General features: G+C 33.4%; 97 protein-coding genes and 2 tRNA genes (2 of these 99 running past the window's edge). 58 read left to right on the forward strand and 41 right to left on the reverse strand.

The features are described 5' to 3' along the window. From ACYX4H_RS07745 to ACYX4H_RS07770, 6 genes are all read right to left on the reverse strand, one after another. Positions 1-283: the 5' end (the start) of a T9SS type A sorting domain-containing protein gene (locus tag ACYX4H_RS07745; RefSeq protein WP_476238610.1), read on the reverse strand. It extends 2489 nt beyond the left edge of the window; only the first 283 of its 2772 coding nucleotides appear in the window; it begins with the start codon at positions 281-283; the stop codon falls past the left edge of the window. A gap of 20 nt (positions 284-303) precedes the next feature. Beyond that, the gene (locus tag ACYX4H_RS07750; protein ID WP_476238642.1) at positions 304-1128 is read right to left on the reverse strand and encodes a thymidylate synthase; all 825 of its coding nucleotides are present in this window, start codon (positions 1126-1128) and stop codon (positions 304-306) included. 216 nt (positions 1129-1344) lie between these two features. Next, the gene (locus ACYX4H_RS07755) at positions 1345-2844 is read right to left on the reverse strand and encodes a NupC/NupG family nucleoside CNT transporter (RefSeq protein WP_476238611.1); all 1500 of its coding nucleotides are present in this window, start codon (positions 2842-2844) and stop codon (positions 1345-1347) included. Positions 2845-2850: 6 nt separating this feature from the next. Then, positions 2851-3483 (reverse strand): bifunctional nuclease family protein, encoded by a 633-nt coding sequence (locus tag ACYX4H_RS07760; RefSeq protein ID WP_476238613.1) that lies wholly within the window; start codon positions 3481-3483, stop codon positions 2851-2853. Positions 3484-3602: 119 nt separating this feature from the next. Then, a complete protein-coding gene (locus ACYX4H_RS07765; protein WP_476238614.1) occupies positions 3603-4562 on the reverse strand; it encodes an electron transfer flavoprotein subunit alpha/FixB family protein in 960 nt (319 codons plus the stop codon). Between the two features lie 94 nt (positions 4563-4656). Next, complete coding sequence (locus ACYX4H_RS07770) at positions 4657-5403, reverse strand: electron transfer flavoprotein subunit beta/FixA family protein (RefSeq protein ID WP_476238615.1); 747 nt, start codon at positions 5401-5403, stop codon at positions 4657-4659. A 327-nt stretch (positions 5404-5730) separates the two neighbouring features. Here ACYX4H_RS07770 and ACYX4H_RS07775 point away from each other — a divergent pair, with 327 nt between their 5' ends. Next, the gene (locus tag ACYX4H_RS07775) at positions 5731-6708 is read left to right on the forward strand and encodes a pyruvate dehydrogenase complex E1 component subunit beta (RefSeq protein WP_476238616.1); all 978 of its coding nucleotides are present in this window, start codon (positions 5731-5733) and stop codon (positions 6706-6708) included. A 63-nt stretch (positions 6709-6771) separates the two neighbouring features. Next, on the forward strand, positions 6772-9273 hold the full coding sequence (locus ACYX4H_RS07780) for a DUF5686 and carboxypeptidase-like regulatory domain-containing protein (RefSeq protein ID WP_476238617.1): 2502 nt from the start codon (positions 6772-6774) through the stop codon (positions 9271-9273). Positions 9274-9275: 2 nt separating this feature from the next. On the opposite strand, the gene ACYX4H_RS07785 is transcribed toward ACYX4H_RS07780, so the two are convergent. The 5 genes from ACYX4H_RS07785 to ACYX4H_RS07805 all read right to left on the reverse strand — a co-directional run bounded on the left by ACYX4H_RS07785 (position 9276) and on the right by ACYX4H_RS07805 (position 14543). Beyond that, a complete protein-coding gene (locus ACYX4H_RS07785; protein WP_476235702.1) occupies positions 9276-9899 on the reverse strand; it encodes a YiiX/YebB-like N1pC/P60 family cysteine hydrolase in 624 nt (207 codons plus the stop codon). A 108-nt stretch (positions 9900-10007) separates the two neighbouring features. Beyond that, the gene (locus ACYX4H_RS07790; protein WP_476235703.1) at positions 10008-10589 is read right to left on the reverse strand and encodes a DUF1287 domain-containing protein; all 582 of its coding nucleotides are present in this window, start codon (positions 10587-10589) and stop codon (positions 10008-10010) included. A gap of 190 nt (positions 10590-10779) precedes the next feature. Then, entirely contained in the window at positions 10780-11091 is a 312-nt protein-coding gene (locus ACYX4H_RS07795; protein ID WP_476235704.1) for a hypothetical protein, read from the reverse strand. A gap of 32 nt (positions 11092-11123) precedes the next feature. Next, complete coding sequence (locus ACYX4H_RS07800; RefSeq protein ID WP_476235705.1) at positions 11124-12293, reverse strand: cytochrome-c peroxidase; 1170 nt, start codon at positions 12291-12293, stop codon at positions 11124-11126. A 15-nt stretch (positions 12294-12308) separates the two neighbouring features. Continuing rightward, entirely contained in the window at positions 12309-14543 is a 2235-nt protein-coding gene (locus ACYX4H_RS07805; protein WP_476235706.1) for a M1 family metallopeptidase, read from the reverse strand. 186 nt (positions 14544-14729) lie between these two features. Between ACYX4H_RS07805 and ACYX4H_RS07810 the strand changes: the two genes are divergently transcribed. After that, positions 14730-15257 (forward strand): inorganic diphosphatase, encoded by a 528-nt coding sequence (locus tag ACYX4H_RS07810; RefSeq protein ID WP_147137876.1) that lies wholly within the window; start codon positions 14730-14732, stop codon positions 15255-15257. Positions 15258-15538: 281 nt separating this feature from the next. Next, positions 15539-17878: a sodium-translocating pyrophosphatase gene (locus ACYX4H_RS07815; protein ID WP_476235707.1), complete on the forward strand. Its 2340-nt coding sequence runs from the start codon at positions 15539-15541 to the stop codon at positions 17876-17878. A 76-nt stretch (positions 17879-17954) separates the two neighbouring features. Here ACYX4H_RS07815 and ACYX4H_RS07820 read toward each other — a convergent pair whose 3' ends face one another. Both ACYX4H_RS07820 and ACYX4H_RS07825 read right to left on the reverse strand, forming a co-directional pair. Continuing rightward, positions 17955-18569, reverse strand: a complete 615-nt coding sequence (locus ACYX4H_RS07820) for a deoxynucleoside kinase (RefSeq protein ID WP_475294605.1) — start codon at positions 18567-18569, stop codon at positions 17955-17957. A gap of 4 nt (positions 18570-18573) precedes the next feature. Further along, on the reverse strand, positions 18574-19353 hold the full coding sequence (locus tag ACYX4H_RS07825; protein ID WP_476235708.1) for a hypothetical protein: 780 nt from the start codon (positions 19351-19353) through the stop codon (positions 18574-18576). Positions 19354-19531: 178 nt separating this feature from the next. Between ACYX4H_RS07825 and ACYX4H_RS07830 the strand changes: the two genes are divergently transcribed. Next, positions 19532-20377, forward strand: a complete 846-nt coding sequence (locus ACYX4H_RS07830) for a GLPGLI family protein (protein WP_476235709.1) — start codon at positions 19532-19534, stop codon at positions 20375-20377. Positions 20378-20409: 32 nt separating this feature from the next. Next, complete coding sequence (locus ACYX4H_RS07835; RefSeq protein ID WP_476235710.1) at positions 20410-23121, forward strand: carboxypeptidase regulatory-like domain-containing protein; 2712 nt, start codon at positions 20410-20412, stop codon at positions 23119-23121. 29 nt (positions 23122-23150) lie between these two features. Here ACYX4H_RS07835 and ACYX4H_RS07840 read toward each other — a convergent pair whose 3' ends face one another. Next, positions 23151-23768, reverse strand: a complete 618-nt coding sequence (locus tag ACYX4H_RS07840; protein ID WP_476235711.1) for a PAS domain-containing protein — start codon at positions 23766-23768, stop codon at positions 23151-23153. Between the two features lie 211 nt (positions 23769-23979). Between ACYX4H_RS07840 and ACYX4H_RS07845 the strand changes: the two genes are divergently transcribed. Next, positions 23980-24062: transfer RNA gene (locus ACYX4H_RS07845), tRNA-Tyr, on the forward strand. Between the two features lie 69 nt (positions 24063-24131). On the opposite strand, the gene ACYX4H_RS07850 is transcribed toward ACYX4H_RS07845, so the two are convergent. The 3 genes from ACYX4H_RS07850 to metK form a co-directional block, all read right to left on the reverse strand. Next, positions 24132-26084, reverse strand: coding sequence for a GNAT family N-acetyltransferase (locus ACYX4H_RS07850; protein ID WP_476235712.1), 1953 nt, complete (start codon positions 26082-26084; stop codon positions 24132-24134). A 156-nt stretch (positions 26085-26240) separates the two neighbouring features. After that, on the reverse strand, positions 26241-26825 hold the full coding sequence (locus ACYX4H_RS07855; RefSeq protein WP_147137845.1) for an HPP family protein: 585 nt from the start codon (positions 26823-26825) through the stop codon (positions 26241-26243). A gap of 39 nt (positions 26826-26864) precedes the next feature. Continuing rightward, positions 26865-28118, reverse strand: coding sequence for a methionine adenosyltransferase (gene metK, locus ACYX4H_RS07860; protein ID WP_476235713.1), 1254 nt, complete (start codon positions 28116-28118; stop codon positions 26865-26867). A gap of 605 nt (positions 28119-28723) precedes the next feature. Between metK and ilvD the strand changes: the two genes are divergently transcribed. The 10 genes from ilvD to ACYX4H_RS07910 all read left to right on the forward strand — a co-directional run bounded on the left by ilvD (position 28724) and on the right by ACYX4H_RS07910 (position 40950). Beyond that, positions 28724-30406 (forward strand): dihydroxy-acid dehydratase, encoded by a 1683-nt coding sequence (gene ilvD, locus ACYX4H_RS07865; RefSeq protein WP_476235714.1) that lies wholly within the window; start codon positions 28724-28726, stop codon positions 30404-30406. Between the two features lie 46 nt (positions 30407-30452). Then, positions 30453-32189 carry a biosynthetic-type acetolactate synthase large subunit gene (gene ilvB, locus ACYX4H_RS07870; protein ID WP_475294595.1) on the forward strand — a complete coding sequence of 579 codons (1737 nt, stop codon included), beginning with the start codon at positions 30453-30455 and terminating at the stop codon, positions 32187-32189. 104 nt (positions 32190-32293) lie between these two features. Continuing rightward, complete coding sequence (gene ilvN / locus ACYX4H_RS07875) at positions 32294-32830, forward strand: acetolactate synthase small subunit (protein ID WP_476235715.1); 537 nt, start codon at positions 32294-32296, stop codon at positions 32828-32830. Between the two features lie 60 nt (positions 32831-32890). Further along, entirely contained in the window at positions 32891-34366 is a 1476-nt protein-coding gene (ilvC, locus tag ACYX4H_RS07880; protein WP_475294593.1) for a ketol-acid reductoisomerase, read from the forward strand. 15 nt (positions 34367-34381) lie between these two features. Continuing rightward, entirely contained in the window at positions 34382-35647 is a 1266-nt protein-coding gene (gene ilvA / locus ACYX4H_RS07885) for a threonine ammonia-lyase IlvA (protein ID WP_476235716.1), read from the forward strand. Positions 35648-35789: 142 nt separating this feature from the next. Further along, on the forward strand, positions 35790-36308 hold the full coding sequence (locus ACYX4H_RS07890) for a plastocyanin/azurin family copper-binding protein (RefSeq protein ID WP_476235717.1): 519 nt from the start codon (positions 35790-35792) through the stop codon (positions 36306-36308). 158 nt (positions 36309-36466) lie between these two features. Then, positions 36467-38086 (forward strand): DUF7133 domain-containing protein, encoded by a 1620-nt coding sequence (locus ACYX4H_RS07895; RefSeq protein WP_476235718.1) that lies wholly within the window; start codon positions 36467-36469, stop codon positions 38084-38086. A 145-nt stretch (positions 38087-38231) separates the two neighbouring features. After that, positions 38232-39077, forward strand: a complete 846-nt coding sequence (locus tag ACYX4H_RS07900) for a sugar phosphate isomerase/epimerase family protein (protein ID WP_476235719.1) — start codon at positions 38232-38234, stop codon at positions 39075-39077. A gap of 89 nt (positions 39078-39166) precedes the next feature. Next, entirely contained in the window at positions 39167-40183 is a 1017-nt protein-coding gene (locus tag ACYX4H_RS07905) for an AraC family transcriptional regulator (protein ID WP_476235720.1), read from the forward strand. A gap of 11 nt (positions 40184-40194) precedes the next feature. Beyond that, positions 40195-40950 (forward strand): ThuA domain-containing protein, encoded by a 756-nt coding sequence (locus ACYX4H_RS07910; RefSeq protein ID WP_476235721.1) that lies wholly within the window; start codon positions 40195-40197, stop codon positions 40948-40950. Positions 40951-41014: 64 nt separating this feature from the next. Here ACYX4H_RS07910 and ACYX4H_RS07915 read toward each other — a convergent pair whose 3' ends face one another. The 7 genes from ACYX4H_RS07915 to ACYX4H_RS07945 form a co-directional block, all read right to left on the reverse strand. Then, entirely contained in the window at positions 41015-42970 is a 1956-nt protein-coding gene (locus tag ACYX4H_RS07915; protein WP_476235722.1) for a plastocyanin/azurin family copper-binding protein, read from the reverse strand. Positions 42971-42988: 18 nt separating this feature from the next. Next, positions 42989-44893, reverse strand: a complete 1905-nt coding sequence (locus tag ACYX4H_RS07920; protein WP_476235723.1) for a 3-keto-alpha-glucoside-1,2-lyase-like domain-containing protein — start codon at positions 44891-44893, stop codon at positions 42989-42991. Between the two features lie 28 nt (positions 44894-44921). Next, a complete protein-coding gene (locus tag ACYX4H_RS07925) occupies positions 44922-47735 on the reverse strand; it encodes a TonB-dependent receptor domain-containing protein (protein WP_476235724.1) in 2814 nt (937 codons plus the stop codon). A gap of 105 nt (positions 47736-47840) precedes the next feature. Beyond that, positions 47841-48209 (reverse strand): transmembrane 220 family protein, encoded by a 369-nt coding sequence (locus ACYX4H_RS07930; RefSeq protein WP_476235725.1) that lies wholly within the window; start codon positions 48207-48209, stop codon positions 47841-47843. Positions 48210-48281: 72 nt separating this feature from the next. Then, the gene (locus tag ACYX4H_RS07935; protein WP_476235726.1) at positions 48282-49091 is read right to left on the reverse strand and encodes a 3-keto-disaccharide hydrolase; all 810 of its coding nucleotides are present in this window, start codon (positions 49089-49091) and stop codon (positions 48282-48284) included. 4 nt (positions 49092-49095) lie between these two features. Beyond that, complete coding sequence (locus ACYX4H_RS07940) at positions 49096-49698, reverse strand: gluconate 2-dehydrogenase subunit 3 family protein (protein ID WP_476235727.1); 603 nt, start codon at positions 49696-49698, stop codon at positions 49096-49098. Next, entirely contained in the window at positions 49695-51398 is a 1704-nt protein-coding gene (locus ACYX4H_RS07945) for a GMC oxidoreductase (protein ID WP_476235728.1), read from the reverse strand. The genes ACYX4H_RS07940 and ACYX4H_RS07945 overlap by 4 nt, the downstream gene beginning before the upstream one ends. A gap of 127 nt (positions 51399-51525) precedes the next feature. On the opposite strand from ACYX4H_RS07945, the gene ACYX4H_RS07950 reads away from it, so the two are divergent. From ACYX4H_RS07950 to ACYX4H_RS08035, 18 genes are all read left to right on the forward strand, one after another. Further along, positions 51526-52569, forward strand: a complete 1044-nt coding sequence (locus ACYX4H_RS07950) for a helix-turn-helix transcriptional regulator (protein ID WP_476235729.1) — start codon at positions 51526-51528, stop codon at positions 52567-52569. A 103-nt stretch (positions 52570-52672) separates the two neighbouring features. After that, positions 52673-53650, forward strand: a complete 978-nt coding sequence (locus ACYX4H_RS07955; protein WP_476235730.1) for a sugar phosphate isomerase/epimerase family protein — start codon at positions 52673-52675, stop codon at positions 53648-53650. Positions 53651-53681: 31 nt separating this feature from the next. Further along, positions 53682-54854: an MFS transporter gene (locus ACYX4H_RS07960; protein WP_476235731.1), complete on the forward strand. Its 1173-nt coding sequence runs from the start codon at positions 53682-53684 to the stop codon at positions 54852-54854. A gap of 8 nt (positions 54855-54862) precedes the next feature. Continuing rightward, positions 54863-56011 carry a Gfo/Idh/MocA family protein gene (locus ACYX4H_RS07965; protein WP_476235732.1) on the forward strand — a complete coding sequence of 383 codons (1149 nt, stop codon included), beginning with the start codon at positions 54863-54865 and terminating at the stop codon, positions 56009-56011. Positions 56012-56240: 229 nt separating this feature from the next. Next, entirely contained in the window at positions 56241-57296 is a 1056-nt protein-coding gene (locus ACYX4H_RS07970; RefSeq protein WP_476235733.1) for a sugar phosphate isomerase/epimerase family protein, read from the forward strand. A 2-nt stretch (positions 57297-57298) separates the two neighbouring features. After that, on the forward strand, positions 57299-58036 hold the full coding sequence (locus ACYX4H_RS07975; RefSeq protein WP_476235734.1) for a 3-keto-disaccharide hydrolase: 738 nt from the start codon (positions 57299-57301) through the stop codon (positions 58034-58036). Between the two features lie 464 nt (positions 58037-58500). Then, on the forward strand, positions 58501-59091 hold the full coding sequence (locus ACYX4H_RS07980) for a GNAT family N-acetyltransferase (RefSeq protein ID WP_476235735.1): 591 nt from the start codon (positions 58501-58503) through the stop codon (positions 59089-59091). A gap of 50 nt (positions 59092-59141) precedes the next feature. Beyond that, entirely contained in the window at positions 59142-60317 is a 1176-nt protein-coding gene (locus tag ACYX4H_RS07985) for an argininosuccinate synthase (protein ID WP_476235736.1), read from the forward strand. Between the two features lie 53 nt (positions 60318-60370). Then, complete coding sequence (argC, locus tag ACYX4H_RS07990) at positions 60371-61354, forward strand: N-acetyl-gamma-glutamyl-phosphate reductase (protein ID WP_476235737.1); 984 nt, start codon at positions 60371-60373, stop codon at positions 61352-61354. Positions 61355-61445: 91 nt separating this feature from the next. Further along, positions 61446-62240, forward strand: coding sequence for a pyrroline-5-carboxylate reductase (gene proC / locus ACYX4H_RS07995; protein WP_476235738.1), 795 nt, complete (start codon positions 61446-61448; stop codon positions 62238-62240). A gap of 2 nt (positions 62241-62242) precedes the next feature. Beyond that, positions 62243-63367 (forward strand): aspartate aminotransferase family protein, encoded by a 1125-nt coding sequence (locus ACYX4H_RS08000; RefSeq protein WP_476235739.1) that lies wholly within the window; start codon positions 62243-62245, stop codon positions 63365-63367. A gap of 84 nt (positions 63368-63451) precedes the next feature. Then, complete coding sequence (locus ACYX4H_RS08005; RefSeq protein WP_476235740.1) at positions 63452-64645, forward strand: glutamate-5-semialdehyde dehydrogenase; 1194 nt, start codon at positions 63452-63454, stop codon at positions 64643-64645. 24 nt (positions 64646-64669) lie between these two features. Next, entirely contained in the window at positions 64670-65431 is a 762-nt protein-coding gene (gene proB, locus ACYX4H_RS08010; protein ID WP_476235741.1) for a glutamate 5-kinase, read from the forward strand. A 104-nt stretch (positions 65432-65535) separates the two neighbouring features. Further along, positions 65536-66474, forward strand: a complete 939-nt coding sequence (locus ACYX4H_RS08015; RefSeq protein ID WP_476235742.1) for an N-acetylornithine carbamoyltransferase — start codon at positions 65536-65538, stop codon at positions 66472-66474. Positions 66475-66537: 63 nt separating this feature from the next. Next, the gene (gene argB / locus ACYX4H_RS08020) at positions 66538-67314 is read left to right on the forward strand and encodes an acetylglutamate kinase (RefSeq protein ID WP_476235743.1); all 777 of its coding nucleotides are present in this window, start codon (positions 66538-66540) and stop codon (positions 67312-67314) included. Positions 67315-67316: 2 nt separating this feature from the next. Then, positions 67317-68387: a M20 family metallo-hydrolase gene (locus ACYX4H_RS08025; protein WP_476235744.1), complete on the forward strand. Its 1071-nt coding sequence runs from the start codon at positions 67317-67319 to the stop codon at positions 68385-68387. Positions 68388-68587: 200 nt separating this feature from the next. Beyond that, positions 68588-69865 carry an argininosuccinate lyase gene (argH, locus tag ACYX4H_RS08030; protein ID WP_476235745.1) on the forward strand — a complete coding sequence of 426 codons (1278 nt, stop codon included), beginning with the start codon at positions 68588-68590 and terminating at the stop codon, positions 69863-69865. A gap of 79 nt (positions 69866-69944) precedes the next feature. Next, the gene (locus ACYX4H_RS08035; RefSeq protein ID WP_476235746.1) at positions 69945-72572 is read left to right on the forward strand and encodes an ATP-binding response regulator; all 2628 of its coding nucleotides are present in this window, start codon (positions 69945-69947) and stop codon (positions 72570-72572) included. On the opposite strand, the gene ACYX4H_RS08040 is transcribed toward ACYX4H_RS08035, so the two are convergent. Continuing rightward, on the reverse strand, positions 72556-73239 hold the full coding sequence (locus ACYX4H_RS08040) for a LytR/AlgR family response regulator transcription factor (protein WP_476235747.1): 684 nt from the start codon (positions 73237-73239) through the stop codon (positions 72556-72558). The two genes, ACYX4H_RS08035 and ACYX4H_RS08040, sit on opposite strands and share 17 nt — an antisense overlap. A gap of 114 nt (positions 73240-73353) precedes the next feature. On the opposite strand from ACYX4H_RS08040, the gene ACYX4H_RS08045 reads away from it, so the two are divergent. Next, positions 73354-74850, forward strand: coding sequence for a vanadium-dependent haloperoxidase (locus tag ACYX4H_RS08045; protein ID WP_476235748.1), 1497 nt, complete (start codon positions 73354-73356; stop codon positions 74848-74850). 22 nt (positions 74851-74872) lie between these two features. Then, positions 74873-75310: a doxx family protein gene (locus ACYX4H_RS08050; protein WP_476235749.1), complete on the forward strand. Its 438-nt coding sequence runs from the start codon at positions 74873-74875 to the stop codon at positions 75308-75310. Positions 75311-75406: 96 nt separating this feature from the next. Here the strand turns inward: ACYX4H_RS08050 and ACYX4H_RS08055 are convergent, their stop codons facing one another. The 4 genes from ACYX4H_RS08055 to ACYX4H_RS08070 form a co-directional block, all read right to left on the reverse strand. Then, positions 75407-76894 carry a cellulose synthase family protein gene (locus ACYX4H_RS08055; RefSeq protein WP_476235750.1) on the reverse strand — a complete coding sequence of 496 codons (1488 nt, stop codon included), beginning with the start codon at positions 76892-76894 and terminating at the stop codon, positions 75407-75409. Beyond that, the gene (locus ACYX4H_RS08060; protein WP_476235751.1) at positions 76894-77583 is read right to left on the reverse strand and encodes a glycosyltransferase family 2 protein; all 690 of its coding nucleotides are present in this window, start codon (positions 77581-77583) and stop codon (positions 76894-76896) included. The genes ACYX4H_RS08055 and ACYX4H_RS08060 overlap by 1 nt, the downstream gene beginning before the upstream one ends. A gap of 91 nt (positions 77584-77674) precedes the next feature. Further along, positions 77675-79267 (reverse strand): 4Fe-4S binding protein, encoded by a 1593-nt coding sequence (locus ACYX4H_RS08065; RefSeq protein ID WP_476235752.1) that lies wholly within the window; start codon positions 79265-79267, stop codon positions 77675-77677. A gap of 2 nt (positions 79268-79269) precedes the next feature. Further along, entirely contained in the window at positions 79270-80577 is a 1308-nt protein-coding gene (locus ACYX4H_RS08070) for an NAD(P)/FAD-dependent oxidoreductase (RefSeq protein WP_476235753.1), read from the reverse strand. 203 nt (positions 80578-80780) lie between these two features. Between ACYX4H_RS08070 and ACYX4H_RS08075 the strand changes: the two genes are divergently transcribed. The 7 genes from ACYX4H_RS08075 (at position 80781) to ACYX4H_RS08105 (ending at position 86661) form a co-directional block, all read left to right on the forward strand. Next, positions 80781-81491 (forward strand): DUF547 domain-containing protein, encoded by a 711-nt coding sequence (locus tag ACYX4H_RS08075; RefSeq protein WP_476235754.1) that lies wholly within the window; start codon positions 80781-80783, stop codon positions 81489-81491. 26 nt (positions 81492-81517) lie between these two features. After that, a complete protein-coding gene (locus tag ACYX4H_RS08080; protein ID WP_476235755.1) occupies positions 81518-82432 on the forward strand; it encodes a hypothetical protein in 915 nt (304 codons plus the stop codon). Between the two features lie 40 nt (positions 82433-82472). Further along, positions 82473-83474 carry a glycoside hydrolase family 113 gene (locus ACYX4H_RS08085; RefSeq protein WP_476235756.1) on the forward strand — a complete coding sequence of 334 codons (1002 nt, stop codon included), beginning with the start codon at positions 82473-82475 and terminating at the stop codon, positions 83472-83474. Beyond that, positions 83471-84205 (forward strand): hypothetical protein, encoded by a 735-nt coding sequence (locus ACYX4H_RS08090; protein WP_476235757.1) that lies wholly within the window; start codon positions 83471-83473, stop codon positions 84203-84205. The genes ACYX4H_RS08085 and ACYX4H_RS08090 overlap by 4 nt, the downstream gene beginning before the upstream one ends. Next, a complete protein-coding gene (locus ACYX4H_RS08095; RefSeq protein WP_476235758.1) occupies positions 84205-85461 on the forward strand; it encodes a POTRA domain-containing protein in 1257 nt (418 codons plus the stop codon). Before ACYX4H_RS08090 ends, ACYX4H_RS08095 begins: the two co-directional genes overlap by 1 nt. A gap of 70 nt (positions 85462-85531) precedes the next feature. Beyond that, positions 85532-86263 carry a metallophosphoesterase family protein gene (locus tag ACYX4H_RS08100; RefSeq protein ID WP_475294548.1) on the forward strand — a complete coding sequence of 244 codons (732 nt, stop codon included), beginning with the start codon at positions 85532-85534 and terminating at the stop codon, positions 86261-86263. Between the two features lie 149 nt (positions 86264-86412). Further along, the gene (locus ACYX4H_RS08105) at positions 86413-86661 is read left to right on the forward strand and encodes a DUF1456 family protein (RefSeq protein ID WP_476235759.1); all 249 of its coding nucleotides are present in this window, start codon (positions 86413-86415) and stop codon (positions 86659-86661) included. A gap of 50 nt (positions 86662-86711) precedes the next feature. Here ACYX4H_RS08105 and ACYX4H_RS08110 read toward each other — a convergent pair whose 3' ends face one another. The 10 genes from ACYX4H_RS08110 to ACYX4H_RS08155 all read right to left on the reverse strand — a co-directional run bounded on the left by ACYX4H_RS08110 (position 86712) and on the right by ACYX4H_RS08155 (position 95724). Beyond that, on the reverse strand, positions 86712-88235 hold the full coding sequence (locus ACYX4H_RS08110) for a carboxypeptidase-like regulatory domain-containing protein (protein WP_476235760.1): 1524 nt from the start codon (positions 88233-88235) through the stop codon (positions 86712-86714). A 78-nt stretch (positions 88236-88313) separates the two neighbouring features. Next, positions 88314-89033 carry a TIGR04283 family arsenosugar biosynthesis glycosyltransferase gene (locus ACYX4H_RS08115; protein WP_476235761.1) on the reverse strand — a complete coding sequence of 240 codons (720 nt, stop codon included), beginning with the start codon at positions 89031-89033 and terminating at the stop codon, positions 88314-88316. Further along, positions 89026-89880, reverse strand: coding sequence for a DUF547 domain-containing protein (locus tag ACYX4H_RS08120; RefSeq protein WP_476235762.1), 855 nt, complete (start codon positions 89878-89880; stop codon positions 89026-89028). The genes ACYX4H_RS08115 and ACYX4H_RS08120 overlap by 8 nt, the downstream gene beginning before the upstream one ends. 10 nt (positions 89881-89890) lie before the next feature. Then, positions 89891-90859: an arsenosugar biosynthesis arsenite methyltransferase ArsM gene (arsM, locus tag ACYX4H_RS08125; protein ID WP_476235763.1), complete on the reverse strand. Its 969-nt coding sequence runs from the start codon at positions 90857-90859 to the stop codon at positions 89891-89893. A gap of 68 nt (positions 90860-90927) precedes the next feature. Next, positions 90928-91740, reverse strand: a complete 813-nt coding sequence (locus ACYX4H_RS08130; RefSeq protein ID WP_475294542.1) for a purine-nucleoside phosphorylase — start codon at positions 91738-91740, stop codon at positions 90928-90930. Beyond that, complete coding sequence (locus tag ACYX4H_RS08135; RefSeq protein WP_476235764.1) at positions 91734-92363, reverse strand: TIGR04282 family arsenosugar biosynthesis glycosyltransferase; 630 nt, start codon at positions 92361-92363, stop codon at positions 91734-91736. The genes ACYX4H_RS08130 and ACYX4H_RS08135 overlap by 7 nt, the downstream gene beginning before the upstream one ends. After that, entirely contained in the window at positions 92356-92847 is a 492-nt protein-coding gene (locus tag ACYX4H_RS08140) for a rhodanese-like domain-containing protein (protein ID WP_476235765.1), read from the reverse strand. Before ACYX4H_RS08140 ends, ACYX4H_RS08135 begins: the two co-directional genes overlap by 8 nt. A gap of 10 nt (positions 92848-92857) precedes the next feature. Then, positions 92858-93913, reverse strand: coding sequence for an arsenosugar biosynthesis radical SAM (seleno)protein ArsS (arsS, locus tag ACYX4H_RS08145; protein ID WP_476235766.1), 1056 nt, complete (start codon positions 93911-93913; stop codon positions 92858-92860). Positions 93914-94005: 92 nt separating this feature from the next. Then, positions 94006-94341, reverse strand: a complete 336-nt coding sequence (locus ACYX4H_RS08150; RefSeq protein ID WP_475294538.1) for an arsenosugar biosynthesis-associated peroxidase-like protein — start codon at positions 94339-94341, stop codon at positions 94006-94008. Between the two features lie 240 nt (positions 94342-94581). Beyond that, entirely contained in the window at positions 94582-95724 is a 1143-nt protein-coding gene (locus ACYX4H_RS08155) for an acyl-CoA dehydrogenase (RefSeq protein WP_476235767.1), read from the reverse strand. A gap of 88 nt (positions 95725-95812) precedes the next feature. On the opposite strand from ACYX4H_RS08155, the gene ACYX4H_RS08160 reads away from it, so the two are divergent. From ACYX4H_RS08160 to ACYX4H_RS08200, 9 genes are all read left to right on the forward strand, one after another. Beyond that, a complete protein-coding gene (locus ACYX4H_RS08160; protein WP_476235768.1) occupies positions 95813-96877 on the forward strand; it encodes an anhydro-N-acetylmuramic acid kinase in 1065 nt (354 codons plus the stop codon). Positions 96878-97032: 155 nt separating this feature from the next. Then, positions 97033-98259: a Glu/Leu/Phe/Val dehydrogenase dimerization domain-containing protein gene (locus tag ACYX4H_RS08165; protein WP_476235769.1), complete on the forward strand. Its 1227-nt coding sequence runs from the start codon at positions 97033-97035 to the stop codon at positions 98257-98259. 12 nt (positions 98260-98271) lie between these two features. Beyond that, positions 98272-99747, forward strand: a complete 1476-nt coding sequence (gene nhaB / locus ACYX4H_RS08170) for a sodium/proton antiporter NhaB (RefSeq protein WP_476235770.1) — start codon at positions 98272-98274, stop codon at positions 99745-99747. Positions 99748-99798: 51 nt separating this feature from the next. Further along, positions 99799-100485: a MotA/TolQ/ExbB proton channel family protein gene (locus ACYX4H_RS08175; RefSeq protein ID WP_475295236.1), complete on the forward strand. Its 687-nt coding sequence runs from the start codon at positions 99799-99801 to the stop codon at positions 100483-100485. 1 nt (position 100486) lies between these two features. Further along, positions 100487-100879 (forward strand): ExbD/TolR family protein, encoded by a 393-nt coding sequence (locus tag ACYX4H_RS08180; RefSeq protein ID WP_147137684.1) that lies wholly within the window; start codon positions 100487-100489, stop codon positions 100877-100879. A gap of 7 nt (positions 100880-100886) precedes the next feature. Continuing rightward, positions 100887-101735 (forward strand): energy transducer TonB, encoded by an 849-nt coding sequence (locus ACYX4H_RS08185; RefSeq protein WP_476235771.1) that lies wholly within the window; start codon positions 100887-100889, stop codon positions 101733-101735. A 3-nt stretch (positions 101736-101738) separates the two neighbouring features. Next, positions 101739-102956: a bifunctional folylpolyglutamate synthase/dihydrofolate synthase gene (locus ACYX4H_RS08190; RefSeq protein ID WP_476235772.1), complete on the forward strand. Its 1218-nt coding sequence runs from the start codon at positions 101739-101741 to the stop codon at positions 102954-102956. 84 nt (positions 102957-103040) lie between these two features. Continuing rightward, positions 103041-103115: transfer RNA gene (locus ACYX4H_RS08195), tRNA-Val, on the forward strand. Between the two features lie 112 nt (positions 103116-103227). After that, the gene (locus ACYX4H_RS08200; protein ID WP_476235773.1) at positions 103228-104001 is read left to right on the forward strand and encodes a LuxR C-terminal-related transcriptional regulator; all 774 of its coding nucleotides are present in this window, start codon (positions 103228-103230) and stop codon (positions 103999-104001) included. A gap of 138 nt (positions 104002-104139) precedes the next feature. Here the strand turns inward: ACYX4H_RS08200 and ACYX4H_RS08205 are convergent, their stop codons facing one another. Further along, positions 104140-105414 carry a UDP-N-acetylmuramoyl-tripeptide--D-alanyl-D-alanine ligase gene (locus tag ACYX4H_RS08205; RefSeq protein ID WP_476235774.1) on the reverse strand — a complete coding sequence of 425 codons (1275 nt, stop codon included), beginning with the start codon at positions 105412-105414 and terminating at the stop codon, positions 104140-104142. 91 nt (positions 105415-105505) lie between these two features. Further along, positions 105506-107200 (reverse strand): gliding motility lipoprotein GldJ, encoded by a 1695-nt coding sequence (gene gldJ, locus ACYX4H_RS08210; RefSeq protein WP_475294529.1) that lies wholly within the window; start codon positions 107198-107200, stop codon positions 105506-105508. A gap of 264 nt (positions 107201-107464) precedes the next feature. Here gldJ and porU point away from each other — a divergent pair, with 264 nt between their 5' ends. The 5 genes from porU to ACYX4H_RS08235 form a co-directional block, all read left to right on the forward strand. Next, positions 107465-111349 carry a type IX secretion system sortase PorU gene (gene porU, locus ACYX4H_RS08215; RefSeq protein ID WP_476235775.1) on the forward strand — a complete coding sequence of 1295 codons (3885 nt, stop codon included), beginning with the start codon at positions 107465-107467 and terminating at the stop codon, positions 111347-111349. A 34-nt stretch (positions 111350-111383) separates the two neighbouring features. Further along, the gene (porV, locus tag ACYX4H_RS08220) at positions 111384-112589 is read left to right on the forward strand and encodes a type IX secretion system outer membrane channel protein PorV (RefSeq protein WP_476235776.1); all 1206 of its coding nucleotides are present in this window, start codon (positions 111384-111386) and stop codon (positions 112587-112589) included. Positions 112590-112658: 69 nt separating this feature from the next. Continuing rightward, positions 112659-113141, forward strand: a complete 483-nt coding sequence (cdd, locus tag ACYX4H_RS08225) for a cytidine deaminase (protein ID WP_476238643.1) — start codon at positions 112659-112661, stop codon at positions 113139-113141. A 201-nt stretch (positions 113142-113342) separates the two neighbouring features. Then, entirely contained in the window at positions 113343-114341 is a 999-nt protein-coding gene (pdhA, locus tag ACYX4H_RS08230; protein ID WP_475294525.1) for a pyruvate dehydrogenase (acetyl-transferring) E1 component subunit alpha, read from the forward strand. Between the two features lie 3 nt (positions 114342-114344). Next, a protein-coding gene (locus ACYX4H_RS08235) for a pyruvate dehydrogenase complex dihydrolipoamide acetyltransferase (RefSeq protein WP_476235777.1) crosses the window boundary here: on the forward strand, positions 114345-115343 show its 5' portion. It continues 615 nt past the right edge of the window; only the first 999 of its 1614 coding nucleotides appear in the window; it begins with the start codon at positions 114345-114347; its stop codon lies off the right edge, out of view.

Here is a 115343-nt window from a genome sequence, read left to right on the forward strand (position 1 = left end):
CTCTAAGTTTAGCACTTTTAGCTTGTTTAAATTCACGCTTTTTATCATTTTTTGATATTACGCCTGTATTAGGGTTTACCTGTCTGTAGTATTCGTATAAACTTCTGGCTTCATTATATAAGGCACGCTCTTCGGGTGTTTTTTTCTTTCCTTTTTTAGTGGGATTGATATTCTTTCTTTCAACTTTTGCCGTTTTGTTAGAATCATTTTTAGGAATGCTAACAATACAAAAAGCAATAATTGCAAAAAGCGCTAAAGAAGCTAAAAATAATTTTTTTTTCATAATAAAAACAGGGTTTTGGTTTACACAGCCACGGTACCTTTTATATGCGGATGCGGATCATAATTTAATAGCGTAAAATCTTCAAATTTAAAATTGAATATATCTTTAATATCTGGATTTAAAACCATTTTAGGCAGTGGTTTTGGGTCTCTTGATAATTGAAGTTCTAATTGCTCCATGTGGTTGCTGTAAATATGCGCATCGCCAAAAGTGTGTATAAAATCACCCGGTTGGTAGCCGCAAACCTGTGCCATCATCATAGTAAATAAAGCGTAAGATGCTATGTTGAACGGAACTCCCAAGAAAATATCGGCACTTCGTTGGTAAAGTTGACATGATAATTTGCCATTGGCTACATAAAACTGAAAAAAAGCATGGCATGGTGGTAAGGCTGCTTTGCCGTTGGCCACATTATCAGAAAAAGATTTTGAAGTATCAGGTAACACCGATGGATTCCAAGCAGAAACTAACATTCTTCTGCTGTTAGGGTTATTTTTTAGTGTTTCAATAACGTCTTTAATTTGGTCTATTTCATCATTATTCCAATTGCGCCATTGGTGGCCGTATACAGGTCCTAAATCGCCATTTTCATCAGCCCATTCATTCCAAATTCTAACACCGTTATCTGTTAAATATTTAATGTTAGTATCACCTTTTAAAAACCAAAGTAATTCATAAATTATAGATTTTAAATGTAGTTTTTTAGTAGTAACCATAGGGAAACCTTCACTTAAATCAAACCGCATTTGATAGCCAAAAACACTTTTAGTGCCAGTGCCTGTGCGATCTCCTTTTTCATTTCCGTGTTCTAAAACGTGCTTAACTAAGTCGTGATATTGCTTCATCCCTTCTTCCGTCTTCCCCAAGGGAAGAAACTATTTTTGTTAGTGAATTATTTTTTTGAAAATAAAAATAAAGATATGTAATGAATCTTTAAGATTCCAGAGCAATTTTATATTAAAAGTTATTAACTTACCTAAAAGAGTGAGATTAAAGCAGCTAGAGGGAATTAATTGTTCTTTGCTTTGTCATTCTGAGATTCCTGCTTTCGCAAGAATTTATTAACCAATAATCATACCAGCAATTGTAGCCGAAACTAAAGAGGCTAGAGTACCGCCAATTAAGGCTTTTATGCCAAATTGCGATAATACTTTGCGTTGTCCAGGTGCCAATGAACCAATGCCGCCAATTTGGATGCCAATAGATGCAAAATTTGCAAAACCACAAAGCATGTAAGTAGCCATAATTATTGATTTCTCGTAATTAAGGTGAATGGCGTTTGATGCATTTTTTAAGTCGGATAATTGAATATAGCCAATAAATTCGCTGGCGGCTAATTTTATGCCTAATAATTGCCCCATAAGTGCCATGTCTTCGCTAGCTACACCAATTAACCACATTAAGGGCGCAAAGGCATAACCAAGAATTAATTCAAGCGAAAGACTTTGATAAGCTGTGTTTTTAGCAATCCAAGTATTAATGTTAGAAACATCGCCAACCCATCCTAAAATACCATTAAACATGGCAATAAAAGCAACAAAAACCAAAAGCATTGCACCAACGTTTACGGCTAGTTTTAAGCCTTCGGTAGTACCATTTGCAATGGCATCTAAAAAATTAGCACCTATTTTTTCTTGAGAAACTTTTACATCGGTGTTAATATCTTCGGTTTGCGGAAAAAGTATTTTTGAAATAACAATAGCGCCGGGTGCCGCCATTACTGATGCTGCTAATAAGTGTTTTGCATAAAATAATCGAAGTTCAGGGTCATCACCACCCAAAAAACCAATGTAAGCCGCTAATACAGCGCCTGCAACGGTTGCCATACCACCAATCATAACTAAAAGCATTTCAGATTTGTTCATTTTTTCTAAATATGCTTTTATTAAAAGTGGAGCTTCGGTTTGACCCAAAAATATGTTACCTGCAACACTTAAACTTTCTGCTCCAGAAATTTTTAATGCTTTTGAAAGTAACCAAGCCATACCTTTAACAACTTTTTGGATGATACCCAAATAAAATAGTACAGATGTTAATGCTGAAAAGAAAATGATGGTTGGCAATACTTGAAATGCGAAAATAAAACCAAACGTATCCATGTCTACCACCAAACCTTCAAACAAAAACTTACTGCCAGCACGTGTAAAATCTAGTACACTAACAAAGAGGCTTCCAATAAATTCAAAAATGGCTTTTACAAACGTTATTTTTAAAACACCTATGGCAATAATTAGTTGAAAAGCTAAACCAATACCTACAATTTTCCAATCTATAGCTTTACGGTTACTGCTAAAAAGAAATGCTATAAAAACAAGTGAAACCATACCTAAAGCACCACGCCAAAGGCTGTTTAACGAAAAGCCTTGGCTTGCTATTATTGTGTTTTCTGGTTCAATGGCATTGTTTACTAATGTTGTACTAATTGAAGTATCATTATTAGCATTTAATTGTAATGTTTCGGTGTTACTTTCTGAAAGTATTTCTTTTTCTGTGTTTTGGGCAAAAGTTGTAGTAGAAAAAGCCAACAAAACGGCTGTGAAAAACAGAAAAAGTTGTTTCATAATTAATTATTTTCGTTTTGAAATTTCGTCTCTAATATGTGCGGCTTTTTCATAATCTTCATTTGAAACAGCTTCATCTAAAAGGTTTTGAAGTTCTTGTATTGTTTTGTTTGCGTAGTTTTGTTTTGATGGCGCGTTGGTAGTTTCTAACTCTTCAGCAACAAAATCATCACCTAAAATATCTTCAACATTATTGTTGTCTTCTTCAGTTTCTTTTTCAGGGTTTACTTTTAAATAAATACCAGCTTTATCTAAAATGTTTTTATAGGTAAAAATAGGAGCCTCAAAACGTAACGCTAAAGCAATAGCATCACTAGTTCTGGCATCAATAATTTCTTCAATTTTATCGCGTTCACAAATTAAACTTGAATAAAAAACGCCATCAACTAGTTTGTGTATAATAACTTGCTTAACTACAATGTCAAACCTGTCGGCAAAATTTTTAAATAAATCGTGGGTTAAAGGTCTTGGAGGCCTAATTTCTTTTTCTAGAGCAATGGCAATAGATTGGGCTTCAAAGGCACCAATAACTATAGGCAGTTTTCGTTCACCATCAACTTCATTCAATATAAGTGCATAAGCACCATTTTGGGTTTGACTATAAGAAATTCCCTTAATGTTTAATCTTACTAGGCTCATAATTTATAAAAACGCAAAGAACTGTTTAAATTTGGAATTTACCAACTGCCAAGGCAGATTATTGGAAATAATGCCGAATTTAAACAGTTCTTTTAAGCTACAATTTATAAAAAAATAATTTATTGTTGAGCCTTAAAAGCTTTTAATTTTTCAATGAGCTGAGGTACTACTGTAAAGGCATCTCCAACAACGCCATAGTCTGCTGCTTTAAAGAAAGGAGCTTCGGCATCGGTGTTAATAACTACTTTTACTTTTGAAGCGTTAACTCCAGCTAAATGTTGAATAGCACCAGAAATACCAATAGCAATGTAAAGGTTAGATGCTACGGGTTTACCTGTTTGCCCAACGTGCTCACTGTGAGGTCTCCAGCCTAAATCTGATACTGGTTTAGAACAAGCGGTGGCAGCGCCTAATACATCGGCTAATTCTTCAATCATGCCCCAGTTTTCAGGACCTTTTAAACCGCGTCCGCCAGAAACAACAACATCAGCATCTGCAATGGTTACTTTATCGGTAGCTTTATCAACAGATTCAACGGTTACTGTTGAGGGTTCAATTGCTGGCGAAAAATCTTCGGTAGTAGCGCTTGCGCTATTTTCAACTAAACCAAAAGCATTATTTGACACTCCTACAATTTTAACATTGGTGTTAATTTGAGTTACTTCAAACGCTTTATTAGTAAATGCATTTCTTTTTACGGTAAATGGTGCGGTATTACTTGGAGCTTCAATAACATTTGATGCGTAACCAGCATTTAAATTTACTGCTAATAGTGGTGCTAAGTATTTGCTATCAGCACTAGAACTAACAATAATTACTTGTGCGCTTTCTTTTTCGGCAGCTTGTTTTAATACGTTAGCGTAAACTTTAGCGCTAAAATTGTTTAAATCACTGTTGCTTACATTTAAAACTTTATCTACACCGTAATTACCAAGTTGGTCTGTATTACTTGCGTTAATGGCTAAAGCTGTAACTGTTGTGCCTAATTGGTTTGCTACTGCTTTGGCATATGAGGCTACTTCAAAAGCGCCTTTTTTTAAGTTTCCTTGATCTGATTCTGTATATACTAAAACTGACATATTTTTTTGTTTTTCATCTTTCAAAAGCCTATCTTAAAGAAAGGGCTTAAAAAGAGTTATTAAAATTTTCTCCGTAATGCGGTTAGAGGAAGATTTAAATCACTTTAGCTTCGTTATGAAGTAAGCTAATTAGTTCGTCTAAATTATCTTCTGCTACCAATTTTACAGCACCTTTTGGTGCAGGTTTTTCAAAGGACACAGAAGCTGTTTCGCCCGTGGTGTCTATGCCATCAACAACGGTTAATGGTTTTTGGCGCGCCATCATAATACCTCGCATGTTTGGTATACGTAAATCACTTTCTTCAACCAAACCTTTTTGGCCGCCAACTACTAAAGGTAAAGTTGTTGCAACGCTTTCTTTACCACCATCAATTTCTCTGGTAGCTTTTGCGGTAGTGCCGTCAACCTCTAAACCAATACAATTGTTTACAAAGTTAGCACCTAATAAAGCGGCTAACATACCAGGTACCATACCACCGTTATAATCAATAGATTCTCTTCCAGCAATAATTAGGTCGTAACCACCATCGGTAGCTACTTTAGTTAGTTGTTTGGCAACAGAAAAGCCATCGGTAGCGGCAGCGTTTACTCTAATGGCAGCATCGGCGCCAATAGCTAAAGCTTTTCTTAAGGTTGGCTCGGTTTCGGGACCACCTACATTAACAACTGTTACTTTTGCACCTTGTTTTTCTTTAAACCACATGGCTCTTGTAAGGCCAAATTCATCATTCGGATTTATAACAAATTGCACACCATTGGTGTCAAATTTTGTGTTGTCATCACTAAAGTTTATTTTTGAAGTCGTGTCTGGAACATGACTTATACACACTAAAATATTCATATAATTATAGTTTATAAAAGATATTTTTAACGGTTACGAATTTAGGTATTTATTTTCAAAAATACTATGCACGCATAATAAATTTTAGTAAAAATTGATGAAAAGCTTATAAAAACAGCTGTTTGTTTGTGAATTTACAACATAATTATACCTTATTTTAAAAATGAATAAAAAAAATAAACTATAAAAATGATAGTGATTTTGAATTATAATTACCCTTTTAATGTAAAATTATTAATTTTTAAAAGCTAGTGATTTTAGTATTGATTTTTATAGGAAATTGTTAGCAATAATTCCTATTTTTGCTTTTTGAATAAAACAATTTAAATGAAGACAATTCAATTTAGAGAGGCTGTTTGTGAAGCCATGAGTGAAGAAATGCGCAGAGACGAAAGCGTATACTTAATGGGTGAAGAAGTAGCTGAGTATAATGGAGCATACAAAGCTTCAAAAGGTATGTTAGATGAATTTGGGCCAAAACGTGTTATAGACACGCCAATTGCAGAGCTTGGTTTTGCTGGTATTGCAGTAGGTTCAACTATGACAGGTAACAGGCCAATTGTTGAGTACATGACTTTTAACTTTTCTCTTGTTGGTATTGACCAAATTATAAATAATGCCGCTAAAATTAGGCAAATGTCTGGTGGGCAATTTAAGTGTCCTATTGTATTTAGAGGGCCAACAGCTTCTGCGGGTCAATTAGGTGCTACGCACTCGCAAGCTTTTGAAAACTGGTTTGCTAATACACCAGGTTTAAAGGTTGTGGTGCCATCAAACCCTGCCGATGCTAAAGGTTTATTAAAATCGGCAATTCGTGATGATGACCCAGTTATTTTCATGGAAAGTGAACAAATGTATGGAGATAAAGGTGAAGTGCCAGAAGGTGAATACCTTATACCAATTGGTGTAGCAGATATTAAAAGAAAAGGAGATGATGTAACTATTGTGTCTTTTGGAAAAATTATAAAAGAAGCTTACAAAGCAGCCGATGAATTAGAAAAAGAAGGTATTTCTTGTGAAATTATAGATTTACGCACTGTGCGTCCTATGGATAGAAAAGCCATTATTGAATCGGTTAAAAAAACAAACCGTTTAGTAGTTTTAGAAGAAGCATGGCCATTTGGAAGTGTTGCTACCGAAATTACATATACAGTACAAGCTGAAGCTTTTGATTATTTAGATGCGCCAGTTGTAAAATTAAACACAGCCGATACACCTGCACCATATTCACCAGTTTTATTAGCAGAATGGTTACCAAACCATGAAGATGTTATTAAAGCTGTAAAAAAGGTGCTTTACAAATAAAATAAAACTTTTTACGTTATATAAACTTCATTAGCATGATTGTTGATGAAGTTTTTTTGTATTATGAATATAAGAACTTTTGCCCTTTTTCTATTTATAGCACTTACAAATGTTGTGTTATCTCAAACAAAAGTAAGTGGTTATGTGTTTGATGAAAACAACGAACCCGTACCATTTGCCAATGTTATATTTCAAGGATCTACCCAAGGAACCATTACTAACGAAGATGGTAAATTTTATTTAGAATCTGATGAAACTTGGCAGCAATTAACCATATCTTTTATTGGTTATGAAACATTGGTTGTAGCGCTTCCTAAAAAAGTAAATTACAATTTAGAATTTGTTTTAAAAGAAGAAGCTGCACAGTTAGATGCAGTTGTTTTAACCACCGGAAAACAATCTAAAAAAAATAATCCGGCTATTGATATACTTCGAAAAATTTGGAGTCACAAGCGTAAAAATGGCCTAAAACAATTCAACCAATACGAATTTGATAAATACGAAAAAGTAGAATTTGATATAAATACCATAGACAGTGCCTTAATTAAAAGTCGCTTGTTTAAAGGTATGGAGTTTGTTTTCGATAAGGTTGATACCTCAAATGTAACAGGTAAAACCTATTTGCCAATGTTTATAAACGAGGCAGCATCGCGCGTGTATGGTGATAATACCATTAACAAAGAAAAAGCTGTTTTAAAAGGTAATAAAAACTCAGGATTCAGCAATAATCAAATAATAATTGATTTTATTGATGATTTGTATTCAGATTTTAACGTGTATGACAACTACCTAAAGTTTTTTGATAAAAGCTTTGTAAGTCCGCTATCAAAAACCGGCATTAACACCTATAATTATGTATTGGCCGATACCGCTTATATTGATAATAAAATGTGTTTCAATATAATTTATTATCCGCGCCGAAAAAATGAGTTAACCTTTAAAGGTGATTTTTGGGTGGCAGACACCACCTATGCCATTAAAGAAATTAACTTACAAGCATCAAAAAGTGCCAATATAAACTGGGTAAAAGAAATTTATATTGAACAAGAGTTTGAAGTACTAAACGATTCACTATTTCTTGTGAAGCGCGATTATATGATGTCTGATTTCGCCTTCAATAAAAAAGAAAAATCACGAGGCGTTTACGGTAAACGTACCACGCTTTATGATAATTATAAATTTGATATACCGAAGGATAAAAAATTCTATGAAGCCGAAGTTTACAATTATAATGAAGATGTTTACAACCGCGATGATGCCTTTTGGGAACAAAACAGACTGGAAGATTTAAACAAAGATGAAAAGGGCGTTTATAAAATGTTAGATACTCTAAAAACTGTAAAAAAGTTTAAACAGCTGTACAATTTAGGTAGTATTTTATCATCTGGTTATATAGAATTTAATACGTTACCGCTAGATTATGGTCCTATTTTTTCAACCTTTGGGTTTAACGAAGTTGAAGGTTTGCGCCTGCGTACCGGTGCGCGAACATATTTTGGAAGGAATGATTTATGGCGTTTAGAAGGCTTTTTGGCTTATGGTTTTAAAGACGATAAATTTAAATACGGTATTTCGGGTAAATGGTTGTTAGATAAAAAAAGCCGATTAATAATTTCTGGTGGAAATAGGCGTGATGTTGAACAAATAGGTGCTAGTTTAACCACAAGTACCGATGTTTTAGGCAGAAGTTTAGCCTCATCGGCAGTTGTTGGCACAGGCTCAAATGATAAATTAACATCCATTAATTTAACAAGTTTTGCCATAGAAGCTGAACCCTTGCGTAATCTCATTTTCAGAGTTGGCGCTAACTACAGAACGTTAGAGTCTGCATCACCAACATTTAGTTTAGATTATAACACACCTAACGGCATTGCTTCTGAAATTAAACAATTTGAAACATCGGCTTCATTATTTTATTTCCCTGGCAGAAAAACAACAGGTTTTGGTGTTGAAAGACGTGATGCTAATGATGATTACTCGCGTATTTTTGCTCAAGTTAGCCGTGGCGATAAAACTATTTTTGATAGTGATTTTGATTATACTAAAGTACAATTTTCTTATGTGCAACCATGGCAGTTAGGAGGTTTTGGAAGGTTAACAACCTCTATTGAAGCAGGAAAAACTTTTGGCGAAGTGCCACTTGGCTTGTTAAGTGTTATTCCTGGTAACCAATCGTATTTTTCAATTTACAATACCTTTTCTCAATTAGATTTTTATGAGTTTGTGTCTGATACCTATTCATCATTTCATGTTGAGCATAATTTTAACGGACGTTTGTTCTCTAGAATTCCGTTTTTACGTAAGCTAAATTTACGAGAAATTATAAGTGTACGTGGCGTTTGGGGTGAACTGTCTGATGAAAACAAAGCGCTTAGTAATGTACCAAGTAATCCTGCAAATTTACAGCTGGTTGCACCTACAGATAAGTTATATTATGAATATGGCTTTGGGGTGGGCAATATATTTAAAGTATTCCGTGTAGATTTTAATTTTAGAGGAAATTATCTTGATAACCCAGATGCTAGAAAATTTGGGGTAACAGGTACATTTGGGTTCTACTTTTAAATTTATTGTAAATTTTTAATAAACTCCAACGCTTCTGTATTAGCCATTCCGTTTGGGTTGCAGCCTAATTTACCTTCAGGAATTTCAATGCCTAAAGCATTATAATGTTTTACCCAACCGTTATGAAATGTGTTTGTTTTTGGGTTTTTAAAGGTCATTGGTTCTAGTTTAAAAACACTATCGGTTTTAAATATTTCATAAATATATTCTGAACAATAAAAACCTTCATCTTCTAAAATATATGTGGTGTTATAAGGTTTGCCAATTAATTTTTTGGCGTATTCTAAAGTGCGTTTTATTTGCGGTTTCGTTAAGTTTTTAATGCGGTAAACATCAACGTTATAATTTTTATTTTCAGTTTTAATAAAGTTTACAAGCGGTTCTTTAATTACACCTTTTTTACTATCGGCATGGTAAACATATACTGTGTTATTTTCAATTTTACATACGCCCATATGGGTATAATTGCTTTTTTTTGTTGTTTGCGTAACCTCATTTATTGCTTCAGATAAAGTGCTATTACTAGCACTTCTAAAAACAATGTCGCCATTTTTTATGTTTGAAGAATTACAGCAATAAAATAAGGTAATTGTAAATAAAAAGGCTAAAAATTTTATATGTTTCACTTTAAATGTGTTTTTAATTTTAGTGTTTAAACTACGTTTAGTTTTTGTGTAATGTGTTGCTTTAACGGTACTTTATATAATGTATAGCGAATTGTTTATACAGGTATTTTAAATGCCATACCTATAGTGCCCTATTATTTTAAAGTCAAATAAACAATCTTCTAAAACTTGTCCACTACCAATATTGTGAACTATTAAATACCGTTTTCCGTCTTTTGATTTTTTGTTTACAACAATTCCAATATGAGTTATGGCACCACCTAAATTCCAGCAAACAATATCTCCAGGCTTATAATCAGCTGCCTGTTTAGATATAGATTTTTCAGCACCTTTACGTTTGAAAAAAGTCATTAAATTAGGCACTCTTCGGTGGTCAATATTTTTATCAGTTGATTGAAGTCCCCAAATTTTAGGATAATTACTAAAGTTAGCTTTCATATCTTCATGAACTTCTTTTTGCAAATCAATTCCAATTTTTCGGTAAGCACGAATCACAACATCAGTACAAACACCTTTGTTTTTTGGAACATCTCCATTTGGATAATCTATAGAAAAGTAACTTGGGTCATAGCTTACCTTTTGTTTTGTTAATTCAAGAGCACTTTTAGATAAATCAATTTGTTCAACTGCTGTTTGGGTAAAGCAAAGGTTAAAACTTAAATATAATATTATTAGAAGTAATTTTTTCATGTGTGTTAACGGTCTCGTATAACCGTCAGTTACGGATAAATATACGAAGTTTTTCGGTTTAGCACAGACGTTAGCAATTCTGAGTGGATTCGGACGTAGTCGAATCCGCCGTAATTGCTGTTTTACATTGTTGTAACACGTTTTTTTATTTCCACTTTCATTATTTAAATCCGATATTTTCTGTTCTTAATTAAGTCAAAATCGCACTCAATATTCCGATAATAGCTGTTATTAGTAACATAATTCCTGAAAATCGCCTCAACTTATTTGATTTCCGTTTTAGTTTTTCATTTTCGCCCTCAACTTTCCATTTCAGTTTGAACATGGAATTAAGCATCAATTCATATGATGAAAAAGAAAAAGGATTTAAAATCGGAAATAATGGGTATTTATTTTGGTCGGCAGAGTAATAAATCCAAAGATTCATAGAAATCGCAATTCCAAACGAAAAGAAACTCAAAGCAAATCCAATAAAAATTATTCCGAAAGCAATGTCATTCATAAGTGTTTGAGTGTTTTTCAAATGTGTTACAACTAATTAATATTCCCACCAACCGGTAATCTGCTAGGGACTTTTTTGGGTGTAGTTTTGTCAAATTCTTCATCATTTAAAGTATTTAAAAAAGATATAATAAGCGGCATATCTTTCATTCTAATAGTTAACTTTTGAGCTAAAGTATCAATTTGATTAACGCCTATGTGCGGGTTTCTAGATTTTTTAAAAGTAAGATCTTCATAAAATTCTAAAACCTTTTCTAAAGTTAATAAAGTACCATTATGCATATAAGGAGCGGTATGTCTTAAATTTCTGAGTGTGGGTGTTCTAAAAGCAAACTGTTTGTTAAAACCAGTGTCTGTTGCATCTAGTTTTTCATTTTCAGGAACACTTAAAACATGCATTTTAAAATCTGAAAACATGGGCCCGTTGTGGCAATTAATACAACCTACTTTTTTAAAAAGTTTGAAGCCTTCTTTTTCGGCTAGTGATATGGCTGTAGAATCTCCACGCATATACTTATCAAAAGGAGTGTTGTTTGTAATTAAAGTTCTTTCAAAGGCAGCTATAGCTTTACTAATATTTATAGCATTTATTGGGTTTTCTTCTGAAAAGACAGAGGCGAATAGTGTTTGGTATTCTGGTATTTCTTTTAACCTTTTAACAACTTCACTAAGAATTTCTTTTTCCGAAAAATTAGTGCCGCGCATTTCCTCTAAAGCTTTTATTGGCTCTAAAGCTTGATGTTCTAGACTTTGCACTCTGTTATCCCAAAACATAGGAGCTTTTTCGGGTATATAATGGTTTTGCATAGTAATGCCATTGAAAGCAGTGTTTAAAATGGTGTGCGCATTACGTTTTACAAATGGTATATTGTTAGGTGTGTTAAAAGTGCGTTTGATGCCAAAACCTTTGCCGTTTACACCTATTGAAATATCTTTAAACTCAGCATATCCATTAGACGGATGGTGGCATGTAGCGCAAGCAACATCTTTATTGCCCGATAAAATAGGGTCAAAAAAAAGTAAGCGCCCAAGATTTACCTTTTCTTTGGAAAACAGATTGTTTTTTGGCCATTTTACATCTAAAGGTAATGCGCTAACAGTGTTTTGTTGTATAGGAATAAGGTTTTCTTCTTTAGAATTTTTGCAGCTAAAGAAGAAAACCAATACTGTTAAAATATGCAATATTTTTGCTGTGTGAAGCAATTTATATAGTGTTTACTAGTTTTTAGATTGTGTTTTTTTAAAACTATCAAATTCAGAATCTGTTTTAACCTTTGGGAAACTGTTGTTTGTTGTATTGGTATCGGCAAATTCAAAATTAGGGTCTAAATTAACTTTAGCAACTTCTTTACTTTTAACAAAAGTATGCTGAATTTTGTATTCGTTACGCCTCCAAACTTGTGCTGGTAATTGATCTATTTCTCTTGTGCCATCAGTAAAAACCCATTCAATGGTAACAGGCATTACAAGACCACCAATGTTTTTAATGGTAACTTCGTATAAATTTTTGCCAGATAGTTGTTTTCTAATATCTGTTTCATTTAACCTTGATAAAAAACCACCATAATCTTTATCAGGTGTTTCAATCATGTTAATAAATTCTGGTCCGTTTGAAAAATCATTGGCTGTAGTGTTGCTGTTGTTTCCGTTGCTTGCAATTTTTGTTTGGTTAGTTTTTTGTTGATCTTCAATATTTTTATTTTCTTCAAAAACTTTAAACCATTTTACGTTACTAAGTTCCATGTCTAAATGGTCTGTGGTAAAAAACCAGCCACGGTAAAACCAATCTAAATCTACAGCGCTAGCATCTTCTAAAGTTCTAAATAAATCGGCCGGATTTGGGTGTTTGTATTTCCAACGGTTGGCGTATTCTTTAAAAGCTTCATCAAATAATTCTTTACCCATAATGGAGTTTCTAAGCATTTGCAAACCAACGGTGGGTTTAACGTAAAAATTCATGCCAAATTGCGAAAATAATTCGTTATCAGAGTTTGTCATAATGGGGCGTAATATGTTTTTATCGCCGCTCATAAACGGTACAATAGTTGCTGGTGTTACGCTGTTAAAATCTGGATATCTTTCAGCAACAGTGCGTTGGTGTAAAAAGGTGTTTAAGCCTTCATCCATCCACATCCATTTGCGTTCATCAGAGCTTACAATCATAGGAAACCAGTTGTGGCCAACTTCGTGTATAATGGTGCCAATCATTCTAGATTTAGCGTTTTTAGTCATTTCGCCATTTTTTGGTCTTCCGCCATTAAAACTTATCATAGGGAATTCCATTCCAATATTTGATGTGTTTACTGAAATACAAACAGGGTACGGATAATCAAAAGTGGCTTCAGAATATACTTCTAACGCATGCATAATGGCTTTTGTAGATTCTTCTTTCCAAACAGGCAGCCCTTCTTTGGGGTAAAAAGACATAGCCATTACGTTGTTTGTTGGAAGTTTAACGTTTTGGGCATCCCATAAAAATTTTCTAGATGAAGCAAAAGCGAAATCACGAACGTTTTCGGCTTTAAATTTCCATGTTTTTTGCTTTTTACTTTTTGTTTTTTCGTTAGTAATAGCTTCTTCTTTAGTAATAATCATTACAGGTTTTTCAAAAGATTTTGAAGCAGTTTTTAGGCGTTTGCGTTGTTTTTTAGTAAGCACATTTTCGCTGTTTTGCAATGCACCGGTAGCAGCCACAATATGGTCTGCAGGTACAGTTATTTCAACGTTATAATCACCAAATTCTAAAGCAAACTCACCAAGTTTTTGAAACTGTTGGTTTTGCCAGCCTTCGGTATCACTGTACACAGCCATTCTAGGAAACCAGTGTGCTAATAAATACACGGTGTTGTTATCTTCTGGGAAATATTCATAACCTTCTCTAGAGAGTAAAAACATACTGCGGTCTGTAATGTGGTAAGACCACCCAATGTTTATAACTGTAGATTCGCCAGATTTTAAAGGTGTATTAAGTTTAACCTTCATCATGGTGTTATTAACCAGTGTTTTTATATCCTTGCCGGCGCCATCTTTAACATATTTTATAGTGTAACCCGCAGGAAAATCAATAGATCTGGTTAAAAACTGCATTTTTCTAGAAGTAATGCTGTCTTTTAAATTGTTATTTATGCCCCCAAAATCTTCATTACCTTTTTTGTTAACGTTTTGTTCTAACATTACCCAAACATACGTTAGGTTGTCTGGTGAATTATTGAAATATGTAATGGTTTCTTCTCCAGTAAGGGTGTTGTTGGTTTCGTTTAAATGGGCTTTAATATTATAATTAGCACGTTGTTGCCAATAATCTTTACCAGGTGCGCCACTTGCAGAACGATAACTGTTTGGTGGTGCAATTAAGTTATCTATGGTTTCAAATTTACCTTGCCAAGGTTTGTTTTGTGCGCTTAAAAATAGGCTAAAAAAGAAAGCGCTTAATAGTGTTAAGGATAGTCGCATATATAAATGAGTTAGTCACAATTAAGAAATTAGCACAATATAGCAAATATTGAAAGTACATTTTGCCAAATCAACGTTTAAATTACCACAAGATTAAGGTTTTGTAAAAATTTCAAACACCATAAATTAATTGTTGTTAAAGCTAAGGTTGTTATGTACCTTTGTTAACCAAATTATGAAGCAAACATGAGTAAGAAAAAAGAATTAACATTTGATGTTTTAATAGAAATACCAAAAGGAAGTAGAAATAAGTACGAATACGATTTTACATTAAACAAAATACGTTTTGATAGAACATTATTTTCGTCAATGATGTATCCTGGAGATTACGGGTTTGTGCCAGAAACTTTGGCTTTAGATCAAGATCCTCTAGATGTATTAGTGCTTTCAACAGAGCCTTCATACCCAATGGTAGTAATGGAGGTAAGACCTATTGGTGTTTTTCATATGACCGATGAAAAAGGACCTGACGAAAAGATAATTTGTGTGCCAGTATCAGACCCTGTTTGGAGCCATAGAAGTGATTTAATAGATTTAAATCCGCATAGATTAAAAGAAATTGAACACTTTTTTCAAGTTTATAAAGATTTAGAAAAGAAAAAAGTAGATGTAGGTGGTTGGGGTAATGCAGAAGAAGCTGTGAAAATTTATCACGAATGTGTTAAACGTTACGATGAAAGTGAACATAAAAAGAAACGCACTTACACTATTTAATAATATTTAAAAAATAGAATTTTCAAGCCACCTTTTTATTAGGTGGCTTTTTTATTTCAGGTACTTCAGCATTAGTTTTAATTATAAAACAGTTGTTAGCCATACAAAAATTCAATTGTTTTGAGTGTGTTTTACTAACAAATATCATATAAATAATAATATTATAATTTAAGGGAGGGTTTAGGTGAATAATCTTTAATTAAATCATGCTTTTTTTATCACTTTTATTTTCCTACTTTTATTCGCATTAATTTTTTAACTTAATAACTAACATAAAAAATATGGAATTAATAGTAGACTTCTTACCGCTTTTTGGCGTGTTAGCGTTAGCATTCGTTTTTATTAAAAGTGCATGGGTATCAAAACAAGATCAAGGAACAGATACCATGAAAGAAATAGCCAAAAATATTGCAGATGGCGCTATGTCTTTCTTAAAAGCAGAGTATAAAATTTTATCAATATTTGTAGCAGCAGTAGCTGTACTATTATATTTTAAAGGCACAAATGAAGCTGGCTCAAATGGTATGGTTGCCGTATCATTTATAGTTGGAGCTATTTGTTCTGCTTTAGCCGGTTTTATTGGTATGAAAGTAGCAACAAAAGCCAACGTACGTACTACAAGCGCCGCTAGAACTTCTTTAGGTAAAGCTTTAGAAGTAGCATTTGCAGGTGGCGCTGTTATGGGCTTGGGTGTAGTAGGTTTAGGCGTTTTGGGCTTAAGCGGTTTGTTTATGATTTATAGCGGACAAGGCTGGGAAATCACTGAAGTTTTAAATGTACTTTCTGGTTTTTCTCTTGGAGCTTCATCTATAGCGTTGTTTGCGCGTGTGGGTGGTGGCATTTATACCAAAGCTGCCGATGTTGGTGCAGATTTAGTAGGTAAAGTTGAAGCAGGTATCCCTGAAGATCACCCGTTAAACCCTGCAACTATTGCAGATAATGTTGGAGACAACGTAGGAGATGTTGCTGGTATGGGTGCCGATTTATTTGAATCTTACGTGGGTTCTATTATAGGAACAATGGTACTTGGCGCTTTAATAGTTACACCAGGTTTTGATGGTTTAGGAGCTGTGTATTTACCATTAGCCTTGGCAGCAGTAGGTATTGTAATGTCAATAATAGGAACATTCTTTGTTAAAGTAAAAGAAGGCGGTTCGCCACATGCAGCTTTAAATATAGGTGAATTTGGTTCTGCAGGTTTAATGCTTATAGCATCATATTTTTTAATAACTAATTTTATTCCTGCTGAAGTAGATGGTTTACCATTTGGAGCAATGGGTGTGTTTTACGCAACAATTGCTGGTTTAGTAGCAGGTTTAGCTGTTGGAAAGGTAACCGAGTATTATACAGGTACTGGAACCAAACCTGTAAACAATATTGTTAGGCAGTCTGAAACAGGTGCAGCTACAAATATTATTTCTGGTTTGGGTGTAGGTATGATGTCTACTATGTTCCCAATACTTTTAATTGCAGCGGCTATTTTAGTATCACATCATTTTGCTGGTCTTTATGGTATTGCAATTGCAGCGGTTGGTATGTTAGCTAACACAGGTATACAATTGGCAGTTGATGCTTACGGACCAATTTCTGATAATGCAGGTGGTATTGCTGAAATGGCTGAGTTAGATCCTGAAGTTAGAGAGCGTACCGATAAATTAGATGCGGTTGGTAATACAACAGCCGCTATTGGTAAAGGTTTCGCAATCGCATCGGCGGCATTAACAGCATTGGCTTTGTTTGCTGCGTTTATGAAAACAGCAGGTGTAGCGTCTATTGATGTGTCTAGACCAGATATTATGGCGGGTTTATTAATAGGAGGCATGTTACCATTTGTGTTTTCTGCATTATCAATGAATGCTGTTGGTAGAGCTGCCATGGCTATGATTGAAGAGGTTCGTCGTCAGTTTAGAGACATACCAGCGTTAAAAGCAGCGCTAGATGTTATGCGTAAGTATGATTCTGATATGAGTAAAGCTTCAGAAGCAGATAGAAAGATCTTTGATGCTGCTAATGGTGTTGCAGAATATGATAAATGTGTTGATATTTCTACTAAAGCGTCTATTAAAGAAATGGTATTACCAGGTTTATTAGCTATAGCAGTACCTGTAGCGGTTGGTTTTATTGGTGGCGCCGAAATGCTTGGTGGTTTACTAGCAGGTGTAACCACATGTGGTGTGCTTATGGCAATTTTTCAATCTAATGCCGGAGGCGCTTGGGATAATGCTAAAAAAACAATTGAAGAACAAGGAAAAAAAGGAACAGATGCACACAAAGCAGCTGTTGTAGGTGATACTGTTGGTGACCCTTTTAAAGATACCTCAGGCCCTTCATTAAACATTTTATTAAAGCTTATGAGTGTTGTTGCATTGGTAATTGCGCCAAGTTTAGTTACTGATGAAGCGGTGCAAGCTTATAATGATACAACTAATGATACCGTTGAAATGGTTGAAGTAACAAAAGAAGTAAAGGTTGATATGACTAATTTTGATGATGGTACAGCAAAAGCTATTGTTACAGTTGTTACTACACAAAATGGAGAAGCGTCTACAACATACAAAACTTTTAAAGGCACTGAACAAGAAGTAAAAGCGCATGTTGAAGCGCTTAAAAATAACGGATAGCCACTTTTACAAACTAAACTAAATTTTACCACAAAAAAACCACGCTGTAAGGCGTGGTTTTTTATTATATTAAAGTTTAAAACAACCCATGTATTTCGGCATCAATTGTGTTAATTACAGCGCCTAAATCTTCGGGTTTATCAACAAAATCTAAATTGTCAACATCAATGATAACTAGTTTTCCATTTTTGTAGCCATGAATCCAAGCTTCGTAGCGTTCGTTTAATCTACTTAAATAATCAATACTAATAGAGTTTTCGTAATCGCGTCCACGCTTGTGTATTTGCTTTACCAAATTGGGTATAGAGCTTCGTAAATAAATTAATAAATCTGGTCCTTGCACTAAAGATTCCATCAATTCAAACAACGATTTATAATTTTCAAAATCTCTGTTCGTCATTAATCCCATAGCATGAAGGTTGGGAGCAAAAATGTGTGCGTCTTCATAAATGGTTCTATCTTGTATTATTTTTTTACCGCTTTCTCTAATTTGTAATACTTGTCTAAATCTGCTATTTAAAAAATATACTTGCAAGTTAAAACTCCAACGTTCCATTTGGTTGTAAAAATCATCTAAATATGGGTTGTCAACAACATCTTCAAGCTGTGGTTCCCATTTGTAATGTTTTGCAAGTAATTTGGTAAGAGTTGTTTTACCTGCCCCTATATTTCCGGCAATAGCTATATGCATGGTATTAATTAATTTTTAATTGAAACTGTTGTAGCGTTTGGTGGTGGTAAATATACAAGGTTTCGTTGGTTACAAAAAACTGTTTTATTAATAAATTAGGGAGTATAATAGGTGCTATTGTATTAGTGTTTTCTTTTAAAAAAAATAGATTGTTATCTCTTTTTAAAATAATGTTTTCATTGCTTTCGGCCAGTGCTTGGTAGCCATTATTTTCAGTTTTAGATATTAGATTTCCAAAATAATTATACCGGTAAATATAATTTTGTGTAAGTAACCAAGCGTTGTTGTAGTTGCTGGTTAAACCTAAAACAGGACTTTTTATAGGTAATGATCTGGCTTTTGTTGTGTTGTTTTTATAGTTGTACAGTTCTAGTTGTAAATTATCTAAATTAAAAAGCCACAGGGCATTATCAAAACTACTAGAAATATGAGAAACATTTTTGTAAGGGGCAATATTATTGAAGTCTATTTTAAAAACTTCGGCCAACCTATTATCAAGAACTATAGCCGTATTAAAATCAGAGTAAAAAAGGTTTATTTTTAAAGGGTTAAATGTATTGGCGGTTTGTAAGTGGCCTAATTGTAAGTTGTTATAGCTAGTAATAGCCTTATCCGTTTTTTTATAAAAGGTGTTGTTTTTTATGTAGTAAACAGTTCCGAAATTATCAACCGAAACGATAACATCAGCATCAATGTTTGTGCTTTTAATAAAAGTAGTTTCAATGCTATTTTGTGAAAATGAAGCATTTTGAAAACATATAAAAATAAAAACTAGGTATTTCATACAAAGTTTGAAATTACAAAAAATAGCTGTGTTAAAATAAACTTTTAGTATTTATGGTAATACAAAATTTCAAAATTAAACTTTAAGAATCATTTAACAGTTTTCATTTAAACCTTTATGTAATCTTGTTGTCTTACAACCATAATTTAAAATAAATATTTCACTCAAATTATAAAAAATGAAAACTATAACAGCTACAATTTTATTTGCTTTAACCTTTGTTTTTACGGGTTTAATGCAGGGGCAAGAATTTCAAGGTAAAGCCTATTACATGTCTAAAACAACCATAGATATGGATAATTTTGGAAGACCAGGCATGGATGAAAACATGAAAAAAAGAATAGCTGACAGACTTAAAAATGCCTTAGAGAAAACATATATTCTTACTTTTAATAGAGAAGAGTCTGTTTACAAAGAAGAAGAAAAACTTGATGCTCCAGGTAGTGGAGGTAGTGGTTTTGGGCGTATGATGATGGGTAATTTTGTTGCAGGCAACCAATATAAAAACATTAAAACAAATGCTTTTTTGCAAGAGCGAGAGGTGTTTGGTAAAAAGTTTTTAATTAAGGATTCTGTGCCATCATTTGAGTGGACTATGACAGGCGAAAGCAAAAAAATAGGTCAGTATACAGCCTTTAAAGCAACAGGTAAAAAAATAAAATATGGTTTAGATGTAAACTTTAGAAGACCAAAACCAGGAGAAGAAGACAAAAAAGAAACACCAGCCCCAGAAAAAGAAGAAATAGAAGTAGTTGTTTGGTACACACCGCAAATTCCTGTAAGCCAAGGGCCATCAGATTATTGGGGATTACCAGGTTTAATTTTAGAAGTAAATGAAGGGCGCACAACCATACTTTGTTCAAAAATAATAATGAATCCTGATGATAAAGAAGTTATAAAAGTACCTTCAAAAGGAAAAGAAGTTTCTAGGGCAGAGTTTGATGAAATTTCAAAAAAGAAAATGGACGAAATGCGCCAAAATTTTAGACGCGGTGGCGGCAGACCAGGAGGCAGAAGAGGGTAAAACATTATCAACAAAACAAAAAATACCAACCAATGAAATACAAAATATTAGTACTGCTTTTATTAGCGGTTTGGGTAACACATGGCCAAGTGAAAATTGAAGGCGTAGTAAAAGATAGCATAGGTACGCCTTTAGAGCTGGCAAATATTATAGCTATAAATCAGGCTACACAAAAGTTAGATGCCTATGGTATTACTAATGAAAACGGGCAGTACAAATTATCAGTAGAAAAAAATGCAACATATAACGTTCAAGTAAGTTATGTTGGCATGCAAACAGCTCAGGCTGTGGTTAAGGTAACTAATGAAGCTGTAATTCAAAATTTTACACTACAAAATGATAATACACTTGATGCTGTAGAGTTGGTTTATGAAATGCCCGTAACCGTTAAAGGCGATACAATTACATACAATGCCGATTCTTTCCGGTCTGGAACCGAGCGTAAATTAGGCGATGTGCTTAAAAAGTTACCTGGTGTAGAGCTTAATGATGATGGCGAAATTGAGGTTGAAGGTAAAACCGTTGGAAAGGTGATGGTTGAAGGAAAAGATTTTTTTGATGGAGACTCGAAACTTGCTGTAGAAAACATTCCAGCAAATGCCATTGATAAGGTAGAAGTATTAAAAAATTACGCCGAAATTGGGCAACTTCGTGGTGTTACAAATAACCAAGATAACATAGCCATAAACATTAAGCTAAAAGAAGGTAAAAAGAAATTTTGGTTTGGTACAGTAACAGGTGGTTTAGGAGATTCGCCTGATGAAACACTGTATTTGGCACAGCCTAAACTGTTTTTTTACAGTCCAGAATATAGCATAAACCTAATTGGCGATTTAAATAATATTGGCGAAGTGGCATTTACAAGACGCGACTATTTTAAATTCTCAGGCGGTTTTAGGTCTCCTAGCCGTAGCAGTGGTACCAATATAAATTTAGGTAGCAATGATATTGGCTTTTTAACCATGCAAAATAACCGTGCTAAAAGTATTGAAACCAAATTTGGAGCCGCAAACTTTAGTTACGCGCCATCAAAAACTCTAGATTTAAGCGGATTTGCCATTTTTTCAAACAGTAAAAATGAATTAGAAGAAAACAGATCAGTGGTTTATACAGATCCTGATTTAAACATTCCAGATGAAGTTACAGAGAGTAATACCACCCAGCGTAGTGATTTAGGTATGCTGAAGTTAAGCGCTACATATAAGCCAAATGCTAACAATCAATTAGATTATGATATTTTAGGAAGAGTTTCAAAAGAAACTCAAGATCAAAATTACTTTTCCACAGTTATTGGTAATATAGAGCAACCCGAAGAAACATCGCCCTACAGTATTAATCAAAATTTAAATTATTACTACACCTTAAACGATAAAAATATTTTTGCTTTTGAAGTTCAGCATTTATTACAAGACGAAGATCCGTTTTATAACGCCATTTTATCTGATAAAGAAAATTATGAAGAAACGGCAAATAATTTAGGTTTAGATAACAACCAAATAAACTATAATATTGCACAAGAAAAGCGTGTAAAATCTAATCAGTTAGATGCTAAATTAGATTATTGGAATGTACTAAATAATAAAAGTGATATAAATTTCACACTTGGTACAATTTACAGTAAACAAGATTTTAGTTCAGAAATTTTCCAATATTTAGATGATAAATCAATTTTTAATCCAACAACAACAATTAATGATGGGTTGAATTTTAATGACATAGCGTATACGTTTTCTGATGTGTATTTAGGGGCGCATTATCGTTTAAAATCTGGTATTTTTACTTTTACACCAGGTGTTTCGGCACATGCTTACAGTGCAAAAAACAATCAGTTTAATGTAAGTTACACAGATAATTTTTTTAGGCTTTTGCCAGATTTTAACACCCGCATTCAGTTAAAAAATAGTGAGCAAATTATTTTTAATTATAGCATGCAAACTAATTTTACGGATGTAAACCAACTTGCAAGAGGCTTGGTGTTAAACAATTATAATTCACTTTTTTCTGGTAATCAAGAGTTAGAAAGTGCCTTGTCTCACAATTTAAATCTTTCATATTTTAGTTTCAATATGTTTAATTATACAAACGTAATGGCTAGGTTAAACTACTCTAAAACTGTTGATAGAATTAGAACCACTTCTGCCTTTGAACCCGGTAGTGTAATACGAGTAAGTACACCTTTTAATTCTAATTTTGCCGATGAAAGTGCTAGCGCTAATGGGCGTGTAGAGAAAACCTTTGGTAAATTTAAAGCGCGTGTTAATGGTAATGTTAGTTATAATAAATTTAATCAGGTAATTAATAATTTGCCCTCGGTTAACGAAAATTATTCATATACCTACAGAACCAGTTTAAGTACAAATTTTAGAGAAGCACCAAATTTTGAAATTGGGTACCGGCATACAACACAAGATAATAATCAAGGAGATAGAAAAACAACGTTTTATACCAAATCGCCATCAGTTGAATTTGATGCTTTAATTTTTAAGAAGTTTACTTTTAAAACAGATTATACCTATAATAATTTTAGTGATGAAGACCGCACTATCAATGATTTTGAGTTTTGGAATGCATCATTATCTTATAGAAATAATCAGGATAGTAAATGGGAGTTTGAAATAAAAGCAACCAATTTATTAGATACTAGAGTGCAAAACCAAAGTAGTACAGGTAACGTATCAGTTAGTGTGGTTGATTATTATATACAGCCCAGATTTGTAACTTTTAGGTTGCGATATGAATTATAAATTGTGTAGTGATAAAGCATAGTTTTAAACTATGCTTTATTGTTTATTTTGTTTACTGTATGGTTTATGTTTTTTGATGCTTGTTCAATAGAATTTACATAATACTGTGCTTTTTCATCAAAACTTAAAAAAGGCGCTTTGTTAAGTTGGCTTACAGCTGTATTAATATTGTTTAGTGCTTTTGAGAATTTATTAGTAATAATATTAGCAACTCTTTGGTAAGTAAGATTTCTTGTTTGTAATTCTTTTAATTCTGTAATATCCCTCAAACATGAGTTGCTGTAAATAATTTTATTATTGTTGTCTTTAATAGAGTTTACTTTCAATAAAACATAAATTTTAGAACCAGTTTTTGTTTTAAGTATTAATTCAGTATTATCAATTCTTCCTGTTTCTAAAAATGTATTATAAGCAGTTTCTACATGTTCTATGCATGTTGGGTGATATATAAAGAAGATAGATTTACCTATAATTTCGGCTTTAGAATACCCCATTTTATTTGCAAACGTTTCATTGCATTCGGCTATTTTAGAGTTTTCGGGGTTAACCGATAAAAGCATGTCTGGAGAGTTTTCGTATAAACACTTATATCTATTGTGAGAAGTGTTTAATTGCTGCTTAAGCAAGTTTATTTCTTGTAGTTCCATGAGAGTAGATTAATTAGATTGGTAGCAATTTTTAGTTAAAAATAGTTAAAAAAATTAACATTTAAAAATTAAATGTTGATTTTCAGCAATTTAAAGGTGCTGTTTTTTTATGAAAAAGATAGTTTAAGAATGAATTTTAATACTCAACTAAATTTTATGAAAATATTGCTTTGTATATTGTTGTAAGTGCGGTATATTTGCGCTCGGTTTTGGGAAGATACTCAAGCGGCCAACGAGGACAGACTGTAAATCTGTTGGTTTTTACCTTCGCAGGTTCGAATCCTGCTCTTCCCACAAAAAATAAAAAAGCAAGCTAAACAGCTTGCTTTTTTGTTTTCAATATGTCGTGTTAAAAAAATATATTTACTCTGTTAATTTTATTTTTTGTACGTTTTTTGCAATGTTTATACGGTTAATTATAGAGTCAATTATTGTGTCATATAGTGTGTCGCCTAAAACACTATCTTCTACACCGGCATCAATATTGGGGTTATCATTAACTTCAACAATATAAACGTCATTGTTCACAATTTTTAAATCTACACCATATAAGCCATCTCCAATTAAAGCTGCTGCTTTTTGGGCTACTTTTAGCACTTTTTCGGGTACTTCATTTATTGCTAGTGTTACGTAATCGCCTGACGGGTCATCACTTTCACTATTCCAATCATAAATTTGCCAATGGTTTTCTTTCATAAAATATTTACAAGCAAAAAGCGGTTTGTTATCTAAAATTCCTATCCTCCAGTCAAATTCTGAATATAAGAATTCTTGACAAATAACCATGTCTGATTTTTTAAATAGCTTAAGTAATTCAATTTTAGCTTCTTCTTTATTATTCACTTTAATAACACCTAATGAAAACGCACTATCTGGTTGTTTTAAAACCACTGGATAGGTTAAAGCGTCTAACTGTTTTAAGTTAGAAATATTGTTGGCCAGTACTATAGTTTGTGGCGTTTTTATTTTGTGCTTTTTAAACAATTCATTTTGATAAATTTTGTTGGAGCACCTAAGTATAGACCAAGGGTCATCAATAACCACCATGCCTTCGGCGTAAGCCAACCTAGAAAACTCATAGGTATAGTGGTTTACATTGGTGGTTTCTCTAATAAAAAGTGCGTCAAATTCATTAATTTTATCAACGTCTGCCTTTGTTATTAGCTCTAAATACACGCCTTTTTTATTAGCTGCTATTTTAAGTTTTTCTAAGCCTAAAGCGTTTGATGGCGGTGTTTCTTCTTTTGGGTTTACAAGTACGGCTAAATCGTATTTGTAATTGGCTAATTTTGGGTAATTGTGTCTTTTTTTATTGAAAAAATTTACTGCAAAACTGTACATTAAATCTTTTTCAGTATCATTTTCAATATCCTGAAAAGTAAAAACTTTAATGTCTTTTATAAGCCATTTTTCATTTTTAATAAAGTTCACCTTAAAAAAAGGGGCTTCAAATATTTGATATAGTTTTGATGCTAATGTTCTGTAACTTTTGTTGGGTGTTTGCCCAAAATAAATGTTTAAAGAAAAGGCAGTGTTTGAAATTTTTAGTAATGTTTTGTTTATAAGCGCATCTAAATCAAAAGCAATAGATTGAATAACATTTTTTATTCTGAAATCTCTAATAACCGTAATGCTAGGTATAACTCTTTGTCCGCGTGCCGATGCTAACAAAGAAACATAATAGCCATAACTTTGGTATTTGTATGAGCTACAAAGGTTAAAAATTCTGTAGTCGGGGTTATTGTGGTATTGTGCGTTGTTAATATAATCTTTAACAGCAATTACTTTGGCGTTTATAGTATTTTCTTGCCATTTAAAAGGCTGGTTTATTACAATAATATTTTTGTAATCTTTAGTAGCGTTTTCTTGGTTGTATTTCATTTTTATGGCGTGTAAACCTTCGGAGTAATAGTTGTTTAACAAAGCTGTCTCAGTAAAATTATGCTTTTTGTACCAATTAATTAATTGTTGGTTTGTAGCGCTAACTTCTAATATTATAGTGTTAAAATTATGTGCCGCAGCATAAGTTTTTATATAATTTAAAATAATTGAGCCAACACCTTTATTATGATATGTTTTTATAAGAGCAACAGAGTATATGCGTATTGAAAGTTTATATTTAAATAATACAAATGCACCAATAGGAGCTTGGTTAGCAATAGTATCTTCAACAATAAAAATTTCTTGAAAATTGCTGCTTAAGCTTTTTTTTATGTTTTGTTTTGAATTTTGTTGGTATGTTGGAAATACCTCCTTTTCTAGTTGTAGTAAAAAGGGTAAATCTTGGTTTTGAGCTTTTCTAAAATTGAAGCTCATTATAGGGTAAATTTAAGCATTGTAATAAGCCAAAATAATATTTTAAATTTGAGAAAATTTGTAATTATAATTTAAACGAAATTAGCCGATTTTTTAATATAACCAAGTGAAAATTTAGTTAATTTAAATATGCTTATTTCGAGTTATTAAAATAAACTAGTTTTTAGTTTTTTTTCTAAATGAACGAGTGTATTTGCTGTTTGTGGGATAGCTTCTTTTCGAAGTCATATTGTTAAAAATAAGTGCAACTATAAGCAAAATAATAACACCTGAAAGTACGGGTGCAAACAAGTAATAATAGCCTAAATCTCTTATTTTTTCAGTGCCTATTACAGCAATTAAAGCAGTTGCTCCACCAGGAGGATGAAGTGTTTTTGTAAACTGCATAAGTACAATAGAAATAGCTACGGCTAATGGCGCTGTAAGCCAAATAATATCGGGGAGTAACTTTAAAATAGTTACTCCCACAAAGGCAGATATTAAATGGCCTCCAATTAAATTTCTAGGTTGCGAAAAAGGGCTTTGAATAGCACCGTAAATTAATACGCAAGTAGCCCCAAAAGAGCCTATTAAAAAGGTGTTTTCTACTTTGGGTAAATATAGTGATTGAATCATGGCAATTAAGCCAATACCAATAAAAGCACCAACAAAAGACCAAAAGTGCTCTTTAAAATCAACTAGTGTTTCCTTGTAAATAACATATTTTGAAATACGAATAGTTCTGTTAATTCGTTTTTTCATTTGTCATTTTTTGGTGGTGAAATCATTAATTAACAAGCGTTATATTTTAAAGGCTTGTTTAATTTTATCTGTATAATCTAAGTTCTCCCAAGTAAACAATTCAACATCAAGCGTTACGTTTTTGCCATTTGGTTGGCTAAATGTTTTTGTAACTATTTCATTGGTACGCCCCATATGGCCATAGGCAGCAGTTTCGCTATACATTGGTGCGCGTAGTTTAAGGCGTTCTTCAATAGCAAATGGTCTCATGTCAAAAATTTCAGAAACTTTTGCAGCTATTTCACCATCAGTTAAATTAACTTTTGCAGTACTATAAGTATCAATAAAAATACCCATTGGCTCCACAACACCAATGGCGTAACTAACTTGTACTAATACTTCATTAGCAATACCCGCAGCTACTAAGTTTTTAGCAATATGGCGTGTAGCGTAAGCGGCACTTCTATCTACTTTACTTGGGTCTTTGCCTGAAAAAGCACCACCACCGTGTGCACCTTTACCACCATAAGTATCAACAATAATTTTTCTGCCTGTTAAGCCCGTATCACCATGTGGGCCACCAATTACAAACTTTCCGGTTGGGTTAATGTGGTATTTTATATCATCATTAAATAAAGCTTGAGTGGCTTTTGGTAATTTTGCAATGACTCTAGGTATTAAAATGGTTTTAATGTCTTCTCTAATTTTGGCAAGCATAGTATCATCATCGGCAAAATCATCATGTTGTGTAGAAACTACAATAGCATCAATGCGTTGAGGTACATTATCATCGCTATATTCAATGGTAACTTGACTTTTAGAGTCTGGCCTTAAATAAGTAATATCTTTGTTTTCTCTGCGTAATTCAGCTAATTCTTTTAAAATTCTATGCGATAAATCTAAAGCCAAAGGCATGTAATTTTCGGTTTCATTAGTGGCATAGCCAAACATCATACCTTGGTCTCCGGCTCCTTGCTCTTCTTTGGTGGCTCTATCTACCCCGCGGTTAATATCATCAGATTGCTCGTGAATAGCAGAAAACACACCGCAAGAATTACCATCAAACATATATTCGCCTTTAGTGTAACCAATTTTGTTAATGGTGTCTCTGGCAATTTGTTGTACATCTAAATATGTGTTAGATTTTACTTCGCCAGCAAGTACTACTTGCCCTGTTGTTACAAGTGTTTCGCAAGCTACTTTAGAGTTTATATCAAAAGCTAAAAAATGATCTATAAGTGCATCACTAATTTGGTCAGCAACTTTGTCTGGGTGTCCTTCAGATACACTTTCTGAAGTGAATAAATATGACATTATTAAAAATTTTAAATGAGGTAGATTTGACGTAAACGTCTCAGGAAGTTAACACTGCCTTTAGCATTTTTGTTTATATCTTAAATGTGACAGATATAAAGAGGTTGCAATCAGTCAAATCTTTCCTCTATTATTGATGTGCAAAAATAAAAAAATTAAACTAAAGACACATTGTTTTTCTTTTTTTTAAGAAAAAAGTTGCATTCTAAAATTTTTCTACAAATATTTGTTTCAGCAAGATGAACAACAAAGTATTAAATATCATTTCAATTAGCGTCAGCGTGATTATTTCACAATGATACGGAAGTGCTATTTAATAAATTAATATAAAATAAAACCTTCCTGTAAATTACATAGGAAGGTTTTTTTATGATTTTTTTTAATGCATTGGGCATCATAAAAAAACAGAGTTAATTTATTGATTGTTATGTGTTTATGTTGTTTTTGCGGGTAGTGAATTTAACCCATAAAAACAATAAAAAACACGTACAAGTAGCTAAAACATTATTTTCGTTTATTGAAAATTAACATTTTTTGTTAAAACTCTTAAAAACATATAAATATCATAATTTAACTAACTAAGATTTAAATTTTTATCATAAAAAATGAACAAACTAAACAAACATAGTAGCAGATTAACGCAAGACGAATCGCAACCAGCATCACAAGCCATGTTATATGCTGTTGGTTTTTCTGATGAAGATATGCACAAAGCTCAAATTGGTATAGCAAGTACAGGGTACGATGGTAACCCGTGTAATATGCACCTAAACGGCTTGAAAGATGAAGTGAAAGTAGAGTGTAATATTGCTGGTATGGTTGGTTTAGGGTTTAATACTATTGGTGTGTCTGACGGTATTTCAATGGGTACGTCGGGTATGAATTACTCACTAGTGTCTAGAGATATTATTGCAGATTCTATTGAAACTATAATGAATGCACAAAGCTATGATGGCTTAATAGCTATTGTAGGTTGCGATAAAAATATGCCAGGTGCAGTTATGTCAATGCTGCGCTTAAATCGTCCGTCAATAATGATGTACGGTGGTACCATAAAATCTGGTAATTATAAAGGTAAAAAATTAAATATTGTATCTGCTTTTGAAGCGCTTGGGCAAAAAGTAGCAGGCGAAATAGACGAAGCAGAATATAAAGAAATTATTAAAAGATCTATTCCAGGTGCTGGTGCATGTGGCGGTATGTATACAGCAAATACAATGGCATCGGCAATAGAGTGTATGGGGTTTGCATTGCCTTATAATTCATCAATTCCTGCTGAAAATCCTAATAAATTATCTGAAGCTGAAAGATACGCCAGAGCCATTAAAAATTTATTAGAGTTAGATTTAAAACCTTTAGATATTATTTCAAAAAAGTCTATTGAAAACGCTATCACTTTAGTTAATGCTTTAGGCGGATCAACAAATGCCGTTTTACACTTTTTAGCTATTGCACATGCGGCTGATATAGATTTTACTTTAGAAGATTTTCAGCGTGTAAGTGACAAAACACCATTAATTGGAGATTTAAAACCATCGGGTAAATATTTAATGGAAGATGTGCATGGTGTTGGTGGTACGCCAGCAATTATGAAATACCTTTTAGAAGAAGGTTATTTGCATGGTGATTGCATAACGGTTACAGGTAAAACACTAGCCGAAAACCTAGCCGATGTAAAAGCTATGGAGTTTGAAGATCAGGATATTGTTTATCCTACAGATAAAGCCTTAAAGACATCAGGAAACCTACAAATTCTGCACGGAAATTTAGCTACAGATGGTGCTGTTGCAAAAATTTCAGGAAAAGAAGGTTTAGTGTTTGAAGGTAAAGCCGTTGTTTACAACAGTGAGCAAGATGCCAATACCGGAATTTCAAATGGCGAGGTAAAACGTGGAGATGTTGTGGTTATAAGGTATGTAGGTCCAAAGGGCGGACCCGGTATGCCAGAAATGCTAAAACCAACATCATTAATTATGGGTGCAGGTTTAGGTAAGTCTGTAGCATTAATTACAGATGGTCGTTTCTCGGGCGGTACGCACGGTTTCGTAGTTGGCCACATCACACCCGAAGCCCAAGCCGGAGGCGCTATTGGGTTAGTTGAAACAGGCGATAAAATTAGAATTAGTGCCGAAGATAACACTATCAATGTATTAATTTCTGAAGAAGAATTAGCACAAAGAAAAGCAAACTGGCAAGCCCCAGCATTAAAACATAAAAAGGGAATATTATATAAATACGCTAAATGTGTAGCGCCAGCTTCTGAAGGTTGCGTAACAGATAAGTATTAAAATTCCAACTAAATAAAAAGAGTCTTTCAATATAAAGTTGAAGATTATGAAAGAAACACAAACCATAGAAAAAACAAAAACGGAAACCACAAAAACCGAACGCATAACAGGTTGCGAAGCAATTATAAGATGTTTAATTGCTGAAGGTGTTGATATTCTTTACGGATATCCTGGAGGTGCCATTATGCCTGTTTATGATGAGTTGTTTAAATACCAAGACCAAATTCATCACGTATTAACACGTCATGAACAAGGGGCGGCTCATGCTGCACAAGGCTATGCCAGAATATCTGGTAAAGTAGGTGTTGCCATGGCAACATCGGGTCCGGGTGCTACCAACTTAATAACCGGAATTGCCGATGCGCAAATAGATTCTACACCAATGGTATGCATAACTGGGCAAGTGTTTTCACATTTGTTAGGTAGTGATGCGTTTCAAGAAACAGATATTGTTGGTATATCAACACCTGTTACCAAATGGAATCATCAAATTACAAAAGCTGAAGATATTCCAGAGGTAATAGCTAAAGCGTTTTACATAGCTAAAAGTGGTAGGCCAGGTCCTGTGTTAATTGATATTACTAAAGATGCACAGCTTCAAGAATTCGATTTTAAATACGAAAAATGTACAAACGTAAGAAGTTACAAGCCTGTGCCAAAAACTAATATAGAGTCTGTAAAAGCAGCAGCCCAATTAATTAATAATGCCAAAAAACCTTTAATTGTTTGGGGGCAAGGTGTTATTTTAGGTGAAGCTGAAAATGAGCTTAAGGCTGTTATTGAAAAAGCTGGTATTCCATCGGCTTGGACAATTTTAGGGGCTTCAGCAATACCAACATCACACCCGCTAAATGTTGGTATGGTTGGTATGCATGGTAATTACGCACCTAACAAATTAACCAATGAATGCGATGTTTTAATTGCCATAGGCATGCGTTTTGATGATCGTGTTACAGGAAACTTAGCCACCTATGCCAAACAAGCCAAAATAATTCATTTTGATATTGATCCGGCAGAAATAGATAAAAATGTAAAAACCGATGTTGCAGTTTTAGGCAATTCTAAAGAAAGTTTAGCACTGTTACTAAATGAACTTAACGAAAACAAACACCAAGCGTGGCACCAAGAGTTTAAAGATTTATATAAAATAGAATTTGATAAAGTAATTAAAGCCGATTTACTTCCTGAAAAAGAAGGTTTAACTATGGGCGAGGTGTTAAAAGAAATTAATACCCAAAGTAAAGGAGATGCGGCTATAGTTTCTGATGTTGGGCAACACCAAATGATTGCTTGCAGATATGCCGAGTTTAACAAAACTAAAAGTAATATAACTTCGGGTGGTTTAGGTACCATGGGTTTTGCATTACCAGCGGCAATAGGTGCTAAAATGGCAGCACCAGAGCGTGAGGTTGTAGCTATAATTGGTGATGGTGGTTACCAAATGAACATACAAGAATTAGGCACCATTTTTCAGCAAAAAGTACCTGTAAAAATTGTTGTGCTTAATAATGAGTTTTTAGGCATGGTACGCCAATGGCAACAGCTGTTTTTTGATAAACGCTATGCATCAACAGAAATGACAAACCCAGATTTTGTAACCATTGCAAAAGGGTATCATATTGAAGCTAAACGTGTAACAAAACGCGAAGAATTAGCCAGTGCTGTTGAAGAAATGATAGCTTCAAAATCATCATACTTTTTAGAAGTTTGTGTAGAGAAAGAAGATAATGTATTCCCAATGATTCCTACAGGAGCATCAGTATCAGATGTAAGATTAAGCTAAAAACAGTTTTAAAGTATAGAACAAAAGATAAAAGGTGAGGTTATTTAAAAGTAAAGTATTTAAAAAATAAATCTTTTCACTTTTTGTCTAATATCTTTTAAAAAATGAACGAAGAACAAAAAACATTCACGATTTCAATTTATACCGAAAATAATATCGGGTTATTAAATCGTATTTCAGCCATTTTTCAACGCAGGCATATAAATATAGAAAGTTTAACAACGTCACAGTCTGAAATTGAAAACGTTAACCGTTTTGTAATTGTAGTAAATATTTCTGAAACGCAAGCAAAAAAAATAGTAGGGCAAATAGAAAAGCAAGTTGAGGTAATTAAGGCGTATTATCACACAGATAATGAAACTATCTTTACAGAATCTTGTATGTTCAAAATAAAGTCTGAATTATTGTTTGAAGAGCCTCAAATTCAAAATATAATTAAAGAAAGCAATACTAGAATTGTTACAGTAAATAAAGAATTTTTTGTGTTAGAAAAATCTGGAAGACGTCATGAAATTGAAGCCTTACGCAGAGATTTAAACGCTTTTGGTATTATGCAATTTGTACGCTCTGGAAGAATAGCTGTAACCAAAGATGAAATGAAAATTACAGAGCTTTTAAAAGCAAAAAATAATAAACAATAAATATTAAACACTACACCTAATTTATTAGGTAAAACAAGTATTAAAACAAGAACATTACAAATGGAAAATTATTTTAACACACTTACATTAGCAGGTAAATTAAACCAATTGTCTAAATGTAGATTCATGGATGCATCTGAATTTACAGATGGTGTAAACGCACTTAAAGGCAAAAAAATAGTAATAGTAGGTTGTGGAGCTCAAGGGTTAAACCAAGGCTTAAACATGAGAGATTCTGGGTTAGATATTTCTTACACATTACGTGAAGCAGCTATTAAAGAAAAGCGCGCATCATTCGTTAATGCTACTGAAAACGGTTTTACAGTTGGTACTTATGAAGAGTTAATTCCAACAGCCGATTTAGTTTTAAACCTAACACCAGATAAGCAGCACACAAACGTTGTTAAAGCTGTAATGCCATTAATGAAAAAAGGGGCAACTTTAGCATATTCTCATGGTTTTAATATTGTTGAAGAAGGTATGCAAATTCGTGAAGACCTTACAGTAATTATGTGTGCACCAAAATCACCAGGTTCTGAGGTGCGCGAAGAATACAAAAGAGGTTTTGGTGTACCAACACTTATTGCAGTACACCCGGAAAATGACCCTGAAGGTAAAGGTTTAGCACAAGCAAAAGCCTATGCTGTTGCAACAGGAGGAGATAGAGCAGGTGTGTTAGAGTCGTCTTTCGTTGCTGAGGTAAAAAGTGATTTAATGGGCGAACAAACAATTCTTTGTGGTTTATTACAAACAGGTTCTATTTTATGTTTTGATAAAATGGTTGAAAAAGGTATTGAGCCAGGGTATGCTTCAAAATTAATTCAATACGGTTGGGAAACTGTTACCGAAGGTTTAAAATACGGTGGTATTACAAACATGATGGACAGACTTTCAAACCCTGCAAAAATTAAAGCTTTTGAAATTTCTGAAGAATTAAAAGATATCATGCGCCCATTATTCCAAAAACATATGGACGATATTATGGAAGGTAATTTTTCTAGCGGAATGATGGCAGATTGGGCTAATGGAGATGAAAACTTATTAGGTTGGAGAGCTGCAACTGCTGAAACTGCTTTTGAAAAAACACCAGCGGGTGATATGGAAATAAGCGAGCAAGAATATTATGATAACGGCGTATTAATGGTAGCATTAGTTCGTGCAGGTGTAGAATTAGCGTTTGAAGCCATGACAGAATCTGGAATTATTGATGAGTCTGCGTACTATGAGTCTTTACACGAAACACCATTAATTGCAAACACTATTGCTAGAAAAAAATTATACGAAATGAACCGTGTAATTTCAGATACTGCAGAGTACGGTTGTTATTTATTTGATCATGCATGTAAGCCTTTGTTAGCAGATTTTATGAAAACAGTAGATACTGATATTATTGGAAAAGCATATGCAAAAGACAATGGCGAAGGTGTTGATAACGCTAAATTAATTGAAATTAATGCAGCGTTAAGAAATCATCCAGTTGAAAAAATTGGTAGATTCTTAAGAACATCAATGACAGCTATGAAGCCAATAGTTTAATACTAAAAACATATTATGGCACAGGAAAAAAACATATATTTTCCTAACATAAATAATATAAAGCTAGCTGCCGATACTATTAAAAAAGTATCGGCAGTTACGCCTTTATACCATAGCTTAAGATGTTCAAAAAAATATAATTCTAATATCTATTTTAAGCGTGAAGATCTTCAACAAGTACGCTCATATAAAATTAGAGGAGCTTACAATAAAATAAGTTCTTTATCACAAAAAAAAGCAAGCAATGGTGTGGTTTGCGCAAGTGCAGGTAACCATGCGCAAGGTGTAGCACTATCATGTAAATTGTTAAAAATTAAAGGTGTAATTTATATGCCAACACCAACGCCCAATCAAAAAGTTGAACAAGTAAAAATGTTTGGTGAAGATTACATTGATATTAAATTACAAGGTGATACGTTTGATGATGCATATCATGCAGCCATGTTAGAATGTAATAGCTCAGGGAAAATTTTTATCCATCCATTTGACGATAAAAAAGTAATTGAAGGGCAGGCAACCGTAGGTTTAGAAATTATAGGGCAATACAATAAAACCATTGATTATGTTTTTATACCCATTGGCGGTGGTGGTTTAGCTGCGGGTTTGTCAACGGTTTTTAAAACCTTATCTCCTAAAACAAAAATTATTGGGGTAGAGCCGCAAGGAGCACAATCTATGGGAACTTCAATAAAAAATAATAAAAACACTACTTTAAAGAATATAGATAAATTTGTTGATGGTGCTGCGGTAAAACGTGTTGGCAACCTAACATTTCCTATTTGTAAACAAAACTTACATGCCGTTATTCCTGTACCCGAAGGTAAAGTGTGTGAAACCATTTTAGAACTTTATAATAAAGAAGCCATTGTAGTTGAGCCTGCAGGCGCATTAAGTATTGCTGCCTTAGATTTTTATACTGAAGCTATAAAAAATAAAAATGTGGTGTGTGTTATTAGCGGAAGTAATAATGATATTACCAGAACACCCGAAATTAAAGAACGCGCATTGCTTTACGCTAATTTAAAGCATTATTTTATTGTGAAATTTCCGCAACGTGCAGGTGCTTTAAAACAATTTGTAGTTGATATTTTAGGTGAAAATGATGATATTACCTATTTTCAATATGCTAAAAAAACCAACAGAGAAAATGGTTCGGCAGTAGTTGGTGTGCAACTTAAATCATCAACAGATTTAGAGCCTTTAATAGCTAAAATGAAGGCTCATAATTTTTATGGCGATTATTTAAATGACAAACCAGATTTGTTTCAGTTTTTAGTTTAAATAATTGTTTTACACCTTCTAACGAAAAATTTAGTAATTAGTATTAAATATTTTTTAATTATAATTTGAGACTGTTTTTTCTTGCCGTATTTTAGTGCATTAAACACATTAGAATATTAACAAACAAAATTTAGTTTTAAAAATGAAAACATTTAAATATGTATTAACATCAGTTTTTGCTGCATCGGTTTTATTTAGTTGTGGCGGAGAAAAGAAAGAGAAAAAAGAATCATTTTCATATGAAAATAAATCAACAACAACTGATGAGGTTAAAGAAGAAGATAACTTAGCCAATATAGTGTTAGTTGGTGATGATATGATGAAGTTTGATAAAAATGAAATTAAAGCTAAAGCAGGCCAAAAAGTTAAATTAACATTACGCCATAAAGGAAAAATGGATTTAAACGTAATGGGCCATAACGTGGTTATTTTAAAACAAGGCGTTGATATTGTAACCTTTGCAGGAAAAGCAGCTACAGCCAGAGATACTAAGTATATTCCAGAATCTGCAAAAGATGATATTATTGCACATACTGATTTAATTGGAGGCGGGCAAACAACATCTATTGAGTTTGATGCTCCAGCAGCAGGAACATATGATTTTATTTGTAGCTTTCCGGGGCATTACGCAATAATGAAAGGTAAGTTTATTGTTGAGTAAACCCTTCAATCCTAAAAATAAATAGAGAGGCTCATATTGAGCCTCTTTTTTTGTGCTTATTTTTCAAACTGTAAAGTTTAAAATATAGTGACGAGATATATTAAACATTTTTGTTTTAACTATAGCTTAACTTTAACCGTTATTTATTAATACTAAACATGAAAAAGCTAGATAAGTTAATTTTACTTTTAATCTTTACTGTGCTAATAAGCTCTTGTAAAAAAGAATCTGAAAACCAACGTGTTTTTTCAAATTGGGAAAAAACGGTAATAAAGTATACAGATACCACAGTAAAAGTATACGGGCATTATGCGACCGTTAAATTACCAATTAAAACAGGTGTAACCTTATGGAATCCGGTAGCAATTATTTCAGGCCCTAATAATGTAATTTATGCAGCAAATTATACCGGTGAAATTTATTCTTTACAAGATACTGATGGTGATGGTTTAGAAGATCATGCCAAATTATTTTGCGATGTAAAGAATGACAGTATACGCTACCCCACAAGTTTAGCCTTTAAAGATAATAAGATGTACGTAGCTACAACCCAAGAGATAAGGGTGTATGAAGATACCGATGGTGATTTTGTAGCGGATAATAGTTATACGTTTTTTGATGATTTTCCTTGGACACTGCATTATTGGGATTGGACCTTTGGTCTTGATTTTGATTCAGAGGGCTATCTATTCGCTATTCTTTGTACAGATCAGCTCAACAAAAATGCTGCACCAGATCCAAATAAATTAAGAGGTTCAATTTTGAGAATTGCACCAAACGGAAAATCTTATGAGCGATTTGCAACAGGACTCAGGTTTGCTTATGGATTAACGTTGAATGACGAAGATGAGGTTTTCTTTTCCGATAATAAAGGAAATCAAAATAAATATGAAGAACTTAATCATGCTAAAAGAGGAGGGTTCTATGGTAATAACCCAAATAAATATCCAGATGAACCCAAGGCTACTGATCCACTTGTAAAATTAAAGTATGGGTTTGCACCTGTTGGAATTGTTTTTAACCCCAAAGACAATGATTTTGATGGAACAGCAGGCGATTTATTTATTTCTTATTGGGGGCCTGATGGTCAATGGACCGAAGGGTCTATTGCTCGTGTACGTATGGTAAAAAATGAAAATGGGGAGTATGAAGCTGAAGAATTTCCAGTAGCCGATAATATTGAAAAGCTTTCCGATTTAGATTTTGATGCCAATGGAGATTTGTATTTAGCCCAATTTGGCACAGAAGGGCGTATGCATTTACCTCATAAAACACCTGAAGGTGCTTTTTATAAAATGGTTGTAGCTGATTGGGTGGAGCCTGACGATCCAAAGAAAATTACCGCAATTGTAAAGGGTAATGCTAATAAAGGTAGACAAATATTTAAGATGAGGGCCTGTAATACGTGCCATTCTATTGATGGTAACGAGGAGATGTTAGGGCCAGATCTAGCAGGAATAGGGCGCTTGCTTTCTAGGGAACAGATTATTGAATCTATCAAAGACCCAAATAAAAATATCAAAACAGGATTTGATCAGATGCAAATCAAAAAAAAAGATGGAAGTGTGTTTAATGGAAGAATGTATACCAGTAATAAAGATGAAGTTGTTATTATAATTGCAGGTAACGAAAAAGTAACCATTAAAACAGAGGATATTGAATCAAGTAAAATTGTGGATATATCCTTAATGCCGCCAGGGTTGCTAACTGGTCTAAAAGACGAAGAAATTAGAGATTTGATTGGTTATATGCAGGGGCTGACGTTAGATGAAGAATAGTCTGGATAAAGACAAGATATAATTCAAAATTAAGTAGTCAACTTTTAATTTTTCAAAGTAAATTGATGAAGTCGTGTATATGAAGCTTGGGAAAAATGGACATCTAAATTAAAATAAATATTCACTTATTAAACTAAACAAGATTATGGCTATTAAAATAGGGTGCTTTGCACTAATCAATCCATTTCAAACTTTAGAACAACAAGCAGATCAAATACAAGCATGGGGTATTAAATATGCCGATGTTACTGATAATGCCGATGGCGCTTGTTTAGGGTCGCATTATGGTTTTAATGCGGTAGCTAGTTTAGATGCTAATGCTTTTGATATTAAAAGGCTTTTTGAATCTCGCGGCATTACATTAACTAGTGTTTGTGCACACGCTACATTGTTAGATCCTACTGCTCCTTGGCGTTATGGCACATCACAAATTGTTAAAGCCATAAGAATGGCTGCTACAATTGGCATTAAACATGTTATCACTACAGAAGGAGATGCGCATACAGAATTTGGACATAATCTTACAGATGATGAAGCTATCTTCACCATTAGAGAAAAACTTCATGAACCTATGCAAATGGCAAAAGATTATGGGGTGAAAATTTTGCTAGAGCCTCACGGAAAATATACAGATTCAGTGAAACACATGGAGCGTATCATAGATGCTTGTAATTCAGAAGCGTTAGGCGTTAACTTAGATACTGGTAACCTTTGGTTGGGTGGTGGAGACTCAATTGAAATGATTAATAAATTGGGAGATAAAATTGAACATGTTCATTGGAAAGACTTACCCGAAGAATATATTGAACAAAGAGGTAAGGTATTTGGCTGTGGTATGTCACTAATTCCATTAGGGTCTGGGGTTATAGGTATAGAGAAAATTCATCAAGCTCTTAAAAAAATTGGCTTTGATGGTTATACAACCCTTGAAGTAGCAGGTGAAGAAGCGGTTAAAGCAAGTTACCATTACTTAAATAGTCTAGAATCATAATTTGCATTTCGAATTGAAAATACTAAAAGAAAATTTGCACACTTTTTTGTAACTTGAAAGGTCAAGTTAATTAAGACCTTTTTAGTGCAATGAAAACCGAGAAAGAGAAAGATTTCCATATGTTGTATATACCAGACCGTTGCGTGCCTTTAGAGCAGGCTGCTAATTCCGGACAACTAAAAATGAGGGGCCTTAGGCGCGCAGATTATCCAGGTATTGATCTTCCTGACCATATTTTACCCAGTGTTTATAGCATAGGATATTGGGATGCCAAAATAAATCAGAATTGGGGATTAAACTGGCATAGAAATGAAGGTATTGAATTCACCTTTTTAGAATCAGGAAGCTTAACATTTACCAAAGGAGATAATGAAGAATACCAATTAAAATCTGGAGATTTTACTATTACAAGACCTTGGCAACCTCACAAACTTGGTAATCCTAATATAGGTATATGTAAGCTGTACTGGTTAATAATTGATGTGAATGTTCGGCAACCACATCAAAAATGGAAGTGGCCAGATTGGATAATCCTTTCAGAAGAAGATCTTGATTTTTTAACAAAGGTTCTTAGGCAAAATGAGATGCCCGTTTGGAAAACCAATAATAAAATAAAGAGTTATTTTGCAGAATTAGGTAAATGCTTAGATACTGTAGAAATTGCTATTCAACACTCTAAATTAAACATTTTAGTAAATCAGCTATTATTGGAATTGGTAGATTTGTTTAAGAAAGACAAAGTTGTGTTGGATGAATCTCTTACAGTTAATAAAAGAACAGTTAAAATATTTTTAAGTTATTTAGAACAAGATTACCATAGAAACTGGTCTTTAGAATCTATGGCAGAACACTGCGGTCTTGGCATTACAAGCTTATCAAAGTATTGTAAAGAACTTACTAATATGACCCCAGTAAATTATCTTATAAAGCTTAGGTTAGATGCAGCAGCCAAAATGCTGAACAAACCTAAAAATAAAAGTATAGCTGATATTTGTTACGACTGTGGGTTTTCAAGCACACAATATTTTGCAACCATTTTTAAAAAACGATTCAAATGTTCCCCAAGAAATTACAGGATAAAATATGCCAAACATGTGGCTCATTAAGGGCATGTCGCATGAAATATATTTTAAATTTTCTTGTTTGCACACTTTTATTAATAAACTGTGCAAGCAATAAAAACCAATATAAAAACAAAATTAAAGTAATTATACTTACTGGTAGTAACAACCATAACTGGAAAGCTACCACTACCCAATTGCTAGACATGTATTCTGAGTCTGGATATTTTGAAACCTACGTAACAGAATCTCCAGACACTCTTAAATATAACGATTTTAAGAAGTTTGATGTGGTTTTAAGTAATTGGAACCCTTATCCAGAAAATGTAAAAGATTGGCCCCAATATACAAAACAAGGTTTAATGAAATATATAGACGAAGGTGGAGGATTTGTACTATTTCATGGAGCCAGTGCCTCATTTTACGATTGGAAAGCATTTCATGAGTTAATTGGAGGCACCTGGGGGAAAAAGACCAGACATGGTAAAATTACCGAGCATAAAATAGTTTTTACAAACCGTACACACCCCATTACCAAAGGAGTAGAGGATTTTTGGATAACAGACGAACTATGGGTAAACCTTGAATTAATAGATAATCCAAATGTTTTAGCTACATCATTATCAAAAAAAACTAACAATGGTCGTGATATTATGGAGCCTGTAATACTTTGGAATACCAAGGGGAAAGGGCGTTGTTTTCATAATGTTCTAGGGCATAATGTTGAAGCCTTGGAAAACGAGGGCTGGAAAAAAATTATGCTACGAGGAACCGAGTGGGCTGCCTCAGGATATGTATCTAGGTTTAAATAATGCACTTTTTAGAAAAGAAAAGAGGCTCAATTTGAGCCTCTTTTTTTATGACTAAAATTGAAAATTATTTTACAATTAGTTTTGTTCTCATGGTAAATGAATGTCCTGGAAATGTACAAACTATCCAATATTCACCTGGTTCGTTTGGTGATGTAAAGTAAATGGTTTCAGAGTCTTCTGGTCCCACGGTACCAGAGTGTGCTAATACTAAATCACTAAAAGGAACATAGTTTAAATCTGGGCCATCTAAACCTAAACCAAGAGCCATTTCTCCAACTTTAATAGGTGTTTCTTTACCTGGTTTAGTAATAACTATGTTATGAATCATATCATCATTGTTATTTAAGGTAAATTCAATTTTACTATTTCGGTTTATTGTAATTTCTTCAGTATCATATTTTAGTCCGGGAATTGTTCCAATAGATACTTTTTCATCAGCACCAGCTTCACCCCAATCATGCGGCATTGTAGTAACACGTTTAGGTTGTTCTATTTTTTTATCAGACTTTTTCATTTCCATTTGCATTGATTTCAATTCGCCACCCGGAACTTCATTTAAGGTATAATATGCTTTTTTATGCAGTAATGTTTCACCCGATGTTGCTTTTAAAGAAGGAATTTCTAGTTGGTGAATGTACCCTAAACGCATGCCGTGTACAGTAAGTTTAACGGTTAAGCCATCAGCTGAAAGTTCAGCTTTGTGAATCATAGCATTTTGCTGATCAATAATAGGGCTGCCGTAAGTTTTATGGTATTTATACGTAAAAGTTTTCATTTTATAGTTTGAAATATCTTCAGCCTGTTGTTTGCTAACTGGTTTAGTAAATTCTAATTCAAAACCATCATCTTTAGCTTTCATGGTTTTAATTTCAAACGGTGTTTTACCTGTCCATACCAAGCGTTGTAATCCAAATTCTTTTTTACCTGTTGAAGCCCAACCTCTGCTGGTCATACCAACAAACATACTGTTGTCGCTTCCCCAAATCATACGTAATACTCCAGATGAAAAACCATCAACAAAAGGAAAAGCAGCACCTTGATAAACACCATTTACTTTTTCCATATAAACACGCATAATTTTACTATGGCCTTGGTCTCCAATAAATTGTTGGCCTTCAAATGGGCCAAATTTACCATTTGTAGTGTCATATAAAATATCAGATGTTGAAATACCTAAAATGGTATGAGGGAACCAAATAGCAGGTGCTTTCAACTCTTTTTCTTTTTTGGCATACTCGTACAATGTCATGCCAGAATTGTCCTGAATATCTTCAGGTTTTAATGTTAAAGGAGATAGCGGGTCATCACTCCATTTTAAGCCTGATGGATGGCCAGCAAAATCACCAACTTCTAAATGCGTCATTCTGCCTGAGCCTACCCAATCTCCTTGGTTTTCAGTGTAGAAAAAATCGCCTTCAGGGTTAATGCCTATTCCAGCTGGAGAACGTAATCCTGTTGCAATTGGTGTCATTTCGCCTTCAGGTGTAATTTTTAACATCCAACCACGCCATCTTACAGGGCTTTGGCCTCCGTTCATCCAGGCCAAATTTAAGTTGACTATCATATCACCATTTTCTGTGAATTTTGGTCCGTAGGAGTAGCCATGATAATTACCAGATAAGGGCCATGAAAAAATGGTTTTGTAAACATCAGCCTCATCATCACCATCTTTATCTAAAAGTCGAGTTAACTCACCACGTTGTGATAGGTAGAATCCACCATCTCTAAAACCTAAACCTAAGGCTTCATGCAAGCCATGTGCAAATAATTTGAATTTTGGTGTTTCACTATAAGGTTTATCAATTAGCCAAACTTCACCACGGCGTGTTGAAACACCTAGTTTGTCTTCATTAGTTAAGGCTAAGCCACCTACTTCTAGCTCTATACCCTCTGGGATTGGAACATCTACAATTTTATAATATTCAGCTTCTTTTTCTTTTACTGTTTTTAATTGACCAAAAACGCATTGACCAATACAAAAACATAAGGCTACGGATAAAATTTTTGCTATTTTTTGCATGTTAATATTGTTTTTAGTTTACCAAATAATGCTATAATTAATCTTACTGTCTCCATTAGGAACTTTAATTAAAAGTTCGTCTTTTCCATCAATATTTCTGATGGTTGCCTTAAGCTCATTACCAGATAAATCGATATAATAACTCTCATTGTTAACTATATAAATATTATCTGGAAGTTCCTTTATGTTTTCGCCATCGGCAATTTTATGCCATAGATTTTTTCCTTTGGAAATGGTTATTGACTTGTTTAACTGGCGATTACCTTCGGGTACTGTAAACGTGTTAGTAATTACAGTTTTTCCAATTTGATAGGAAAATGTTGGCATTCTTGAGGCATCTAATTCATAACCAAGTTGTTTAAGACCTTTGTTTTCAGGTAAAGGAATAGGCCATGGGGTGTTTTCGGTTTCAAGTGGTGCAAATTCCAAATCTCCGTGCATGGATATGGCAAACCCTACAGGTTCACCTAATTGTTTAAATCCTCTTGAAAGCCACATGTGTGTGGTGTTTAGAAATGATCCTCGCCATACTTTTAATAAAGACCCAGTTGCAAGATTGTAGGAATAATGAACACCTTGAGGAGTTCCTATAGATATGGCATGTGTATGCTTTTCGCCTTTATGGTTTACAAAACTACGTTGCATTACTGGTTTATCTTTGGGCTCAACAATAATGCCTTTTAAAGGATCAAATTCTCCAGCGCCTTTCTTAACGTCATCAAAAAAAGAATAGCTTATCATTTCAGGGCCTTCTACAAACAAGTTGCAACCACGAGCCCAGGGCGCATGTTGGTTGTATACAACTGTGAATGGAATATTGCCTTTTTCTAAAGCCACAGTATTAAAACCAAATTCATCACGGCTACCTTTAAAGCGAAACGCTTTTTTATTGTTTAAATATAGTTCGGCAATTCCTGTTGTTTGACTTGCAAAAAGGTAATTTCCAGATTTGGGTACAAAAAGTGTACCAGAAAACGCAACCATTTTTCTTTCTCTTTTGCTGGTAACATCGTTAAACGACAAGACCTTAGCCTTTTCCTCATTTACTTTTGCAACAGTATCTAAGTTGCCAATTGTTTTACCTGGGTGTTTATACTCTGTTCTAACTAAATTAGAAATCTTAAGTTTGTTGTCTTCATACAGCTTGTATTTAATGTTTTTAAAGGCTACAGGACCATGGTCACCCTGAATCATTAATGGCCCCCTTGGCTTTTCATCAGCATTATTGCCTCCACCTCTGGTTGGCCCTGTTAATTCCACATTTTCTTGAACAAGCACACCATTAAGCCAAACCTCTTCAAACCAAGCATTTTTTATTTTTTTGCCCGCTTTATTGAATTTTGCAGCATGGAAAATAACTTTTAAATGTTGCCATAGGCCTGGTGCTTTTGCTGCATTAACTCTTGGGGAGGTTCCTTCGTAACCTTCTTTTCCTTTAGGAGCTTCTTTATTCCAACGTTGATAGATTCCTGCCATATCAACGTACTTTGGTTTTTTAACTTTCCAGCTATCGTAAATTTGAACCTCGTAACGCCCTTGGAAATAAAGTCCAGAGTTAGAACCAACAGGAACCATAACATCTAGTTCTAATTCTATATCGCCATGTTCAAAAGTTGTATAAAGATTTTTGTTTTTTCCTTTTTCTTGGTCGTTTTTATTTAAAATAATACCTGTGCCTTCAGAAAAAGTTACAGTTCTTTTTGTTTTTCGATCTGAAATAACGTCTCCAACAATAATCCAATTTTCTCCGGTAGGCTTAAAACCTTCTAAATCATTTAATTTAATTTGTGTAAAGGGTAAATAAGATAGTGGTTTCTTTTTTACCTCTTTTTTTACAGCAGCTTGGGTGAATATTACTTCAGGGTCTTCTTTACAAGAGCAAACAAGTAATATTAAGCTGCATAAAAGCATGTACTTTTTCATTTGTTTAGTTTTTTAGTTTGTTTTTAACTTAAAATATATAGTTAAGGTTAATTAATGAGCTTCTTGGTAAAATAGGTACAACCACAAAACTGGCATCTGGGTTTGCTTGTACAAACTCTTTTGTAACACCATTAGCGCTTGCACCAAAACTATTAGCACCAAAAAAGTTAGCAAGTCCTTCAGAATTAAATAAATTGTTAATTACCAAATTAGCAGATAGGTTTTTAGAAATTTTATAGCCAATACCTGTGTTAAAAGTACTGTAGGCATCTAGTTGGAATGCATTTGCGGCATTACCTTCTCTTTTACCCATGTATTGCCAATTAAAAAATGCGGAAAGCGTATTGTTATTATAATAGCTACCCAAGTTAAACATTAATTTAGGGTTGAATGCTAATTGGTTTCCAGAGTAATTTGTAATTGTATCGTCAGTTGTGTCTACAGTACCAGCAGCGTTGTAAATTTGCCACTTTTCAGCTTTTGGGTTTTGTAAAACACCATTAAATTTAAAAGCTATGTTTTGAATTGGGATTACAACACTTTCCCATTCAAAACCTAAAGTTCTTGAGGTGTTAAATTGAATTGGTGTGTAAAATACGGTGTTAGAACCGCTATCAAATTCAAAATTGCTAGTACCAATATTTTTAAGTTCGCTCCAAAAAATGGTGCTTGTAAAAGAAATGAGTTTAGAGCTTAGTTTTAACCCTGTTTCAATTTGCGTAATTTTTTGAACTTCGCCTTTACCATTAATTGGTACATTATCAAAATTGTTAAAATAGTAATTTAATTCTGGTGCTTTATTTCCTTTAGAAAAACGACCAAAAATAGCTGTGTTATTGTTTAGTTTGTAATTTAAACCAGCGGAGTATGAAAGGTAATTGTAGTTGAAATTAAAATCGTCAGTAGCTCCTGTTGGTCCTAAAAGGCCGTTATCATAGGCTGTGTTTTCATTGCCATCAACACCGCCGTTTATACCTAGTGGCGCGTAACGATCTTTGTTACCTTTGTGGGTAATGTTTTCAAGGCGTAAACCAACATCTAAACGTAAATTTTGGTTAATATTCCATTCGTCATTTATAAAGGTGGCAATTTGGTTTACATTAGCATTAGTGTTTACATAAAATAAGCCGCCATAATTGCTAGCGCCTGTGGCATTAGATAAAGCAACAACAGGTTGGTTAGGGTTTTCTAAAGTAACTTGTAACATTCTAGGGTTGGGCTCATAAGTAACATATGCAAAACTACCTTGGGTAAAATGATCTGTTTTAGAAAAACCAAGTGATAGTCCGGTAGAAATATTATGATTTTTAAGTTCTTTTTGAAGCAAAAAGTTATTCATCCATTCATCTGCAGAAATATCTTTATACCAAGCCGATGTTCCCATAATAGCATCATTTGGCAAGCTGCCATTTGTTAAATATTGAAATGAACCACCCGATAAAATAGCGCTATTATCAACGCGTGCTAACTCGGTACCAGATTGTGCATCATTAAAAACTACTTGCCCAATAGGAAAACTAGCACCACTAACAAAATAAGCAGTTGGATCACTTAATGATACAAAGGCGTTACTAATTGAGGTTTGCCAATTGGCTTTTTTTGTAGAAAATTTAATGTTGTTTTTAAGTGTCCAGTTATTGCCAATATTTTGAGAAAAATCAAAACCTAAAGCAAAATCTTGGGCGTGTACACCATTTGAAGGGTTGAAACTATTGGTTTTGTTAGGATTTCTTCCGTCGGGAATTTCAACATTAAATGAAGGCATCATTAAAGCTGTTGAGCTAAAGTCTTGTCCAAAAGCAGGTTTAGGGTTGTTCCAGTTAGTAGCGGCAACACCAGTGTAGCGGTTGGTGTAATCATCTAAAAGTTTTCCATAGAATTTAAAATAACCTTTGTTGTTAGTTTTAATAAGGTTTAGTTTGGCCTGCCCACCTTTGCTAAATGTGAAATTGGTGTTTCTAGCACCATCATCATGCCTATAGTGTCCACCAAGGTTAAAATACCAATTGTTGCCCAACGGAGCATTTAAATTGGCATCAATTCTGTAAATAGGATTATTATCTTCACCTTGAATGCCTGTTGAAGCTATAATGTTGCCACCAAAATTTTCATTTATACCTTTTGAAATAAAATTATAAATACCACCGGGCGCATTCATTGCAGTAACCGATGCGCTTCCGCCTCTTAAAGCTTCAACTTTTTGTGTTGTAATATCGGTTCGGTGAAATAAATCTGGCGAATAGTAAGAGTGTTGTACCAAACTAACAGGTAAGCCATCTTCTTGTAATGATACGTAATACCAGCCCATATCATCTTCGGCAGAAGCCGAAATTCCTCGTGTATAAACTCTTGTAAATACTTCGCCTGCAGACGCATCAGTAAACGTTCCTGCTATATTTTGAAGTAAATTTGCAGTACCTCTTGGAAATGTGTTTTGTATATCCTTTTGTGTAAGTGTGCTAACAGATGTACTGGTTTCAATTGTTTTGTTAGGGTTGAAAGAACCTGTTACTACAATAGTTTGAAGGTTTAATAAATCGGGCTCAAGATTAAATTTTAGTGTAATATCGGTATTTTTAACGTCAATTTTTTTGCTAATAGTTTTGTAGCCTAAATAAGAAATTTTTAACGTGTAATTTCCTTCTGAAATATTTTGAACATTAAATGAGCCTTCTGTATTTGTTATACTTGTTTGGTTAGTTGGTTGTATTAAAACATGTGCGCCTTCAATGGCTTTATTATTGTTGTTATAAATACTACCGCTTATTGATACTTGAGACCATGCAATGTTGCTTAATAAAATAAGGGTAAGGTAAAGTGTGTTTTTTTTAAAGTTAATCATTGTTTAATAAAAAGAGAGAATTTAGTTTAGTTAACACACAAAAATGCAAAATAAAAATACTATTTGTGTGCGTATTTATTCAGTGAAAAATATTGAACAAATGTATTATTTTTTATTGGCTTTAATTTGGTAGAAAATAGCCGCAGCAGCAATTAATAAGCCTAAAAATTCTCTAGAGCCTTCAAGGTATGGTTTTTCATAAACCATTTCACCAAAAATTTCTTGTTTATTGTCTGTGTTTAAATAATCTAAAAATAACGAAAAATGAAAAGAAGCATAGCCAAACAAACCTAAAAGCATTAACCATAATAAAGGTTTGGGTATAGCCTTAAAGTTGGGTGTTAAACAGGCGATGGCTACCATAAAATAAATTAAAAACCAGAGTAAACCATCTGGGTCATTAAGCTGTATTGCCGCAAATGCTATAAAAATAATGCATAAAATTACATTTGTAATTTTTTGTTTTTTACTCATTATAATTTTTTTGCTTGTAAATGTACAGTTATTTTTAAGTTTTATTTTTTATAATACAGGCTTTGTAGGTGTTTATAATTCTAAAATTTCAATATTTTTAAATTCAACGGGGTGGCTTTCACTTTGTAAGGAAATGTAGCCGTTTTTTAGTGGTTTGCCTTCTAAAGATTTCCAATATTCAACATTATAGTCAATATTTCCACCGCCATATTGTGGTTTGTAGTAGCGCATTACTTCATTGCCATTAATGAAGTGCTTAATAATAGAGTCATTTCTAACTTCAATTTCAATATGAACCCATTGCTCTCCGTGGTATGTTTGCGATGCTGAAGTTATACAGTGCTCGGTTTTTAATTCATTATCCATTACAACGTTGGTGCCCGGTGTGCAAAGGTTGGCAGTTGTACGTTCATCTTTTCCATTGCCGCCTAAAAGTTGTACTTCAATAGATACTGGGAAATTTTGATCTAGCCCAATTTTTTTTGGGTCTTCACAGTGTATCATAATACCACTGTTTCTGTTAGCCCAAGCTGCACCATCACTCAATTGTTTTCCTGTAAACCTGTAATCCATTCTAAAACGGTAATTAGAAAAAGGTTTTTTGTAGTAGATATGCCCAAAAGTGTTGTTGAAAGTGTCGTTATATTTATTGTAGTTTACTTTTAAAATGTCATTTTCAGCAACAAACGTATTGTTGAAATTATTACCAGCAGGATGTCCTTTTATTTTAATAATCCAATCATTTAAATCTTTGCCATTAAATAATTTCACCCATTGTTCTTTTTCAGGAGTTGGGTTTTTTGTTGCTTGTTTAGGTTTGTTTTTGCAAGCAATACTATTAAATAACAATGTAAATATTAGAAGTGTTTTTAGGTATTTCATAAGTTTATCTTTGTAATGACCAAGCTTTTCCTTTAGTTGTTTCTTGTAAATTTACGCAGCCTTTGTCTGGACCAGGAACGGGGTTGTAAGCAAGTACCTTTTCACCAACTAATTCGCTGTTTTTAAATGCCCACACTGCTTTTGAGCGGATGTTTTTTAGAGCATTAAATACTATTTTTTCGTTTTTACTGAAGGTTTTACGTGTTTCGGGACTAGATTTTAAATATTTAGCTAAAAGAGTATCATAAGCTTCTGTTTTTATGTTAGAAATAGAATAATCTTCGGCTTTATTAGGTGTTAGTTCTAGTATAATGGCATCTATTTCATTTATGAATTTTGTTTGCTTTTCTTTATTGAAAGCTTTAAAAGCTAACAGATCTATAAATTCAGGTACATTGACTTCTAAAGCGCCGGGAGAAGCTTCGGTTTTAGGCAAAATTAAATCAACAATATTTTTTAAAACATGGCCTTGATTTACAGTTAAAAGTTTGGGTGTCCATATTTCAGCTTCAGAAGTACAACTTTGAAGTATGCTTATGGCGCTTGGTGCTACAGCAGCATAACCCAAAGATAAACCAATGTTTTTTAATGCGTTTCTTCGATTCATGAGTTTTTAGCTTTAAATTGTTTAATAGCATGATTGGCAGCCCGTGCTGTTAGAGCCATATATGTAAGTGATGGGTTTTGGCAACCAGCCGATGTCATGCAAGCGCCATCTGTTACATACACATTTGGTACGGTATGTATTTGGTTGTATTTGTTTAAAACGGATGTTTTTGAACTGTTCCCCATTCTGGCAGTACCCATTTCATGTATGCCTATACCTGGTGCTTTAGGTTGGTCTCTGGTTTGAATGTCTTTAAAACCGGCTTGTTCTAACATGGCAACTGCTTGTGCTATCATGTCTTTTCTCATGGCGTATTCGTTTTCTTTCCATTCGGCATCAAATGTTATGGTTGGTAAACCCCATTGGTCTAGTTTATCATAATCTAAAGTCATTTTATTATCATGATATGGTAAGCACTCACCAAAACCACCAATACCTAAACGCCAATTTCCGGGTTCTAGCATTTTTTCTTTAAAAGCAGCACCATAGGCTAGTTCTTCGGTAGATTCTGTATAATCACCTCTTGTAGCTCTACCTTGGTAGCCGTAGCCTCTTAAAAAGTTTTTGTTTTCTGAAGCTTTATCTCCTAAATTAACAAATCTTGGTATGTAAACGCCGTTGGGTCTTCTTCCGTAGTAATATTTATCTTCAAAACCATCAATTCTTCCAGAAGCTCCAGCTCCTAAGTGATGGTCCATGATATTATGGCCTAATTCACCAGAATCATTACCTAAGCCATTGGGAAATCTGTCAGATTTTGATTGTAATAAAATAGAAGCTGATGCCATAGCAGATGCGCAACAAAAAATAATATCTGCTTTAAATTCTAGTTTTTCTTTAGTTTCAGCATCAATTATTTTAACGCCTGTTGCTTTTTTTTTGTCGGCATCGTAAATAATTTCATAAGCAATAGAATGCGGTCTTAATGTCATATTCCCGGTACGTTCAGCTGCTGGTAATGTAGAAGCGTTACTGCTAAAATAACCACCAAAAGGACAGCCACGACTACAGCGGTTTCTGCTTTGGCAGCGGCTACGGCCTTCTCTGGCTGTGTTGCTTGTTATATGGGCAACTCTGCCAATAGTTAGTACGCGCCCAAATTTGGTTGCCATACTTTCTTTTAGGTGTTCTTCAACACAGTTAAGTTCCATTGGTGGTTCAAAAACACTATCGGGTAATTGGGGTAGGCCTAAGGCTTCGCCACTAACGCCAATAAATTTTTCAACATAACTGTACCATGGTGCAATGTCTTTATATCTAATGGGCCAATCAATACCATGACCATCACGTATATTTGCTGTAAAATCTAAATCACTTAGCCGGTAGCTTTGTTTTCCCCACATAATAGATCTGCCGCCAACATGGTAGCCACGCATCCAATCAAAGCGTTTAGTTTCATTGTAAGGGTGTTCTAAATCGTTAACAAACCAGTGTTTTGTTTCGTTTTTTACGGTGTAGCCCGTTCTGCTTTGTTTGGGGTATTTTTTTAGTTCTTCGGCAGTAATATCTCCTTTTAATTCTTGGTCCCACGGGTCTAAGTTCATGGTTGGGTAGTCTTCAATATGTTTAACCATTCTGCCGCGTTCTAAAACCAGTGTTTTTAAACCGCCTTCACAGAGTTCTTTGGCCGCCCAACCCCCTGAAATACCTGTGCCAATTACAATAGCGTCGTATGTTTCAGTATTATTAATGTTATTCATTTAGTTTGTATTATAATTTTGTAGATTAATGTGGTGAATATTGATAATATTCTACAAAATAGGGTTAATTTTTAATATAAGTTTAAAAATACTTATTTTGCACTATTGTAATGTTTAAATTTTTTCAGTGAAAATAAATATACATCAAATAGAGCCTTATGAAGCAGATGGTGTGGTGTATCATGCAGATACTTGTTTGCCATTAATAGATGCTTATCAAAGAAAAAAGTTGAAATTTAAGGCTTTGGCAAGACATACATATCCTGGTGATAGGTTAGATGATAATACCTTGGGGTTAAATAGTATTGGTTATTGGGATGCAAATGAACCGCAAGATTGGGGTTTAGATTGGCATAGAAATGAGGGCATAGAATTTCATTTTTTAGAGTCTGGTACTATGCCCTATTCACAAGAAAATAAAGAGGTGTTGTTAACGCCAAATCATTTAACAATAACCCGTCCTTGGGAAGCGCATAAAGTTGGAAATCCTTATATAGGTATGGGGAAGTTTTATTGGGTTATTATTGATTTAGGTGTGCGAAGACCGCACCAAGAATGGGTTTGGCCAGATTGGATTACGCTTACTAACAGTGATTTATCTAGGTTAACAACCATTCTAAGACATAATGAAAAGTCTATTTTAAAAACAGATCAGCGATTTAGAGATTGTTTCAAACGTATAAATATGGCTGTAAATACAGATGAAAACGGAAGTAACGCTTCGCGAATACGTTTGCTAGTAAATTATTTGCTTATCTTGATTTTAGATTTATTAGATAACGAAAAAATTGAGTTAAATGAAGCATTAACCGATAGCTCTAGAAGTGTGCAGTATTTTTTAAAAGAGTTGGATAAAAATTTGTCTGAAAATTGGACTATTGAGCAAATGGCACAATCTGCAGGTGTTGGTTTAACGCGCTTTACGCACCATTGTAAACAGTTAACAAATTTAACACCAATGCGTTATTTAACAATGCGAAGATTAGAAATGTCGAAAAAAATTCTGAAAGAAAATGAAAAATTTACTGTGAGTGAAGTGGCTTACATGTGTGGTTTTACTACAAGTCAGTATTTTTCAACAGTATTTAAAAAGCATGAAAAATGTTCGCCCAATGAATATAGGCGGTTGCATTGTTTAAATGAATCGCTAACAGCGTATCCTGAAGTTTAGTAGTTTTGTTTAAATTCTTTCACTGAATAAAAATAAACAGCAATAACATTTTATTTATATATTTTCACGTAATTACCAACAACAACTAACTAAACATTAAGGTATGAAACGACGTGATTTTATAGGTAAAGCGGGGCAATCTGGTCTTGCTTTAACGCTGCTAGGTGTGGCTTCATGTAAAAATGCTTCAAAAAAAGAGAAGAATAACGTTGATAACGCCAAAACACAAGAAAAAGCTCCTTTTTTTAAAATTTCATTAGCCCAATGGTCATTGCATAGAGCTTTATTTGCTGGTGAAATGGATCATTTAGATTTTGCTTCAAAATCAAGAAATTTTGGTTGTGAAGGTTTAGAGTACGTCAATGGTTTTTTTAAAGATAAAGCCAAAAATATGACGTATTTAAAAGAAATGAATGCAAGAGCAAATGTCGAAGGTCAGCAAAACGTGCTTATTATGGTTGATAGAGAAGGTGATTTAGCAGTTGCCGATAGAGAAAAACGTTTACAAGCCATTGAAAATCATTATAAATGGGTAGAGGCGGCGCATTTTTTAGGATGTCATGCAATACGTGTAAACCTTGCTGGGGCTAATAATTTTGATGATGGTGTGCCTGTAGCTGTAGATTCACTGCATAGGTTGTCAGAATTTGCAAAAGGTTCCAACATTAATGTTTTAGTTGAAAACCATGGTGGTTTATCTTCAAACGGTAATTGGATGCACCAAGTGTTTTCAAAAGTGAAAAATGATAATTGTGGAACGCTTCCAGATTTTGGTAATTTCTGTATTAAAAAAGGAGAAAAAGACGCTAATGGCGTACGCCCATGTTTTGAAGAATACAATAGGTACAAAGGTATGCAGCAGCTACTGCCTTTTGCAAAAGCAGTAAGTGCTAAGTCTTATGATTTTGATGAAAACGGCAACGAAACAACTATAGATTATTATAAAATGATGTCTATGGTAAAACAAGTTGGATACACAGGTTTTGTTGGTGTTGAGTTTGAAGGAAATAAAGTTTCTGAAGCTAAAGGCATTGAATTAACAAGAGATTTGCTAATAAAGGTTGGCAAGCAATTATCATAATATTACTAACTAACTAACTAACTAAATTTTTATGGAGAATATTAATAAAAACAGACTGTTTTTGGCAAGTTGTCTTGCTTTAATAACCACAGCAATGACGTTTGCAATACGCGCCAGATTAGAAACCGTTTTTGGGCCTGAAGGCGTGGGTTTAACTTTAGAACAAATAGGGTACGCATTTACACCGGCATTTTTTGGCTTTACCATAGCCATGATTATTGGTGGGCCATTAGTAGATTTATTAGGTATAAAAAAAATAACTTGGATGGCTTTTTTAACGCATGCCGTAGGTATTGTGTTAACGCTATTGGCAAGTTCAATGACATCATTATTTATTGCAACATTATTTATAGGCATAGGTAATGGGTTTGTAGAGGCAGCACTAAACCCTATGGTTGCCTCAATGTACACCAAAGAAAAAACTAAAATGTTAAATAGGTTTCATGTATGGTTTCCTGGTGGTATTGTTATTGGGGCGCTTTTGGGCTGGTTGGTTATGGATGTGTTAAACCTAAGTTGGCAAGTAATGGTTGGTACGTTGTTTATTCCATTAATAGCATATGGTGTTTTGTTTTTTGGTCAGAAAATGCCTGTTACAGAGCGTGTACAATTAGGTATAAGTAATAAAAAAATGTTTTCAAGTGCATTAAAACCATTGTTTTTATTCATGGTGTTTTGCATGTTTTTAACAGCAGCATCAGAGTTGGGTACAACACAACGTATAGAATCACTTTTAAAAGAATCTGTATCAGCACCATTATTAGTGCTAGCATTTATTAACGGTATTATGGCTTTGGGGCGTATGTTTGCGGGTCAGGTTGTGCATAAATTAAAGCCTTCGGGTATGCTGTTATACTCTGCAATTTTTACATTTATTGGTTTGTGGATGTTAACTATTGTAACTGGCGGTATGACGTTTGTTGCAGCGGCAGTGTTTGCAGTTGGCGTAACTTTTTTCTGGCCAACAATGCTAGGTTTTGTAGCAGAATATTTGCCAGAAACAGGCGCTTTAGGCTTATCTATTATGGGAGGCGCGGGTATGTTTTCGGTATCAATAGTATTACCAATTATGGGTAATTTAATGGATAACGCTAGTGCTTCAGAGGCATTACGTACCATGTCTATTTTACCAGCAATTTTAATTGTGGCCTTTTTAGGATTGAATATTTACATGAAAAAACGAAATAAAACAGAAAACGCATAAAATAAAATATGTCAAGAAAATTAAGAATGGGAATGATTGGTGGCGGCACCGGGTCGTTCATTGGTGATGTTCACAGGAAAGCTGCGTCTATTGATGGAATGATAGATTTGGTTTGTGGTGCTTTTAGTAGTAGTGCAGAAAAATCAATAGCATCTGGTAAAGCATTGTATTTGCCAGAAGATAGGTGCTACGGCAGTTATGAAGAAATGATTGCAAAAGAAAAGGAGTTGCCAGAAGATGTTAGAATGGACTTTGTGGCCATTGTAACACCAAATCATATGCACTTTCCGCCTGCTAAAATGGCTTTAGAAAATGGTTTTCATGTGGTTTGTGATAAACCAATGACTTTAACTTTAGATGAAGCTATTGAACTTGAAAATATAGTTGAAAAGAGCGGAAAATTGTTTGCGCTTACACACAATTACACGGGCAATTCTTTAGTGAAACAAGCCAAGGCTATGGTAGAAAATGGAGACCTTGGTAAAATTAGAAAAATACAAGTACAATATTTACAAGGTTGGCTAAGTACAGCGGTTGAAGCTACTGGGCAAAAACAAGCAGCGTGGAGGGTAGACCCAAAGCGTTCTGGAATTGGTGGTGCTTTGGGCGATATTGGTACACATGCTGAAAATTTAGTTGAATATATTACAGGTTTAAAAATAGAAGAATTAGCGGCAGATTTAGGAAGGTTTGGTAAAGGACGTGTTTTAGATGATGATGGAAATGTGCTAATTAGAATGGAAAATGGAGCTAAAGGAACAATGTCTTTTTCACAAATTGCATTGGGCGAAGAAAATAATTTGGCTATTAAAGTGTATGGTGAAAAAGGAAGTTTAGAATGGCACCAAGAGAACCCTAACCAGTTAATTACACATTGGCTGGAAGAGCCTATAAAAATTTACACACCTAACGGAAATAATTTATACCCTGAAGCATTGGCGGTTTCTAGAATACCTGCTGGTCATCCGGAAGGTTATTTAGAAGCTTTTGCTACTATTTATAAAAACTTTGCTACGCATTTATTAGCGGTTTTAAATGGTGAAATTATTGAAAAACCAGATTATCCAACAGCTAAAGATGGGGTGCGTGGTATGCAATTTATTTACGCATCGGTTGAAAGTGATAAAAACAATGCAGCTTGGACTAAATTAAGTTAAGTGAAATTAATATTGGCAAGGTTTGCGTTAGGGATTGCAGCGGCATCCTTTTTTGAAATGGCAAACAATGTTATTACGAGGAGGAACGACGAAGTAATCTCGTTGGCTATGAGATTGACACAGGTAATTAGAAATTATCTGAGCAATGAAAGACAAAAAAGATATAGCGCAAAGCCCGACCCTTGTGGTAACGCCAAAAAAAACATAAACTAAACACAACAAAAATATTATGAAAACAATTAAAGGGCCTGCGGTTTTTTTAGCGCAATTTGCGGGCAGCGAAGCACCGTTTAACAGTTTAGACGGCATGTGCCAATGGGCTTCAAATTTAGGGTATAAAGGCATACAAATACCTACGTGGGAAAGTAATTTAATAGATATTGAAACGGCTGCCGAAAGTGAAACTTATTGTGATGAGTTGAAAGGCAAAGTACAATCTTACGGCTTAGAAATTACGGAGCTTTCTACGCACTTACAAGGGCAATTGGTGGCGGTAAATCCGGCTTACGATTCGATGTTTGATGGTTTTGCGCCAGAGCACGTTAGGGGAAACCCCAAAGCACGAACAGAATGGGCTATAGATTTTGTAAAAAAATGTGGAACGGCAAGTGGAAAATTAGACTTAAAATCGCATGCGTCATTTTCGGGTGCGTTAATGTGGCACACAGTGTATCCTTGGCCACAACGCCCTAATGGATTGGTTGAAATGGGTTTTAAAGAATTAGCAAACCGTTGGTTGCCTATTTTAAATCATTTTGATGAACATGGGGTTGATGTGTGTTATGAAATTCATCCAGGAGAAGATTTACATGATGGTATTTCGTATGAGCGCTTTTTAGAAGCTACTGGAAATCATTCGCGTGCAAATTTACTGTATGACCCAAGTCATTTTGTGCTTCAGCAATTAGATTATTTACAGTTTATAGATATTTATCATGAAAGAATACGCGCGTTTCATGTAAAAGATGCCGAATTTAACCCAACGGGAAGACAGGGTGTTTATGGAGGTTATGCTGATTGGAAAGATAGAGCAGGACGTTTTAGAAGCTTGGGCGACGGACAAGTAGATTTTAGTGCTATATTTTCAAAACTAACTACTTATGGTTTAGATTTATGGGCGGTTATGGAATGGGAATGTTGTATAAAATCATCAGAACAAGGCGCTAGAGAAGGTGCGCCTTTTATTCAAAAACACATTATTGAAGCTGCAACACGTAGTTTTGATGATTTTGCAGGGGGCGATATTGATGAAGCGTATTTAAAAAGTGTATTAGGAATTCAATAAAAATGAAAAACATTATAACATTAAGTTTAGCGCTTAGCATAAGTTGCTTAAGCTTTTCGCAAAAAGACATTGACCCAAAGCTAACCGAGGTATGGCAGCCTAAAGTGCCAAAAGTAGTTCCTGGTTATAACAATTCAGCACCAAGTGATGCTATTGTATTGTTTAATGGTACTAATTTTGATAGCTGGACAGGTAAAAATAATACTGTTGGCTGGACATTGAACCCTGATGGTTCTATGACTGTAAATCCAAAAACCGGTGGTATTACTACAAAAGAAAAGTTTGGTAGTATACAATTGCATATTGAATGGAAATCGCCCATTGATATCATTGATAAAAAAGGGCAAAAACGTGGTAATAGTGGTGTGTTTTTACAAGGGCGCTATGAAATACAGGTGTTAGATAATAATGACAATGAAACCTATTCTAATGGGCAGGTAGCTTCTGTTTACAAGCAGTCTATTCCGTTGGCAATGGCATCGGTACCAACTGGAGAGTGGAATACTTATGATATTATTTATCATCAACCAGAATTTGATAAAAAAGGTAACATTGTTAAAAAAGCCACTGTAACGGTATTGCATAATGGCGTTTTAGTTCAAGATCATTTTGAAATACAAGGGCCAACGGTTTATAGAGGAAAACCGAGTTATAAAGCACATGGTGAAGCACCTATTTTTCTTCAAGACCATGGTGATTTGGTAAGTTACAGAAATATTTGGCTAAGAAAACTAGATTAAAATAATCTTTTTTAAACATAATAAATTGAAAGCGCGGTAATTACTGCGCTTTTTTTGTGTAAAAAAATGAATTGATTGCATTTTTAAAAGTAAAAGGGCTTAAAAATAACATATTTAATAATTTTTGCTAAAAACTAACTTTGGTGTGTTTTTTTAATAAAAATATATTTAGTTTTGTCACTCATATTAACGAAAGGGGCTCACGCCGACGATTTAGAGTTAATAATTAAGATAGTTTATTCAGTGAAAACAGGAAACAACATATCTCTTATCTCTTCTGTTCTAGTAGCAATTACTAGTGCATCTGTTGTGCGTTTTCCTCAAACTCGCCCCTAAGGGGCTATTCAGTTTTAGAAAGCATGCGCTGCTTTCAATTTTCGTTATTATTTAGAGTAAAAAGTTAAAAGCCTAAAGCTTTTATTTCCACTAACATGCATTTTGCATAAGGTTTAATTAGTATTAAAATGGAAACCGTATTGGATATTGAAAAAAATACCATTGTAGAAAACGCCAAAGCCTACTGTAATGAACAAGGTTTAGAGGTGGTGTTTGCTCATGAAATTGATCACACACAGTTGCAAATAATTTCAGAGCGCACCAAAAACCTTTCAGCAATGTATCATGCCAATGTTGGTATGCTACTAGACCGTTTAAATAATGGTTGCTATCTTCTTGTTAAAGATGGTGAAATTTATGGCCATATTTTTGCGCACAAGCATGTTGTTGGTAAATTTTCGGTGTATGAACGTGCCTCACTATGGGTACATGAGCAGTACCGAAGTCATAATTTAGGCTTGCTTTTAATGGATTTGTTAACTAAACACTTTAATAAAAACTTTCTTATTTCAATAGCTCAAGGCGCTACAGTTCATCATAATAATGAGTTGTTAGGTATGAAATACATTACCTTAAAAGATTTGTCGCCAGTACTCATTGAAGTTTTAGAAAAATTAGGAAAGCTTAGAGATGAGGTTAAGTATAAGTATTATGTTAATGCGTATTTTGAATCTAAAATTGGCCAGTTTAACAAAATTCTAAAAAGTAAAATACTTTAAAAAATAAGTTCTTTCAAATTAAAACATCAAATAAAAAATAAAATAAACACATGAAAAAACTAGTAATAGCCTACAGTGGTGGTTTAGATACATCGTATTGTGCGGTAAGCCTTTCAAAAGAATACGAAGTACACGCAGTAAGTGTAAACACTGGTGGTTTTACAACAGAAGAGGTTAATAAAATAGAAGAAAATGCCTGTAAAATGGGTGTTACAACCTATAAAAATATTGATGCTGTTCCTACTTTTTACAACAAAGTAGTAAAGTATTTAATATTTGGAAATGTGTTAAAAAATAACACTTATCCGTTGTCGGTAAGTGCAGAGCGTATTGTTCAAGCTATTGAAATTATAGAATATGCCAAAAGTATCGATGCAGAATATATTGCACATGGAAGTACCGGAGCAGGAAACGACCAAGTGCGTTTCGATATGATTTTCCAAACTCTAGCACCAGGTATTAAAATTATTACACCAATTCGTGATAAAAAATTATCAAGACAAGAAGAAATTGAGTATTTAAAAGCCAATGGAATTGATATGTCTTGGGAAAAAGCGCAATACTCGGTTAACAAAGGCTTGTGGGGAACAAGTGTTGGTGGTGCAGAAACATTAACTTCGGAAAAACCTTTGCCAAGTGAAGCTTACCCGTCGCAATTACAAAAAGAAGGCGAAGAAAAAGTAACATTAACTTTTAAAAAAGGTGAATTTGTAGCTTTAAACGGTGAAGCAAATGCCCCTGAAGTAAATATTGAAAAGTTAAATAACATCGCTTCGGCCTATGCCATTGGTAGAGATATTCACGTGGGCGACACTATTGTTGGTATAAAAGGACGTGTTGGTTTTGAAGCTGCTGCGGCTTTAATTACTGTAAAAGCACATCATTTATTGGAAAAGCACACACTAACAAAATGGCAATTACAGCATAAAGATTACTTGTCTAATTTTTACGGTATGCATTTGCACGAAGGCCAATATTTAGATCCTGTAATGCGCGATATGGAAGCCTTTTTACAAAGTAGTCAGGATAAAGTTTCGGGTGATGTTACCGTAACATTAAAGCCTTACCATTTTACATTAGATGGTATAAAATCTCAACACGATTTAATGAGTGCGAAATTTGGTAGCTACGGCGAAGAAAATAAAGGTTGGACTGCCGATGAAGCTAAAGGATTCATTAAAATAGTAGGAAACCAGAATAAAATTTACCAACAGGTAAACTCATAATCTTTTTGTCATGCTGAACTTGTTTTTAGCATCACAATAGCATTAAAATTAAAATGAAAAAAATACAAGTAGGAATTATAGGTGGCGCAGGTTATACGGCTGGCGAATTAATAAGATTATTGGTAAACCACCCAGAAGCCGAAATAGATTTTGTTTACAGCACCAGTAATGCTGGAAACCAAATAAGTAAAGTACATCAAGATTTGGTGGGGAGTTTAAATCGTGTGTTTACAGATACAGTTAACCCGAAAGTAGATGTGTTATTTTTATGTTTAGGGCATGGGAATTCGGTTAAGTTTTTGTCGAATCACACTTTTTCTGAAAACACTAAAATTATCGATTTAGGTAACGATTTTAGATTAGAAGCTGATAAGGTTTTTGAAGATAAAACCTTTGTTTATGGGTTGCCAGAATTAAATAAAACCGATATTCAATCGGCTAATTATATTGCAAATCCAGGATGTTTTGCTACAGCAATTCAGTTGGGTTTATTACCGCTTGCCGATGCCAATTTATTGCAAAACGATGTGCATATTAATGCGGTAACAGGAGCAACTGGCGCAGGAACTTCGTTATCTGCAACTACGCATTACACGTGGCGCGATAATAATTTTTCATATTACAAACCGTTTACGCATCAACATTTAGGTGAGATTAATCAATCGGTGAAGCAATTGCAAAATAGTTTTACTTCAGAAATTAATTTTATGCCAAATCGCGGTAATTTTTCACGAGGCATTTTTGCAACGCTTTATACTAAGTTTGATGGAACTGTAGATGATGCTAAAAACTTGTATCAAAATTTTTATGATAGCGCTAAGTTTACTTTTATAAGTGATGATTTTTTACACTTAAAACAAGTGGTTAACACCAATAAATGTTTAGTGCATTTGCATAAACACGAAGGTAAATTATTAATTACCAGTATTATTGATAATTTATTAAAAGGTGCTTCAGGTCAAGCCATTCAAAACATGAATTTAATGTTTGGTTTGGAGGAAACTACAGGACTAGGATTAAAAGGAACTTATTTTTAACTAGGATTGTCATTGCGAGGAACGAAGCAATCTGTTTAAAAAGATTACTTCAGTCATACTTCCTTCGTAATGACAACAAAAGAAGATTTTTATGAAAATTGCCATAATAGGAACAGGGAATTTAGGAAGTTCGATTGCCAAAGGACTTATTAAAAATAAATCGTTTACATCGTTGTATTTAAGTGATAAAAATACGGCAGCGGTAAAAGATTTTAGTAGCGAAGAGTATGTGAAAATTACAAACGATAATGCCGAAGCTATTAAAAACTCCGATGTTGTAATTTTTGCATTGCAACCGCGCCATATTGATGGTGTATTAAACAGTGTTGCAGCAGGAATACAAAAACATCACGTAATCATGTCGGTTGCTGCAGGTGTAGAAATTACGAGAATTGAAAATATAATTGGAGCAGATAAAAACATTATTCGCGTAATGCCAAATACGGCCATTTCTATTGGTAAATCTATGACTTGTTTGGCGGCAAACGAAAAAGGTGAAAGTAAAATGGATTTAGCAAAAACTATTTTTAACCAATTAGGAGCCACTATGGTAATTCCAGAAGAGCAAATACAGGCAGCAACGGTAATTTGTGCGAGTGGTATTGCATTTTGGATGCGTCTTATTCGTGCTACAACTCAAGGCGCTATTCAATTAGGGTTTGAGGCTCACGAAGCGCACGAACTTGCGGTGCAAACCTGTTTTGGTTCGGCGAGTTTGTTGCTGGAGTCTGGTAAACACCCAGAACAAGAAATAGACAGAGTAACCACACCAAGCGGTTGTACTATTGAAGGTTTAAACGCTATGGAACACCAAGGTTTAAGTTCGGCTTTAATACAAGGTATTGTGGCCTCGTTCGAAAAAATTAATCATTTAAAACAAAGCTAAAAATGCCATTATTTGATGTGTATCCGTTATACAATGTTACGCCAGTGTCTGGAAAAGGTGCTTACGTTTACGACGATAACGGAACAGAATATTTAGATTTATACGGTGGTCATGCAGTAATTTCTATTGGTCATGCACACCCCAATTATACAAAAGCTATTACAGAACAGGTTGGTAAACTTGGTTTTTACTCTAACGCGGTTCAAAATCCGTTACAGGTTGAATTGGCTAATAAAATTGAGACTTTATCTGGCTGCAAGGGTTATAACTTATTTTTATGTAATTCTGGTGCCGAAGCCAACGAAAACGCTTTAAAATTGGCGTCTTTTAAAACAGGAAAAGAGCGTGTTGTAGCTTTTAAAAATGGATTTCACGGACGTACATCGGCAGCTGTTGCAGCTACCGATAATAAAAATATTATTGCGCCTATTAATGCGCAGCAAAAAGTAACTATTTTAGAGCTTAATGATATTTTAGGTGTAAAAGCAGAACTTGAAAAAGGCGATGTTTGTGCTGTTATTATTGAGTTTATTCAAGGTGTAGGTGGTTTAGATCAAGCTACTGCAGATTTTTACGAACAAGTGTTCGCGCTTTGTAAAGCTAATAACAGCATGTTTATTGCCGATGAGGTGCAGTCGGGCTACGGGCGTTCGGGTAAATTCTTTGCGTTTCAGCATTATAATGTTACTCCAGATATTATCTCGATAGCTAAAGGTATGGGTAATGGTTTTCCTATTGGAGGTGTTTTAATTCATCCAGATATCGAAGCCAAATATGGCATGCTTGGGACAACTTTTGGTGGAAATCACTTGGCGTGTGCTGCCGGTTTATCGGTTTTAAACACCATTGAAGAAGAAGGGTTAATTGCTAATGTAAATGAAGTTTCAGGATATTTTATTGAGGTTGCTAAAACCATTCCGCATATAAAAAACATAAAAGGTCGCGGTTTAATGTTGGGGTTAGAATTCGATTTTGAAGTAGGCGAATTAAGAAAAAAATTAATTTACGAATACCACATTTTTACTGGTGGCGCTTCAAATAAAAAGTTATTGAGAATTTTACCTCCTTTAAACATAACTAAGGCACAAATTAATGTCTTTTTTAAAGCGTTAAAAGAAGTACTTTAAAGTTTAACAAAACATTATAAATGCCTAATTGTCATTCCGTTTTAAAAATTGTACAATAGGGCGAACTATAAAAAGAAAAAACAAATGAATACCTTACTATCTATTGAAAAAAGAAACGCCGTTTTATTACGAATGGCAGAACTTTTAGAAGAAGAAAGGCAAGAAATTATTAAAATTAATAAAACCGATTGTGATGCATATAAAGGCGACGATATTTCAATGTTTGATCGCTTAAAAGTAAACGATGCTAAAGTTGACGAAATGATTAAATCAGCAACGCATTTAGCATCGCAAGAAGATCCTGTTGGGGTTGAACGTTTCAGCTTTAAGCACGATAACGGCATGCAAGTGTATAACAAAACAGCGTCGTTTGGTACGGTTTTAATTATTTACGAATCGCGTCCAGATGTTACGGTTGAAGCTGCAGGAATTGCTTTTAAATCGGGTAACAAAATTTTACTAAAAGGCGGTAAAGAATCGTTACGCTCTAATTTAAAAATTGTTGAACTTTGGCATCAAGCTTTAAAGGAAAATGGCGCGTCTACCGATTGGGTAGAGTATCTTCAATTTAACAGAACCGAAACTCAAGCGTTTTTAGAAAAACCAACGCAACAACTCGATTTAATTGTGCCTCGTGGTGGCGAGCGCTTAATTGCATTTACAAAAGAACACGCACGTTGCCCAGTTATTGTTAGTGGTCGTGGTAATAATTTTGTGTATGTGCATAAGGAAGCCGATTTAGGTATTGCTGTTGATGTAATACTTAACGGAAAATCAAAAATTTCGGCATGTAACGCGGTTGATAAAGTGCTGATTGATGAAAATCTCCCGAATAAAACTGAATTTGTATCACAATTAATTTCAAAATTAAAAGATTCAAAAATTGAAGTTTTAGGCGATGCTGAAGTTGCAAAAACACACAATTTAGAAAGCATAACTTCAGATGACATTTGGTATGAGGAGTTTCTAGATTATAAAATTTTAATTGGTGAAATTGCTAATAACGAAGCAACCATTGCCATGATAAATAAATATTCTGGCGGACATTCTTCATCTATAATCACCAAAAACGAAAGTGAAGCTAAAACCTTTATGGAAAATGTTGATACAGCAGCTGTTTATCACAATGCGTCAACGCGTTTTACCGACGGCGGACAATTAGGTTTAGGTGGCGAATTAGCTATTAGTACAGATAAATTACACCAACGCGGACCAATAGGTTTACAGCATTTAGTAACCAATAAATGGTACGTACACGGTACAGGACAAACAAGATAAGTCTTTACCAGACTTTAAAAATAAATGAAAAAGAAACGCATTTTACTAAAAATAGGGTCTAATACACTTACTAAAGAAACCGATAATTTATCGCGTGGTAAAATTGAAGATTTAGCAAATCAAATCGCGAAACTTCAAAACGATTACGAGTTTGTAATTGTGAGTTCGGGCGCTATTGCAGTTGCGAAACAGTTTGTGAAATTAGAAAGTAAACAAGAAGACGTTTTTGTAAAACAGGCGTTGGCTTCTATCGGTCAGCCGCATTTAATTCGTATTTATCAAGAAATATTTAGGGAATACGGCTTGCTAACATCGCAGTGTTTATTGTCGTATTCCGATTTCGAAAAAGAAGAAAGTAAAGTAAATATTGTTAACACCATAAACGTATTGGTAAACAATAATTACATTCCTATTATAAATGAAAATGATACAGTTGCAACCGATGAAATTAAGTTTGGCGACAACGATAAATTAGGCGCGCTAACAGCCTCGTTAATTGAAGCCGATTTGTTCATAATTGCAACAAACACAAACGGCATTTATACCAAAGCTTCCATGGAAAACGGAACGCCCGAAACCATTGCGTTAGTTGAGGATTTTGAAGCTTTAAAAAACGAAGTTGTAAATTCTAAATCATCACACGGTAGCGGTGGTATGCAATCTAAAATTGAAGCGGCTTCGGTTGCCAAAAACGCCAAAATTGAAACTTGGATTGTTAATGGTTTAGAAGATAATTTTATAAAAAATGCTATTGAAAATAAGGTGGCGTTTACAAAAGTTAAGTAGAAGAGTTTAAATAATACCGTCATTACGAGCCATAGCGAAGTAATCTTTTTTAATTTAAAAGAAGAAGTCTTTTCTCGAATGATAATTAGTTTTAAAATAAAAAAATGAAACATTACACATCAATAAACGATATCGATAACATCGATTCTTGGATTGAAGAAGCCAAAGCACTAAAGCTACTGCCGTTAAAACATATAGATTTAGGTAAAAACAAAACCTTAGGATTATTGTTTTTTAATTCTAGTTTACGCACGCGCTTGAGTACGCAAAAAGCTGCTTTAAATTTAGGGATGAATCCTATTGTAATGAATGTTTCAGGTGATGCTTGGGGTTTAGAGTTTGAAGACGGCACGGTTATGAACGGCAACACCGCCGAACATATAAAAGAAGCCGCAGCAGTTGTGTCACAATACTGCGATATTATTGCCGTAAGAGCATTCCCAACCTTAACCGATAAAGTTAAAGACGAAAGCGAACAAGTATTAGAGGCTTTTAAAAAATACGCGTCTGTGCCTATTGTAAACATGGAAAGCGCTACAGGACATCCGTTACAAGCTTTAACCGATGCGATAACCATTTCTGAGTTTTCTAAAAAGAAGAAACCAAAAGTGGTGTTAAGTTGGGCGCCACACATAAAAGCATTACCACATGCGGTAGCAAATAGTTTTACGCAAGCCATGCAAAAAATGGATGTCGATTTTGTAATTACAAATCCAGAAGGTTATAATTTAAGTCCGGAAATTACAAAAGATACGCCTATAATTCACAATCAACAAGAAGCATTTAAAGATGCCGATTTTGTATATGTTAAAAACTGGAGTTCGTACGAGGACTACGGAAAAGTGGTAAATAAAGACCCAAATTGGATGATTACCAAAGAAAAATTGGGCGATGCTAAATTTATGCACTGTTTACCAGTACGTAGAAATGTAATTGTAGAAGATGCGGTTTTAGATTCCGAGAATTCAATTGTTATTCAACAAGCTAATAACAGAACATATGCAGCGCAATTAGTGTTGAAAAAAATATTGGAAAATAAATAATTAGCTATTGGCCGTTGGCTGTTAGCAAATAGCAGCCAAAGGCTAAGAGCCAAAAGATAAAAAATGGAAAAACTATCCATAGTAAAAATAGGAGGAAACATCATTGAAGATGCCAATGCTCTCAAAGCATTCCTTAAATTGTTTTCAAAATTAGAAGGCAAAAAAATATTAGTGCATGGAGGCGGCAAACGAGCTACAAGTGTTGCTTCTAAACTGGGTATTGAATCTAAAATGGTAAACGGGCGTCGTATTACTGATGCCGAAACTTTAGAGGTTATAACAATGGTTTACGGCGGATTAGTCAATAAGAATATAGTAGCCAAACTACGAGCATTAAACATTGATGCTATTGGATTAACTGGAGCAGACGTGAATAGTATTAAATCGGATAAAAGACCAGTAAAAGATATAGATTTTGGTTTTGTAGGCGATGTAAAAGAAGTGGCTCATAATGCAATAGATAAATTAATAAAAGCCAATTTTACACCAGTGTTTTGTGCCATAACACACGATGGTAACGGACAATTATTAAACACCAATGCAGATACCATTGCAAGTCAAGTAGCGATTGGTATGAGTGCTTTATATGAAACATCCATCTATTATTGTTTTGAGTTAAACGGTGTTTTAGAAGATATTAATGATAAGAATTCTGTGATAAAACATATTAATTCTCATACCTATAAAACGTTGTTAAAAAAAGGTATTATTGCAGATGGGATGTTGCCAAAACTAGAGAATTGTTTTGATGCTCTTAAAGGAGGCGTCAGCAATATTCACATGGGAAACACATCAATGCTTACCCAAGAAAATGATAATTTTACAACCATAACATTGTAATCATGATTCAAGAATTAACACAAAACGCTATAAAGCTTTTAAAAACGTTAATTAGCACCCAGTCGTTTTCTTCAGAAGAAGACCAAACAGCTTCTCATATTGAAGCTTGGTTTCAACAATATAATATAGATTTTAAGAGAACCAAAAATAATGTTTGGGCTGTTAACAAGCATTTTAAAGAAGGAAAACCAATATTGTTGCTTAATTCACACCATGATACAGTAAAGCCTAATTCAGCATACACCAAAGACCCTTTTAACGCTCATGTAGAAGATGGTAAATTATATGGTTTAGGTAGTAACGATGCTGGTGGATGTTTAGTGAGTTTAATTGCTACGTTTACCTATTATTATAATCATGAAAATTTAAAATATAATTTGGTGATTGTTGCTTCTGCGGAAGAAGAAAGTAGCGGCCCAAACGGATTGAATAGTATGCTATCTATTATTCCAAAAATTGATGTTGCAATAGTAGGAGAACCAACGTTGATGAATTTGGCCGTGGCCGAAAAAGGATTAGTGGTTTTTGATGCTGAAGTAGCTGGAACACCAAGTCATGCGGCACACCCAAACAACAACAATTCAATTTACAATACTATTGAAGCATTGCAGTGGTTTAAAGATTTTAAATTTGAAAAAGGCTCTGAAGCCTTAGGAGATGTAAAGTTAACAGTAACACAAATAAATGCAGGTAAACAACATAATGTAGTGCCTGCACACGTAGATTTGGTTATAGATGTTAGAGTAAATGATGCGTATAGCAATGCAGAAATTGCTGAAATTTTACAAAACCAAGCGCCGGTAACAAGTATTATACCGCGTAGTTTAAGATTAAATTCATCGTCTATTCCTGTAGATCATGATTTGGTTAAAGCAGGTATAGCTTTAGGAAGAACAACCTATGGATCACCAACCTTGTCTGATCAAGCGGTATTAAGTTGTCCTAGTTTAAAGCTTGGTCCGGGAGATAGTACGCGTTCACACAGCGCAGATGAATTTATTTATTTAAATGAAATTGAAGAAGGTATAAAGATTTATATTGAATTGTTAAATCGGGTAATTATTCCTGCGTAGGCAAGGAATCTCATAGCAGAAATTAGGTTTCTATTACTTAAGCCAATTAAGAAGAAAAGGTAATAATAAAAATGGTAACTGTCATTCCCGTGTAGGGGATTAAAAAAACAATATAACTTCTACTAGGTTTTTAAACCTTGTAGATTAAAAAAATAATTAACTAAAACTGAAAGCAGAGATTCCTGCTTTCGCAGAAATTTATGAAACTCTGGGACAAAGGCATATCAATAGACAATAAAATAGAGCAATTTACGGTTGGAAATGATCGAGAAATTGATATTCATATTGCAAAATACGATGTCATCGCATCAAAAGCACATGCTAAAATGCTGCAAAGTATTGGCATTATAACTACTGAAGAATTAGAGCAATTATTAGGTGGGCTGGAAGTTTTAACAGCGCAAGTAGAAGAAGGTACTTTTGTTATTGATGAGCAATTTGAAGATGTACATTCTAAAATAGAATATGAACTAACAAAGTCCTTAGGCGACGTTGGAAAAAAAATCCATACTGCGCGTTCAAGAAACGATCAAGTTTTAGTAGCCTGTCATTTGTACTACAAAGACAACTTAAAGATAATTCACAAAAAAACTAAAGCCCTATTTGACACACTTTTAGGTTTAGCTGAAACACATAAAGATAAATTACTTCCGGGTTATACGCACTTACAAGTGGCAATGCCATCATCATTTGGGTTATGGTTCTCAGCTTATGCAGAATTGATGATTGATGATGTGTATTTGCTAAACGCAGCTTTAAAAACAGTAGATCAAAACCCGTTAGGTTCGGCGGCTGGTTATGGCAGTTCTTTTCCTATTGATAGAGAATTAACCACGAAAGAAATGCAGTTTTCAACCTTAAAATACAATGTGGTTGCAGCACAAATGGGGCGTGGTAAAAACGAGCGTACTATTGCTGCTGCTTTGGGTAGTTTGGCTAATACACTGTCTAGATTTGCAATGGATGTGTGTTTGTACATGAGCCAAAATTTTGGTTTTGTAAGCTTTCCAGATGAATTAACAACAGGAAGTAGTATTATGCCTCACAAAAAAAATCCTGATGTTTTTGAGTTAATTCGTGGTAAGTGTAATAAAATTCAAGCTTTACAAAGTGAAATGGTATTAATAACTAATAATTTACCAAGTGGTTACCATAGAGATTTTCAGTTATTAAAAGAAAACATGATTGCAGCTTTTGAAGAGCTTAAAGATATTCTTGATATTTTTAACTATGCAATACAACAGGTAATAGTAAAAGATATTGATTTGAATGACGATAAATACAAATACCTTTTTACTGTAGATAATATTAATACGTTAGTAGTAGAAGGGCAAAGCTTTAGAGAAGCTTATCAAAAAATTGGCGGACAAGTGCAAGATGGTAGTTATGTTCCTGATACATCAAAACAGCACACACACGTTGGTAGTATTGGTAATTTAAGTTTAGATAAAATAAAGGCTAAGTTTCCAGAGGTTTAATTCATGAATAAAACTTTTAAAGTAGCCTAATAATTAATTAAATTGCTTAGCAATTTTTAATTGCATGTGTGAAAACGGGGTGAAGCAGTCACAAAAAGGCAGCATAATAAATTTTAAAAAATCAATAGTCTTTAAATCGGGTATTGTTTTTGTAACTATTATGTTGTTTGTGCTTTTTGTATCTGGTTATCTTATTAATAAAAAAGCCACTACCGTAATAAAAACCTACAATCAAGATAGGTTAATTCATATTTCAAATATTTTAGAGAAATCTTTTTACTCAATGTTGAGTGAGGTTGAAAATGATATTTCTTTTCTTTCAAAAAACATTCATATAAAAGGCAATTTTCAACCTAAAACATTAGATACTTTCTTTTATTCAATTTTAAGTGAAAAGCCTAATTACTTTCAAATTAGGTTGCTTGATGTTAATAATAATGGTTTAGAAATAGTAAAGTTTATAAAACAAGATGAGTTGGTTGAAAAAATACCCAAAACCAATTTACAGTTTAAAGGTGCTAAAAAATACGTTACAAGTGCTTTAAAAGTTAAGGCACCATATTATTTTTCTGAAATAAATTTAAATGAAGAACATCAAGAAATTAGCAAACCTTACAGGCCAACCTTAAGGGCAATTGGTAAATTATACAATACAAACAATACGCTTAAATATTTAATAATTATAAATGTAGATGTAACATCATTTTTTAACGATATTAAAGAAATTAGTAAGCAAGATATTTTAAATGTAGTTATTGATGCTGAGGGTGATTATAAATACCATGAAAATTTTAATATTTCCTTTGGAAAACAACGAAATACAGGTAGTAATTTCTTTAATAATTATAAGGTAAAGCCATCTGTATTACAAAATAATAGTGGTAAAACCTTGGTTGATACAAATAATCAAGTTTTTTTATATCATGTTAAACTTATTCAGTATTCATCGGGTTTAAACACCTTGTATTTAATAACATTAGCAAATGAAAAGGCCGTTTTAGCTAACGTTAATAACGTTAATACATATTCATTGTTAACCATTGTTATTATTTGTGTTGTATTATTGCTTTTGGTGTGTTTTTATACTTATTATTTTATTTTAAAATTACAGAAAGTAACAACAGCCATAAGTAACTATGCTGAGGCTGATGTATATGAAAATCAGTTAGCTGAAATAAAAAACAGATCAGATGAATTAGGTTTGTTAAGCAATGCTTTTTTACAAATGAAGGCTGAAATTGATGCTAGTTTCAAAAAGTTAAAAATTGCATTGCGAAGAGAAAAAGAAGCGGTTGAAGATAAAAAAGTGTTTCTGCAAAATATGAGCCATGAATTAAGAACACCGTTAAACGCTATTTTGGGCTTAGTTTACCTACTAGATAAAAATAAACCTTCGGCAAAAGCTACACCTATTATAAATGCTTTAGGCAGAAGTGCTAATAATTTAAAAGGGCTTATGCATGATATTCTAGATGAGCAAAGTTTATTAGAAGGAAAAATTAAACTAAACCCAACACAATGTAATATTAATGAACTATTAGAAACTATAATTTCAAACTATACATTTGATGCTGTAAAAAAAGGGTTGAAAATAACTTTAAACACAGATAAGTTAATTAGAACAAATAGCTATATGCTTGATGTTTTGCGTTTTGAGCAAGTGGTAACAAATTTATTGGTTAACAGTATTAAATATACATTAAAAGGCCAAATTGAAGTAGGTAGTTGTATTAAAAATAATAACTTAATTGTTTGGGTAAAAGATACTGGTTTGGGTATAAAACCAGAGAATTTAAACAAAATTAAAAACCGATTTTACAGAGAAAACACCAATAAAATTAAACGTGAAGATAGTTTTGGTTTGGGGCTTTCAATAGTAAAACAAATTATAGATTTGTTTAAAGGAGAATTACAAGTACAGTCTGTTTTTGGCAAAGGCTCAACTTTTAAGTTTATTATGCCAATAGAACAGGTAAAAGAGAAGAAAAATAAAGAAGAAGCACAAACTTTTTTATATCCAACAGATGTTAAGCTGTGTAAAATACTTCATATAGAAGATGATGTACCTTCTCAAATTCTTATAAATAATGCTTTCAATGCTTTATCGGTTGAGGTTGTTGCCATTAATGATTTTGAAATTGTAAATGAGGTTTTAAGTACTGCCAATTTCAACTTAATTTTATCAGATTTAATGTTAGATTCAAAAAATATAATTACACACATCAACTCATTATCTGCTAAAATAACTACACCTGTTTTAGTGTTTTCAGCACTAAGTAGTAAAGATGTTGAAACGCTAAAAGTACCTTATATTCAAAAACCAATACATTTAAACGCGTTAATAGACTGTGCTATTGTTTTAATGTTAAAACATAAATATAACACACCTAAATTGGAAAATATTTATGAGCAGTATGATTTTAATAAACACAAAATAACCAATTATTTAAATATACTAAATAAAGAGTTTGATGTTTATTTAAAGCGTATTACAGTTGTTTATAAAAGTAAAAATAATGAAGAATGGTTAGCTATAAAACATAAAATTATAACACACTTAAATTCTTTAGAGTTGTTTCAAATGAAAACATTATTTACTGACACTATTGAAGATTTAACGCCACAAAATTTCACAATTTTAACTAATGCTATAAAATATATACAATGCTATTTACGTAATGAAATAAGGCTTAGTTTAATAAGTTAATCTTTTGCAAAAAGGTAATTTCAAAAGTTTTACTTAAAGGTATAGTGTGGTTGCCTATTTTTATGCCGTCAGTAGTTACTTTATCTACTTTGTGTAAATTAATTATGTATGATCTATGCGTTTTAAAAAATTTACTATCTAATTTAGGAGCAATATCTTTTAAAGTCATAAGTGTCATTACTTTCCTGTTTTCCATTACAAATTCTAAATAATTACCAGCAGATTTTATAAATAGAATTGTGTTAACATGAATTTTAGTTAGGTTTGTGCCTTCTTTAATAAAAAACGACTCATCTTTAGGGTAGTTATGTTTTGTTTCAGTGCTTTTTACTTTAAGAATGCTTTTATAAAACCTGGCAAATTCAATGGGCTTTACCAAATAATCTATAACCTGATTAAAATTGTATGACTCATAACCAAAATCTTTGTTTGAAGTAACCATAATTACAGGAGTTTTGGTATCAATTACAAATAAAATTTCTTTTCCAGTTATATCTGGTAAATCATAATCTAATAAAATTAAATCAAAGCTACTTTGGTTAATTAAATTAATAGCCTCAAAGCCAGAGTTTGTAATTGTAGCATCAATGTTCATATTTAGTTTGCTACAAAAATGCTCTAAAAGGTCGCATACCAAAGGATCATCATCAATAATTAAAACATTCATATAACGTTTGTCAATTAGTTATTAGGTTTCGTCAATTAATATAGTGATTTCGTGTAAAAAACAAATTATAGAATAATTTAAATAGTAATATTGGTGTAAACTAAACTAACTTAAATGAAACTAAAATTACAGCACTTAAGTGTATTAATGGTGTTTTTATGTCTTTTTTCTAACTGCAAAAACACATCAAAGAAAACAGAAGTAGTAAATATTGAAGTTGAAAATGAACCTAAAGGCGAAAACAATGTAGCGTACCAATGGGCGTATGTGGCTTTAGAGGCTACTGCTAATGATACCGATACCTTTAAGCCAAGACCTACTATTACATCAAGGTTTTTAGGATTAATTTTCACATCAATGTTTGATGCTTGGTCACGTTACGACGATAAAGCAATACCGGTATATTTAAAAAATGTTGATAGATGCCCAACCAACCAACAAACTTTAAAAAATAAAGAAATAGCTATTAGTTATGCGGCTTATGGCGCTTTAAAAGAATATTACTTTTCAGATAGTTTGATGTTTAGTAATAAAATGAAGACGTTAGGGCTAGATCCAAACAATACATCTTTAGATCCTCAAACACCAGAAGGAATAGGTAATTTAGCAGCTAAAATGGTTATAGAATCTAGGAAAAATGACGGATCTAATCAATATGGAGCGGTTGAAGGTTCTAACGGAAAACCATATTTTGATTACACAGGCTATAAACCTGTTAATGATCCAGATACTAATATTGATATAAATAAGTGGCAACCAAAATATTTTTCAGACGGAAAAGGCGGTAGGTTTGCTCCAGGTTGTTTAACTCCTTATTGGCAAAAGGTTAAACCGCTTTTATTAAAATCGTCAGATCAGTTTCGTCCTGGTCCGCCACCATTAGTAGGTTCTGAACAATTGAAAGAAGAAATAGCTGAAGTAGTAGAGCTGCAAGCTAACTTAACACCAGAAAATAAAGCATTAGTTGAATTTATGAGAGATGGCCCTAAATCAGTTCAACAAGCTGGCCATTGGTTAAAATTTGCACAAGATGTATCAAGACGTGATAAAAACACTTTAGATGATGATGTGAAAATGTATTTTTTAGTAGAATCTGTTGCTATGGATGCCTTCATAGCATGTTGGGATTCTAAAATGTTTTATGATTTTGCGCGTCCGTATGCATTGGTTCATAAATATTTTGAAGATGAAGATATTAAAGCTTGGGGCGGTCCTGAAGTAGGAATGACAACATTAAAAGGACAGTTCTGGAGACCTTATTCGCCTGATGTTTTTTTATGCCCGCCATTTCCAAGTTACGTATCAGGGCATAGTACCATTAGTGGTGGGTGTGCAGAAGCTTTAAAGTTATTTACAGGGGATGATTTTTTTGGAGAAGAAGTTACACTTGTTCCTGGAGCATTAACAGAACCTGATAACTTAGAAGATCCGGTAGTTCTTAAATTTCCAACTTTCACAAAAACAGGAGAGATGGCTGGTATTTCAAGAGTAATGGGAGGTTATCATATTCAAGCAGATAATATTGAAGGTTTAGAGCTGGGTAGAAAAGTAGCAAGGTATAATTATAATAAGTATTTAAAGTTAATAGGAAATGATGCAAATGCACAGTAGTTTTATAACCAAAAAGTAGTATATGACTAGAATTTTGTTAAAATTTGATAGAGAAAGAATTTTAGCTATTAGTGTGGGCGTAGTTTATTTATGGTTTGGAATGCTTAAGTTTTTTCCTGAAGTAAGTCCTGCTGAAGATTTGGCAAAAGAAACAATACAATTTTTAACGTTTGCTATGTTGCCCAAAAACCTAGGCTTCTTACTACTTGCAATTATAGAGGTAGTTATAGGTTTGTGCCTGGTATTTAAAGTAAAGCCTAAACTAGTTATTTTGGTAGCCATAACACATTTGGTTTTAACGTTTGTGCCATTAATTTTCTTTTCTCATTTAATATTTGGCAAAGTGCCATTTTCACTAACTTTAGTCGGCCAATATGTGATTAAAAATATTATAATAATAAGTGCGTTAATGCTTATTTACCCAACAAAACAATTACTGTTAAACAAAGAAAATTTTTAAGTAAGAAGTTATTACAAGCTTAAAGCGTTTTCTAAATATTGATATATATTTAGTTAATGAAAAAACTGAAAGTTATTAAGCTTTTAGTTTTTTGCTTTAAACTTTTGAAGCAATAGACTTAAAAAACACATAACCAAAACCAGTAAACAACATAGTGTGAAATGGGAATAAACCAAAATCCCCACCTTGGTCTCCAACAATAAAAGCGCTATACATACCAAAACCAAAGTAAAGCATTAAAATACCTTCAAAAATTACATTAACTGATAATTTATTTTTAATGTATTTATTGTTTTTCCAAGAGTCTTTTAGATTATTTATATTGAATTTAGGTGTACGAATAAAAGCCGATTTTTTACCAAAATGACCTTCTAAAACAGCAATGGAATTATGCAGTGAAAAGCCCATGGCTATTGAGAAAAATACAAAAAACATGCCTATGTAGCCCATGAAGTTTTTTATACCTTTACCGTAAATATTACGATACATAATCCAGTAACAAATAAAAAATATAACGGTGCTTACAACAAAAAAGCTCATGGCTAAAAAGTAATGCTTTAAGTGCGCATATTCATTTTTAATATAAAGCATTGGTATGCTTAAAATAGCAACAATAAGTATGTTTAAAAACATGGTGCTGTTTAACAAATGTAATAACCCATGCACTTTAGTTTTAGCTGAAATGTTTTTGTTTTTTAAAACACGCCATAACATTTTTCTAAAATTTTCTGCACCACCTTTGTTCCATCTAAATTGCTGTGAGCGTGCAGCACTTATAACAACAGGTAATTCGGCAGGTGTTTCAACATCCTCTAAATATTTAAACTTCCAGTTTTTTAATTGCGCTCTGTAGCTTAAGTCTAAATCTTCGGTAAGTGTGTCACCTTCCCAATTTCCAGCATCAATAATACATGTTTTACGCCAAACGCCTGCTGTACCATTAAAATTAATAAAATGGCCTTTGCTATTTCGTCCTACTTGCTCTAAGGTAAAATGAGCATCTAAAGCAAACGCTTGTATTTTAGTAAGTAATGAATAGTTACGGTTTATGTGGCCCCAGCGGGTTTGCACTACACCAATTTCTTCATTTTTAAAATATGGTACCGTACGCTTTAACCAATCTGGTTTTGGTAAAAAATCAGAATCAAAAATGGCAATAAATTCGCCTTTAGCAATTTTTAAACCTTCTTTTAAGGCGCCGGCTTTAAAACCAACACGGTTTGTTCTGGTAATATGCTGAATATCTAAGCCAGTTTTTTGAAGTTTGGCTATATGTGCTGCGGTGCTTTCAACTGTTTCATCAGTAGAATCATCTAAAACCTGAATTTCAAGTTTGTTTTTTGGATAATCAATTTTTGCAATGTTGTCAAGCAAGCGTTGCATTACATACATTTCGTTAAAAACGGGTAATTGTATGGTTACAAATGGTACTTCGGAAGGATTTTCTAAATTAAATTTAGGTGCATTATCTTTTCTTTTGGCTGATATATAGTTGAAAAGAAGATTTAATTGTGCCAATGCATACATAAAAATGAGTAGTATAGCAATGGTGTAAATAACAATGATGATGGTTTCTATAATCATTATTTAAAACTGTATTTAAATATCCAACCTAATATCTTAACGCCTGCAAATATAGCACCTTTTACGGTACCTGAAACTTTTGATACACCTATTCTATTTCTGTATTTAACAGGAATTTCTGTATAAGTTAGTTTTTGTTTTAAGGCTTTTAGTTGCATTTCTACAGTCCAGCCATATGTTTTATCTTCCATATTTAAAGCCAGAAGTTTGTTGTATTTAATGGCTCTAAAAGGCCCAAGGTCTGTAAATTTAGCGCCAAACATAAGTTTCATTAGAGTGGTTGCAAGCCAATTTCCAAAAATTTGAGGCCCTGTCATAGAGCCAGTTTCTCTGTGTTTTTTCACACGTGCACCAATTACAAAATCTATATTGTTAGTAATTATAGGTGCCACAATTTCGGTGAGTTGTTCTGGGTAATCAGAGTAATCACCATCTAGAAACACAATAATATCTGGCTTTTCTGTTTTGTTAGCAATGTAATCCATTCCTTTTAAACAGGCATAACCATAGCCTTTTCTGTTTTCTGTTAATACGGTAGCGCCAGCATTTTTAGCATTTACCTCGGTATCATCAGTAGAGTTATTACTAACAACAATAACTTCGTTTACTGTTTTAGGTATGTCTCTTATAACATGTTCTATTGAGTCTGCTTCGTTATACGCAGGAATAATGACGTTAATTGTTGGCATGTGCTAATTTTGTGCAAAAGTACAATAACATATTAGTTCACAAAATAAAGAACCAATAGCTTCTTTTAAATTATTGTAAATAAATTTTTGGTTATTTTTTGTTTACTAAATCCATTAAATCTACATCGTTACCTAAAAGAAGATCGGTAGGGTTAATTCTGTTTTCCAATGGGCCGTTTTCTAATTTTAAAACACCTCTTGGGCAAACAGCAGAACAAATGCCACAACCTACACAACTTGCCCGTACAATATTTTCGCCTTTTTGAGCGTAAGCCCTAACATCAATACCTTGTTCACAATATGTAGAACAGTTTCCGCAAGAAATACATTGCCCGCCATTAGTTGTAATTCTAAATTTTGAAAATAAACGTTGCTGTATACCAAGAATACCTGCCATTGGGCAACCCATTCTGCACCAAACACGATTACCAAAAATAGGATAGAAGCCTGTGCCTATAACACCTGAGAAAATGGCGCCTATTAAAAATCCGTAAACCGAGCGTAGTTTACTGGCTTCAAACAAAAATATTTTGTTGTTAGCTGTATTTGTAAAGTAATGTATGGCAATTAATGCTAGTACAATAACTAAGTAGCCTATAGCGCCGTAGCGTGCATCTTTAGCAAGTTCTTCTTTTTTGAAATACCAAATTACAGCAAATAAAACCCCTAAAAAAACAGCAACACCAATTAAAAACATGTCTTTTGTTAGCCAGTATTTTTCAGAGTCGTAGCCTAAATAGGTGCTAATAACTGCCGTTGTCATTACAACCGAGAACACTAATACCGAATAAATAACCCAACGTTCCACTTTCCAAGCAAACATACTTTTATCACTTAATTGCCTGAATGAGTCGCCTGCAGTTTCGGCTAAACCGCCACAACCACAAACCCACGAGCAATACCAACGTTTACCATATTTATAGGTTAATATTGGAGAAATAACAAAAATGGAAAGAATGGCAAAAAGTAGAAAGGCAATACCAATGGTTTCGGCGTTTATAAATTCATCTACTCGCCAACCATCAAATGCGTAGTAGTTTAATGGCCACATGTTTTTTAAATCGTTATAAGGCAATGAAAACGAATCGCTATTTAATCTAGACATTAATTCTGGGATTAAAAAAGCAAAGGCAGTTTGAAAAAACATGACACTTACAGTACGCAACTGCTCATATTTGTTATGCTTGTATTTCCAAAGAAATTTAATGCCAAAAGCAAAAATAGCAATGGTGTAAAGTGTACCGTAAACAAACCATTGGCTAGCAGGGTTGCCGCTTAAAAAATAACTAAGCGGGTCAAAAAAGGCTACAATGCCCTTGTTTCCATTAGGGTTGGCACCTAAAAGTTCTTCATAAAAATATAGTATAATATAAAAGCCTGTTAGTACAATGCCTGTAATCCAGCCCCAAAAACCACGGCTAGAAATGCTTTTAAACCAAACACCATGATTTTTTATACCTGCAGGGTTATTAGCATATAAACCTTTTGAATATAAAATAACACCGGCAGTTATTGCGGTAAGTGCAATAAATAGCCATAAAGCTGTATTTTGAAAATTATTGAAAAGAGAGAAAACTATAATGGCTAATCCGCCTAAGCCAATTACGGTTCCTAATTTTTGTAGCGTGTTTAACGTATCAGATGCATTGCCTGTTAAAGACATGTTTCTTTGTATAGTGCCCATAATTATTGTGTTACAGTGTTGTTTTTGTAGAATGCAGTACGAATGTCTGTTTCAAAATGTTTAAAAAATTCAGGATCGAAATTAGCTTGCTTCAAATTGTCTATTACGTAGTTTACAGATTGTTTTTCTGTAAGCCATTTATCAAAAACTTCATGGCGCATACGTATCCCGAAGGTATTTATGCCTAAAAATTCATTTGTGTTTTTATGGTAAGCAATGGTTACACATTTATTACCGCTTTTATGCATCCAATGAAATTGAGCCTCATAATCTGGTTTACCTTTTGAACCGTGAACCCAACCGTACGTTTGGTATTCAATATCAATAAATTTAGCCGAGTTAAACCAATGTCCTGGTTTGTATTCTATACGGTTACCGCAAATGGTTTGTGCTAGTGTTTCACCCATCATACGGCCAGTGTACCAAACAGCTTCAATAGGTCTGCGGTTGCCAATGGCTTCGTGTTGTTCGGCACAATCACCAATGGCATAAACATCAGTTATATTGGTTTCTAAAAAACGATTTACTTTTACACCGCGGCCTAATTCAATGTCAGAATTTTTTAAAAAATTAATGTTAGGAGAAACCCCTGCTGTTAAACCAACAACGTTACAATTTATTTCTTCGCCAGTTTCAGCAATAATAACAGATTTTACATGGCCGTTATCATCAGCTTTAATTTCTTTTAAGTTAACACCTAAGCGCAAATCTATGCCGTTTTTACGAATTTCTTGGTTTATCATTTGGCTTTCGCCGTTGGGTAAAACGCCATTCCAAAAGCTGTCTTCACGTACCAAAAATGTAACAGGAATATGTCTAGAATGTAGCATTTCGGCTAGTTCAATACCAATAAGTCCGCCACCAACAATAACAGCTCTTTTACAAATGTTGTTGTTAGGAGCGTAGGTTTCTAAATGTTCTAAATCTTGTTTGTGGTACATGCCCATAACGCCTTTTAAATCTTGCCCAGGCCAACCAAATTTATTGGGTTTGCTACCTGTAGCAATTATGAGTTTATCATAATTCATTTGCTCTCCGTTAAAAAAATGAAGTGTTTTTGATGCGGTTTCAACCCTTTCTACAAATCCTTTTTTAAGTTCAATGCGGTTTTTTTTCCAAAACCAAGGCTCATAAGGTTGTGTGTGTTCAAACTTCATATGCCCCATATAAACATACATAAGTGCTGTTCTTGAGAAAAAATAATCTGTTTCGGCAGAGATAATAGTTATTTTTTTATCAGAAAGTTTTCTAATATGTCTGGCAGCTGTAACTCCAGAAATACCATTACCAATTATTACAATGTGCTCCATTTTTGTTGAATTATGAGAATTGAGTCGAAACTAAAGATAAGAACTTAATGCAGTGTTTTAATTTAGAATGGCTTCAAATTACCCTTTATTTGTAAGGTGTTTACGTTTATTAAGACGCTAATTTTTTTTCGGGTTTTGTAAGTTAGCTAACATTTTGTTCGACTTACCAGTTGTTACTTTGTCAAAAAAATAAATTTCAAAACATGAAAAAAATACTAATTATAGCACTATTAACTTTTGGTTTAAAAGGAACAGCACAAACAGCCAATAGCTTTTTTGAAAGTGCCAATACATTTTTTAAAATCTATGTAACTAATGGCAAAGTTGCTTATAATAAAATACATAAAAACCCTGAAGATTTAAATAAAGTTATAGCATTAGCACAGGCAGTAAACGTATCAAAAAACAATGCAAATACGTATCAGGCATTTTGGATTAACGCTTATAATCTTTCAGTAATAAAAGGTATAATTGATAATTATCCAACCAATTCGCCATTAGCAAATGCTGGTTTTTTTGATAAAGTTAAGCACAATATTGGCGGAAAAAATATAACGCTAAATGATATTGAGCACAAATTATTACGTGCCCAATTTAATGATGCTCGTTTTCATTTTGTATTAGTTTGTGGTGCCATTGGTTGCCCGCCATTAATTAGTGAAGCGTATTTGCCTTCTACGTTAAATAAACTAATGGATACGCAAACAAAAAAAGCTTTGAATGGTAATTTTTTAATGGTGAATATTAAAAAGAAACGTGTAGAGGTATCACAAATAATGGAGTGGTACAAAGAAGATTTTACCATGAATGGCACTACTGAAATAGATTTTATAAATAAGTACAGAACCGAAGAAATACCAGCTAATTTTAAAATAAAATACGTTGAGTATAACTGGCAACTTAATAAACAATAATCAAAAAAAAATAATTATACATACACATGAAAAAACTAATAACCATAGTATTTGTGGCTTTAGCATTTACTGCTTTTTCACAAGAAGAAAACCAAGAAAATAAGGGTAGCGTTATACAAACTTACACACCATCAAAACTTTTAAAAAAAGGGCAATGGGATATTAAGTGGTTTAATAATTTATACACCCAAACCAAAGCCGCCGATGAAAATGGTGATGTTACCAAAAACCTTAGCAGAGAAACCTATTTTACTTCAACTTTAGATGCATTTACAGGCGTTTCAAAAAACAGTAAACTTAACGTAGGTGTTATTTTAGAGTTTCGTTCAAATGTAGTGGGTGATAGAAGTGCACTTGATGTTTTTAAGTTTGATGGTGAACGTGGAACCGCTCGTTCTGGTTTAACATCTATTGCGCCGGTAATAAAATTTAATCCGTTAAAAAATGTGTCAAATTTCACTATTCAAACAGCATTACACATTCCTTTAGTAGGTAATGAAACTGAAGATGGTGTGTTTTTTGACCAAAAAGGATTCATTTTTCAAAATAGATTCTTTTATGATTATACCTTTGGAAGTGGCGATTGGCAAATTTTTTCAGAATTAAACACAGAGTTTAACTTTGGAAAAGAAGATGTGTACACTCCAGATTTTTCAACCTCATTAGAAGGTAGTTTTGCAAACAACAGTTTACGTTTAACACCGGGTGTATTTTTAAGTTATTTTCCTAGTAATAAATTTACAGTTTTAGCATTGGCACAACACTCGCAGTTGCTAGATTTAGGTAATGATTTCTCTCAAGATTTTACAGCAGTTGGTGGTGGTGCAAAATACCAATTAACCAATGTTTTAAATGTGGAAGCGCTTTACACCAACTTTGTAAGAGGTAAAAGCTCTGGGTTGGGGCAAACGTTTAATATAGGTTTAAGAGCCTTGTTTTAGGGATTAATTAATAGTACTTTAGGAGCTGTATATTTTTAAAATGAAAACATATAAGCTCCTAATTTTATTGCTGTTGCTGCAATCTTGCACAGCACAAGTTGAAAAAATAAATGGTGTTAGTTTTGTGGCGTCTAGAAATGCTGTGAATAAAACTCATGTAAATCCGGTTGTAAAACTAAATGCTAATTATGCGGCTGTAATGCCTTTTGGCTTTGTAAAAAGTTTAAACAGTACAACGTTAACCTATAACGCCAATAGGCAATGGTTTGGTGAAACCGCAAAAGGTGTAAAACAATATGTTGAAACACTACAAAAACACCATATAAAAATAATGATAAAACCTCAAATTTGGGTTTGGCATGGTGAGTTTACGGGGTTTATTAAAATGACTTCGGAAGAAAATTGGAAGGCTTTTGAAACATCATATTCAAAATTTATTTTAGAATACGCCGTTTTAGCCGAAGAGGTAAATGCCGATATTTTTTGTATTGGAACAGAATTAGAAACATTTATAAAAAATAGGCCTAACTTTTGGTTTCAACTTATAAAAAAAATTAAAACGGTTTACAAAGGAAAATTAACCTATGCAGCCAATTGGGATGAGTTTAAACGCACACCGTTTTGGGGCGCATTAGATTTTATTGGTATTGATGCTTATTTCCCGGTAAGCGATGTTAAAACGCCAACTTTTGAAGATGCTATGGAAGGTTGGAATAACCATTTGCCCGAAATTATAGCAAAGCAAAAGGCATTTAATAAACCTGTTTTATTTACAGAGTTTGGTTACCGAAGTGTAGATTTTTCAGGTAAAGAACCATGGAAAAGTGAACGAAGCATACAAGGCGTTAATTTAGAGGCACAAGTAAATACCACAAAAGCACTTTTTGAAACCTTTTGGCATAAAGAGTGGTTTGCAGGTGGTTTTGTTTGGAAATGGTTTGTAAACCATGAGCAAGTTGGCGGAGCGCAAAACCATATGTTTACACCACAAAACAAACCTGCTGAAAAATTAATAAGTACATATTTTAAAAAATTCGAATGAAAAAAATAGCATACACAATTTTAGTGTTGTTTATGGTAAGCTGTTATAGTGATGATAACGCTTTTTTAGTGGCAGATGAAGAAGCCATACTTTCAACATTTATTGCAAACAAAAAATTTATTAAAGATAATGTTATTGCTTGTGCCGCTAGTGATGAGGTTTCCGCAGGATTAATAAATGTATATTTTTATCCTGAAGCTGGTGCTAAAGATTTTAAATTATACCAATCGGATGGTACTGATGGTAACGATTTTTCAAAATACCAATTTATAAAAGCGGTAGCGCAATCCTTTATTGATGGTACATTGCAGCAATTTAAAGTACGCTCTACAGTAAATTGGTTTGTGGTGGTTTATATGGTTGATGATACTGTTAAAATTTCATCACCTATTCGTTCAAAAGTGTTTTCGCAACCAACAAATTGGAATAATACTGTAACAATAAACCAAGAGCAAATTGGTATGCCGCAGTTTAGTTGGCCTGTTATTGATGAAGCATTAAACGCTATATTTTTTCAGGTTGTAACTACACAAAATTCTGAATTCCTTTCTGGAACTTATACAAACGAAAATAATTTTCAATATTATAAATTAAATAATGTAGTTTTGAATGTAACTAACGGAACGCCACCAAACTTAGTGTCTAATAACACCTATAATTTTATTGTAATGGATGTGAGTTTAGATAATTGGGTAAACACGGTGAGTAGTTCTTCTTTTGTAGCAAATTAATGAGACCTTTTCTTGTATTATGCGTATTATTTTTATGTGCTAAAATTAGCGCACAGGGGTATGTTAATAATGTAATAGTACAAGGTAATAAAAGGCTTAAAACAGCTTTTGTTAAAAAAATAAGCACAGTTAAAGCTGGTGGTGTGTTAGATTCTTTACAACTAAATCAAGATGTAGAGTTTTTAAAAAGATTACCTTCAGTGTCACACGCGTATTATCAAGTTTATAAAACTGAAACAGGAAATTATAACGTTGTTTTTAATATTGAAGAAAGCTTCACTTTAATACCTTCACCCAGTATTTATACTACAAATAATGGCGAATTTGCTTTTAGAATTGGTCTTACAGAATTTAATTTATTAGGACAAAATATTGGTTTAGGTGCTTTTTATCAGCATGATATTTATGATTCTTATGCCATAAATTTTAGAGCGCCTTTTTTGTTTTCAAATAAATTTGGGCTAGCCGTAAATTTACAAGATTTAACAACTTTAGAGCCTGTATTTTTTAATAACAGTTCTGCAGATTATAGGTATAATAACGAGTCTGTTGAGGTTTTAGGACTTTATAAAATTAATTTTAAAAACAGGATTGAGCTTGGTGCAACCTATTTTAGTGAAGATTATAATTACGTTGCTGGTGCAACAAGCAATGTTGTGCCACAAAGCTTAGAAGTAAATAAATGGTTGGCAAAGTTAATTTATGAATTCAATAATTTAAGCTACCATTACCAATATGTTTCTGGGTTTAGAAGTTTGTTTAACTTTCAGTACGTTACAGCAACCAATAGTGAACTGCCTAATTTTTTTATCACTTGGAATGATTTTTTCTATTTTAAACGTGTAGGCAAAAAAGGTAATTGGGCAAACAGAATGCGTGTTGGCTTATCACAAAATGATAATACACCTTTTGCACCTTTTTCAGTAGATAATAATATAAACATTAGAGGTGTTGGTAACACCATTGATAGAGGTACAGGCGCTATAGTTTTTAATACTGAATATCGGCATACTTTAATTGATAAAAAAAATGTGGCCCTACAAAGTAATATATTTGTAGATAGTGGTACATGGCGTAACCCAGGCGGTACATTAAGTGATTTTACAAACAGTGATAATGTTAAAGTATATTCTGGGTTAGGGCTTAGGTTTATTCATAAAAAAATATTTAATGCGGTTTTTAGAATTGACTATGGTTTTGGGCTTACCCAAAATGCTTCGCAAGGGCTTGTGTTTGGTATTGGTCAATATTTTTAATTAAATCTTAACTTTAAAAAAGCATTGTTTTTTATAATTCTGCTATAGTTTTGCAGAAAAGTATTATAAAATGGCGCGTACTATTGCAATAGGAGATATTCACGGAGGTTTACAGGCTTTAATTCAGGTATTAAATAAAATAGAAATAAAAGAAGAGGACACCCTTATTTTTATGGGCGATTATGTTGATGGTTGGAGTGAATCTGCGCATGTAATTCAGTTGTTAATTGAATTGTCTGAAAAAATAAATTGCATTTTTATAAAAGGAAATCATGATGTTTGGTGTGAAAATTGGCTAAACTCAAAAGGCGTAAACAAAACGTGGTATATGCATGGTGGTAAAGAAACCATTGAAAGTTATACCAGTTTTACACCTCAGCAGAAAAAGGAGCATTTAAAGTTTTTAAAAAACATGCCATTATATTATTTAGATGATGATAACAGGTTGTTTTTGCACGCTGGCTTTACATCACAGCACGGTGTTGAAAAAGAACCTCATAAATCTAATTTTTACATAGACAGATCGCTTTGGGAAATGGCTCTAGCAATGGGTGATGATTTAGAAGAATCATCAAAATACTACCCTAAACGCTTACAACATTATAACGAAATTTATATTGGCCACACACCAACAACCAATTTTAATATTGAAAAACCTATGAATGCCGCTAACATCTGGAATGTAGATACAGGTGCAGCTTTTAAAGGGAAATTATCAGCCATGGATATTGATAGTAAAAAGGTATGGCAAAGTGATAATTTACCAAGTTTATACCCAAATGAAACGGGTAGAAATAAGTAAGTGATTCTTTCTGTATAAAGCTTTAATTCATCTATTTTATTAGTACTAACTAATCGTGGTAGTTTAAATGTAACGTTGTTTTGTTTACATTTACCAAGTATTGTATAAAAAACAATGATAACTATTTTTAAATAGCGAAAACAAATACTATGACCAATAACGATGTTTTAAAGAAATTACGAGTTGCATTACAATTACGAGATGATGATATTATTAAAATTTTATCACTTGTAGATTTTAGAGTTTCTAAAAGTGAGTTAAGTGCTTTCTTTAGGCGAGAAGATCACCCCAAGTATATGGAATGTGGCGATCAAATTTTAAGAAACTTTCTTAATGGCCTCGTAATTCATTTAAGAGGGCCAATGCCTAAAAAAGATGAAAAACAGAAGCCTAAGTAGAAATAATATTTTCTTATTATTCAATAAATTTTTAAAAAAAAATTAGTTAACTACTCAATGCTCTTAAAGTTTTTAATAGCTTGGTTTGGCTCAATAACATTGTAGCCTTCCCAAAATTTAGGGTCGTAATCTGGTAAATAGGTTGGTGTTACATTTGGTTTTTCTTCAAAAGAATTAAAATCAGTATTGGAAATGGTGTGATTTTCAAATACAACCAATTCTTTTTTAGTGCTGTTAGACATTATAAAATGTATGTCTGTAGATAATTCGTTTTGCTTTCTTCTCCCTTTTACATGTTTGTTTTTTTCAATAATTTTTAAAGGTCGTTTTATACCAAAATTCATGTTGTTAAAAGATTCAGCATATTTAAGTGTGTAAATACCAGTGTTGTTTTTTGCATAAATTAAAGTGCCTTTATGTATTTTTTCTTGATAAGAAATGCCTAATAACCTAAAGTTTTTAAGTGGTTTTACGTTTTGGTAATCTACTCTAATTATGGCAAAATCATCAGTGTTTACGTAAATAATTCCTTTGTAATCTGCACTTCGTTTAGGTTCAAAACTAATTTTGTAAGCAAAAGCATCTCCAATGAAAAGATAGTCTAGTATCTCAAAATTGTATTTTTTTGGTTTTTCTAAAAAGTTGAGGTGAGAATCTTCAAAAGTAAAACTTGCTTTTTCTAAGGCAGTAATGGTTTGTTTTCTATGTTTTAAAAAGTGTTTTTTGCGTTCTGTTTCCTTCTTTTTTTGTGCTTCTATAAAAGCTTCTGTTTTTTCTTTTTCTTTTTTGTTTTCTTCACTGTCAAATAATGAAGAGTCTATGTCTTCTTTTGTGCCAAAAATGCCAGATTTAATTTTAAAATACGAATCGCGTTTAACATGCTTTCTAAAAATGGCATTAAAACGAGTCTCTAAACCATCAAAAGAGACTTCTAAATTTTTATCGTATAAATGCGAAGCTTTAATAATGTCTAATTTTTCAGTGGGTTCACTGTTTGAATTTCTATATAAATCACCTAAAAACTCAACGTGGTCTGAGGCTTTTTTGGGCATCAACTCCATAATGCTATCCATAAATTTCTGGTTAAATTCAGGTATAGAAGTTTCTTTTACATTTATGCTGTTTTTTGTAATATTATTAAAATGCGATTCTCTAAAAAACAACCTGCTTTTAGTGTAGTTTTGCTGGTAGTTTTTGTTTAAATTTTGGTTAGCTTTTTCAATAATTTCTTCGGCTGTGTAGTTTTTATTTGAAACCAAAACTTCATCTAATGCAATAGATTTTGGTGCTAAAGTTAAAATGCTATCTGTAAAAGTTTTTGCTGCTATAGCTTTGGTTTTGTAGCCCATGCAACTTATAAAAATAGAGTCTTTATTGTTTAAATCTTTTTTAAAATGAATTTGAAAAACACCATTAGCATTACTAATAACACCCGCATTTTTACTATAGCTTATATTGGCATAAGGTATGGGTTTTTGTGTAGTTGAATCTATAAGTTTAGCGCTAATAGATTGTTGTGAAAAGGCGTTTGTTATGGTGATTAAGCACACAATTCCTAAAGTTAAATATTTCATGTTTTTTGATTTTGTTATGAAAATAAAACATTACAAAAACACGACTGCCTAATTAACATTTTGTTACATGCTTTTTTGCTATTTTTTAACAGCTACATGCTTTAAATAGTAGTTGTTTAATGTTTCGGCATTAGCACCAAGCCATTTTTTTAAGTGAATGTTTAAAAAATGATATTGCAAGCGCCAAACACCATTTTTATTATAGCGCCTTGGTGATGTTGTTAGCCATTTTTGTATAACCACAAATTGTTTTTGTTGGTAAAGTTTGGCAATAAAATCATTGTCTTCATAAATAACAAAACGCTCATTAAAACCACCAATAGTATTAAAAAGTGTTGTGGTTACAAACAAACTTTGGTCGCCACCACGAGCGCTTTTCCATGAAAATTGTGTTAGCCAACCCGTAAATTTTAGCCACCAATGCTGGCTGTTAAACTTCATTTTAAAACAGCCGGCTTCATTGCCTTTTTCAACCTCACTTATTATGAGTTTGTCAAAGTTTTTAGGCGGAAAAGAATCGGCGTGTAAAAAATATAAAACAGATGCTGTTGCATGTTTAGCACCTGTGTTCATTTGTTTGGCGCGCCCTTTTTTTGAAGTAATAAATTTAATGTTGCTTAGATCCTGTGTTTTAATAACTTTTCTAACAAGATGTTCTGTGTTGTCGGTACTGCCGCCATCAATTATTAAAATGTCTTTTATGTTTTCTATTGAAGCATTTTGAAGCAGATGATTTAACAATTTTTCAATAAAAGCTTCTTCGTTTAAAGTAGGTATTATTATTGAAACGTTATTCATTTAAATGCCAGTTATAATCTAAAAAACTTTTTTTGGCATTAGCCGAAATTTGAACTGTTGAGTAAGTGTTTAAAAAATCTATTAACGAACCATTTTGCTTAAAATCTTTAGCAAACCACTGAAATATTTTTGAAATTTGAATAGTGTTTTCTGAAATGTTGTTTTTAGAGGTATCTAATAAAAATGCTTTTGTAGCATTGGTTAACTGTGCTTCTAAATTTTGAGAAGTAAACGCTTTATTTTGCAATTTAGGGCATGAAATTGAAGCACAATTTATAGCAAAATGAATTCTAGGTTCATTCATTTTACGTAAAATTTGATGTTCTATTTCGTCTAAATTGTACCATTTATTTCCAAGTTTCCAATGGCGTTGTTTCCAAGGGTTTTTGATGTCTTTAATACTTTTAATGGGGTAATTACGTAAAATTAAATCAACAGTAAAAGCATTGTAGGCGTTTATCCAAAAGGCAAGTTTTTCTTCTTTTGTTATTGTTTTAAAGTTTTCATGCTTATATATTAAACTTAAAGTATATAAATATCCATAAAAATCTTTTTGGTCTTCTTTAAATCCTTTGTAATTAACATTTCCATTTTTTGAAACATGCTTTTCTAAAAGCTCATTCCATAGCTGGTGCGTACTATATGTTCTTTTTCTTAAAACCTGCTTAAATGTAGTAGCAATAGTATCTTGATTGGTTGGCTTTTTAATATTTTTAGAGACAGTATCTTGCTGTTTAACTGTATGTACAATTGATTTGTTAGTGTTTTTTGTTGCTATAGCTTGCTTTTTTGTTTTACAAGAAAACATGCAGGCTACACAAAAAAATAACGTGATAATACGAGTCATAAATGTGTTTTTAGCAGCAACCACCGCCATCATAATGGTAAGTAGATTTGCTTATAAAAATATCATCTCTATTAAGTTTCGCTAAAGCGCCAGCAGTTTTGTCACAAATAGCCAATGGCTGATTTTTTAGTAAAATATGGCCTGCTTTATCATCAAAGAAATCATCTTCGCCAAAATAAATAGCCGCCTTTCCTGTAAATATACATGGGCCATCAGCAGGCATTGGGTCTTTAATAGCTGCCACTTCAATAGATTCAATGTAAATTAATTCATTAGTATCATAATCTTTGGGGCTTAATATTCTGTAAGGTTTTCTGGCTCTAATTTCAATAGTGCCAAAACCAGCATCGGTTAACATTTTTACGTAGTCTTTTATTGGCAAACTTCCACTAAGGCAAAGGGCTCTTAGGCGTTCGTCATTACGTAAATTGTTGTTCATGGGTTGCTCACAGGTAGGGTCGCTCATTACTAAGCGTCCGTGTGGTTTTAAAACACGGTACATTTCGGCAATGGCTTTTTTTAAATCATCTTCTTTAAAAATATTAAACAAGCAATTTTGGGCAGCTACATCAATAGTGTTATCTTCAACAGGTAAATTTAGGGCGTCGCCTTTTCGTAAATCTACAAACTCACTTTTAAACCAAGGGTTTTGTGTTTCGGCTTCAATGAAATTTTTACGTGAGGCCTCTAACATTTCATCAACCACATCTATACCAATTACGCCGCCTTTTTCTCTGTTGAAATAGGAAAATTGTAATAATTCCATACCGCCACCAACGCCAACATATAACATTTTTGGGTTGTTTGATAAATCTCGGGCGTGTACTGTTGACCCACAACCGTAATTCATTTCTTGCATTATTTTAGGAATTTTTAATCCTGGTAATTCCCAAATAGGATTGGTGGTGCAGCACAAACCAACATCGGGTGTTAATGCGGCCTCTTTATATACGTCTTTTGTGGTTTCTAAGTAACTCATGTTTTCAGTATTCAGTTGCAGGCGTTTTGGTGATTTTTACACACTAAAAAAAATACACTGCAAATATTCTATAGTGTTTTTATTAATTCTTTAAACAAAGTAATCATATTAGGCTCTGCTTTGGCAGCATTGGCTATAATATCATCAATGTTTACAGGTTCTAGGTTATCTGGATCGCATTCATCGGTTAAAACTGACACCGCAGCTACCTTTAAATTCAAGTGGTTGGCAACAATAATTTCTGGCACAGTACTCATGCCAACGGCATCTGCGCCTATAATTTTTAGCATACGGTATTCTGCTCTAGTTTCTAGTTGAGGGCCAACTACCGATGCGTAAACACCCTTATGTAGTGTAATATTGTGGGTTTTTGCTATGCTTGTAAAAGTATTGTTTAATTTTTTGTCATAAGGTGCGCTCATATCAGTAAAACGTTCGCCTAAAAGCGATACGCCTTTAAAGGCTAGTGGAGAGCTACCTTGAAGATTTATATGGTCATCAATCAACATGAGTTCACCTTTTTTGAAATTCAAATTGATAGCTCCGGCAGCATTAGACACTAAAAGGGTTTTAATGCCTAGTTTTTCCATAATTCTAACAGGAAATGTAACATCTTGTAACGTGTAGCCTTCATACAAATGAAAACGCCCTTGCATTACAATTACTTTTTTACCTTCTAAATTACCATAAATTAATTTGCCTTTGTGAAACTCTACTGTTGCTGTTGGAAAATTAGGAATATGATTATAACTAACCTCTTTTAAAATTTCAATATCATTAAGTAACTGCCCTAAACCTGTGCCTAAAATAATACCTACTTCAGGAGATTTAAAGCCTTTTTCTTCAAGATATTCTGCGGTTTCTTCTATATATTTTAACATGATTGTTTTTTAAGTTTTTCTTGTAATTTTACATTTAGTTTGTAAAAGTTTGATGTTTTTAAATCCTCAAACGTGTCAATATCGTTTAAAGTTTCTAAAGTACTAAATGTTATATTATTTTCTTGTAATTCTGTAATGGTTTCTTGTAGCAAATTTGGCTCACTCCAAGGTTTGTTTTTAAACACTAAAGGTGTGTTTTTATTTAAGCCAATTAGGTAGTAACCGCCATCATGAGCAGGCCCAAAAACACTGGTGTTGTTTTTTAGTTTTTCCAACGCATTTTTTATGTGGTTCTGGTTAATGTCGGGTAAATCTGAGCCTATTAAAACAACGCGTTTAAAGCCATCGGCAAATGCCTGCTCAAAGGCATTTTGCATGCGTTGCCCTAAATTAAGGCCCTTTTGTACATAGGTTTCGGCATTTGGCCACTTATTGTCTTCAATAGTTTCAGAAAAATAAATGCGCTTACTAATATTTACGTTTTTAATGGCATTTTTTGTTATGTCAACCAATGCATTGTAAATATAAAGAGCGTTTTGGTTGCCTATGGTTTTTGCGAGCCTAGTTTTTACTTTACCAAGTTGGGCGTTTTTCACAAAAACAATAATTAGTTCTTTACTCATAAATTTTAGTGCCTTTTTTTAGCCATTTACTCCATGCTTTTGAAAATGCATGAACGTTTTCAGTTTCTTTTTCTTCGGAATTAAAAACAGGATTCCCGTGGTTTGTCCATTCAAAAATACCGCCATAAAGGTTATAAACGTTAGTATAGCCTATTTTTTGAAGTTTTTCAGCAATGTCTTCAGATCGTATGCCTAGTGAACAATACACAACAATTTTTGATTTTTTGTTAGGAAGTTTTGCCGTAATACTATCTAAATTAAAATTATTATAGCCAGCAAATACGGCGTTTTTTATATGGCTTGTGTTGAATTCAATAGACTCTCGGGCATCTAAAAATATTACATTTGCCGTTGGTTTTAAACTATCAACATAAGTATAAGGTACGCTTTCTGTATTATGTTGCTTAAGTAATTTTGCAAGTTTTTTTTGTGAAAAACCAAAAGCGCATATTAGCGTAAAAAGCAAAAATGTTAGATGTTTCATAAAAATAAAATTAAGCAACTGAGCCTTGGCAGCTACTGCCAGCACCGGCGGTACAACCATAACAATGCTGCGAAATTACAATGTTTCTACCTTCTAAAAGAGCCTCATTGTATTCTGAAATATGTTTAGCTTTACTATTTACGGGCAATGCTAGCATTTGATTAAAATCACAATCAAATAAATAACCATCCCAACTTACAGATAGTGTGTTTGTACACATAACGTTAGAAACGGCTGTTGGGTTGTAGGCATCAACTAACTGATACATGTAATCTTCATAATTTTCAGAAGCAATTAAATAATCTAAAAAACGGCTAATTGGCAGGTTGGTGATTGCAAATAAATTATGAAACTGAATGCCAAAATCTTCAATAAGGGCTTTTTTAAAATCTTTTTCCATAGCAGCTTGGTCTCCGGGTAAAAAGGCTCCTGATGGGTTGTAAACCAAATCTAATTTTAAGTTGCTGTTTGGCATGCCGTAGCCAATGGCATTTAAATCTTTTAATGCTTGAATAGATTTATCAAAAACACCATCACCACGCTGTTTGTCTGTTTTTCCACGGGTCCAGTGTGGCATTGAACTTACTACGTGAACATTATGTTTTTTAAAAAACTCTGGTAAATCGTGGTATTTTTTGTTGGCTCTAATAATTGTTAGGTTGGAGCGAACAATAAAATCTTTAATACCGGCTTTTGCGGCTTCTTCAACAAACCATCGAAAATTAGGATTCATTTCTGGCGCGCCACCAGTTAAATCTAAAGTATGTGCACCAGTGTTTTTTATAACGTGTAAACATTGTAGCATGGTTTCACGCGTCATTATTTCTTGTCGGTCTGGGCCAGCATCAACATGGCAATGTTCACAAACTTGGTTACACATATAACCAACATTTATTTGTAAAATTTCTAGTTTTTTAGCTTTCAGCGGAAATTGGTTTGTTTCAGCAATTTTTTCTTTAAAAGTTGGTAATTCACCACTTTGAAAAATGCCGTTTGAAAGAATTTCTAATTGCTTGTTACTGTTTGCTAATTGGCTTTCACGTTTATGTAGAGATTTTGTAGCCATATTTATTGCTATTTACTATTTTGGGATATACAATTGATGTGTTGAAATGTGTGTTAAATTTAAATTGGTAAATCTAAATTCGTAATTCAATTTTACATTTCCAGTTTATTAACTTTATTCATCATTTGTACACCATGAACTAAAGTTGCGCCGCTTTTTATGGCAGCACCAACGTGTATGGCTTCCATCATTTCTTCTTTGGTAACACCGCGTTGTAACCCGTCTTTTGTGTAGGCATCAATACAATATGGGCATTGCTCGGTATGTGCAACAGCAAGAGCAATAAGGCTTTTTTCACGGGCTGTTAAGGCGCCTTCTTCAAACACTTTGCCGTAATATTCAAAAAATTTGTTACCTAACTCTTCACTCCATTCAGTGATTTTTCCAAATTTTCTTAAGTCGGCAGGATCGTAATATGTTTTTTGCATTTTTTTAATTTTCGTTTAAAAGTATAAAAATGTTTTGGTTCAGTCGATAAATAATGGGCTTCTTACAAAATAGGTTATGTTTTATTTACAGAAAAAGCTTTTAGTAATTAAAATGAATTACTAAAAGCTTATGGTGTAGTGGTTTAGTTTTTTTAAAATTAAAAAAACCAAAACAGAAGCAACTTACAGCACGCATAAAAACAGCTAACTGTTATTAGAAATTAGTTAGCTATTTTTAGTTTAATCTCTTAAAACACTTCTAGAAATAACAATTTTTTGTATTTCAGAAGTACCCTCATAAATCTGTGTTATTTTTGCATCTCGCATTAATCGCTCAACATGATATTCTTTTACAAAACCATTGCCACCGTGAATTTGTACAGCTTCAACGGTGTGTTTCATGGCAACGTCTGAAGCATTTAATTTGGCCATTGCCGAAGATTTATCGTAATTATTACCTTGGTCTTTATCCCAAGCGGCTTTCATAACTAACATTCTTGCGGCTTCAATATCTGTGTGCATATCTGCAAGTTTAAAAGCAATAGCTTGATGGTTGGCAATTTCGGTGCCAAAAGCTTTTCTTTCTTTACTATATTTTAAAGCAAGTTCATAAGCGCCAGAGGCAATGCCAAGGGCTTGAGCAGCAATGCCAATACGACCGCCAGATAAAGTTTTCATGGCAAATTTAAAACCAAAACCATCCTCGCCAATTCTATTTTCTTTAGGTACTTTTACATCGTTAAATTGTAGTGTGTGCGTATCACTTCCACGAATGCCTAATTTGTCTTCCTTTGGGCCAATGTGGAAACCTTCCATACCTTTTTCAACAATAAAAGCGTTTATGCCTTTATGGCCTTTTTCTTTATCGGTTTGCGCAATTACCAGATAAATATCAGATCTACCGCCGTTTGTAATCCAGTTTTTTGTTCCATTTAACAAGTAGTGGTCACCCTTGTCTATGGCAGTTGTTTTTTGTGATGTAGCATCACTACCAGCTTCGGGCTCACTAAGGCAAAAAGCCCCAATACTTTGTCCGCTTGCTAGTTTGGTTAAATATTTTTGTTTTTGTTCTTCGGTTCCGAAAGCCTCTAAGCCATAACAAACTAATGAGTTGTTTACAGAAACCATTACAGATGCCGATGCATCAATTTTTGATAGCTCTTCCATGATTAAAACATACGAAATGGTATCCATACCGCTACCTCCATATTTTGGGTCTACCATAATACCCATAAAGCCTAAATTGGCCATTTTTTTCACTAATTCTTCGGGGAATTCTTGCTTATTGTCTCTTTCAATAACACCTGGTAATAATTCGGTTTTTGCAAACTCTCTTGCAGCATCTCTAATCATTTTGTGTTCTTCGGAAAGTGTAAAATCCATAACTTATTGAAAAATTTTATTAACGAATATTGACAAATATACTATTTTTGATGTGATATTTTTAAGGATAAATTATATTTTTGTCAATATGATAAAAAACAGCTACAATGTAATAGGGGTAATGTCTGGAACATCGCTTGACGGAATAGACTTAATATACACCACTTTTACGTTTGATAAAAAGTGGCATTTCAATATTTTACAAGCCGAAACCATGCCGTATAATAGTACTTGGAAAATGGTGTTAAAAGATTTGGTTTCTAAAAATATTGAAGAGTTAAGGGTGATTGATGAAGATTATACTAGCTATTTAGCGTCTGTAATTAGACATTTTATAAATAAACACCAAATAACAAATGTTGACGCGGTTTGTTCACATGGGCACACGGCTTTACATCAGCCAGAAAATAAATTAACATACCAAATAGGAAATTTACCAAAATTAGCTAAAGAAATTGGTTTTAATGTTGTGTGTGATTTTAGAGTACAAGATGTTGAACTTGGCGGACAAGGCGCACCATTAGTACCTATTGGAGATGCTTTGCTATTTTCAAATTACACCTTTTGCTTAAACTTTGGTGGTTTTGCAAATATTTCAACGCAAGTTGATGATAAGCGTGTAGCTTTTGATGTTTGCCCAGTAAATATTGTACTTAATCATTATGTTAAAACTTTGAATTTAGATTTTGATGATAAAGGCCAAATTGCATCAAAAGGAGCAATTAATTACAATTTATTAAACCAGCTTAATGCACTAGAATTTTACAATTTAAAAGCGCCTAAATCACTAGGTTTAGAGTGGGTGAATACACATGTTATACCTTTAATTGATGCTTCAGAAAAAAATATAAGCACTATTTTAAGAACATTTGTAGAGCACATAGCTATTCAAGTTTCAAAAGTCATTAAAAATAGTAGTGATAGTTCTGTTTTGCTAACTGGTGGCGGTGCTTATAATAGCTTTTTGTTGTCTAGAATTCAGGGGTTTACAAAGGCAGAAGTTATCGTGCCTTCAAAAGAAATCATTGAATTTAAAGAAGCCTTGATTTTTGGGCTTTTAGGTGTTTTAAAATTACAAGACCAAAACAACTGCCTAAAAAGCGTAACTGGTGCTAAAAAAGACCATAGTTCGGGCAAAATATACCTTTCTTAAAAATAACCCAAAATTAATATTTAAGCAGCTAAGTTTTTTATATTTGTTACTTTAATAATTTAAAGAAACATTTTAAGATGACTCAACTTTAGCTGCACTAAATTATACTTCAAAAAAAATTTAAAAACTTAAGTTGAATTCTCACACAAAAAAAAATGAAAGAATTATTAAAAATATACGAAAACAAAAAACCAGAAATAGTTTTTAATTGGAAAGATGCCGAAACTGACGCCGAAGGCTGGGTGGTAATTAACTCACTTAGAGGCGGTGCAGCAGGTGGCGGAACACGCATGAGACAAGGGTTAGATATGAATGAAGTGCTATCATTAGCCAAAACAATGGAAATTAAATTTACAGTTTCTGGTCCTGCAATTGGTGGCGCTAAATCTGGTATAAATTTCAATCCTAAAGACCCAAGAAAAAAAGACGTTTTAGAACGCTGGTATGCTGCCGTATCACCTTTGCTAAAAAGTTATTATGGTACTGGTGGCGATTTAAATGTTGATGAAATACACGAGGTAATCCCAATTACAGAAGAAAGTGGTGTTTGGCATCCGCAAGAGGGTGTGTTTACAGGGCACTTTAAACCAACCGAAGCTGATAAAATTAATAGAATAGGCCAATTAAGGCATGGTGTTATAAAGGTTTTAGAAAACCCAATTTACTCACCAGATGTTGCAAAAAAATATACAGTTGCAGATATGATTACTGGCTTTGGTGTTGCCGAAGCCGTTAAGCATTATTACAGTATTTATGGTGGCAATGTAGAAGGAAAACGTGCTGTTGTACAAGGTTTTGGTAACGTTGGTGCAGCTGCCGCATTTTATTTGTCGCAAATGGGTGCTAAAATAGTAGGTATTATTGATATTGTTGGCGGTGTTATAAATGAAGAAGGGTTTGCATTTGAAGAAATAAGCAACTTTTTTCTTTCAAAAAAAGGAAATACAATTGAAGCTGATAATTTAATACCTTTTAAAGAAGCTAATGAGCGTATTTGGTCTATTAATACCGAAATATTTGCACCTTGTGCAGCTTCAAGATTAATAACAAAAAATCAAATAGATGAAATGATTGATAGTGGTCTTGAAGTCATTTCATGTGGTGCTAATGTGCCTTTTGCAGATAAAGAAATATTTTTTGGCCCTATCATGGAGCATACCGATTCTCGTGTTAGTTTAATACCAGATTTTATTTCAAACTGTGGAATGGCACGTGTGTTTGCATATTTTATGGAGCGTAAAGTGCAAATGACAGACGACGCAATTTTTAACGATACATCAAACATTATAAAACAAGCAATAGAAAAAGTGCATAGCAAAAACGCAAAAAAAACAGGTGTTAGTGCTACGGCTTTTGAAATTGCTTTAAACCAATTAATTTAAAATAAAACATTTATGTTAAAGTATTTTTTAGGCAATAGCCCCAAGTGGTTTAAACTAACCATGATTAGTTTTTTAATATTTAATATTATTTCATATTACACTTTAGGCAAAACAGTAACGTCATGGGTTTTTATAGGCGAGTTTATTTTTACACTTGCCATGGCATTAAAATGTTATCCGTTACAATCTGGCGGGTTATTGGCTATAGAGGCTTTAGCATTAGGCTTAACTACACCTCATAACGCGTATCATGAAGTAGATCAGAACCTTGAGGTGGTACTATTATTAGTGTTTATGGTGGCTGGTATTTATTTTATGAAACCACTATTAATGTATATTTTTAGTAAGGTGTTTACTAAAATTAAATCTAAAATGATACTGTCATTACTGTTTGTGTTTTTAGCAGCTGTATTATCAGCATTTTTAGATGCCTTAACCGTAACTGCTGTGTTAATTAGTGTTGCTGTAGGTTTTTATGGCGTTTATCATAAAATACATTCAAGTGAATCAACAGATTATGATGATTCTGGCGTTGTAGATAGAAAAGAATTAAGCGGAGAAACATTAGAGAAATTCCGTAGTTTTTTACGCAGTTTAATTATGCACGGTGTTGTAGGTACTGCTTTAGGAGGTGTTTGTACGTTAGTAGGAGAACCACAAAACTTATTAATTGGAGAACGTTTAGGATGGGATTTTATTCAATTCTTTTTGCAAATGGCACCAATAACAATACCTGTGTTATTTGCCGGCTTAATAACTACAGTAATTTTAGAACTCACAGGCTGGTTTGGTTTTGGTGAAAAACTACCACCCGTAGTAGCAAATATTATTGAAAACTATACAGTTGAACAAGATGCGCAACGTTCAGATAAAGAAAAATATGGTTTAATTGTACAAGCAGTTTCAGCAATATTATTAATAGCAGGTTTAGCATTACATATTGCGCCAGTAGGTTTTATTGGTTTAGCTTTAATTATTGTACAAACAGCCTTTATGGGTATTATTGATGAGCATAGCTTAGGGCATGCTTTTGAAGAGGCACTTCCATTTACAGGGTTGCTAGTAGTGTTTTTTGTAATTGTGGCTATGATTCATGATCAGCATTTATTTAGTCCTATAATTCATTGGGCTTTAGAGCAAGACCCAGCATCACAACCAGGGTTGTTTTACATAGCAAATGGTTTTTTATCTGCTATAAGTGATAACGTTTTTGTAGCAACCGTATATATTGGTGAGGTGCAAGCAGCCTTTGAAAGTGGAACAATAGATAGAGAACATTTTGAAAAATTAGCTATTGCTATTAACACAGGTACAAACTTACCAAGTGTGGCAACACCCAATGGTCAAGCAGCATTTTTATTCCTTTTAACATCGTCATTAGCACCGTTAATTAATTTATCTTACGGTAAAATGGTTAAAATGGCATTACCATATACAATTGTATTAGGTGGTTTAGGCTATTTAATGGTAAAATTTGTGTTAGTATAATTTTATTGTAATACTTTCGTTACTTTAGTTAAGTGAAAAATATTTTTTATGATGTTACAAACCCCACAAGAAACACCTGAATTAGTTGATGGTGAATCTGTTGAAAAAACACTCTCTATTATTGAATTAATAAGTAGTGGTGGTGCAGCAGGACAAATAATTATAGCCATACTTTTTGTATTGCTAATAGTTGCAACCTACATTTATTTTGAAAGATTGTTTGCCATAAAAGCAGCTTCAAAAATTGATGCTAATTTTATGAATCAAATTAAAGACCATGTTAGTAATGGTAAAATAGATTCGGCACAAATGTTATGTGCACAAGCAAACTCTCCAGTTTCAAGATTAATTGCTAAAGGAATCACTAGAATAGGAAAGCCTTTGGCAGATATTAACACGGCTATTGAAAATGCAGGAAGATTAGAAATCTATAATCTAGAAAAAAACGTTAGTGTGTTAGCAACCATATCAGGAGCAGCACCAATGATTGGGTTTCTTGGTACAGTAATTGGTATGATTTTATCAATTTTTGAAATAGCAAACTCTGGAGGTCAAATAGATATTAAATTATTAGCCGATGGTTTATATACGGCCATGACAACCACTGTTGCTGGTTTAATTGTTGGTATTGTTGGTTATATAGCTTACAACCATTTAGTAGTTAAAACCGATAAGGTGGTTTACCAAATGGAAGCTAATTCATTAGAGTTTTTAGATCACCTAAACGAGCCAACTTAATATGAATTTTAGAGGAAGAAATAGAGTAACACCAGAATTCAATATGTCTTCAATGACAGATATTGTGTTCTTACTTCTAATATTTTTCATGTTAGCTTCAACATTAGTTACCACAAACGCTATTGATATTTTATTGCCAAAAGCAAGTGGTAAAACCGAAAATAAAAAGTCTGTAGCAGTAAGTATAAAAAAAGACTTAACCTACTACATAGACCAAAAACGTGTAGGCGAAAGTGTTTTAGAGAATGAATTGCTATCGGCACTTTCAAAAGTTGATAAGCCAACCATTGTTTTAAGAGCCGAAAAATCAGTACCTGTTGAAAACGTGGTTAAAGTTATGGATATAGCTAATCGCAATAAATTTAAAGTAATATTAGCCGTTAGGCCTAATTAATATTTAAATGAAATACTTTAAAACAAAGCATGAAAAAGATTCAGCAAAAATTACAGCATTAATTGCTGTAATTGTGCTATTGCTTTTGTTTGTGGTAGGTCCGCCATATCAAGACCCACCAGAAGAGTATGGCGTTGCTGTTAACTTTGGAACAACAAATTTTGGAAAAGGCAATGTGCAACCCAAAGCGCCTGTTAAATCAGAGCCCAATGAAGTAAACAAACCTCCGCAACCTGACGTTTCTCAACCACAACCAGCAAAAGCTTCCGAAGTAAAAGAAGAAGTTATTACCCAAGAGAATGCTGAATCTATAGCTATTAAAAAGCAAAAAGCAGCTGAAGCTAAGGCAAAAGCCATTGCAGAGGCAAAAGCAAAAGCTGAAGCTGAACGTATAGCCAAAGAAAAAAGAGAGCAAGAAGAGAAAAAGAAAAAGTTAGATGCCTTAATTGGTGGTGTAAGCAAATCTAAAGGTACAGAAACTGGTAGTGAAGGAAATGATGATAAAGCGGGCGATAAAGGCCAGTTAGATGGTAACCCGTACGCACCAAGTTATTTTGGTGGGGCAGGACCTGGTAAAGGTGGTGTTGGTTATGGTTTAGGCGGTAGAGGTAGGCCAACAAAGTCTATTTATAAACAAGAATGCAATGAGTTTGGCCTTGTAGTAGTAAAAATAATTGTAAATCGTAATGGTAACGTTATTGAAGCCGTTCCGGGTGTAAAAGGCACTACAAATACAGCAAAATGTTTGCTAGATCCAGCAAAAAAAATAGCATTATCACATAAATGGCCAGCCGATTCAAAAGCGCCAGCAAAACAAATAGGTTTTGTTAGTATCAATTTTGATGTAGGTAATTAATTTATGACGTATCAAGAAACGCTTAATTGGATGTTTGCGCAACTTCCAATGTACCAAAAACAAGGAGATTCGGCTTATAAAGCAGATTTAAGTAACACACATCTACTGGTAAATCATTTAAAACATCCGCATAAAAAAATTAAAACTATTCATGTAGCCGGTACTAATGGTAAAGGTTCTACAAGCCATATGTTGGCATCAGTTTTACAAGAGGCGGGTTATAAAGTGGGCTTGTACACATCGCCTCATTTAAAAGATTTTAGAGAGCGTATTAAAATAAACGGCAAAGTAGTTAGTAAACAATTTGTAATTGGTTTTATAAAACGAAATAAGGCTTTTTTTGAAATTAATAAATTGTCGTTTTTTGAAATGACAGTTGGTATGGCTTTTGAATTTTTTGCAAAACAAAAAGTTGATATTGCTGTTATTGAAGTTGGTTTGGGCGGCAGGCTAGATTCTACAAACGTTATAACTCCCGAAGTATCAGTAATTACAAATATAGGTTTAGATCATACAAAGTTTTTAGGCAATACTTTAGAAGCCATAGCAGCAGAAAAAGGCGGTATAATAAAACCTAATATTCCGGTTGTTATTGGTGAAACTCAAAAAGAAACAGTTCCAGTTTTCAAAGCTTTAGCAAAGAATAATAATGCAAAAATTACTTTTGCTGATGCTGTAATTAAAACAGATTTGGTTAGCGACTTAAAAGGTGTTTATCAATCAAAAAACATTAAAACAGCATTACAAGCTATTAATGAGTTAAAAGTGCGTGGTTTTAAAATATCTAATAAACATATAAAAGATGGTCTGTTAAGTGTCGTGAAAAACACAGGGCTTTTAGGAAGGTGGCAGGTTATAAACCAAACACCAAAGGTTGTATGTGATACGGGGCATAATAAAGAAGGTTTGCAACTTGTAATGCAACAGTTAAAAAATGAATTGTTTGATAACTTGCATATTGTTTTTGGAGTAGTTAATGATAAAGATTTATCATCAATAGTAACATTGTTGCCTAAAAAAGCAACTTATTATTTTTGTAAGCCAGAAATTTCTAGGGGCTTACCAGCAAAAGATTTGCAAAGCGTTTTTAAAGAGCATAATTTATTGGGTGAATCCTATGTTTCTGTAAATGAAGCTTATAAAATGGCGTTGTCTCAAGCTAAATCTTCAGATTTTATTTTTATTGGAGGCAGTACTTTTGTTGTAGCAGAAATAATTTAAAATTTCTTTAAAAAAGTTTTTGCAGAACGAAAAACTAGGTTATATTTGCATCCGCAATCAGGAACAATGATTGTTAAAACATAAGGGCGCGTAGCTCAGTTGGTTCAGAGCACTTGGTTTACACCCAAGGGGTCAGGGGTTCGAATCCCTTCGCGCCCACAAAGGCTTCCAGAAATGGAAGCCTTTTTTTATTCTAATAATTTTTCGAAATAATAAACAACTTGTTAAAATTATCTTTTTTTCTTAAATTTAAGAAAGCTATTATTTCAAAATGATTATAAAGGATGTAAAACATACCTACAAAGATATTTTCTCTTCTTATGATAATCCGTCGTTAGAAAAACATATAAATAAAATTATTGAACTTGATGAATATTGGCCATACAGTTCTACGTTTTTTTGTTTGACTAATACGCAAGACCTGTCCTTTGGTTATATAAGTAAAAATATGAAAGCTTGTTTAGGTTTTGATAAAGAGGAGTTTTACAAAGGCGGAATGAAATATTTTTGGAGCCGAATTCATCCAGATGATTTAGAGCCTTGGCTAGCAGCATTAAACGATTTAATGGTTTTTACATTAGATTCTATTGATGAAACTGATAGAAAAAAAATGAATTACACCTGGAACTATAGGTTAAAAAATAGGAATAACCAGTATGTAAATGTAATTCAAAATACAACGCCTTTAGAGCTAGATTCTCATTTAAAACCCATTATAGGTTTGGCGCATTATACTGTTTTAGAGACTTCGTCTATTAAAATGGATATAACAGCTACGGCAAAGTTATTAAACAGTAATAATGAGTATGAGACTAAATATTTTAATAACTTTTCTCAAAAATTGTTAAATGACAGTATTAGTAACAGAGAACGTGATGTTATACGTTTGTTGGTTTTAAGTAAAACCAGTAAAGAAATTTCAGCTAAATTAAATATTAGTTCTCATACGGTTGATACGCACCGAAGAAACATATTAAAAAAATTAAAACTATCCTCAACAGGTGAGTTAATTGCACTAGTTAAGTCTAATAAAATTATAATTTAACTAAAATATACTCAAATTGAGTATTGCTTTATTTAGTTAGTTTTTACAATTTTACATTGCTATTAATTAGTTTCTTAGGGAGAAGAAAAGAAAAGTGTTGTAATAATTATTGTTTTAATTAGAAGCAACACTTTTTGTTTATATTAAATTTAAAGTACGCTCTAAGGCCATACCTCGAGAACCTTTTATTAAAAGTGTTGTGTTTAGTTTATTATTAATTGAAAATTTGCTTTCAAAATCTTGAAAAGTTTTAAAGAATGATGCTTTAGGGTTTTCAATTTCTGTTTTAAAGAAATTTTCACCAACAAATATAACGGTGTCTATTGGTAAAGAAATAGCTAATTTAGCAATGTTTTGGTGTTCTTTTTTGGCTTCAGTGCCTAATTCGAACATGTCACCTAAAATAGCTATTTTATAACCATCTTGCTTTTCAAAATTTTCTAAAGCAGCCTGCATGCTTGTAGGGTTGGCATTGTAAGCATCTAAAATTATTTTAATATTTTCTTTATGTATAATTTGCGAACGATTATTAGTAGGGTAGTAGCTTTCTATAGCATTTTTTATAGCACTTTCATCTACTTTAAAATAGCTGCCTATAGCTATTGCAGCTGCAATATTATTGTAATTATAATCACCAATTAAATTACTTTGTATGGTTGTGTTATTGTGTTTAACTTTTACATAAGGTTGGGCATCAATAAATGTAGTATTTACATTTGACGTTATGCTACCAAAGGTAAATATGTTAGCATTACGTGTTTTTTGTATTTGAATAGGGTCTTCAGTATTTACAAAAATAATTTTCTTATTAGCAATGAGATAATCATACATTTCACTTTTACCTTTTATAACGCCTTCAACACCGCCAAAACCTTCTAAATGTGCTTTTCCAAAATTTGTTATGTATCCATAGTCTGGTTTTGCAATTTCACATAAAAAAGCTATTTCTTTTTGGTGGTTTGCACCCATTTCAACAATGCCAATTTCAGTGGTTTTGTTCATTGAAAGTAATGTAAGTGGTACACCAATATGATTGTTTAGGTTGCCCACGGTTGCTATTGTTTTGTATTTTTGAGATAGTACGGCGTTTATTAATTCTTTAGTAGTTGTTTTGCCGTTGCTGCCCGTAAGGGCAATAATAGGTAAGTTTAAATATGACCTGTGAAATGATGCTAGTTTTTGCAGACTTTCAAGTACATTACCTACCAGAAATATGTTGGGTTTTGTAGCGTATTCAACCTCGTCAACAATGGCATATTTTGCGCCTTTTTCTATGGCTTGTTCAGCATATTTGTTGCCGTTAAAATTATCGCCTTTAAGGGCGAAAAAAAGGGAATTACTTTCAATGTTTCTGCTGTCAGTATTTGCTTTTGAGCATTCTAAAAAAAGGGCGTGAAGCTGTTTTGTATCCAATGGTTTGTTAAGTTTTAATAAAATAAAAGTATTAAAAAAAGTCCTAACTTTTGGTTAGGACTTTTCAATTTATGTTTTAAAAAACTATTATTTAGTTTTTACTTTTAGATTTACTTTTAGATTTAGAACCTACACGAGACATAGCGCATCTGAAACCAATATAATCTGTAGCCATATCTTCAGGGAAATAACGTCTTTGAGCAGGGTCTAACCAATATTCTCTGTCTTTCCATGAGCCACCTTTGTAAACTCTAACATTATCATTAATTAAAGAAGTTCTGTTGTTGTCTTTGTCGTATTCTCTAATAATGTTTCCATCTTCATCTCTGGTTACAGAGTGTTTAGGTGAGTTGTACATTAACCTAGTTTCAGCTTTGGTGTCTTCGCCTTCTTCATCTTCATCATTAAAGCTTTCAAAATATCTAGAAGATCGTTTATCACCGTCTCTAAAGTTTATTTCGTTACTTCTGTCAAAGTTTGTACGTAGGTATGTTTCGTTTTCATCAATAGGAACTTGTACAATTTCACCAGGTAAGTTTCTTGCTATAACTTTTCCGTTAGGTAACGTGTCGTATTTAATGTCATCAACAGTTACAACTTTTACACTACCATCATCATTTATAGCGTTTTTGGTATAAACGTTTCCGCGGTAATAGTTAAAATCGTTAAAATCATCATCAACAATAGGTCTGTAAACATCGGCAACCCATTCAGCAACGTTACCTGCCATGTCATATAAACCAAAATCATTTGGAGCGTATGATTTTACAGCGTTTGTAATATCGGCACCATCGTCAGACCATCCTGCAATTCCGCCGTAATCACCTTTACCTTGTTTAAAGTTTGCTAATTGATCACCACGGTATTTTCTACTTCCGTTACGTGTATATTGGCCATCCCATGGGTATTTTTTTCTACCACGGTATAAGTTGTAATTTCTTAATTCACTTAAACCTAAAGCGGCGTATTCCCACTCGGTTTCAGTTGGTAGTCTATATTTAGGAGAAATAATACCGGTTTCTCTGGTTGCGTAAATATTGGTTTCGTTACCATCGGCATCGGTTTGGGCGTTTCTTTTATTTCTGCCGTCTCCGTTTATAATTTCTTCGTTGCCACCGTAAGTTTGAGTTGGTGCGTTTATATATGTATCTGTATTAAAAGTAGTTTCGGCATCAACATCTGTTATTTTAGCATCACGTTTTAAATAACCAGCTCTTTCTAGGTAGTATTCGTTAACACGGTCTGATCTCCAATTAGCAAATTCAACAGCTTGAATCCAACTAACACCAACAACAGGATACTCTCCATAACCTGGGTGGCGTAAATAATTTTCTGTCATTACTTCATTGTAACCTAAACGGTTTCTCCAAACAAGTGTGTCTGGTAAAGCGCCGTTGTAAATGGCTCTAAAATTATCTTCAGATGGTGGGTAAACTCTTTTAATCCAATCTAAATATTCCATATACATGGCATTGGTAACCTCGGTTTCATCCATATAGAATGATTGCACGTGTTGTTGTGTTGGGCTATTGTTCCAATCATGCATTACATCGTCTTGTACGCGGCCTTTTGTAAAAGTACCACCTTCAATAAACACCAAACCTGGGGCAGTTTCTTGTTCTTTAAAGTCTGTGTTGTACTGAAAGCCTCCTTCTCTGGAGTTAATTTGCCATCCGGTAGCTCTAGAAGTGTTTTTAGAACTAGAAGATTTTTTACAACTAGTTGTAACCGTTACAAGGGCTATAACTAATAAAATCTTGAATGCTACTACTTTTTTCATATACATAAGTTTAAGTAAGCTAATTATATTTTTGGTGCTGCAATATAAGAATTTAACCTAATAACGCAAGCTATTTTTTGCATTTTGTCCAAAAAATTGTGTATTTCACCCTTTTTTTAATGCTTTTTATCGATGTTTTTAATGTTTTGAACCATCGTTTTGTGTTGTAATAACGCCTATTTAACCAATTTATTATTGTATTTTTGTTTATATTATTTAAAATTGTTGTTTTTAAATACTATGGCGCTTTGTAAAGCGTTATTTAAACGAATGAAAAAGAAAGTAGCATTAATTTTTTTAGTTCTTGCAGCATTTTCACATGCGCAACAAAAACAGTTTACAATAAATTGGGAAGCGCCTAAAACCATTACAACAGGTAGTTTTTCGTTTAAAATTCCATCGTTTAATAAAGATCATTTAACGTTTAGCTTTCAAGATGGTTTAAAGTTTAATGCACAATGGCCTGTAACAACACCGGTTAATGAAACATCAGTTAAAGTAACAAATGTATCTTATGTTTCTCTTTCAAAAAAGGACTTGTTTGATGTTGATATTGAGACAATACCATCTAATTTAAAATTCAGTTTAAAAAATTCAGTTAGTAGAAATAAGCGCTATGCGTTTTTTCAAATATCACCTATTATTAAAGGTGCTAATGGTACTTTTAAAAAAGTAACTAGTTTCAATATTAGTTACACCACAGGAAGAACGTTAAAAGTGTTACAAAAGAATAATCAGTTTAAAACATCTAAAGCAATAACAAATTCAGTTTTAAGCACAGGTAGTTGGTATAAATTTTATGTTGATACCACAGGTGTTTTTAAGCTATCAAAAAGTTTTTTGCAAAAATTAGGCGTTAGCGTAAATACTATTGATCCTAGAACTATTAAGATTTATGGTAATGGTGGCCGAATGATACCTTTTGTAAACGCAGAACCTTACCCGTTTGATGTTGTTGAAAACGCCATTAAAGTAGTTGGCGAAGAAGATGGCACTTTTGATAATAACGATTACGTTTTGTTTTACGCTCAAGGCCCAAAAATGTTTAACGCAGAAAGCAATACAAACATTAATTGTTATACCAACAAAACCTATTATTATATAAATATAGGCTCAGGTTTTGGTAAGCGTATTGGTGCTTTTACGCAACCAACAGCAGTTGCAAATCAGCAAATAAGCACCTATCATGATTATAAATTTTATGAAAAAGATGAGTATAACTTAGCTTTCTTAGGAAGGCGTTGGTTTGGTGATAGGTTTGATGTTGAAAACACAAAAACGGTTACGTTTAATATGCCTGGTTTAGTTGCTTCACAACCTATTAGTTTAAAAGTATACCTAGCAGCAGTTTCGCCTGTAGTTTCAACTATGGAATTGAACGTAAATGGCACTAGTATTGCAAATATAAACATGCCAGCAAACTCCAATAGGGTGCTAGCTACCCAAGGCAACTACTTAGGAAATGTTAATGTAAACACAGATAATATAGAAGTAACGCTTACCTATAACAACCAAGGTAACCCAAGTGCGGTTGCATATATAGATTATGTTAGTGTTGAAGCAGAAAGAAACCTTAATTTTAGTGGTAAGCAATTTCAATTTGCCAATAAAAATACTATAACTGCTTCAGGCGTGGGGCAATATAATATTAGTAATGCTTCTGATATTTCTGAAATATGGGATGTAACCAATATTTATAATGTAACCAATTTTATTCCTGAAGAAGTAAGCAACACTTTAAGTTTTAAAGCTAATTTAGGCGAAGCTAAAACCTATGTTGCAGTAACTTCAAAAGACTATTTTATACCAAATTATGATAGAAATACTACCGTTTTAAATCAAAACATAAAAGGCAATATTTTTAATGATGCCAATGGTAATTTTAAAGATGTTGATTATTTAATTGTAGCGCCAACCAATATGGTGTCTCAAGCAGAACGATTGGCTGAAATAAACAGAAATCAATATAATTTGAATGTAAAAGTGTTAAGCTTAGAGCAAATTTATGCAGAATTTAGCACAGGAAATCAAGATGTTGGCGCCATTAGAAATGTAGTAAAATATATTTATGACAATGCAAGCACAACAGAAAACAGAATTAAATATTTGTGTTTACTAGGTGATGCATCTTTTGATTATAAAGATAGAATCAACAACAACACTAACATTGTACCGTCATGGTATTCATACAATAGCTTTAGTTTAACAGATTCGTTTGTGTCTGACGATTTTTATGGCATGATGGATGACACCGAAGGTAATATGAGTACCAGTAATAAGCTTGATGTTGCCGTTGGAAGAATTTTAGCAAAAACACCGCAGCAGGCCAAAGAAATGGTAGATAAAATAGCATCATACTACACTAAAGAATCTTTTGGCACTTGGCGCAATAATTTTGTATTAGTATCTGATGATGTAGATAAAGATTGGGAAGGTATTTTGCAAGAAACCACAGATGAGATAGGTAATTTGGTATCTAATGAAAAAACATTTATAAATTCTGTAAAAATTCATACCGATGCATATCAACAAGAATCATCGGCTGGTGGAGATAGGTATCCGCAAGTTAATACGGCTTTTGTAAATGCTGTAGATAACGGTGCATTAGTTGTAAATTATTTTGGTCATGGTGGTGAAGATGGGTTGGCCGAAGAGCGTATTTTTCAAAAAACAGATATTGAAAACTTACGCAATTTCTGCAAGTTAAGCTGTTTTGTAACTGTTACTTGTGAATTTACAAAATTTGATAATCCGTTTAGAGAAACCGCAGGTGAATTAATGTATTGGAACAAACAAGCTGGCGCTATTAGTTTAATAACTACCACAAGGCAAATTTACGTACCAACAGCCATTAGGTTTAATAATACTTTGGGGCAATATTTATTTTCTTATAACGATGATGATGCGTATTCAGATTATGAATACCCGTCAATGGCCGAAGCTTTAAGGCTAACAAAAACAGACCAGGTAATGTCTAGCGAAATACAACGCAGACTCATTTTTTTTATAGGTGATCCAGCCATGAAGCTTTCAATACCAAAGCCAAATATTCGCTTAACAAAATTAAACGATATAGATATCACCACCGCAACCGATACCTTAAAAGCTTTAGGTAGAGTGAAATTAACGGGCGAGGTTACCGATATTTCTGGCAATAAATTAACAAATTACAACGGTACACTATCTACAACAATTTATGATAAACCAATTAATAGGCAAACATTAGCAAATGATGGTACAAGAAATAATGGCGAAGTAGTTAAATTAGATTTTGAAACATTAGGCGAAATAATTTTTAGAGGGCAAGCCTCTGTAACCAACGGAGATTTTGAGTTTAATTTTGTAGTGCCAAAAGATATTGGTATTCCTGTTGGGTTTGGTAAAGTAAGTTTTTATGCTAAAAACGAAGCCTTTTTAGAAGATCAAACAGGGGCAAGCATAAACCAAATTAAAATTGGAGGTATTAATAAAAATGCAGCAGAAGATAATATTGGCCCTGTTATTACCTTATATATGAATGACGAAAATTTTGTTTCGGGCGGTATAACTAATGAGTCGCCAACCTTGTTAGCAAAATTAGAAGACAGCAACGGTATTAATACAGCAAGTGGTATTGGGCACGATATTGTAGCTATAATTGATGGCGATGAAACCAACCCTGTGGTTTTAAATGATTATTATCAAACCGAGGTAGATGATTACCAAAAAGGAACTGTTAGTTTCCCGTTTAGAGATTTAGAACCTGGTTTGCACACCCTAACACTAAAAGCTTGGGATGTTTATAATAATTCTTCTATTGCCGAAATTCAATTTGTTGTTCACAATGAAAATCAAGAATTAGTAATAGAAAACGTACTAAATTACCCTAATCCGTTTGTAAATTATACAGAATTTTGGTTCAATCACAATAGTTCGGCTCCTTTAAACGTTTCTATACAAATATTCACAGTGTCTGGTAAATTGGTAAGAACTTTAAACGGGCAAACAACAGGCGGTATAAAAATAACAAGCTCACTATCTAGAGATGTAATTTGGGATGGGCGCGATGATTTTGGTGATAAAATAGGAAAAGGTGTTTACGTTTATAAACTAACTGTACAATCTAACCTACTAAACAAAAAAGTTGAAAAAATACAGAAACTTGTAATACTCTAATAAAAAATTATATTTGTTAAATAAATACTATTTCATGAAGAATACATTATTGCTATTAACCACATTAGCATTTGTTTTTAAAGTAAGTGCGCAAAACACGGTAATTCCTTTTGAAGATGATTCACGCGTTATAACTACAGGAGTTCCTTTTCTATTAATTGCACCAGATGCTAGAGCAGCAGCCATGGGAGATATGGGTGTGGCAACATCAGTTGATGCATTTTCACAACAATGGAATGCCTCAAAATATGTCTTTTCTGAAACTAAATCGGGTTTTGGTGTAAGTTATACACCATATTTAAGTAAACTTGTAAATGATATTTTCTTAGGAAATTTAACCTATTTTAACCGTTTAGATGAGCGTAGCGCTTTTGGTGTTAGTTTGCGTTATTTTTCATTAGGTGATATTGAGTTTATTGATAGACCAGAAGATCCGGCAAGAATTCAAAGACCAAATGAATTATCATTAGATGCCTCATATGCTTTAAGATTAAGCGATCAATTCGCAATGTCTGTAGCAATGCGCTACCTGCGTTCAGATTTGCGTTTGCAAGTTGATGGTCAAGATGTATCTGCAGCAAGTACTTTTGGTGTTGATATTTCAGGATATTATCAAAGTGAAGAAGAAGCTTATGCCGATTTTAATGGGCGTTGGCGAGGTGGTTTTGCCATTCAAAATATAGGTCCAAAATACAAATATGATGATGGTGGAATTGAAAACTTTCAGCCCACAAATTTACGTTTAGGAGGTGGTTTCGATTTTATTTTTGATGACTATAATAAAGTAGCAGTAACTGCCGAAGTAACTAAATTATTAGTGCCAACACCACCAAGATATGGTTTTGTTGACGCTGATGACGATGGTGAATTTGATAGAGGCGAAGAAGAAGTAGTTATAGTTGAAGGTCAAGATCCTGATGTAAGTTTCTTATCAGGTATGTTTCAATCATTTGGTGATGCACCAGGCGGTTTTAGCGAAGAGCTAAAAGAGTTTACTTGGGCTTTAGGTGCAGAGTATGTATACCAAGATTCATTTGCTTTTAGAGCAGGTTATTTTAACGAAGCAGAAGAAAAAGGAGCAAGAAAGTTTTTAGCATTAGGCGCAGGCTTCAAGGCAAATGTTGTAAATATAGATTTATCGTATTTATTTTCAGCATCAAAAATTCAAAGTCCTTTAGAAAACACACTGCGTTTTTCACTAACATTTAACTTAGGAGAAGGCGCATACCAAGAATATTAGTAGTATTTTTAACAATCAATAAATAAAAAACTATTGCATAAAGCAATAGTTTTTTTGTCTGTAACAATTATGAAAGAAGTAAACATAGCTACCAAAATATATGTTTTTGAAAATTTAAACGCATTACCAAAAGATGTGGTTGAACTTATGGGAAAAGCCGCCGAGGCAAGAAAAAAAGCCTACGCCCCATATTCAGAATTTTTGGTAGGTACAGCATTACTTTTAGATAGCGGTAAAGTAATTACAGGCAGTAACCAAGAAAACGCCTCGTATCCCTCAGGTTTGTGTGCAGAACGAACAGCCATATACTATGCGGGCGCCCAATATCCCAATGCTAAAGTGCTTAAAATGGCAATAATTGCAGGTTCAAAAAACAAAACTACCACAGCGCCAATACCACCTTGCGGAGCATGCAGGCAAACCATTGCAGAATATGAAATTAAGCAAGAAACACCAATAGAAATTTATTTTATGGGTGAAGAAGGTAAAGTAGTGAAATCAAATTCATTACAAAACTTACTGCCTTTAGTTTTTGATAAGGCTGTGCTATAACTATTGGTGCTAAATACGTATTAATTACGCTTATAATTTTAAATACTACATTATTATACTTAAAAAAGTAAAAAATAAGCATTGCAGATAGTTTGCAACCGTTTTTTTAATATTTTTTTCTACTTTATCATAATTAGGTTTTTGCAATAAAACACAAAGTGTTACTTTTGTAGTCACCTTAGTAAAACCTAAAATTAGTCGATGCAAAAAATCACTAAAGAAACATACCTAAAATGGTATGAAGATATGCTGTTCTGGAGAAAGTTTGAAGACAAACTAGCAGCAGTTTATATACAACAAAAAGTTAGAGGATTTCTTCATTTGTACAACGGGCAAGAAGCTGTGCTAGCAGGCGCGTTACACGCAATGGATTTAACCAAAGATAAAATGATAACCGCTTACCGTAATCACGTGCAGCCAATTGGTATGGGCGTAGACCCAAAGCGCGTTATGGCAGAGTTATATGGTAAAGCTACTGGTACCTCACAAGGGTTAGGTGGTTCTATGCATATTTTTTCAAAAGAACACCGTTTTTATGGTGGGCACGGTATTGTTGGTGGCCAAATTCCTTTAGGTGCAGGTATTGCATTTGGTGATAAATACCACGATAAAGATGCGGTAACACTTTGTTGTTTTGGTGATGGGGCTGCAAGACAAGGCTCACTACACGAAACATTCAACCTTGCTATGTTATGGAATTTGCCAGTAGTATTTGTTTGTGAAAATAACGGGTACGCTATGGGAACATCAGTTGAACGTACTGCAAATCACGATGATATCTGGAAACTTGGTTTAGGTTATGAAATGCCTTGCGGACCAGTTGATGGGATGAATCCTGTAAAAGTTGCCGAAGCTTTTGATGAAGCTATTCAGCGTGCAAGAAAAGGAGGCGGACCAACATTTTTAGAATTAAAAACATATCGTTATAGAGGGCATTCAATGAGTGATGCTCAGCATTATCGTACTAAAGATGAGGTTGAAGAATACAAGAAAATAGACCCAATTACCCAGGTTAAAGATATTATTCTTGAAAAGAAATACGCTTCAGAAGACGAAATTAAAGAAATAGATAAGCGTGTAAAAGCTAAAGTATCAGAATGCGAGAAATTTGCAGAAGAATCACCGTTCCCCGAAAAGAACGTGATGTACGATGCAGTTTATGAGCAAAAAGATTATCCATTTATACAACACAAAATATAAACAATGGCAATAGTAGTAAATATGCCTCGTTTAAGCGATACCATGGAAGAAGGTACCGTTGCGAGTTGGTTAAAAAAAGTAGGAGATAAAGTTGAAGAAGGCGATATATTAGCTGAAATTGAAACAGATAAAGCCACTATGGAGTTTGAATCTTTTAACGAAGGTACATTACTTCACATTGGAATTCAAGAGGGTGAAACTGCTAAAGTAGATTCGCTTTTAGCTATTATTGGTGATGAAGGTGAAGATATTTCAGGTCTTTTAAATGGTGAAGCATCAGCTGAAGCTAAAGAAGAAACGCCTGCTAAAAATGAATCTGAAGAAACTACTTCAGAAACCAAAAAAGAAGCCGCAGAAGTTGAAATACCAGAAGGAGTTGTAGTAGTTTCAATGCCACGTTTAAGTGATACCATGGAAGAAGGTACGGTTGCAACTTGGTTAAAAAAGGTAGGAGATAACGTTGATGAAGGTGATATTTTAGCTGAAATTGAAACAGATAAAGCTACTATGGAGTTTGAATCTTTTCAATCAGGTACATTACTTCATATAGGCTTACAAGAAGGTGAATCTGCTAAAGTAGATGAACTTTTAGCCATTATTGGGCCTGCAGGAACTGATGTTTCAGAAATAGCTAAAAACTATAAAGCTACTACTGAAGCACCAAAAGAAGAAGCTCCAAAAACAGCTACTCCAGCAAAAACTGAAGCTCCAAAAGCAACCCAACCTAAAAAAGAAAGTAAACCACAAAAGCCTGCAAAAACTGATGAGCGTATATTTGTTTCGCCATTAGCTAAAAAAATGGCTGAAGAAAGAAATATTAATCTTTCACATGTTACAGGTACTGGTGAAGGTGGTCGTATAGTAAAATTTGATATAGAAAACTTCGTGCCAGGTTCTGGCGCTGGTGCTGTTGGTAAATATATACCAACGGGTCAAGAAGATTTTGAAGATGTGCCAAACTCACAAATGCGTAAAGCCATTGCTAAATCTTTAACAAAATCT

This window comes from Seonamhaeicola sp. ABD4_340, assembly GCF_056312135.1.

Coding starts and splice junctions, on each gene's coding strand:
- ACYX4H_RS08105 (WP_476235759.1), top strand. CDS start 86,413: ATGACCAATAACGATGTTTTAAAGAAATTACGAGTTGCATTACAATTA.
- ACYX4H_RS07925 (WP_476235724.1), bottom strand. CDS start 47,735: ATGATTAACTTTAAAAAAAACACACTTTACCTTACCCTTATTTTATTA.
- ilvC (WP_475294593.1), top strand. CDS start 32,891: ATGGAAAATTATTTTAACACACTTACATTAGCAGGTAAATTAAACCAA.
- ACYX4H_RS07750 (WP_476238642.1), bottom strand. CDS start 1,128: ATGAAGCAATATCACGACTTAGTTAAGCACGTTTTAGAACACGGAAAT.
- ACYX4H_RS07775 (WP_476238616.1), top strand. CDS start 5,731: ATGAAGACAATTCAATTTAGAGAGGCTGTTTGTGAAGCCATGAGTGAA.
- ACYX4H_RS07855 (WP_147137845.1), bottom strand. CDS start 26,825: ATGAAAAAACGAATTAACAGAACTATTCGTATTTCAAAATATGTTATT.
- ACYX4H_RS08055 (WP_476235750.1), bottom strand. CDS start 76,894: ATGATTATAGAAACCATCATCATTGTTATTTACACCATTGCTATACTA.
- porU (WP_476235775.1), top strand. CDS start 107,465: ATGAAAAAGAAAGTAGCATTAATTTTTTTAGTTCTTGCAGCATTTTCA.
- ACYX4H_RS07930 (WP_476235725.1), bottom strand. CDS start 48,209: ATGAGTAAAAAACAAAAAATTACAAATGTAATTTTATGCATTATTTTT.
- ACYX4H_RS08100 (WP_475294548.1), top strand. CDS start 85,532: ATGGCGCGTACTATTGCAATAGGAGATATTCACGGAGGTTTACAGGCT.
- pdhA (WP_475294525.1), top strand. CDS start 113,343: ATGCAAAAAATCACTAAAGAAACATACCTAAAATGGTATGAAGATATG.
- ACYX4H_RS08065 (WP_476235752.1), bottom strand. CDS start 79,267: ATGGGCACTATACAAAGAAACATGTCTTTAACAGGCAATGCATCTGAT.
- ACYX4H_RS08045 (WP_476235748.1), top strand. CDS start 73,354: ATGAAACTAAAATTACAGCACTTAAGTGTATTAATGGTGTTTTTATGT.
- ACYX4H_RS07810 (WP_147137876.1), top strand. CDS start 14,730: ATGAGTAAGAAAAAAGAATTAACATTTGATGTTTTAATAGAAATACCA.
- ACYX4H_RS07975 (WP_476235734.1), top strand. CDS start 57,299: ATGAAAAACATTATAACATTAAGTTTAGCGCTTAGCATAAGTTGCTTA.
- ACYX4H_RS07890 (WP_476235717.1), top strand. CDS start 35,790: ATGAAAACATTTAAATATGTATTAACATCAGTTTTTGCTGCATCGGTT.
- ACYX4H_RS08160 (WP_476235768.1), top strand. CDS start 95,813: ATGATAAAAAACAGCTACAATGTAATAGGGGTAATGTCTGGAACATCG.
- arsS (WP_476235766.1), bottom strand. CDS start 93,913: ATGGCTACAAAATCTCTACATAAACGTGAAAGCCAATTAGCAAACAGT.
- proC (WP_476235738.1), top strand. CDS start 61,446: ATGAAAATTGCCATAATAGGAACAGGGAATTTAGGAAGTTCGATTGCC.
- ACYX4H_RS07825 (WP_476235708.1), bottom strand. CDS start 19,353: ATGAAATACCTAGTTTTTATTTTTATATGTTTTCAAAATGCTTCATTT.
- ACYX4H_RS07980 (WP_476235735.1), top strand. CDS start 58,501: ATGGAAACCGTATTGGATATTGAAAAAAATACCATTGTAGAAAACGCC.
- ACYX4H_RS08040 (WP_476235747.1), bottom strand. CDS start 73,239: ATGAATGTTTTAATTATTGATGATGATCCTTTGGTATGCGACCTTTTA.
- nhaB (WP_476235770.1), top strand. CDS start 98,272: ATGTTAAAGTATTTTTTAGGCAATAGCCCCAAGTGGTTTAAACTAACC.
- ACYX4H_RS07965 (WP_476235732.1), top strand. CDS start 54,863: ATGTCAAGAAAATTAAGAATGGGAATGATTGGTGGCGGCACCGGGTCG.
- ACYX4H_RS08000 (WP_476235739.1), top strand. CDS start 62,243: ATGCCATTATTTGATGTGTATCCGTTATACAATGTTACGCCAGTGTCT.
- ACYX4H_RS07955 (WP_476235730.1), top strand. CDS start 52,673: ATGAAACGACGTGATTTTATAGGTAAAGCGGGGCAATCTGGTCTTGCT.
- ACYX4H_RS08115 (WP_476235761.1), bottom strand. CDS start 89,033: ATGAATAACGTTTCAATAATAATACCTACTTTAAACGAAGAAGCTTTT.
- ACYX4H_RS08175 (WP_475295236.1), top strand. CDS start 99,799: ATGTTACAAACCCCACAAGAAACACCTGAATTAGTTGATGGTGAATCT.
- ACYX4H_RS08130 (WP_475294542.1), bottom strand. CDS start 91,740: ATGTTAAAATATATAGAAGAAACCGCAGAATATCTTGAAGAAAAAGGC.
- ACYX4H_RS08015 (WP_476235742.1), top strand. CDS start 65,536: ATGAAACATTACACATCAATAAACGATATCGATAACATCGATTCTTGG.
- ilvA (WP_476235716.1), top strand. CDS start 34,382: ATGGCACAGGAAAAAAACATATATTTTCCTAACATAAATAATATAAAG.
- ilvN (WP_476235715.1), top strand. CDS start 32,294: ATGAACGAAGAACAAAAAACATTCACGATTTCAATTTATACCGAAAAT.
- porV (WP_476235776.1), top strand. CDS start 111,384: ATGAAGAATACATTATTGCTATTAACCACATTAGCATTTGTTTTTAAA.
- ilvB (WP_475294595.1), top strand. CDS start 30,453: ATGAAAGAAACACAAACCATAGAAAAAACAAAAACGGAAACCACAAAA.
- ACYX4H_RS07940 (WP_476235727.1), bottom strand. CDS start 49,698: ATGAATCGAAGAAACGCATTAAAAAACATTGGTTTATCTTTGGGTTAT.
- ACYX4H_RS08080 (WP_476235755.1), top strand. CDS start 81,518: ATGAAAAAACTAATAACCATAGTATTTGTGGCTTTAGCATTTACTGCT.
- cdd (WP_476238643.1), top strand. CDS start 112,659: ATGAAAGAAGTAAACATAGCTACCAAAATATATGTTTTTGAAAATTTA.
- ilvD (WP_476235714.1), top strand. CDS start 28,724: ATGAACAAACTAAACAAACATAGTAGCAGATTAACGCAAGACGAATCG.
- ACYX4H_RS07920 (WP_476235723.1), bottom strand. CDS start 44,893: ATGAAAAAGTACATGCTTTTATGCAGCTTAATATTACTTGTTTGCTCT.
- ACYX4H_RS08070 (WP_476235753.1), bottom strand. CDS start 80,577: ATGGAGCACATTGTAATAATTGGTAATGGTATTTCTGGAGTTACAGCT.
- ACYX4H_RS07835 (WP_476235710.1), top strand. CDS start 20,410: ATGAAATACAAAATATTAGTACTGCTTTTATTAGCGGTTTGGGTAACA.
- arsM (WP_476235763.1), bottom strand. CDS start 90,859: ATGAGTTACTTAGAAACCACAAAAGACGTATATAAAGAGGCCGCATTA.
- ACYX4H_RS07935 (WP_476235726.1), bottom strand. CDS start 49,091: ATGAAATACCTAAAAACACTTCTAATATTTACATTGTTATTTAATAGT.
- ACYX4H_RS08155 (WP_476235767.1), bottom strand. CDS start 95,724: ATGGATTTTACACTTTCCGAAGAACACAAAATGATTAGAGATGCTGCA.
- ACYX4H_RS07970 (WP_476235733.1), top strand. CDS start 56,241: ATGAAAACAATTAAAGGGCCTGCGGTTTTTTTAGCGCAATTTGCGGGC.
- ACYX4H_RS07755 (WP_476238611.1), bottom strand. CDS start 2,844: ATGAAACAACTTTTTCTGTTTTTCACAGCCGTTTTGTTGGCTTTTTCT.
- ACYX4H_RS07815 (WP_476235707.1), top strand. CDS start 15,539: ATGGAATTAATAGTAGACTTCTTACCGCTTTTTGGCGTGTTAGCGTTA.
- ACYX4H_RS07805 (WP_476235706.1), bottom strand. CDS start 14,543: ATGCGACTATCCTTAACACTATTAAGCGCTTTCTTTTTTAGCCTATTT.
- argB (WP_476235743.1), top strand. CDS start 66,538: ATGGAAAAACTATCCATAGTAAAAATAGGAGGAAACATCATTGAAGAT.
- ACYX4H_RS08095 (WP_476235758.1), top strand. CDS start 84,205: ATGAGACCTTTTCTTGTATTATGCGTATTATTTTTATGTGCTAAAATT.
- gldJ (WP_475294529.1), bottom strand. CDS start 107,200: ATGTATATGAAAAAAGTAGTAGCATTCAAGATTTTATTAGTTATAGCC.
- ACYX4H_RS07830 (WP_476235709.1), top strand. CDS start 19,532: ATGAAAACTATAACAGCTACAATTTTATTTGCTTTAACCTTTGTTTTT.
- ACYX4H_RS07850 (WP_476235712.1), bottom strand. CDS start 26,084: ATGAGCTTCAATTTTAGAAAAGCTCAAAACCAAGATTTACCCTTTTTA.
- argC (WP_476235737.1), top strand. CDS start 60,371: ATGAAAAAAATACAAGTAGGAATTATAGGTGGCGCAGGTTATACGGCT.
- ACYX4H_RS08085 (WP_476235756.1), top strand. CDS start 82,473: ATGAAAACATATAAGCTCCTAATTTTATTGCTGTTGCTGCAATCTTGC.
- ACYX4H_RS08025 (WP_476235744.1), top strand. CDS start 67,317: ATGATTCAAGAATTAACACAAAACGCTATAAAGCTTTTAAAAACGTTA.
- metK (WP_476235713.1), bottom strand. CDS start 28,118: ATGTCATATTTATTCACTTCAGAAAGTGTATCTGAAGGACACCCAGAC.
- ACYX4H_RS07900 (WP_476235719.1), top strand. CDS start 38,232: ATGGCTATTAAAATAGGGTGCTTTGCACTAATCAATCCATTTCAAACT.
- ACYX4H_RS07780 (WP_476238617.1), top strand. CDS start 6,772: ATGAATATAAGAACTTTTGCCCTTTTTCTATTTATAGCACTTACAAAT.
- ACYX4H_RS07820 (WP_475294605.1), bottom strand. CDS start 18,569: ATGCATATAGCTATTGCCGGAAATATAGGGGCAGGTAAAACAACTCTT.
- ACYX4H_RS08190 (WP_476235772.1), top strand. CDS start 101,739: ATGACGTATCAAGAAACGCTTAATTGGATGTTTGCGCAACTTCCAATG.
- ACYX4H_RS07945 (WP_476235728.1), bottom strand. CDS start 51,398: ATGAATAACATTAATAATACTGAAACATACGACGCTATTGTAATTGGC.
- ACYX4H_RS07790 (WP_476235703.1), bottom strand. CDS start 10,589: ATGAAAAAATTACTTCTAATAATATTATATTTAAGTTTTAACCTTTGC.
- ACYX4H_RS08005 (WP_476235740.1), top strand. CDS start 63,452: ATGAATACCTTACTATCTATTGAAAAAAGAAACGCCGTTTTATTACGA.
- ACYX4H_RS07985 (WP_476235736.1), top strand. CDS start 59,142: ATGAAAAAACTAGTAATAGCCTACAGTGGTGGTTTAGATACATCGTAT.
- argH (WP_476235745.1), top strand. CDS start 68,588: ATGAAACTCTGGGACAAAGGCATATCAATAGACAATAAAATAGAGCAA.
- ACYX4H_RS07840 (WP_476235711.1), bottom strand. CDS start 23,768: ATGGAACTACAAGAAATAAACTTGCTTAAGCAGCAATTAAACACTTCT.
- ACYX4H_RS07895 (WP_476235718.1), top strand. CDS start 36,467: ATGAAAAAGCTAGATAAGTTAATTTTACTTTTAATCTTTACTGTGCTA.
- proB (WP_476235741.1), top strand. CDS start 64,670: ATGAAAAAGAAACGCATTTTACTAAAAATAGGGTCTAATACACTTACT.
- ACYX4H_RS08110 (WP_476235760.1), bottom strand. CDS start 88,235: ATGAAATATTTAACTTTAGGAATTGTGTGCTTAATCACCATAACAAAC.
- ACYX4H_RS07765 (WP_476238614.1), bottom strand. CDS start 4,562: ATGTCAGTTTTAGTATATACAGAATCAGATCAAGGAAACTTAAAAAAA.
- ACYX4H_RS07770 (WP_476238615.1), bottom strand. CDS start 5,403: ATGAATATTTTAGTGTGTATAAGTCATGTTCCAGACACGACTTCAAAA.
- ACYX4H_RS07960 (WP_476235731.1), top strand. CDS start 53,682: ATGGAGAATATTAATAAAAACAGACTGTTTTTGGCAAGTTGTCTTGCT.
- ACYX4H_RS08140 (WP_476235765.1), bottom strand. CDS start 92,847: ATGAAACATCTAACATTTTTGCTTTTTACGCTAATATGCGCTTTTGGT.
- ACYX4H_RS08075 (WP_476235754.1), top strand. CDS start 80,781: ATGAAAAAAATACTAATTATAGCACTATTAACTTTTGGTTTAAAAGGA.
- ACYX4H_RS08150 (WP_475294538.1), bottom strand. CDS start 94,341: ATGCAAAAAACATATTACGATCCTGCCGACTTAAGAAAATTTGGAAAA.
- ACYX4H_RS07910 (WP_476235721.1), top strand. CDS start 40,195: ATGAAATATATTTTAAATTTTCTTGTTTGCACACTTTTATTAATAAAC.
- ACYX4H_RS07915 (WP_476235722.1), bottom strand. CDS start 42,970: ATGCAAAAAATAGCAAAAATTTTATCCGTAGCCTTATGTTTTTGTATT.
- ACYX4H_RS08135 (WP_476235764.1), bottom strand. CDS start 92,363: ATGAGTAAAGAACTAATTATTGTTTTTGTGAAAAACGCCCAACTTGGT.
- ACYX4H_RS07905 (WP_476235720.1), top strand. CDS start 39,167: ATGAAAACCGAGAAAGAGAAAGATTTCCATATGTTGTATATACCAGAC.
- ACYX4H_RS08200 (WP_476235773.1), top strand. CDS start 103,228: ATGATTATAAAGGATGTAAAACATACCTACAAAGATATTTTCTCTTCT.
- ACYX4H_RS08165 (WP_476235769.1), top strand. CDS start 97,033: ATGAAAGAATTATTAAAAATATACGAAAACAAAAAACCAGAAATAGTT.
- ACYX4H_RS07795 (WP_476235704.1), bottom strand. CDS start 11,091: ATGAATGACATTGCTTTCGGAATAATTTTTATTGGATTTGCTTTGAGT.
- ACYX4H_RS08185 (WP_476235771.1), top strand. CDS start 100,887: ATGAAATACTTTAAAACAAAGCATGAAAAAGATTCAGCAAAAATTACA.
- ACYX4H_RS08060 (WP_476235751.1), bottom strand. CDS start 77,583: ATGCCAACAATTAACGTCATTATTCCTGCGTATAACGAAGCAGACTCA.
- ACYX4H_RS08180 (WP_147137684.1), top strand. CDS start 100,487: ATGAATTTTAGAGGAAGAAATAGAGTAACACCAGAATTCAATATGTCT.
- ACYX4H_RS08120 (WP_476235762.1), bottom strand. CDS start 89,880: ATGACTCGTATTATCACGTTATTTTTTTGTGTAGCCTGCATGTTTTCT.
- ACYX4H_RS08050 (WP_476235749.1), top strand. CDS start 74,873: ATGACTAGAATTTTGTTAAAATTTGATAGAGAAAGAATTTTAGCTATT.
- ACYX4H_RS07760 (WP_476238613.1), bottom strand. CDS start 3,483: ATGAGCCTAGTAAGATTAAACATTAAGGGAATTTCTTATAGTCAAACC.
- ACYX4H_RS08090 (WP_476235757.1), top strand. CDS start 83,471: ATGAAAAAAATAGCATACACAATTTTAGTGTTGTTTATGGTAAGCTGT.